General features: G+C 41.9%; 111 protein-coding genes, 5 tRNA genes, 2 rRNA genes and 1 riboswitch (2 of these 119 running past the window's edge). Of the genes, 72 read left to right on the top strand and 46 right to left on the bottom strand.

The genetic code is table 11. The annotated features are described in order from the left end of the window. A protein-coding gene (locus ACST13_RS05640) for a hypothetical protein (RefSeq protein ID WP_459522242.1) crosses the window boundary here: on the top strand, window positions 1-561 show its 3' portion. Its footprint begins 366 nt before the window's first position; only the last 561 of its 927 coding nucleotides appear in the window; its start codon lies beyond the left edge, outside the window; it ends in the stop codon at window positions 559-561. A 47-nt stretch (window positions 562-608) separates the two neighbouring features. Beyond that, window positions 609-1034 carry a cysteine peptidase family C39 domain-containing protein gene (locus ACST13_RS05635; RefSeq protein WP_459522241.1) on the top strand — a complete coding sequence of 142 codons (426 nt, stop codon included), beginning with the start codon at window positions 609-611 and terminating at the stop codon, window positions 1032-1034. A 28-nt stretch (window positions 1035-1062) separates the two neighbouring features. On the opposite strand, the gene ACST13_RS05630 is transcribed toward ACST13_RS05635, so the two are convergent. The 5 genes from ACST13_RS05630 to ACST13_RS05610 are packed head-to-tail and all read right to left on the bottom strand — an operon-like array spanning window position 1063 to window position 5620. Beyond that, entirely contained in the window at window positions 1063-1503 is a 441-nt protein-coding gene (locus ACST13_RS05630; RefSeq protein ID WP_459522240.1) for a nucleoside deaminase, read from the bottom strand. After that, entirely contained in the window at window positions 1500-2591 is a 1092-nt protein-coding gene (gene aroC, locus ACST13_RS05625; RefSeq protein WP_459522239.1) for a chorismate synthase, read from the bottom strand. Before aroC ends, ACST13_RS05630 begins: the two co-directional genes overlap by 4 nt. 4 nt (window positions 2592-2595) lie before the next feature. Beyond that, window positions 2596-3969 carry a BatD family protein gene (locus ACST13_RS05620; protein ID WP_459522238.1) on the bottom strand — a complete coding sequence of 458 codons (1374 nt, stop codon included), beginning with the start codon at window positions 3967-3969 and terminating at the stop codon, window positions 2596-2598. Between the two features lie 40 nt (window positions 3970-4009). Continuing rightward, window positions 4010-4738, bottom strand: coding sequence for a transporter (locus ACST13_RS05615; RefSeq protein WP_459522237.1), 729 nt, complete (start codon window positions 4736-4738; stop codon window positions 4010-4012). A 36-nt stretch (window positions 4739-4774) separates the two neighbouring features. Beyond that, entirely contained in the window at window positions 4775-5620 is an 846-nt protein-coding gene (locus ACST13_RS05610; RefSeq protein WP_459522236.1) for a hypothetical protein, read from the bottom strand. A gap of 151 nt (window positions 5621-5771) precedes the next feature. Here ACST13_RS05610 and ACST13_RS05605 point away from each other — a divergent pair, with 151 nt between their 5' ends. Then, complete coding sequence (locus tag ACST13_RS05605) at window positions 5772-6599, top strand: phytanoyl-CoA dioxygenase family protein (protein WP_459522235.1); 828 nt, start codon at window positions 5772-5774, stop codon at window positions 6597-6599. 33 nt (window positions 6600-6632) lie between these two features. Here ACST13_RS05605 and ruvX read toward each other — a convergent pair whose 3' ends face one another. Then, window positions 6633-7046 (bottom strand): Holliday junction resolvase RuvX, encoded by a 414-nt coding sequence (ruvX, locus tag ACST13_RS05600; protein ID WP_459522234.1) that lies wholly within the window; start codon window positions 7044-7046, stop codon window positions 6633-6635. Between the two features lies 1 nt (window position 7047). Continuing rightward, entirely contained in the window at window positions 7048-7596 is a 549-nt protein-coding gene (locus ACST13_RS05595; RefSeq protein ID WP_459522233.1) for a YcxB family protein, read from the bottom strand. 97 nt (window positions 7597-7693) lie between these two features. Between ACST13_RS05595 and ACST13_RS05590 the strand changes: the two genes are divergently transcribed. After that, window positions 7694-8197 carry a phosphoribosyltransferase family protein gene (locus ACST13_RS05590; RefSeq protein WP_459522232.1) on the top strand — a complete coding sequence of 168 codons (504 nt, stop codon included), beginning with the start codon at window positions 7694-7696 and terminating at the stop codon, window positions 8195-8197. Here ACST13_RS05590 and ACST13_RS05585 read toward each other — a convergent pair. From ACST13_RS05585 to ACST13_RS05575, 3 genes are read right to left on the bottom strand one after another with little or no spacing between them, the layout of a single operon-like run. Next, window positions 8194-8952: a shikimate dehydrogenase family protein gene (locus tag ACST13_RS05585; protein ID WP_459522231.1), complete on the bottom strand. Its 759-nt coding sequence runs from the start codon at window positions 8950-8952 to the stop codon at window positions 8194-8196. The genes ACST13_RS05590 and ACST13_RS05585 overlap by 4 nt on opposite strands. 1 nt (window position 8953) lies before the next feature. Then, window positions 8954-9583 carry a VTT domain-containing protein gene (locus ACST13_RS05580; RefSeq protein WP_459522230.1) on the bottom strand — a complete coding sequence of 210 codons (630 nt, stop codon included), beginning with the start codon at window positions 9581-9583 and terminating at the stop codon, window positions 8954-8956. 6 nt (window positions 9584-9589) lie between these two features. Beyond that, window positions 9590-10351 carry a phosphosulfolactate synthase gene (locus tag ACST13_RS05575; RefSeq protein WP_459522229.1) on the bottom strand — a complete coding sequence of 254 codons (762 nt, stop codon included), beginning with the start codon at window positions 10349-10351 and terminating at the stop codon, window positions 9590-9592. Between the two features lie 127 nt (window positions 10352-10478). Between ACST13_RS05575 and ACST13_RS05570 the strand changes: the two genes are divergently transcribed. Together ACST13_RS05570 and ACST13_RS05565 are read left to right on the top strand one after the other, a co-directional pair. Continuing rightward, window positions 10479-10898 carry a DUF2147 domain-containing protein gene (locus ACST13_RS05570; protein ID WP_459522228.1) on the top strand — a complete coding sequence of 140 codons (420 nt, stop codon included), beginning with the start codon at window positions 10479-10481 and terminating at the stop codon, window positions 10896-10898. Between the two features lie 15 nt (window positions 10899-10913). Beyond that, on the top strand, window positions 10914-11363 hold the full coding sequence (locus ACST13_RS05565) for a PaaI family thioesterase (protein ID WP_459522227.1): 450 nt from the start codon (window positions 10914-10916) through the stop codon (window positions 11361-11363). Here ACST13_RS05565 and feoB read toward each other — a convergent pair. Together feoB and ACST13_RS05555 are read right to left on the bottom strand one after the other, a co-directional pair. Beyond that, entirely contained in the window at window positions 11360-13486 is a 2127-nt protein-coding gene (gene feoB / locus ACST13_RS05560) for a ferrous iron transport protein B (protein ID WP_459522226.1), read from the bottom strand. The genes ACST13_RS05565 and feoB overlap by 4 nt on opposite strands. A 3-nt stretch (window positions 13487-13489) precedes the next feature. Next, window positions 13490-13717, bottom strand: a complete 228-nt coding sequence (locus ACST13_RS05555) for a FeoA family protein (RefSeq protein WP_459522225.1) — start codon at window positions 13715-13717, stop codon at window positions 13490-13492. Between the two features lie 101 nt (window positions 13718-13818). Between ACST13_RS05555 and ACST13_RS05550 the strand changes: the two genes are divergently transcribed. From ACST13_RS05550 to ACST13_RS05520, 7 genes are read left to right on the top strand one after another with little or no spacing between them, the layout of a single operon-like run. Beyond that, window positions 13819-14487 (top strand): heme exporter protein CcmB, encoded by a 669-nt coding sequence (locus ACST13_RS05550; RefSeq protein WP_459522224.1) that lies wholly within the window; start codon window positions 13819-13821, stop codon window positions 14485-14487. After that, a complete protein-coding gene (gene ccsA / locus ACST13_RS05545) occupies window positions 14475-15143 on the top strand; it encodes a cytochrome c biogenesis protein CcsA (protein ID WP_459522223.1) in 669 nt (222 codons plus the stop codon). Before ACST13_RS05550 ends, ccsA (ACST13_RS05545) begins: the two co-directional genes overlap by 13 nt. Then, window positions 15143-15349, top strand: coding sequence for a CcmD family protein (locus ACST13_RS05540; RefSeq protein ID WP_459522222.1), 207 nt, complete (start codon window positions 15143-15145; stop codon window positions 15347-15349). The genes ccsA (ACST13_RS05545) and ACST13_RS05540 overlap by 1 nt, the downstream gene beginning before the upstream one ends. Next, window positions 15346-15789 (top strand): cytochrome c maturation protein CcmE domain-containing protein, encoded by a 444-nt coding sequence (locus ACST13_RS05535; protein WP_459522221.1) that lies wholly within the window; start codon window positions 15346-15348, stop codon window positions 15787-15789. Before ACST13_RS05540 ends, ACST13_RS05535 begins: the two co-directional genes overlap by 4 nt. A gap of 2 nt (window positions 15790-15791) precedes the next feature. Next, window positions 15792-18341 carry a cytochrome c biogenesis protein CcsA gene (gene ccsA, locus ACST13_RS05530; RefSeq protein ID WP_459522220.1) on the top strand — a complete coding sequence of 850 codons (2550 nt, stop codon included), beginning with the start codon at window positions 15792-15794 and terminating at the stop codon, window positions 18339-18341. 1 nt (window position 18342) lies between these two features. After that, window positions 18343-18561, top strand: a complete 219-nt coding sequence (locus ACST13_RS05525; protein WP_459522219.1) for a hypothetical protein — start codon at window positions 18343-18345, stop codon at window positions 18559-18561. Then, complete coding sequence (locus ACST13_RS05520; protein ID WP_459522218.1) at window positions 18548-19867, top strand: hemolysin family protein; 1320 nt, start codon at window positions 18548-18550, stop codon at window positions 19865-19867. Before ACST13_RS05525 ends, ACST13_RS05520 begins: the two co-directional genes overlap by 14 nt. Here ACST13_RS05520 and ACST13_RS05515 read toward each other — a convergent pair. Both ACST13_RS05515 and ACST13_RS05510 read right to left on the bottom strand, forming a co-directional pair. After that, window positions 19847-20944: a chorismate-binding protein gene (locus tag ACST13_RS05515; protein ID WP_459522217.1), complete on the bottom strand. Its 1098-nt coding sequence runs from the start codon at window positions 20942-20944 to the stop codon at window positions 19847-19849. The two genes, ACST13_RS05520 and ACST13_RS05515, sit on opposite strands and share 21 nt — an antisense overlap. Further along, window positions 20941-21363, bottom strand: a complete 423-nt coding sequence (locus tag ACST13_RS05510; protein WP_459522216.1) for a hotdog fold thioesterase — start codon at window positions 21361-21363, stop codon at window positions 20941-20943. The genes ACST13_RS05515 and ACST13_RS05510 overlap by 4 nt, the downstream gene beginning before the upstream one ends. Before the next feature lie 45 nt (window positions 21364-21408). Between ACST13_RS05510 and ACST13_RS05505 the strand changes: the two genes are divergently transcribed. Genes ACST13_RS05505 through ACST13_RS05495 form a run of 3 tightly spaced genes read left to right on the top strand, consistent with a single transcriptional unit; the run spans window position 21409 to window position 23853 of the window. After that, on the top strand, window positions 21409-22062 hold the full coding sequence (locus ACST13_RS05505; RefSeq protein ID WP_459522215.1) for a histidine phosphatase family protein: 654 nt from the start codon (window positions 21409-21411) through the stop codon (window positions 22060-22062). A 1-nt stretch (window position 22063) separates the two neighbouring features. Further along, window positions 22064-23110 carry a sensor histidine kinase gene (locus ACST13_RS05500; protein ID WP_459522214.1) on the top strand — a complete coding sequence of 349 codons (1047 nt, stop codon included), beginning with the start codon at window positions 22064-22066 and terminating at the stop codon, window positions 23108-23110. A gap of 5 nt (window positions 23111-23115) precedes the next feature. Beyond that, window positions 23116-23853: a LytR/AlgR family response regulator transcription factor gene (locus ACST13_RS05495; RefSeq protein ID WP_459522213.1), complete on the top strand. Its 738-nt coding sequence runs from the start codon at window positions 23116-23118 to the stop codon at window positions 23851-23853. Here the strand turns inward: ACST13_RS05495 and ACST13_RS05490 are convergent. Beyond that, window positions 23831-24901 carry an AI-2E family transporter gene (locus ACST13_RS05490; protein ID WP_459522212.1) on the bottom strand — a complete coding sequence of 357 codons (1071 nt, stop codon included), beginning with the start codon at window positions 24899-24901 and terminating at the stop codon, window positions 23831-23833. The genes ACST13_RS05495 and ACST13_RS05490 overlap by 23 nt on opposite strands. A gap of 65 nt (window positions 24902-24966) precedes the next feature. On the opposite strand from ACST13_RS05490, the gene ACST13_RS05485 reads away from it, so the two are divergent. Genes ACST13_RS05485 through ACST13_RS05465 form a run of 5 tightly spaced genes read left to right on the top strand, consistent with a single transcriptional unit; the run spans window position 24967 to window position 30253 of the window. Next, window positions 24967-25668 (top strand): response regulator transcription factor, encoded by a 702-nt coding sequence (locus ACST13_RS05485; protein WP_459522211.1) that lies wholly within the window; start codon window positions 24967-24969, stop codon window positions 25666-25668. Window positions 25669-25698: 30 nt separating this feature from the next. Continuing rightward, window positions 25699-27192, top strand: coding sequence for a glycoside hydrolase family 10 protein (locus ACST13_RS05480; protein ID WP_459522210.1), 1494 nt, complete (start codon window positions 25699-25701; stop codon window positions 27190-27192). 10 nt (window positions 27193-27202) lie between these two features. Continuing rightward, window positions 27203-28249: a 2Fe-2S iron-sulfur cluster-binding protein gene (locus ACST13_RS05475; RefSeq protein ID WP_459522209.1), complete on the top strand. Its 1047-nt coding sequence runs from the start codon at window positions 27203-27205 to the stop codon at window positions 28247-28249. A 1-nt stretch (window position 28250) separates the two neighbouring features. Continuing rightward, window positions 28251-29954: a M3 family oligoendopeptidase gene (locus tag ACST13_RS05470; protein WP_459522208.1), complete on the top strand. Its 1704-nt coding sequence runs from the start codon at window positions 28251-28253 to the stop codon at window positions 29952-29954. Between the two features lie 50 nt (window positions 29955-30004). Continuing rightward, window positions 30005-30253 carry a hypothetical protein gene (locus tag ACST13_RS05465; protein WP_459522207.1) on the top strand — a complete coding sequence of 83 codons (249 nt, stop codon included), beginning with the start codon at window positions 30005-30007 and terminating at the stop codon, window positions 30251-30253. A 74-nt stretch (window positions 30254-30327) separates the two neighbouring features. Here ACST13_RS05465 and ACST13_RS05460 read toward each other — a convergent pair whose 3' ends face one another. Together ACST13_RS05460 and ACST13_RS05455 are read right to left on the bottom strand one after the other, a co-directional pair. Continuing rightward, on the bottom strand, window positions 30328-30774 hold the full coding sequence (locus tag ACST13_RS05460) for a hypothetical protein (RefSeq protein WP_459522206.1): 447 nt from the start codon (window positions 30772-30774) through the stop codon (window positions 30328-30330). Further along, window positions 30774-32771 carry a protein-disulfide reductase DsbD family protein gene (locus tag ACST13_RS05455; RefSeq protein WP_459522205.1) on the bottom strand — a complete coding sequence of 666 codons (1998 nt, stop codon included), beginning with the start codon at window positions 32769-32771 and terminating at the stop codon, window positions 30774-30776. Before ACST13_RS05455 ends, ACST13_RS05460 begins: the two co-directional genes overlap by 1 nt. Before the next feature lie 150 nt (window positions 32772-32921). Between ACST13_RS05455 and glyA the strand changes: the two genes are divergently transcribed. The 7 genes from glyA (at window position 32922) to ACST13_RS05420 (ending at window position 40571) form a co-directional block, all read left to right on the top strand. Then, window positions 32922-34211 carry a serine hydroxymethyltransferase gene (gene glyA / locus ACST13_RS05450; RefSeq protein WP_459522204.1) on the top strand — a complete coding sequence of 430 codons (1290 nt, stop codon included), beginning with the start codon at window positions 32922-32924 and terminating at the stop codon, window positions 34209-34211. A gap of 8 nt (window positions 34212-34219) precedes the next feature. Beyond that, complete coding sequence (tatC, locus tag ACST13_RS05445; protein ID WP_459522203.1) at window positions 34220-35086, top strand: twin-arginine translocase subunit TatC; 867 nt, start codon at window positions 34220-34222, stop codon at window positions 35084-35086. Window positions 35087-35108: 22 nt separating this feature from the next. Further along, window positions 35109-36968 (top strand): ABC-F family ATP-binding cassette domain-containing protein, encoded by a 1860-nt coding sequence (locus tag ACST13_RS05440; protein ID WP_459522202.1) that lies wholly within the window; start codon window positions 35109-35111, stop codon window positions 36966-36968. 419 nt (window positions 36969-37387) lie between these two features. After that, the gene (locus tag ACST13_RS05435) at window positions 37388-37600 is read left to right on the top strand and encodes a helix-turn-helix domain-containing protein (RefSeq protein WP_459522201.1); all 213 of its coding nucleotides are present in this window, start codon (window positions 37388-37390) and stop codon (window positions 37598-37600) included. A 170-nt stretch (window positions 37601-37770) separates the two neighbouring features. Beyond that, window positions 37771-38004: a hypothetical protein gene (locus ACST13_RS05430; protein ID WP_459522200.1), complete on the top strand. Its 234-nt coding sequence runs from the start codon at window positions 37771-37773 to the stop codon at window positions 38002-38004. Between the two features lie 2 nt (window positions 38005-38006). Next, window positions 38007-38654 carry an ATP-binding cassette domain-containing protein gene (locus ACST13_RS05425; protein ID WP_459522199.1) on the top strand — a complete coding sequence of 216 codons (648 nt, stop codon included), beginning with the start codon at window positions 38007-38009 and terminating at the stop codon, window positions 38652-38654. A gap of 1377 nt (window positions 38655-40031) precedes the next feature. Further along, window positions 40032-40571 (top strand): DUF4199 family protein, encoded by a 540-nt coding sequence (locus tag ACST13_RS05420; RefSeq protein ID WP_130922731.1) that lies wholly within the window; start codon window positions 40032-40034, stop codon window positions 40569-40571. Window positions 40572-40659: 88 nt separating this feature from the next. On the opposite strand, the gene ACST13_RS05415 is transcribed toward ACST13_RS05420, so the two are convergent. Then, complete coding sequence (locus ACST13_RS05415) at window positions 40660-44028, bottom strand: ThuA domain-containing protein (protein WP_459522198.1); 3369 nt, start codon at window positions 44026-44028, stop codon at window positions 40660-40662. Between the two features lie 85 nt (window positions 44029-44113). Between ACST13_RS05415 and ACST13_RS05410 the strand changes: the two genes are divergently transcribed. Beyond that, a complete protein-coding gene (locus ACST13_RS05410; protein ID WP_459522197.1) occupies window positions 44114-44950 on the top strand; it encodes a dienelactone hydrolase family protein in 837 nt (278 codons plus the stop codon). 123 nt (window positions 44951-45073) lie between these two features. On the opposite strand, the gene ACST13_RS05405 is transcribed toward ACST13_RS05410, so the two are convergent. Continuing rightward, on the bottom strand, window positions 45074-45868 hold the full coding sequence (locus tag ACST13_RS05405; RefSeq protein WP_459522196.1) for a phytanoyl-CoA dioxygenase family protein: 795 nt from the start codon (window positions 45866-45868) through the stop codon (window positions 45074-45076). A gap of 114 nt (window positions 45869-45982) precedes the next feature. On the opposite strand from ACST13_RS05405, the gene ACST13_RS05400 reads away from it, so the two are divergent. After that, entirely contained in the window at window positions 45983-46852 is an 870-nt protein-coding gene (locus ACST13_RS05400; protein WP_459522195.1) for an AraC family transcriptional regulator, read from the top strand. On the opposite strand, the gene ACST13_RS05395 is transcribed toward ACST13_RS05400, so the two are convergent. Beyond that, entirely contained in the window at window positions 46849-47901 is a 1053-nt protein-coding gene (locus ACST13_RS05395; protein ID WP_459522194.1) for a TerC/Alx family metal homeostasis membrane protein, read from the bottom strand. The genes ACST13_RS05400 and ACST13_RS05395 overlap by 4 nt on opposite strands. Before the next feature lie 58 nt (window positions 47902-47959). On the opposite strand from ACST13_RS05395, the gene ACST13_RS05390 reads away from it, so the two are divergent. Continuing rightward, on the top strand, window positions 47960-48697 hold the full coding sequence (locus tag ACST13_RS05390; RefSeq protein WP_459522193.1) for a glycosyltransferase family 2 protein: 738 nt from the start codon (window positions 47960-47962) through the stop codon (window positions 48695-48697). Between the two features lie 36 nt (window positions 48698-48733). On the opposite strand, the gene ACST13_RS05385 is transcribed toward ACST13_RS05390, so the two are convergent. Next, a complete protein-coding gene (locus ACST13_RS05385; RefSeq protein WP_459522192.1) occupies window positions 48734-51106 on the bottom strand; it encodes a TonB-dependent receptor in 2373 nt (790 codons plus the stop codon). Between the two features lie 92 nt (window positions 51107-51198). Further along, a riboswitch (TPP riboswitch) is annotated at window positions 51199-51293 on the bottom strand. A 67-nt stretch (window positions 51294-51360) separates the two neighbouring features. Between ACST13_RS05385 and mfd the strand changes: the two genes are divergently transcribed. Continuing rightward, a complete protein-coding gene (gene mfd, locus ACST13_RS05380; protein WP_459522191.1) occupies window positions 51361-54705 on the top strand; it encodes a transcription-repair coupling factor in 3345 nt (1114 codons plus the stop codon). A 55-nt stretch (window positions 54706-54760) separates the two neighbouring features. Beyond that, window positions 54761-55960 (top strand): gliding motility lipoprotein GldJ, encoded by a 1200-nt coding sequence (gldJ, locus tag ACST13_RS05375; protein ID WP_459522190.1) that lies wholly within the window; start codon window positions 54761-54763, stop codon window positions 55958-55960. An 8-nt stretch (window positions 55961-55968) separates the two neighbouring features. Here gldJ and ACST13_RS05370 read toward each other — a convergent pair whose 3' ends face one another. Beyond that, window positions 55969-56637: a ComF family protein gene (locus ACST13_RS05370; RefSeq protein ID WP_459522189.1), complete on the bottom strand. Its 669-nt coding sequence runs from the start codon at window positions 56635-56637 to the stop codon at window positions 55969-55971. A gap of 145 nt (window positions 56638-56782) precedes the next feature. On the opposite strand from ACST13_RS05370, the gene fusA reads away from it, so the two are divergent. After that, complete coding sequence (gene fusA / locus ACST13_RS05365) at window positions 56783-58876, top strand: elongation factor G (protein WP_459522188.1); 2094 nt, start codon at window positions 56783-56785, stop codon at window positions 58874-58876. A 165-nt stretch (window positions 58877-59041) separates the two neighbouring features. Further along, window positions 59042-59752 (top strand): ABC transporter ATP-binding protein, encoded by a 711-nt coding sequence (locus ACST13_RS05360; RefSeq protein WP_459522187.1) that lies wholly within the window; start codon window positions 59042-59044, stop codon window positions 59750-59752. Here ACST13_RS05360 and ACST13_RS05355 read toward each other — a convergent pair. From ACST13_RS05355 to purB, 12 genes are all read right to left on the bottom strand, one after another. After that, window positions 59749-61125, bottom strand: coding sequence for a Gfo/Idh/MocA family protein (locus tag ACST13_RS05355; protein ID WP_459522186.1), 1377 nt, complete (start codon window positions 61123-61125; stop codon window positions 59749-59751). The two genes, ACST13_RS05360 and ACST13_RS05355, sit on opposite strands and share 4 nt — an antisense overlap. Then, complete coding sequence (locus ACST13_RS05350) at window positions 61125-62273, bottom strand: Gfo/Idh/MocA family protein (protein ID WP_459522185.1); 1149 nt, start codon at window positions 62271-62273, stop codon at window positions 61125-61127. Before ACST13_RS05350 ends, ACST13_RS05355 begins: the two co-directional genes overlap by 1 nt. A 131-nt stretch (window positions 62274-62404) precedes the next feature. Further along, on the bottom strand, window positions 62405-62758 hold the full coding sequence (rplS, locus tag ACST13_RS05345; protein ID WP_459522184.1) for a 50S ribosomal protein L19: 354 nt from the start codon (window positions 62756-62758) through the stop codon (window positions 62405-62407). 111 nt (window positions 62759-62869) lie between these two features. Further along, on the bottom strand, window positions 62870-63649 hold the full coding sequence (trpA, locus tag ACST13_RS05340) for a tryptophan synthase subunit alpha (RefSeq protein WP_459522380.1): 780 nt from the start codon (window positions 63647-63649) through the stop codon (window positions 62870-62872). A 1-nt stretch (window position 63650) separates the two neighbouring features. Then, entirely contained in the window at window positions 63651-64838 is a 1188-nt protein-coding gene (gene trpB, locus ACST13_RS05335; protein ID WP_459522183.1) for a tryptophan synthase subunit beta, read from the bottom strand. Between the two features lie 2 nt (window positions 64839-64840). Beyond that, entirely contained in the window at window positions 64841-65437 is a 597-nt protein-coding gene (locus ACST13_RS05330) for a phosphoribosylanthranilate isomerase (protein ID WP_459522182.1), read from the bottom strand. Window positions 65438-65439: 2 nt separating this feature from the next. Beyond that, complete coding sequence (gene trpC, locus ACST13_RS05325) at window positions 65440-66222, bottom strand: indole-3-glycerol phosphate synthase TrpC (protein WP_459522181.1); 783 nt, start codon at window positions 66220-66222, stop codon at window positions 65440-65442. Between the two features lies 1 nt (window position 66223). Continuing rightward, window positions 66224-67213: an anthranilate phosphoribosyltransferase gene (gene trpD, locus ACST13_RS05320; protein ID WP_459522180.1), complete on the bottom strand. Its 990-nt coding sequence runs from the start codon at window positions 67211-67213 to the stop codon at window positions 66224-66226. Between the two features lie 2 nt (window positions 67214-67215). Continuing rightward, window positions 67216-67779, bottom strand: coding sequence for an anthranilate synthase component II (locus tag ACST13_RS05315; protein WP_459522179.1), 564 nt, complete (start codon window positions 67777-67779; stop codon window positions 67216-67218). 4 nt (window positions 67780-67783) lie between these two features. Beyond that, window positions 67784-69193 (bottom strand): anthranilate synthase component I family protein, encoded by a 1410-nt coding sequence (locus ACST13_RS05310; protein WP_459522178.1) that lies wholly within the window; start codon window positions 69191-69193, stop codon window positions 67784-67786. A 189-nt stretch (window positions 69194-69382) separates the two neighbouring features. After that, window positions 69383-69763 (bottom strand): VOC family protein, encoded by a 381-nt coding sequence (locus ACST13_RS05305; protein ID WP_459522177.1) that lies wholly within the window; start codon window positions 69761-69763, stop codon window positions 69383-69385. 190 nt (window positions 69764-69953) lie between these two features. Then, window positions 69954-71309, bottom strand: coding sequence for an adenylosuccinate lyase (gene purB, locus ACST13_RS05300; protein ID WP_459522176.1), 1356 nt, complete (start codon window positions 71307-71309; stop codon window positions 69954-69956). 57 nt (window positions 71310-71366) lie between these two features. Here purB and ACST13_RS05295 point away from each other — a divergent pair, with 57 nt between their 5' ends. After that, window positions 71367-72398 (top strand): sensor histidine kinase, encoded by a 1032-nt coding sequence (locus tag ACST13_RS05295; RefSeq protein ID WP_459522175.1) that lies wholly within the window; start codon window positions 71367-71369, stop codon window positions 72396-72398. Between the two features lie 375 nt (window positions 72399-72773). Here ACST13_RS05295 and prfA read toward each other — a convergent pair whose 3' ends face one another. Beyond that, window positions 72774-73844, bottom strand: a complete 1071-nt coding sequence (gene prfA, locus ACST13_RS05290) for a peptide chain release factor 1 (RefSeq protein WP_459522174.1) — start codon at window positions 73842-73844, stop codon at window positions 72774-72776. Between the two features lie 95 nt (window positions 73845-73939). Between prfA and ACST13_RS05285 the strand changes: the two genes are divergently transcribed. Continuing rightward, window positions 73940-74398, top strand: coding sequence for a hypothetical protein (locus ACST13_RS05285; protein WP_459522173.1), 459 nt, complete (start codon window positions 73940-73942; stop codon window positions 74396-74398). Here the strand turns inward: ACST13_RS05285 and ACST13_RS05280 are convergent. Both ACST13_RS05280 and ACST13_RS05275 read right to left on the bottom strand, forming a co-directional pair. Then, the gene (locus ACST13_RS05280) at window positions 74391-75131 is read right to left on the bottom strand and encodes a DUF2520 domain-containing protein (RefSeq protein ID WP_459522172.1); all 741 of its coding nucleotides are present in this window, start codon (window positions 75129-75131) and stop codon (window positions 74391-74393) included. The two genes, ACST13_RS05285 and ACST13_RS05280, sit on opposite strands and share 8 nt — an antisense overlap. Continuing rightward, entirely contained in the window at window positions 75128-75643 is a 516-nt protein-coding gene (locus ACST13_RS05275) for an HNH endonuclease (RefSeq protein ID WP_459522171.1), read from the bottom strand. The genes ACST13_RS05280 and ACST13_RS05275 overlap by 4 nt, the downstream gene beginning before the upstream one ends. Before the next feature lie 134 nt (window positions 75644-75777). Here ACST13_RS05275 and ACST13_RS05270 point away from each other — a divergent pair, with 134 nt between their 5' ends. Then, the gene (locus ACST13_RS05270; protein ID WP_459522170.1) at window positions 75778-76968 is read left to right on the top strand and encodes a M20 metallopeptidase family protein; all 1191 of its coding nucleotides are present in this window, start codon (window positions 75778-75780) and stop codon (window positions 76966-76968) included. Window positions 76969-77137: 169 nt separating this feature from the next. On the opposite strand, the gene ACST13_RS05265 is transcribed toward ACST13_RS05270, so the two are convergent. Continuing rightward, window positions 77138-77932: a Rossmann-fold NAD(P)-binding domain-containing protein gene (locus ACST13_RS05265; protein WP_459522169.1), complete on the bottom strand. Its 795-nt coding sequence runs from the start codon at window positions 77930-77932 to the stop codon at window positions 77138-77140. A gap of 50 nt (window positions 77933-77982) precedes the next feature. Here ACST13_RS05265 and ACST13_RS05260 point away from each other — a divergent pair, with 50 nt between their 5' ends. The 18 genes from ACST13_RS05260 (at window position 77983) to ACST13_RS05175 (ending at window position 96403) form a co-directional block, all read left to right on the top strand. Next, window positions 77983-79209, top strand: a complete 1227-nt coding sequence (locus ACST13_RS05260) for a metallophosphoesterase (protein WP_459522168.1) — start codon at window positions 77983-77985, stop codon at window positions 79207-79209. Window positions 79210-79710: 501 nt separating this feature from the next. After that, window positions 79711-79784: transfer RNA gene (locus ACST13_RS05255), tRNA-Cys, on the top strand. 213 nt (window positions 79785-79997) lie between these two features. Beyond that, window positions 79998-81194, top strand: a complete 1197-nt coding sequence (locus ACST13_RS05250) for a cytochrome c3 family protein (RefSeq protein WP_459522167.1) — start codon at window positions 79998-80000, stop codon at window positions 81192-81194. A gap of 45 nt (window positions 81195-81239) precedes the next feature. Next, window positions 81240-84284: a TAT-variant-translocated molybdopterin oxidoreductase gene (locus ACST13_RS05245; protein WP_459522166.1), complete on the top strand. Its 3045-nt coding sequence runs from the start codon at window positions 81240-81242 to the stop codon at window positions 84282-84284. A 30-nt stretch (window positions 84285-84314) separates the two neighbouring features. Continuing rightward, window positions 84315-85715, top strand: coding sequence for an NrfD/PsrC family molybdoenzyme membrane anchor subunit (nrfD, locus tag ACST13_RS05240; protein WP_459522165.1), 1401 nt, complete (start codon window positions 84315-84317; stop codon window positions 85713-85715). 31 nt (window positions 85716-85746) lie between these two features. Continuing rightward, complete coding sequence (locus ACST13_RS05235) at window positions 85747-86268, top strand: DUF3341 domain-containing protein (RefSeq protein ID WP_459522164.1); 522 nt, start codon at window positions 85747-85749, stop codon at window positions 86266-86268. Window positions 86269-86289: 21 nt separating this feature from the next. Next, window positions 86290-86898, top strand: coding sequence for a c-type cytochrome (locus ACST13_RS05230; protein ID WP_459522163.1), 609 nt, complete (start codon window positions 86290-86292; stop codon window positions 86896-86898). 34 nt (window positions 86899-86932) lie between these two features. Next, entirely contained in the window at window positions 86933-88294 is a 1362-nt protein-coding gene (locus ACST13_RS05225; RefSeq protein ID WP_459522162.1) for a quinol:cytochrome C oxidoreductase, read from the top strand. Between the two features lie 28 nt (window positions 88295-88322). Then, a complete protein-coding gene (locus ACST13_RS05220; protein WP_459522161.1) occupies window positions 88323-89417 on the top strand; it encodes a cytochrome c oxidase subunit II in 1095 nt (364 codons plus the stop codon). Between the two features lie 31 nt (window positions 89418-89448). Next, a complete protein-coding gene (locus ACST13_RS05215; protein ID WP_459522160.1) occupies window positions 89449-91347 on the top strand; it encodes a cytochrome c oxidase subunit I in 1899 nt (632 codons plus the stop codon). A 68-nt stretch (window positions 91348-91415) separates the two neighbouring features. Beyond that, window positions 91416-92309, top strand: coding sequence for a COX15/CtaA family protein (locus tag ACST13_RS05210; RefSeq protein ID WP_459522159.1), 894 nt, complete (start codon window positions 91416-91418; stop codon window positions 92307-92309). Next, window positions 92310-93158 carry a heme o synthase gene (cyoE, locus tag ACST13_RS05205; RefSeq protein WP_459522158.1) on the top strand — a complete coding sequence of 283 codons (849 nt, stop codon included), beginning with the start codon at window positions 92310-92312 and terminating at the stop codon, window positions 93156-93158. It abuts the gene before it with no gap. Between the two features lie 3 nt (window positions 93159-93161). Next, window positions 93162-93740 carry a cytochrome c oxidase subunit 3 gene (locus tag ACST13_RS05200; RefSeq protein ID WP_459522157.1) on the top strand — a complete coding sequence of 193 codons (579 nt, stop codon included), beginning with the start codon at window positions 93162-93164 and terminating at the stop codon, window positions 93738-93740. 10 nt (window positions 93741-93750) lie between these two features. After that, on the top strand, window positions 93751-94518 hold the full coding sequence (locus ACST13_RS05195; protein WP_459522156.1) for a cytochrome c oxidase subunit 3: 768 nt from the start codon (window positions 93751-93753) through the stop codon (window positions 94516-94518). Between the two features lie 19 nt (window positions 94519-94537). Continuing rightward, a complete protein-coding gene (locus ACST13_RS05190) occupies window positions 94538-94852 on the top strand; it encodes a cytochrome C oxidase subunit IV family protein (RefSeq protein WP_459522155.1) in 315 nt (104 codons plus the stop codon). A 21-nt stretch (window positions 94853-94873) separates the two neighbouring features. Continuing rightward, a complete protein-coding gene (locus tag ACST13_RS05185; RefSeq protein ID WP_459522154.1) occupies window positions 94874-95590 on the top strand; it encodes an SCO family protein in 717 nt (238 codons plus the stop codon). Between the two features lie 5 nt (window positions 95591-95595). Beyond that, window positions 95596-96120 carry a DUF420 domain-containing protein gene (locus ACST13_RS05180; protein WP_459522153.1) on the top strand — a complete coding sequence of 175 codons (525 nt, stop codon included), beginning with the start codon at window positions 95596-95598 and terminating at the stop codon, window positions 96118-96120. After that, the gene (locus tag ACST13_RS05175) at window positions 96113-96403 is read left to right on the top strand and encodes a hypothetical protein (protein WP_459522152.1); all 291 of its coding nucleotides are present in this window, start codon (window positions 96113-96115) and stop codon (window positions 96401-96403) included. Before ACST13_RS05180 ends, ACST13_RS05175 begins: the two co-directional genes overlap by 8 nt. Here ACST13_RS05175 and murI read toward each other — a convergent pair whose 3' ends face one another. After that, window positions 96404-97210 (bottom strand): glutamate racemase, encoded by an 807-nt coding sequence (gene murI, locus ACST13_RS05170; protein WP_459522151.1) that lies wholly within the window; start codon window positions 97208-97210, stop codon window positions 96404-96406. A 94-nt stretch (window positions 97211-97304) separates the two neighbouring features. Between murI and ACST13_RS05165 the strand changes: the two genes are divergently transcribed. The 16 genes from ACST13_RS05165 to mutL all read left to right on the top strand — a co-directional run bounded on the left by ACST13_RS05165 (window position 97305) and on the right by mutL (window position 107613). Continuing rightward, window positions 97305-97853, top strand: coding sequence for an RNA polymerase sigma factor (locus ACST13_RS05165; protein WP_459522150.1), 549 nt, complete (start codon window positions 97305-97307; stop codon window positions 97851-97853). Continuing rightward, window positions 97850-98536 (top strand): hypothetical protein, encoded by a 687-nt coding sequence (locus ACST13_RS05160; RefSeq protein WP_459522149.1) that lies wholly within the window; start codon window positions 97850-97852, stop codon window positions 98534-98536. Before ACST13_RS05165 ends, ACST13_RS05160 begins: the two co-directional genes overlap by 4 nt. Window position 98537: 1 nt before the next feature. Then, on the top strand, window positions 98538-99737 hold the full coding sequence (locus ACST13_RS05155; RefSeq protein ID WP_459522148.1) for an outer membrane beta-barrel protein: 1200 nt from the start codon (window positions 98538-98540) through the stop codon (window positions 99735-99737). 102 nt (window positions 99738-99839) lie between these two features. After that, window positions 99840-99925: transfer RNA gene (locus ACST13_RS05150), tRNA-Tyr, on the top strand. Between the two features lie 43 nt (window positions 99926-99968). Next, window positions 99969-100041, top strand: a tRNA-Gly gene (locus tag ACST13_RS05145). A gap of 96 nt (window positions 100042-100137) precedes the next feature. Continuing rightward, window positions 100138-100212: transfer RNA gene (locus ACST13_RS05140), tRNA-Thr, on the top strand. Between the two features lie 74 nt (window positions 100213-100286). Then, complete coding sequence (gene tuf, locus ACST13_RS05135) at window positions 100287-101474, top strand: elongation factor Tu (RefSeq protein WP_459461298.1); 1188 nt, start codon at window positions 100287-100289, stop codon at window positions 101472-101474. A 79-nt stretch (window positions 101475-101553) separates the two neighbouring features. Further along, window positions 101554-102294 carry an NIPSNAP family protein gene (locus tag ACST13_RS05130; protein WP_459522147.1) on the top strand — a complete coding sequence of 247 codons (741 nt, stop codon included), beginning with the start codon at window positions 101554-101556 and terminating at the stop codon, window positions 102292-102294. Window positions 102295-102358: 64 nt separating this feature from the next. Then, window positions 102359-102429 (top strand) — tRNA-Trp (locus ACST13_RS05125). A 33-nt stretch (window positions 102430-102462) separates the two neighbouring features. Further along, window positions 102463-102654 (top strand): preprotein translocase subunit SecE, encoded by a 192-nt coding sequence (gene secE / locus ACST13_RS05120; protein WP_459461294.1) that lies wholly within the window; start codon window positions 102463-102465, stop codon window positions 102652-102654. Between the two features lie 16 nt (window positions 102655-102670). Then, the gene (gene nusG / locus ACST13_RS05115; protein ID WP_459461292.1) at window positions 102671-103267 is read left to right on the top strand and encodes a transcription termination/antitermination protein NusG; all 597 of its coding nucleotides are present in this window, start codon (window positions 102671-102673) and stop codon (window positions 103265-103267) included. Window positions 103268-103531: 264 nt separating this feature from the next. Next, on the top strand, window positions 103532-103969 hold the full coding sequence (gene rplK / locus ACST13_RS05110) for a 50S ribosomal protein L11 (protein ID WP_459461290.1): 438 nt from the start codon (window positions 103532-103534) through the stop codon (window positions 103967-103969). Window positions 103970-104006: 37 nt separating this feature from the next. Beyond that, window positions 104007-104705: a 50S ribosomal protein L1 gene (gene rplA, locus ACST13_RS05105; RefSeq protein WP_459461288.1), complete on the top strand. Its 699-nt coding sequence runs from the start codon at window positions 104007-104009 to the stop codon at window positions 104703-104705. Between the two features lie 2 nt (window positions 104706-104707). Then, window positions 104708-105241, top strand: a complete 534-nt coding sequence (gene rplJ, locus ACST13_RS05100; RefSeq protein WP_459522146.1) for a 50S ribosomal protein L10 — start codon at window positions 104708-104710, stop codon at window positions 105239-105241. 70 nt (window positions 105242-105311) lie between these two features. Beyond that, window positions 105312-105698 carry a 50S ribosomal protein L7/L12 gene (rplL, locus tag ACST13_RS05095; protein WP_459522145.1) on the top strand — a complete coding sequence of 129 codons (387 nt, stop codon included), beginning with the start codon at window positions 105312-105314 and terminating at the stop codon, window positions 105696-105698. Window positions 105699-105792: 94 nt separating this feature from the next. Beyond that, the gene (mutL, locus tag ACST13_RS05090; RefSeq protein ID WP_459522144.1) at window positions 105793-107613 is read left to right on the top strand and encodes a DNA mismatch repair endonuclease MutL; all 1821 of its coding nucleotides are present in this window, start codon (window positions 105793-105795) and stop codon (window positions 107611-107613) included. On the opposite strand, the gene proC is transcribed toward mutL, so the two are convergent. From proC to ACST13_RS05055, 7 genes are all read right to left on the bottom strand, one after another. Beyond that, entirely contained in the window at window positions 107602-108402 is an 801-nt protein-coding gene (gene proC, locus ACST13_RS05085) for a pyrroline-5-carboxylate reductase (RefSeq protein ID WP_459522143.1), read from the bottom strand. The two genes, mutL and proC, sit on opposite strands and share 12 nt — an antisense overlap. Before the next feature lies 1 nt (window position 108403). Next, window positions 108404-109513 carry a TlpA family protein disulfide reductase gene (locus ACST13_RS05080; protein ID WP_459522142.1) on the bottom strand — a complete coding sequence of 370 codons (1110 nt, stop codon included), beginning with the start codon at window positions 109511-109513 and terminating at the stop codon, window positions 108404-108406. Next, the gene (gatB, locus tag ACST13_RS05075) at window positions 109514-110959 is read right to left on the bottom strand and encodes an Asp-tRNA(Asn)/Glu-tRNA(Gln) amidotransferase subunit GatB (protein WP_459522141.1); all 1446 of its coding nucleotides are present in this window, start codon (window positions 110957-110959) and stop codon (window positions 109514-109516) included. It lies immediately after the preceding gene. A gap of 64 nt (window positions 110960-111023) precedes the next feature. Beyond that, on the bottom strand, window positions 111024-111419 hold the full coding sequence (locus tag ACST13_RS05070) for a MerC domain-containing protein (RefSeq protein WP_459522140.1): 396 nt from the start codon (window positions 111417-111419) through the stop codon (window positions 111024-111026). A gap of 8 nt (window positions 111420-111427) precedes the next feature. After that, window positions 111428-111976, bottom strand: coding sequence for a hypothetical protein (locus ACST13_RS05065; RefSeq protein ID WP_459522139.1), 549 nt, complete (start codon window positions 111974-111976; stop codon window positions 111428-111430). 367 nt (window positions 111977-112343) lie between these two features. Then, window positions 112344-112455: ribosomal RNA gene (gene rrf / locus ACST13_RS05060) — 5S ribosomal RNA — on the bottom strand. 66 nt (window positions 112456-112521) lie between these two features. Then, a 23S ribosomal RNA gene (locus tag ACST13_RS05055) occupies window positions 112522-115343 on the bottom strand (it continues 10 nt past the right edge of the window).

Genomic DNA, 115343 nt, shown 5'->3' with positions numbered 1-115343 from the left:
TATCCGATGGGTTTTCTAAATAAACTTGAATTGAAAGAAATTAAATCCATCATTAAATCAAATGGATATCAATTCAAAGCAATCAAGGAGAATGATGAAATTGTTGAACTAGTTTTCTATCCTAAGGACCCTCATTTCACATCTCAAAAACAAATCAGTAATTTGAAAAACTTAGAAGAACTAGTATCTGAAGACGCTAAGAGGTTTTACTATTTTGGAACACTAAAAATCAATAAACGCGATTTAGCCTTTGAAAGTATTGATATTCATCTGGTGAAAAGTAAAAAAAACACAACTGTTAGTTTGATTAAAAATTTCAAAGCATTCGACAAATATCAAATCAATAATGAACACTTCCAGTTACTTTTTAGCAAAAACAAACGGTTCTACCTATTGAAGTCCATTGATTTTAGAACAGAATGGCAACAAATAGATTTAGGCCAGACAAAAGAATTAGGGAAATTTCAGTCAATTGCACATTTTGATAATTCTTTACATTCGAAAACAGACTATGATTCTGTTAAGTACAATTTATATACTATTAGCCATCCATCTCCTTAAGATTAAAACAGGTGAATTCTGCAAGAAACCAATACAAAGCCTTTGTAATGCAACGAGGTGAATCTGATTGTGGAGTTGCTTGTCTTTTGTCAATTATTCGTTTTTACAAAGGCGATTGCGATTATGATGCACTTCAGATTTGGAGTAGTACGAATAAGAATGGAACTAGCTTAAAAGGCTTGAAGGAAGCTGCAAATCAGATGGGATTGGAAGCTGAGGCATTCTTGGCAGAAGAGCTAATTGATTTCAAAAAAGAGGCCACATTCCCTTGCATTCTTCATATCATCAACTGTAAAATGCAAAATCACTTTATTATTTGCTGCGAACCACCGAGCGAGAATTCCTTTACCATTTTTGATCCGGTAAAAGGCTTCGAAAATTGGGATGAAAATCAACTGTTATCCGTCTGGAAATCAAGAGCTGTATTGTTACTAGTGCCCCATCAAAATTTTATAAAATTCGGATTTGAATAGCAAATTATTCACCATTTACCATTTAAGTCTAGCGTCGCATCGAAAAGAACTCCCGTAATAGTTGTTCAGATTCGTTTGCCAAAACCCCGCTAACAATCTCTGTTTTCGGGTGTAAAATTCCTTTTCCTAGTTGCTCAAAACCGCGCTTCTCTTCCGAAGCACCGTACACTAATCGCCCTAGTTGTGACCAATAAATAGCTCCTGCACACATCAGGCAAGGTTCTAACGTCACGTAAAGTGTGCAATCTTTTAAATACTTAGCTCCGATGGTTTGGGCGGCGGAGGTGATCGCGATCATTTCAGCATGTGCTGTTACATCCGTCAAAATCTCTGTTTGATTATAGGCCTTTGCCACAATCTTTCCTTGGCAAACAACCACGGCGCCTACCGGAATTTCTTCCTCATCTAAAGCCCTTTCCGCCTGTTTCAGCGCTAAGCTCATATAATATTCATCCTCGTTTGGAATCATATAACGTCTGATAGTTTAGTCAAGCGATTACGCAAATAGAAATCCAATAAGACAATCGCAGACATCGCCTCCACAATAGGAACCGCGCGCGGCACGACACAAGGATCGTGACGGCCCTTGCCCGAAACAACAATTTTTTCGCCTGATTCGTTCAAACTATCCTGATCCTGCATAATTGTAGCTACCGGCTTGAATCCGACACGGAAATAAATAGGCTCCCCATTGGAAATACCGCCTTGAATTCCTCCTGAATGATTCGTCAAAGTACTTACTTTGCCTGCCTCATCCTTCACAATAATATCGTTATGCTGCGAACCGCGTAATTCAACGCCGTCAAAACCTGAACCATATTCAAAGCCCTTTACTGCATTGATGCTTAACATCGCTTTGCCTAATTCGGCATGTAATTTATCGAAAACTGGTTCACCTAAACCGATCGGACATCCCGTAATATAAGCGGATACTACTCCACCTACGGAGTCGCCTTGCTTGCGGATTTCATCGATATAAGTAAACATTTCTGCCGCTAATTTCGCGTCTGGGCAACGTACCGCATTAGTTTCGGCTACTGCTAAATCCAATTGCTCGACGGGGGTCGTTAATTTCAACGTTCCTACTTGAGAGACGTAGGCAGTGATTTTGACGCCTAATTGCTGTAATACTAATTTGGCCAAAGCCCCAGCAGCCACTCGCGCCACCGTTTCTCTCGCCGAGCTACGGCCACCTCCGAGGTAATCGCGAACGCCGTATTTTTCCTGGTACGTATAATCTGCATGCGAGGGACGGAATTGATCCGCAATGTGCGAATAGTCCTTCGAGCGTTGGTCACCATTCCAAACTAACATAGCTATCGGTGTTCCCGTAGTTTTTGCTTCAAAAACACCCGAAACCACTTCCACTGAATCTGCTTCCTTGCGTTGCGTCGTAATACGCGATTGACCCGGCTTGCGGCGATCTAATTCCGACTGAATAAAATCCAAATCGAAATTTACCCCAGCAGGACAACCCGTTACCACGACACCCACAGCAGCGCCATGTGACTCGCCGAACGTGCTAATTTGAAATATTTTACCGTAGATACTGCCCATAATATTATTTTTTGGCCTTCGTCATTAAAAAGACAAGCCAGACTAAAATCAATCCTAACAGAACATTCAAAATGAATCTCCAATCCTTCCAATGATACGCTTCCATTTTATCAGAAAGAAGTTTTTCCACTCCCCGATACAACAACATCGTCTCCGACTGCGTGTTAAGTAAACGATCAGATGGCTGACCGCTAACCGCTAAATTTGCCTCCGAACGCAAGGTATCGTAGGTCGCCGTTCGCGTATTAAAGAAGATCCAATTAAAATAGGATTTCAATGCAAATTTACCCGGTTGAGATGGAATAATTAGTATTTTCTCTGTTTTATTCCCTAACATTTTATCGCCGTAGGGATAAACCGAGCTTTGGGTCCCTAAAGAAATGAAGTTAAGGAAGTAATCCGACTCCATTAATTTCGAATCCCAAAGAATACTATTCCCATCTCCCACAACGCTAGATACATATAAAACGGAATCCCCTGTTTGAACCTGATTTTTAGACAAGGATTCTTCTAAGCGAAAATCCCCTACCGGAACTTTTCCTTTCAATGGGTGATTAGGTAATTCTTTAAGACTGATAACAAACGGTTTAGAGCTAAAGATGACCTTTTCTGCATTCTTTAATAAGGCTAAACTCAATGCAGGAATAACTATTTGCTTTGCATCTAAAGCAAAAAAGGTGGATTGAAAAAAGCGGTACTCGGTATATTTCTTATTCTTATATACGACCTTAGACACTTTCACTTCTTGCAAACCAAAACTCTCCTCCCAACAATTTTTAGGTTTGATTTTCTGAATCAAAGCAGGAATCTGGACATCATTTCGATCGAAACTGAAGCGGGTTACATTATCATCGGGGATAAATAAGGAAAATTTCAAGGTAAATCCTTGACCCACAAAAGGTTGGAATTGCGTGGACGTAACGGCAAGAAAAACGGAGTTTTGGCCCTTAAAAAGATCCTCAATTTGTGCCTTATTTTCTTCTACTACCTCTTCCTTTTGTTCAGATGGACTTATAATTAAAGCAAAGCCTTCCATTTTCAAGGATTGTTGATTAACAATTACTTCCGCTGGGGGAATTAATAAAGTTCCCGGCATGGGGGCCTGATAATATTGAGAATAAGTAAAGGAATAAACTGGTTCCCCATTTTGAATGTCGGTGGCCTTAGACCTCGACACCCCTAACTTTCTTAGCCCAGGTAATTCCGGAAATTTATAGTTCGGTGTTTCGACGCTTGCATTCGCGGATTTAATCACAAATGACAATGAAAAATTAGTATCCTGCGTCATTGCTTTCTCCCCCATGAGCAAAGTTGCCTGGGCCTTTAGCTCAATTGCAGCAAGAGAAAACAATAAAATGAAGATGATAATCTGTCTCATTCCCGCAATTTAAGAAATCCTGCAGTCATTGACCTCATAATCAGAAAATTCGCAATCGAAAAGATATGCCTAAGGCAAAATAATAATCTTCGGGCCGGGTAAAACTTTGTCCTGCTGACACATCTAATTTAATATCTTCATTCAGATAGTAGGCAAAGCCTGCATCGTAGGAATGATCTGCAAATTCAGAGGCGGGGAAACGCCCAAAAACCTCCACATACGCATACCCTTTTTTACCAATTAGCATATTAGGGGCCACTCGATAAATTCCCTCAAAAGAGCCATTCGAATGTAATTCCGTTCCCAGATTATAACCAACTCCAAATCGTTTATTTAAATCATTTTGCAGGGTAAATACCACATCTCCAATGGAGTGGCCTCTCAAATTTTTCTCTGAAAAATCACGGTTTTGGTGGTCCCAATTATAATGAACGATGACAGAGGTTCTGGGTTTCCAGCCGGAAGGCTCCATTAAGGCCCATTTGAATCCCACAGCCTCTGTTTGAAAACGAGTTTCCTTTCCAGGCTCTTGAGCTAAAACAGAAACGTAACGCAATTCGAATCGTTTGCTTACCCCATATTTTAGTAAGGAGGTGGGAAATAAATTTTCGGATGTGGCCCGATTAAACCCTATTTCAGCTTGTAAATACCCTTTTTTAACAATAAATGGGCACTCCGTCTGATCAGGACGATCCGTTTCTATTCTACCTTCACTTTGAGCAAAGGCGAATAGGGGGAACAATAAAAAAATGGCTAAGCGCACAAACATGTGCGAAGATAGTAATTTTTAGTCTAGTCTAAAAATTTATTTAGAAGAGCCTCTCAACGTAAATCCAAGTGCTCCATAAAATTCAGCAAAATAGATTGCCTGCTCCGCATGATCAACTGAACGGCCCGTCGTATGAATATCCCATAATTTAGTTGCCCCTGTTTTAATGGTCGTTTCAAAGAACAATAATTTAGACAAATTAAACTTCAAGCCTGTCTTCAGAGAAGCGCCCCCGCCAGCTAGATTCCAAAAATTATTCTGACCTACTCCGAAAACATGCACGTCCGAACGTGGAACCAAGGCTCCGATTCCGACACCTTGCATCCAGTCAATGGCAAAACGCCCTTTCGTGCTCTGATATAATTGATTATAATGCTCTAATTCAATCGACGCATAATTATAGCCATCTGTATGTTCCAAGTGAACAAATTTAACGGGATCTAGCATTAATGGCGTTTGATTGAATGTACCGATATAGGCCGGATCCACCGCAATGGAGGGAGAAGAGGATTGCGCATTGACGAAACCATTCACTTTCACTGTTTGGCCATCTGTCACCACATATTTCATGTGATCCCAACCGATACTAATGGATAAATTATCTTTTATAAAATAGCCTGCATGAAAATTAAATTGCGGAATAGATAGCAATCCCGGATCCACGTAAGTTTTAAATTCGCTAAAGGGAGTGGGTGCATCTAAGGCTTGCGCATTTAACAACGTAAAATCATAACCCGGTCCTACAAAACGAATGTCAGAATTTGCATACGTTGACCGATTATAGCCCCAAGTAATATAATAGGAACCTTTTTTATTCGTTTGTTGTGAAAAAGACGAAAGGCTAATTAAACTTAGAAGGACTAAAAATAGGATTTTTTTCATTTTGTGAATCTAAAATTCAAGCTACAAAGTTGAGCATTTTTTCCTTGGTTTAAATACCAAAAACTTGATATTCATCAGAAAATCCGATAACAATAACTATAATTCATTCATATTGCCGTAAATTGCATCTCCAATTCATTACCATCATCTTATGAGAAAACCATCTGCGAAATTTGAATACAAAACCTTCTCGTTAGGAGAGCAACTAACGGAGGAGCAGAAAGAATACTTCAAGAAGTATGGCGTAATTCATTTTAAAAAATTCATTGATCCTACAACTGCGGAACTTTTCATTTCAGAATTAGCGAAAATTGAGAAGATGTGGTTAGAAGAAGGTATCGAAAAAGTCAAAGGCACTCCACTTAAGTTTGGTAAGGATCATGAAGGAAATCCGATGATTCAACGCATGTGCTTTACGAATCAATATAGCCCAATCTTAGCCGAATTATTAAAAGATCCTCGTCTGCAATTGATGATTGAATTATTAGGCCCTTACGAAGGTCGAATCAGCGAGGATGAAAAAGATGGCCTTGTTTTCAATCATTACATCAACGAGCCTAATTCGAAGTTTAGCCAAATGGGCTGGCATACAGATAGCCCTCGTGATTTATTCTTAGGTCAAAAGATTCTTCCTATGTTAAACGTAGGTATTCACTTAGATAATTGCCCTTCTTCGAATGGCGGTCTTCGGGTTTTACCAGGAACACATACGCAAGGAGTTTTGAAATTATTGTTTGGGAAAAAGCAATTCATCGATCACAAACCTGATGCGCGCGAAGCGGCATTCGAGATAGAGCGAGGAGACTTAACTATTCACGATGGTCGATTATGGCATCGAGTAGAGGTTTCGCCTAATGTAGGAGAAAAATCCCGTCGCCGAGTAATGTATATTCCCATCATTACTGGGAAGTACAAGCCTAAAAATGATAATAGCAAAACGCCATTCTACCACCGATTTACGAAAGTGGTAACAAAATAAAAAAAGCGACTCTTTCGAAGGGTCGCTTTTTTATTATGATTTAGATTCTAAATACGATTGCAAAATGATCGTGGCTGATACCCGGTCGACTGTTCCTTTTTCTCTGCGATCTTTCTTCGACATCCCACCCGCAATCATCGCCTGCATGGCTAGCTTGGAGGTAAAACGTTCGTCGTGTTCTTCTAAAGGAATTAAAGGAAATCTCTTGCGAAAACTTTTGATAAAAATACGAACACCGGCCGTGGAATCTGTGTCGGTATTATCCAGATTTTTGGGCATTCCGATGACGACTTGATCCACTGTTTCTTTAGCAAAATAGGTTTGCAAAAAGACTAATAAAGTATGCGTAGGAACAGTATCTAGGCCATTCGCAATAATCTGCAAGGGATCCGTCACCGCAATTCCTGTTCGCTTTAATCCGAAATCGATGGCTAATATTCTACCCATCTTAGGATTTTAAATATCCTTTATCGCGTAAAATCTTATCTAATAATTTCTTGTCATTATCGTTATTAAATACGGTGAATGGCAAGTGCAAGAATTGGAATTTACCCATTTCAAGGACATACGCTTTTTTATCTTTATAAGCCCCTAAAATCATGTCCCACTTGATCATTCCGCCCTCTTTATCAGAAAGTTTCATGAAGATTTGGCGACTGTCGATTTCGTAACGGTACTTATCAAAAAGCTGCTTGTATTGAGCTAATTGTGTGATTCCTGTAAATTGAATTAACCAGAAAAGGATATAAGCGATCACCGCAACAGCGATAAAAATATAGATCCAGTAGTTCTTGTAAGTCCCTGTTAAATTTAAAGCCACATTTCCTAAAATGAGAGCCAAAGGAATGAATGCAAATTTCCATTGGTTCGAGAAAAGTTGACGCATGCACAACCCCACAAACTTATTTTTCTCTAAAGCGAATTTCTTCGTTTTAATAGCTAAAGGATTAGAAGGTGCTTGCATTTGGCGCTGTTGAGCACCGTACATTTTAGACATAATTGAATGATTTTAAACGCTATTTAAGGCATAAAGGTACGAAAATTGAATAATTTTGGTAATTTTAAATCACACAATTTACATTAAAGCGTTTGCTATGTCTGCCAAACAAGTCCTTGACGGTCCTGCCCTCCTCCAAAAGATCCGACGAATTGCCTTTCAAATCTATGAGAATAACTTCGAAGAGTCCGAAATTGTTATCGCAGGAATCGTAGGTGAAGGCTTTGCTTTCGCCGAAATGCTATGTGAAGAGATTAAGGCGATCTCTAAAATCAAAGCTATTCCAGTCAAGATTGATTTAAATAAGGAGCAACCTTACGAACGTCCAGTAAAATTTGAAGGAGGAACGGATGCCCTTGAAAATAAAGTCATCATTGTGGTGGACGACGTTTTGAACACAGGCCGTACGTTCTCTTATAGTTTAGCCCCTTTCTTAAGTATGCATGTGAAGCGCATACAGGTGGCGGTGATTGTGGATCGCAATTACAAAAGGTTCCCTATTTCTGCGGATTACAAAGGATATGAACTTTCCACTACGCTCTCAGAGCATGTGCAAGTGATCTTAAGTGATCCAGCAAAAAGAGGGGTGTATTTAGCTTAGTTTTTTTGCCAAATCTCCCAAGCCTTGTCGGCTTGTCCATGCAACATCTCCAGACCGGAATAGATTCCGCCCACTTTATTTTCTAGACCTGCGCTTAAAAAAGCTGTTTCTAAAGGGTTATATACGATGTCGTATAAATAATGTTGCTTATTCAGTAATTCGTAAGGAATCGGCGGTTTGTCATCTACCTTGGGGAACATCCCTAACGGAGTTGTATTCACGATTAAGCCGATTTCTTCCATTAAATCAGGCATTTGTTCATAGGTGACTGTTTCTTCAGATGCTTGGCGTGACACTTTAATGACTTCAAAACCTAAGTCTTGCAAAGCCACAATTATTGCTTTTGCAGCTCCGCCCTGTCCTAAAACGCAGGCCTTTAGGGATTCGAAATTTTTGAATTTGTCCCAAAACTCGACAGTCGTCCTAAATCCCCAATAATCCGTATTATAACCTCTGGTATATCCGTCTTCCGCGATTTTGATGGTATTTACAGCACCTATTTGGGCAGCTGCAAGATCGATTTCATCTAATAGTGGCATCACTGCCTGCTTATAGGGAATCGTTACATTCAAACCCCGTAAATTCGGATTAGAAGTAATTATAGCCTTGAATTCTTCAATCGTGGGAATGGGGAGTTGTTCATAGGCATGCGTTTTAGACAGACCCAAATTTTCAAATTTCTCCGTGAAATATTGCTTGGAAAAGGAATGACCTAAAGGAAATCCGATTAACCCATACAGCTGAGTAATTACCATCTTATTTACGTTTAGTCAATAAGCCCCAAAGAATAGGCAATACCGATACCCCTACTATTCCGAGGACTACTTTTTCAAAGTTCGCCTTAACAAATTCATTGTCCCCTAAGAAATAACCGGCAACAGAAATACTGCTCACCCAAAGTGTCGCTCCTAAAAAACCATACAATAAATAAACTGGATAAGACATGCGTCCAGCTCCTGCTACGAAAGGGGCTACCGTGCGTACAATGGGAATAAAACGTGCTAAAATAACGGTTTTGGGACCATATTTGGCATAAAACGCTTCTGTCTCTTCAATGTGCTCTCGCTTCAAAAACAAGACTTTTTCTCGTTCTCGAATGATGCCACTGAAGTATTTACCAATAAAATAGTTTACCTGATCACCTAATAAGGCAGCTCCAATTAATAAAGGAATCACCGTTCCTAAAGATAATTCACCACTAGCCGCAGCTAATAATCCGACAGAAAAAAGGAGAGAATCCCCCGGCAAGAAAGGCATAACAACGAGTCCCGTTTCCACAAAAACAATTAAAAACAGAAGACCGTAAGTCAATGCACCATGAGCGGCAATAAATTCCGATAAAAACGTCAATGGATCTTTTAATAGATCTAATAAGAGCTGCAGCATTCGAAGTTATTTCGTTAAGAAGTGGTCAAACGTATCGCCACGCAATCCTAAACGAATCGTTTCTAATGAAATTACCTCATGTGGAGCTATGTTTCCCATGTTTACGTTCGCTCCTACCAGTTTCACAAACCAAACTTGTTGTGATTTTTGCGGTGCTTCCCAGATAATTTTTTCCTCTGGAATCTCTGTTAAAATCTCTTCTACTAAACCTTGACGAACTTCTCCGGATGAACGGAAAAGACCTATATTTCCTCCTTCACGTGCCTCTCCGATTACTTTCCAGGCACCCGCCTCTAATTCCATACGCATCAATTTAATCCACTTATAGGGAGGAATAATTTTTGCTTCGTCTTTAGACCCTACTTCCGAAAGAACGGTCACCTGAGTCGCTAAAGTGCGTATTAATTCACATTTAATATCGGACTCCATTTCGATGGAACCATCTGAAACCTCCGCATATTCCATACCATACTCGTCTAAAACACGGCGGTAATCATCTAATTGGCCACGGACGTAAAACGCTTCGAAAAGAGTACCTCCAAAATATACCGGGATTCCAGCCGACTTATATAACGCTAATTTTTCTTTCAAATTAGGCGTGACGTACGAAGTCGCCCAACCTAATTTAACAATATCTGTATGCGCCGCACTCGTCTCTAAAAAATCTTCGACTTGACGCAGGCTTAGTCCTTTGTCCATGACCATGGTTAAACCTTTTTGACGTGGTTTAGTTATACGTTCAGGAATTTGATCTAGGTGATAATTCATATAGCTTATTAATGGATTGATACGGTTTTATGGCAAATGTCCACAAAAATAAGCATTCCATTTGATTGCAACAAACCTGATTAAACTAGAATCGTTCGTATATTTGTCTCACCAAAGCTTCATAAACATGAAAAAAGGAATTTTCTCATTCATTACGCTACTATTTATTTCTATTTCAAGCTTAGCTAATACAGGCGCTGATACTATCTTAGGAGAATGGCTCTCTCAAGAAAAAGATGGGAAAATCATCATTTTCAAGCAAGGAGACCAGTACTTTGGTAAAATATCTTGGGGCAAAACGCCAGGAAGAAAAGATGGGAAAAATCCAGACGAAAAATTACGTAGCCGAGAACTTTTAGGAGCTGTCATTTTGAAAAATTTCAAATTCACCGGGTCTGCTTGGGAAAATGGAACCATTTACGATCCTAATTCTGGAAAGACCTACGATTGCATTCTTAAAGTCAAAGACGGGAACAAAACATTAGACATCCGCGGTTTTGTAGGAGTTGCGATGTTTGGCAGAACATCTACCTGGACTCGCCCTTAATTAAAAACTCCTAAAATGGAACCCAACGAACAAGTATTAGCTTATCTTAACCAAAATCTAAACAAAAAAATTGCAGACGGAAATCCTGCTCCGATTGGAATATGGTTAGATGGAACTTTAGTGAAAGCAGAAGCCGGAAAATTAACTGCTGAGTTCGTTGTGCGTCCCGATTTCCTAAACCATGCCGGCGTCATTCATGGAGGCGTGATCTCTGCTATGCTAGACGAGATGATGGGGATGACCCTCATTACCGCGAAAATTGATCACTTATATGTAACGATCAATTTATACATCGACTTTCTATATGGTGCGAAGGCGAATGAAAAAATTACGGTAACTACAGAGATTCAACGTGTCGGGAAAAAAATTGCGAACATTGAGGCTAAATTGCACAATGCAGATGGTAAATTGCTAGCAAAAGGGGTAAGTAACCTAGCGGCAACTTCGATTCCGTTTTCTCTTTAAGATAGCCATTGGTAGACGGCGAAGGCTGATAAGTAGGCCAAAGCCGTCATATAGCTAAACTGAATCAAAGGGTATTTCCAAGACTTCGTCTCGCGGTATGTCGTAGCTAAGGTACTCATGCACTGCATCGCAAAAGCATAGAAAATTAACAGGGAGAATCCCAGGGCCGCGTCATACATCGGCTTTCCAGTCGCAGGATTAATTTCAGCCCGCATGCGATTTTTAATCGTTGCATTCGCATCATCTACTTCGCCACCCATACTATAAATGGTGGACATGGTTCCCACGAAAACCTCGCGAGCCGCGAAAGAGGTAATTAGGGCTATTCCAATTTTCCAGTCGTAGCCTAATGGTCGAATCGCCGGTTCTACAAAATGACCAAAATGCCCCGCATAAGAATGCTCTAATTTATCCGCCGAAATCTTATTTTGCAATCCAACCCCTTGTAAGGTCGGGTTCGCTAAGCGAATCTTAGCTTCTGACTGCGCTATTTCATCCCCGGGACCATAACTTGCCAGTACCCATAATACGATGGAAATCGCCACAATAATTTTACCCGCTTCAAAAACAAACGCGTTGACTGAATTAAAAATCGTTATCGCAACATGTTTAAATCGAGGCGCCTTGTAGGTAGGTAACTCCATGATGAAATAACTCTTTTCTTTGGCCTGTAAAATAACCTTCATGACCCATGCCGAGACCAATGCCATAAAGAAACCTAATAGATAAAGGCCAAAAAGCGCGACGCCCTGCAAGTTAAATAGGCCAAATAAGGTATTCTTTTCCGGAACAACTAGGGCGATTAATACCGTATAAATAGGTAAACGAGCAGAACAAGACATCAAAGGCGTCACTAAAATCGTGATCAAGCGATCTTTCCAAGATCCGATCGAACGCGTACTCATAATCGCAGGTACCGCACAAGCTACACCGGAAATTAAAGGCACCACTGATTTTCCATTCAATCCAAAACGACGCATCAATTTGTCCATAATGAACATCACGCGCGACATATAACCGGTCTCTTCTAAAAGAGAGATAAATAAAAACAAGAAGGCGATCTGGGGAATAAAAATCAATACGCCTCCAATACCCGCGATCAGTCCATCGGTTAATAGGGCGGTCAAAGCCGAATCTGGCAGCACGCCTTTCAGCCAATCATTTAACGCTGCTACTCCGCCATCAATTAAATCCATGGGGTAGGTCGCCCACGTAAATACGGCCTGAAACATGACAAAAAGGATGGCTAAAAAGAAAACATATCCTCCCACCGGGTGTAAAAAGAATTTGTCCAACCGATCGGTCCACGTTTTTACCGGCACCGCATCCCACTGGCGATTCAAATTAATCACACAGCGATCCACCACTTCAGTAATCTGTTCGTAGCGTTTTACTGTTTCTTCTGATTGGTATTTTTTGGACGAAAAATGGTGCTTACTTTTAATAGCATCCAATGTTTCCCTTTGTTGAATTGAGAACATCTTCATGCGATCATGCTCCATCAGCCAAAGTAACGAACGGTACATTTCCGCCTCACCAAAATTCGCTTGCACCTCCTGTATAACCTCGTCAGAAACCGGCAAGGGCAAAGCATCATTAGAGGCAAAACGATTTTGAAGCGTCTTTATAACAGATAATTTAAGCCCATTAAGGCCGATGCCTTTTTTAGCATTCACCTCCGCCACTTCCACATTCAATTCACGGGCCAGTTTGATCGAATTAATGACATAGCCTTCGTTTTCGGCAACATCGATCATATTTAAGGCCAAAACCGTAGGAATCCCTAAATCTCTCACCTGAGAAAACAGCAATAAATTGCGTTTTAAATTCGATGCATCCGCCACCACAATGGCCATATCCGGAAAATCTGGATGTTTAGGATCCCCTAGAATATTGATGACTAATTCCTCGTCGATTGACTTAGGATAAATACTGTAGATTCCGGGCAAATCTAAAATCTCCACCGGACGCTTGGGTTCTAATTTCCAAATTCCCGTGTGCTTCTCCATCGTCACGCCTGGAAAATTACCTGTCTTCTGATTTAATCCTGTTAAGGAATTAAAAAGAGAGGATTTTCCTGCATTGGGGTTACCAATCAGCGCTATTTTAGGAGTTTTTGACAAAATTTACGTTCGTTTAATTAGCATGGTTTCAGCTTCCTCCCGCCGCATTGACAAGGTATAAGAACCAGAAACTCGAATTGCGATAGGATCACCGAAAGGAGCTAAATGAGTCAAAACTACCTCTGTTCCCGGCAAACATCCCATTTCTAATAGTTTTAAGGAAAGCAACTCATCTGTGAAGCCCACTATCTCACCCTTTTCACCAATCTTCAGGTCGGCCAAATTTGCCATGCTCACTATTTAGAATAATTCAAAATTAGACACAAATGTACTAAGTATTTCTGAGCTAAAAAATGATACAAATAGTTTTTTCTGTCGTAAATTGCAGGTTCATGGCCCTAACTGAAATTTTCGTGTTAATTCGTAAAGAGATGCAATTAGAATGGCGCAATAAATATGCGATCCACGGGCTGGTGCTTTATTTAGCGGCCACCATTTTCATCTGTTATTTATCCTTTAAAGCCAAGCAACAGTCCATCCACCCGATTATGTGGAATACCTTGTTTTGGATCATCTTATTATTCTCCGCCGTCAATGCGGTAGGTAAAAGTTTTACCCAAGAATCGGCGAATCGAAACATCTTTTATTATACGTTTGCAAAGCCCGAATCGGTCATTTTCAGCAAAATCATCTACAATACTTTGGTGATGTTAGGGGTGTCATTTATCGGTATTTTCTTTTATTCTTGGGTGATGGGAAATCCGGTAGGTAATATGCCGCTATATCTAATGTCCCTTGTTTTAGGGGCGATCGGCTTTGCATCCACCCTATCCTTAGTGGCAGGAATTGCCGCTCAGGGAGAGAATTCGGCTACTTTGATGGCAGTCATGAGTTTTCCTTTGATCATTCCATTGCTGTTATTATTATTAAAATTATCTAAAAGCGCTTTGGACGGAATTTCGCTCTCAGAAAACTGGGATGAGATCGCCATTTTAGGTGCGCTTGATATTATCGTTATTGTATTTTCTGGGATACTTTTCCCCTATATATGGAAACATTAAAACGTCAGTATTGGAAGATTTTGTCGATCATTTTATTGATCTACACGGTCTATGCTGGATTTAACGGTCAGGTTCCACGTCAACCCATCTTGAATGAGACGATTCGCAACCTCTATTTTCACGTGACGATGTGGTTCACGATGATTTTCCTATTAGGAACATCGGTCTACCATTCGATTCAATACTTACGCAAATCCGATTTAAAGTCAGACCTGATTTCCAGCACCTATGTGGAAGTGGGAATGGTGTTTGCGGTATTAGGATTGATTACGGGAAGTGTTTGGGCGAAATTTACCTGGGGCGATTGGTGGACCAATGACCCGAAACTAAATTCGGTCGCTATTGGTTTACTTATATACTTAGCCTATTCTTTAGTGAGATCATCCATGCCAGACGAGATGCAGAAAGCACGTATTTCTTCCGTTTATAACATTTTTGCCTTCGTCATCTTTATGGTTTTGATTTGGATCTTGCCACGAATGACGGATTCATTACATCCAGGAAATGGCGGAAATCCCGCTTTCTCCAAGATGGACTTAGATAACCGAATGCGACTGGTCTTTTATCCTGCTATTATTGGATGGACCTTATTGGGTTTTTGGATTACCCAAATCCGTATTCGTATTAAAAAACTAGAACAACAAAACGAGTTATAATGAGAGCTTTAATTATTCTTTTTTTCAGCTTATTCAGCTTCGTGGCATCAGCACAAGCTAGCGATATAGAAATGGCAGATCAATTCCGTGCAGATGGAAAAATCTACGTGGTGATTGCCGTAGTTAGCGTCGTTTTAATCGGGCTTTTTGCCTATTTATTTCGTTTAGAGAGAAAAGTAACTGATTTAGAAAAACGCAACAAATGAAAAAGACACACATCATTGGATTGATTTTAATCGCTGTTGCCATTGGAATCATTATGATTACGACGGGGGACGCGAGTACTTATGTAGGTTTTGACGAGGCGGAAAGCATTTCACAGCAGGATCCGAATCAAAAAGTACACGTGGTAGGAACGCTGAGAAAAGATGCAGCAGGTCAAATCATAGGATTAAATTACAATCCTGCCTTAGATGCGAATCACTTAGAATTTTTAGTTCAAGATAGCCTTGGTCGTGAAAATCAGGTTGTATATGCTGCTCCTAAACCGCAGGATTTTGAGAAATCGGAGAAGATCGTTCTTGTGGGAAGCATGCATTCCGACAAAGTATTCTATTGTGACAAGATTCTTTTAAAGTGCCCTTCTAAATACCAAGAAGGAAAAATTTCAGCAGACTCTAGTGCCTCAGTAGCGGCAAAAAATTAAATATGATACACGAAACCATCGGTTCAGTCGGGCATTTATTTGTCATCATTTCCTTCGTAACAGCACTATTAGCGACTTTTGCCTATTTTAAATCGACCCAGGCAACTAATGAGCTAGAGAATGATTGGAAAATAACGGCGCGCGCTTTATTCGGGCTGCATTTCATTTCTGTGATCGTGGTGGCAGCTAGCCTTTTTGTGATCATTTATAATCATTATTTCGAATACCATTACGCGTATACACACTCCTCGCTACAATTACCGACGATGTTTATGATCTCCTGTTATTGGGAGGGTCAAGAAGGTTCGTTTTTGCTTTGGATATTTTGGCAGGCGATTCTAGGTCTTTTATTGATGATCAAAAATCCGAAATGGGAGTCCCCCGTGATGACCGTTTTCGCCTTAGTACAAACCTTTTTAACGTCGATGATTCTGGGAGTTATCATCCCATGGATCGACCTAAAAATAGGTTCATCTCCTTTCCTATTATTGCGTGAGGCCCAGCCTGATCTGCCCGTTTGGAGTATGCAGCCGAACTTTATTCCGAAGGATGGTCGTGGATTGAATCCATTACTTCAAAACTATTGGATGGTCATTCACCCTCCTACTTTGTTCTTGGGATTTGCCTTGACGCTGGTTCCTTTTGCGTATTTGATGGCAGGATTGTGGAAGAAGCAATTAACCGAATGGGTGAAACCTGCTTTGCCATGGGCACTTTTTGGCGCGGGTATTTTAGGGATTGGAATTATGATGGGGGCCTATTGGGCTTATGAAACCTTGAATTTTGGAGGTTATTGGAACTGGGATCCGGTAGAAAATGCCTCTTTTGTGCCTTGGTTGGTTTTATTGGGAGCTATCCACACGATGATTGCCATAAAGACCTCGAGTTCCGCCTTAAAGACATCTATCATCTTAGTGATTGCGGCGTTTATTTTAGTCTTGTATTCGACTTTCTTGAACCGTTCCGGAATTTTGGGAAATGCCTCTGTGCACTCCTTTACGGACTTAGGACTTTCTGGCCAGCTACTTTTGTATATGGGAACTTTCCTTTTAGGGGCTATCGGAATGTCGATTTACCGCTGGAAGGATTTGCCTAAGGATGCCAAAGAACTGGGGACCTATAATCGGGAATTTTGGGTTTTCGTGGGAGCGGCAGTTTTAGGCTTGTCTGCTTTCCAATTAACCTTTACGACTTCGATTCCGGTTTATAATAAGATTGCGGAGGCGTTTGGCATTCTTTCTAACATTGCCTTACCCGCAGATCAGGCAGAACACTACAGTAAAATTCAGATCTGGATTTTCTTAGCTGTAGCTATTTTAAGTGCGATTGGTCAATATGTTTGGTGGGGGAAAATCAAACAAAGCACGAGCTTCAAGCCACTTGTAAGTCCTGCACTTGCTGCTACCTTATTGAGTGTGTTGTTTATTAACATCGGAAAGATTTACACGCTTTCGTATATCGCTTTGTTGTGGAGTAGTTTATTCGCGGTTTTGGCAAATTTTAAAATCATGTGGTTTTTGATTCGCCAAAGATTCTCCCTAGCAGGCGGTGCGATGGCGCACGTAGGACTGGCGATTATGCTGATTGGAATTTTATTCTCCGCGGGTTATTCGAAGGTGGTTTCGTTGAACCGTTCTGGCTTCGCAATTAGCACGAAAGTAGAAGATTTCACGAAAAATGATAACAAAGAGAATAAAGAAAATTTGCCACTTTGGTTAGGTCAAGGAGCCCAAATGCAGGACTATTTAGTGACTTATAAAGGCCGACGAATCGAGGTGCGCGGACAAAAAGGGTTTTTCAATAAGAATGATTTTGAGATAATTGAAGGCGATTTTCATGCTGTGGCTTTGAAAAACATCGAACGAGATGGAGTAAAAATTGCGACTAAAGGAGACACCGTAACGGTGGAACCAGAGAACACGTATTACGAATTAGAATTCAAAAACGAAGAAGGGAAAGCCGTTTCGCTTTTTCCAAGATGGCAGGTAAATCCTAAAATGGGGTCCGCCATCTCGCCAGATGTGAAGCACGCTTGGAACCATGATATTTATACCTACGTTTCCCTCGATCCGCGTTTAGCGGCAGAGGCTGGCTCTGAAAAACAATGGTCACAAACTGAAAACCAAACAGTCACAACGGGCGACACCCTTTTTATTAATGACTTCGTCGCTATACTAAAAGAGGTGACTCGAGTTACTAAGGTGGATGGTGTGGAATTAGCTGCAAACGATGCGGCGGTTCAAGCGAATTTCCAAGTACTAGGGAAAAACTCACAGCAATTCACTTTGAGCCCGATCTTTATCATCAAAGGGGGAATGGTGGCAATGCCAGCCTTTGAAAGTGAAGAGACCGGAATTAAGATTAAATTTACGGGTATTAACCCGCAATCTCAGGAGTTTGGTTTTGCGTGGAATACCACACAACAAGAGTTAATCGTGGTTAAAGCTTTAGAAAAACCCTATATTAATTTAGTTTGGATCGGATCCATCCTGATATTTATCGGTTTATTTATCGCATCCTACCGTCGAATGAAACCCACTATCGCGGATTAATATGGGAAAGAAAGAGGTCTTAAGTTTATCCGCTGCCATCGGTTTCATCCTGATTTGGATTATATATTTGAATACGCCACTACCTAAGGAAATTGAAGCTGATTTTTGGGGAAATATATTTGCACATTATCCGTTTCTAATGTTTGGCGTAGGTTGTTTATTCTATTACCAATTCGCTAAAAACGAAAGGGTGAAAAAAGAGAAAGATGGAAACAAGTAATATCAGCTTGGATAATAACCAAATCATCGGAATCATCGCTTCCATGGTTTTCTCCGCTTTCTTTTCTGGTGTGGAAATGGCATTTGTCTCCTCGAACAAACTCTACTTCGAATTAAAGGCGAAACAGGATATTTTAAGCGCGAAAATCATCGCAAACTTTAATCAGCTCCCCTCTCGCTTCATTGGAACCATGCTCATCGGAAATACCCTGTCTTTAGTGGCCTATGGTATTTTCATGGAGGAATTTTTACACCACGTAGTCTTACATTTCCTATCCATCAATGAAATTGTAGCGCGTTTAATTGCTACCATTGTGGCGACTATACTTATCTTGATGACGTCGGAATTTACCCCAAAAAGTGTATTCCTCATCAACCCAGATGCTATTTTAGAATTTTTAGCGATTCCCATTTGGGTGATTTACACACTCATGTTCCCCTTGGTTTGGGTAACGGTGGGTCTGTCGAAATGGTTTATCACGAAAGTACTTCGCTTAAGTTATTCAGAGGAGAAACCCGCTTTTGGATTAACGGATTTGAATCATTACCTCCAAAATCTGAACCGCAAAGTATCTACCGAGCAAGAAGCTGAAGTGGATCATAAGATTTTCCACAATGCGCTTGAGTTCAAACAGGTAAAAGTGAGGGACTGCATGATTCCGCGAACTGAAATCACCGCGATTGACATGGAGGATGGGATCGAAAAATTGAAAGAAGTTTTCTTAGAAAGCGGGCACTCGAAAGTATTGGTCTATAAAGAGACCCTGGAGGAAGTGGTGGGCTATTGCCATTCTTTGGCCTTATTTAAAAAACCCAAAGACCTGCAATCCATCCTAACCAGCATTCCGATCGTTCCAGAAGCCATGGCGGCTAATGATTTACTGATCAAATTCTCGAAAGAGCGCAAATCCCTTGCCCTGGTAGTGGATGAATTTGGCTCGACCAGTGGCCTAGTGAGTATGGAGGATGTGGTGGAACAAATTTTTGGAGAAATTCAAGACGAATATGACGACTCCGAAGATTGGATCGAAAAGCAAATAGACGAAACGACCTTTGTTCTTTCTGGTCGACATGAGATCGACTATTTGAATGAGAAATACGAATGGAACTTACCTGAAGGTGATTATGAAACCTTAGGTGGGATGTTGATTAGCCTATACGAGGATATTCCACAAGAAAATGAGCTGATCACACTAGCGCCTTTCCAATTCCAAATTCTCACCACAACCGACGCTAAAATTGATACCGTAAAGGTAATGATTACCGGAAAAATTACTCCAGCTCCATCAGGAGACCTGTTGCATTAGGACGCGCTGCAAGGTTTGGCATTTCATCTGCGTTTCTAACCATTCTTTTTCAGGATCAGAATCTTCCGTGATGCCGCATCCGGCATAAAAAACGGCGTGCGTCCCTTTTATTTCCGCCGTGCGCAAGTTCACAAATAAATACGTGGCATTTTCTATATTCACCGGTCCTAAATAACCTGAATACATGGAACGTTTGTGTTGCTCCGTGGCTACTATAAAATCAATAGCCTCCTGCTTCGGGGTACCACAAACCGCCGATGTTGGATGTAATAATCCTAACATCAAACTAGGTAATTGAGGAAAATCCAATGCTTTAGTGTCGACGATATAGTCCGTTTTCAGATGCAATAAATTTCCTGTTGAAATGGTTTTAGGGCCTATCTCGGTATATTCTCGTAAACGAATTTTCTTAAAACATTCAATAATGTAACGGCTCACGAAGGCCTGCTCCTCAATCTCTTTTTGCGACCAACGCGCTTGAGCTGGGGATAGCGTATTTCCTTGCTCATCCACCCCAGACTGGGTTCCAGCTAAAGAAATAGTCCGAAAAATGCCCTCTTTATTTTGTTCCACTAAAATCTCCGGTGTCGCACACATCCAAACCCCACCCAAGGCAGGAATAGAAAGCGCACAAACAAAGGCATTCGGATAAGCGGCCGCTAATTCTTCGAGAGCAGCTATCACCGTAAAACCAGCTGGCAATTCTTTTTCATCCGTCCTAGAAAGAACCACTTTTTGCAATGGCCCTTGCTTAATGACAGAAACTGCCTTAGAAACCCAGTTCATAAACTCCTGCTTTTTTGCTGAGTTATCTTCCTCTGCTAGGGAATGAGTTGAATGTTTAGAGCTACCAATACTAAAAGAATGTATGGCATCTGCCTGCAAAAAATAGGGTAAACCGATGAAGGGTGCTGCTAAGAATCCGGTGGATAATTCAGACAAATTCCAGCCTTCACTCAGCTGTGAGCCTCCTTGAAAATCTTGTAAAAGAAAAGCCTCCGAAGCATGTGGCAAACGCCAAGCCACTTGGCCTGCTCCCTTCGAAATACCATCCTCCCACTTTTTTTCCTCGATCATCTTACCGCTATAATCGCTACCGTTAATCGGCTAGCACAAATCAAATTTTCGTCTTCGTCGTGAATTTTAATTTCATACACATGTATGGTTCTACCGATCCGCAGGGGAACACAAGTTCCTATAACAAATCCGCTGCGAGCAGACTTCAAATGATTCGCATTGATCTCTACTCCCACGCCTGTTTCCTTCAAAGGATCTTTTACGGCTAATACGACCGCAACGCTTCCTAAAGTCTCGGCTAAAACCACCGAGGCTCCTCCATGTAACAATCCCATGGGCTGAATTGTTCGGTGATCTACCGGCATTTTGGCCTTTAAAAAACCGGACTGAATTTCGGTAAATTCAATGCCCAGATGCTCGATCATAGTTCCCTTCGACATCGAATTCAATGTCTCCAGTGAGATGGAAGTATTAAACATATATTTCGTAATTTTGGCTAAAATTCGGAATAAAATACCATTAATATGCATGCTCAACCTGATTTAGTGAAAGATATTTACCTGATTCGCCACGGCGAAACGGAATACAATCGCAAAAGGGTCGTGCAAGGCAGTGGGATTGATGCGGATTTAAATGAATTAGGCCAAAAACAGGCTGCTGCCTTCTTCGCTCACTACCAAGATCTTCCGATCGATAAAATATATACCTCTGTTCTTCGAAGAACGCATCAATCCGTGAAAGGCTTCATCGAGAAAGGCTTGCCTTGGGAGCAATACGAAGGCCTAAATGAAATTTCCTGGGGGAATAAAGAAGGGAAATCGCCTAATACAGAAGACGATCTTTACTATAAAAATTTGACGAAAACCTGGCGCGAGGGCAACGTACATGTGCAATCAGAGGAGGGCGAAAGTCCGATCGAAGTACTAGAACGTCAAAAACCAATCATTGATCTCATTCTTTCTCGACCAGAGGAGAACACCATTTTAGTGGCCATGCACGGTCGCGCCATGCGGGTTTTGCTCACCCATTTATTTAATGCGCCGCTCCATCATATGGATCATTATGCACACCAAAATCTGTGCCTATACCACATCCAATACGATTATTCTGCGCAAGAGTTTCGCCTAGTTAAAGGCAATTGTGTGATTCACCTAGACGACTTGCCCGAGTCGATGTAATATGTCTCAAAAGCGCATGTATTGGGTTTTTCAATCCAGCGGATGGTTCGCCTGGGCTCTCAATGAGGCGGTTTTGTATACCAATCAGTATGGTTGGCATTGGGCCTGGTTATATGCATCTATGGCAAATATCACCTTAGCCATTTTTTTAACCCACCAATATAAGCTCATTACGAAACAATACGCGTGGCAGGATTTGCCTCTTGTAGGGATGATTCGCAATCATTTCATGGCGCTAATTTGCATGGCTGCCTGTCTAGTCGCACTCAATCTACCTCTCGACCAATACCTATTAGGGGAAAACTTCGAGGTTCAAATCAGCCCTTTCATCATTACCCAGTATCTCTTTAATTTTATGAAGCCGCTGGCGATTTGGATGTTGATCTATTTCTTCTTCCAATATTCGAAGAAACAGTTAGACATGGAACGCGAAAAAAATCAATTAGAGCGTGCCATTCAGGAGACAGAAGGTAAAGTATTGCGAGCTCAGATGAATCCGCATTTTGTCTTTAATGCCCTAAATAGCATCCGCGCTTTGATCACAGAAGATCCGAATAAGGCCAAAAAAGGAATCAACCAACTCTCCAAACTGCTCCGCAGTTCCTTATTAACCGAACGCAAAAAAACGATTTCCATCGACGAAGAATTAGAGACTATTCTTGACTATTTACATCTCGAAAAGATCCGCTATGAAGAACGACTAGTCTGGAAAGTGGATGTTTCGAAAGAGATACTTCAAGCACAAATTCCACCCATGTTATTACAGACGCTAGTGGAGAATGCCATCAAGCATGGCATTGCCCATTCGGCCAAAGAGGGTTTGATTCAGATAAAAGGAAAGAAAAATGAAGCGAATGTTGAATTGCAGGTGATCAATCCGGGGAATTTTAAAACGCGTGGTGAATCAACGGGCATTGGGCTAGTCAATTCCCAAAACCGATTAATTCTATTGTTCGGAGAGACCGCTCATATTGACTTAAAGCCTTTGGACAAAAATCACGTCCTTGCTTCCCTTAGCATTCCGTATATTACTGAAACAATAGCCTAAATCCCATGAGAGCCATCATCGTAGACGACGAACGCCTTGCTAGAAATGAACTGAAGCGTTTATTAGAAAATTTTCCATCGATCGAAGTGATTGGAGAGGCTTCGAACACAGAAGAAGCCAGCCAACTCATCGAGGAACTACAGCCCGATGTGGCCTTTTTAGATATCCAAATGCCCGGGAAAACCGGATTTGAGTGGCTAGAAGAATGGGATGGTTTTCTGCCGGAAATAATTTTCACGACGGCTTTTGACGAATATGCGCTAAAGGCTTTCGAAGTTAATGCGTTGGATTATGTATTAAAACCCATCGAATTAACGCGTTTAAGCGAAAGCATCCAAAAATTAGAATCCCGTTTTCAGCGTCCTACTGCTAATGAAAAATCGGCATCGGCGAGTCACATTTTAGGAGGTAATGATCAGATCTTCGTGAAAGACGGTGAGAAATGCTGGTTTGTTCGCTTAGATCGCGTTCGATTATGTGAATCGATGGGCAATTATGTGCGTTTGTTTTTTGACGACCAAAAACCGCTAGTGCTAAAATCGCTCAATTCATTAGAAGAGCGTTTAGACCCCAAATTATTCTTCCGTTGCAACCGTAAACACATTGTCAACCTAAACTTCATCGAGAAGATCGAACCTTGGTTTTCTGGCGGTTTACAGGTGACATTAAAGGGAGAAAAAGCAGAGAAAATCGAAATTTCTCGCCGGCAATCCATCCGATTTAAGGAGCTTTTGTCGCTTTAGTTCTGGCTGGTGCCTCGCCCAATAAGAATCCATAGGGTTCAAGACTCGGAATAGAATCGAATATCACTTTCATTACCGCGGTTAAAGGAAGAGCTAAAATCAAACCCGGGATTCCCCAAAGTAATTCACCACAAAGTAAAGCGAGCATAGCCACCATCGGATTCATACTCACCTTAGATCCCACCACTAAAGGGGTGATGAAATTAGCTTCTATAAATTGTGCCGCTGCTACCCAAGCCACCACCGCTAACGCGTGTGAAGGACTCAAGGTAACCAAGCTCAATAAAATGGGCAATAGCGCACCTATCCAAATCCCGACATAAGGAATCAACAATAAAATACCTGTCAGAAACCCGAAAAACACGGGATACTCTACCCCGATCCACCAGAATCCAATCGAATTCACTACGCCTACAATTAACATGACCACTAACAAGCCCACTAAATAACCTTGTACCACCGAACCCGTTTTCTCCATTACTTTCGTTAAAACTTGTCCTTCCGTTTTAGGGAATATTTTTTTCAAAAAGCTTTCAAAGAAATCCCGGTAGAATAAGAAAAAGAAAGTAAATACGGGTACTAATATCAATGCAGTTATCACATGAATCGCGGTCGAAAAAGTCGTACTGATAATCACCCCCGAATTCTTCAAAAGTACCATTAGCTCGTTACTTAATTCTAACATTTGCTTCCGACGCGAGATATTAAAATTCGAAGAAATAAAAGATTGCAAGCTTGATACCCATTTTTCGGCTTTTTTCGCAATGAGCGGAAGTTCAGAGGAGAACTCCATTATTTGCATACCCGCGATGAAAAGCAGGGACGAAATCAAAGCAAATGTGAGAAGAATAGCGATGAAGATGGCTAGGGCACGAGGCAAACCTTTTGCCTCCATCAATTTACTCGCAGGCAAAAGTAATAAAGCTAATACTAAGGCAAAAGAAAGCAAAATCAGCAGATCCTGTAATAAATAGGCCGCGGCGATGATCAAGGCCATCGATATTAATGATCCCGACAGACGGGCAGAATAAGCAGTGTTGTTCGACATATTAATAAATTAACAATTCCATAACATACATATTTCTATATTTACGTGGTAATTCATTCAAACCTATGGCACAAACCTCAAAAGCATTTAAAATTCTACTCGTAGATGATGATGCGGATATTTTGGAGTTATTGGAATACAATTTACTAAAAGAAAACTTTCTTTTAGCAAAAGCAACGAACGGAAAAGAGGCAATCGCCGTTGCGAAAACTTTCCAGCCCCATTTAATCATCATGGATGTGATGATGCCAGAAATGGATGGCATCGAAGCAGCCCGTCAAATCAAATCAAATCCTGAATTCAAAAATACCCTCATCCTGTTCCTAACAGCTCGTGGAGAAGAGTATACAGAGATTGCCGCTTTTGAGAGTGGTGCGACGGATTACGTAGTTAAGCCAATCAAATTACGCGCACTTATCAGCCGTATAAATGCCTTATTAACACGCGAGGCAGTGGTTCCAGAATCGAAAAATGACCGAATTTCCATAGGTGATTTAGTCATTGATCGTGTTCAATATGCTGCTACATTTCAAGGTCGTGCGTTGATTTTACCTAAAAAAGAATTTGAATTACTTTCTTTCTTAGCGAAAAACCCGAACAAGGTTTTCAATCGCGATGAATTATTGGAGAAGGTTTGGGGAGCGGATGTATTTGTAGTGGAACGCACAGTGGATGTGCATATCCGTAAACTGCGCGAGAAAATTCCTGAATATTATATCAAAACATTGAAAGGCGTAGGCTATTTATTTTCAATCGAGAAAGCCTAATTGCCCATTTTTAGGTAAATTGCATCCTGAATGATGCGCCTAATTTCCACCTTTATTTGTTGTCTCCTATCTACCTGTCTTTTGGCAGATGGTCCGAAGCGTGAGTTAAGAGGGGTTTGGGTGGCTACGGTTCAAAACATCGATTGGCCGAGTCCTCATAATTACGATGGGGCCAAACAAAAATCCGAATTTATCGACCTATTGAATTCCCACCAGAAAACGGGAATAAACGCGTTGTTTGTCCAGATTAGAACGGCATCAGATGCCCTTTATGCCAAGAGTGCAGAACCTTGGACGACTTACCTTTCCGGAAAACAAGGACAGGCCCCTAGTCCCTATTACGATCCTTTGGAATTTATGATTGATCAATCCCACGCCAGAGGGATGGAATTTCATGCTTGGTTGAATTTGAATCGTGCCTCGATGTCATCTCGCTCGCTTTTGAGCTCAGAACATGTGGCCAGAAAGCATCCTGAATGGCTTTTGTCTTATAATGGACAATTACTTTTTGATTTTGGTATTCCAGCTGTTCGTCATTATATCGCCGGACTTGTTCGCAATATCATCGTAAATTACGACGTAGATGGGATACATTTTGACGATTATTTTTATCCCTATCCTGATCCGAAATCGAAATTAGCCGATCAAGATACCTATGAAAAATACCGACTTCCCGGCGAGAAAATAGATGACTGGAGGCGCCGAAATACGAGTGCCTTAATTCAAGAGATTTCAGAGACGATTAAAAGTACTAATTCGAAAATCAAGTTTGGAATTAGTCCTTTCGGGATTTGGCGACACAAGAAAAATGATCCGATCAATGGCTCACCCACTTCGCGAGGCTTGCAATCTTATGATGATTTATATGCAGATACCGACCATTGGTTAAAGCAAGGCTGGCTAGATTACATTGCTCCGCAATTGTATTGGGATACGGCACATCGGGTGGCGCCCTTTAAGCCTTTAGCGGACTGGTGGAATGAGCACTCGTATGGAAAACCGGTTTATTTCGGAATGGCGTCCTATCATTTAGCGGATGTATGGACGAATAAAGAGATGAAAAAGCAGGTGGAAATCAGCCGAAGTATGTCTAATGGACAGGGCTTGATCTTTTATAGCTCAACTTCTTTGACAAAAAATACAAAAGCTTTTCGCGATACCTTACGAAGGAATTATTTTGAGCATCAGGCCTTATTACCTACCACACCTTGGCTAGATAGTATAGCCCCTCATGCACCGACGCAAGTATTTTTAGCCGATAAGAAACTGACCTGGGAAGCAGGGGAAGAATCGGATGATAAAGATCCGGTGGCCTATTATGTAGTCTATCGCATCCCTAAACAGGATAAAAAATACCTAGACGATCCTAAGAACATCATTTTCAAAGGAAAGGCAAATGAAGTAATTTTGAAACAAGATGAGCTGATACCGGGTTATGGATTTACCGTAACGGCCTTTGATCGACTGCATAACGAAAGTCGACCGAGTGCCGTCCAGTGGATAAAACCGACGATCAACGATTAAATGACGCATTATGCATTTAAAAATTAAAGAGATTACAGACGAGACGATCGATACGAAGACGATCCATTTTTGGCAACCGATTCACGATGCTTTGCATTATTTATCAGGTCAATTCCTAACCGTTATTCCGGAGATAGAGGGCAAAAAAGTGCGCCGAAGTTATAGCTTATCGTCTTCATCAAAAACGGATATGTCCCCGGCGATCACCGTAAAACGTATCGAGGGCGGATTAGTATCTAACTTTCTATGCGATACGTTAAAAGAAGGCGATAGCCTGGAGGTATTGGAACCGATGGGGAATTTTTCCGTGGAACCAGATCCCTCTGCTTCTAAAAACTACGTCTTCGTAGGAGCTGGATCAGGTATTACTCCCTTGCTTTCGATGATTAAAACCATTCTCCACAGGGAGCCTTTGTCGAAGGTTCATCTGATTTATGGTTCTCGCCACGAAGATCAAATCATCTTTAAAAAAGTCTTAGACACACTGGAAGGCTCCTATTCGTCCCGCCTGAAAGTATTGCACGTCATTTCTCAGCCCGCGGCGAATTGGCCAGGCTTGAAAGGTCGTATTAACCAAGCTTCCATCGTCTATTATTTAAAACAAGAGTTAGCATTAGATATCGCAGCGGCACATTATTACCTATGCGGACCACAAGGAATGATGAGCGAAGTTCAATCCTCATTACACATGTTTGATGTGCCTGAGGGCCAAATTCACCAGGAATCTTTTGGGGTGGTGGCAAGTGAAGCGATGGAGCAAGCGGAAGAGGATGGCTCGTTACAAACGCAGGAAGTAACCCTGATCTACGAAGGAAAAGAACATAAAATAACGGTTCAGCCCAGCGAAACCATCTTAGAGGCGGCATTAGAAGCGGATATAGACATCCCATATTCCTGCCAAGCGGGCATGTGCACAGCTTGCATGGGTCTTTGCAAAAGTGGTAAAGTGGGAATGGATGAAGAAGACGGTTTAACCCCTGGCGAAATCGACAAGGGCTATATTTTAACCTGTGTGGCTCATCCATTGAGCGCGGGAGTGGTGATTGACTTAGATTAATATGAAAAAGAGAACATTTTTGCCGGCAGATTTTCAATTAAGTACCTGGGAATCGGTATTGCCCTATTTTGAGAAATTAAGCGCGACGCAGATTTCAAGCATTACTGATTTGAAAGCGTTCTGCACGAACCGCTCAGAATTAGAGTCCTATTTATCGGAAAATTTCGCGTGGCGCTATATCAAGATGTCTTGCGATAACCAAAACGAAGCTTTGCAAACAAGCTACGCACAATTCGTCAATGAAATCATGCCAAACGCCTCTGTTTTCGATGACGCTTGGAATAAAAAAGTGATCGAAAGTCCCTTCGTCAGCGAGCTGACTGAAACCGGTTTTCCGGTGATGCTGCGTGGCATGAAAAAAGCGATTGAGATCTTCCGCGAGGAGAATATCCCTTTATTTACGGAGTTACAGAATTTGGAAACCAATTACGGCGCCTTGACGGGTGCTTTAATGGTAACCATAAAAGGCGAAGAGAAAACCATGCAACAAGCGGGCGCGCTCCTAGAGTCTACGGATCGTGTCGAGCGCGAAGACGTGTACCAGACGATGGTACAGAAGCGCTTAACGATCAAAAACGAGTTGAATGATTTGTATACATCGTTAATCGAGAAGCGTCATCAAGTGGCTTTGAACTCCGGTTTTGAGAACTACCGCGATTACGCTTTCGCGAGCTTAGGTCGATTTGATTACGGTCCAGCAGAATGTTTTGAGTTTCATGAGGCGGTGGCTGAGACGGTCGTTCCCTTGCTAAATGACGCGGCTTCGAAACGCAAAAAGGAAATGAAGTTAGATGCGTTAAAACCATTTGATAAGTCGGTAGATCCTTTAGGTCGTGGACCTTTGAAACCATTTGAGACTGGGGAAGAATTGTTAGAAAAAACGATCGGGGTTTTTGACGAAATGGATCCGTTCTTAGGCAATTGCCTGAAGGAAATGGTGACGCTGGATCGTTTTGATTTAGATTCTCGTAAGGGAAAGAATCCGGGTGGATATAATTATCCCTTGGAGGAAACGGGTTATCCATTCATTTTCATGAATGCGGCAGGAACGGTGCGCGACGTGGTGACTTTATTACATGAAGGAGGACATGCGGTGCACAGTATTTTGACCAAAGACTTAGCGCTTAATTCCTTCCGTAATTTTCCATCCGAAGTGGCCGAACTTGCCTCTATGAGTATGGAATTGATGACGATGGATCTTTGGGATAAGTATTTTACAAATCCGGACGAGGCGAAACGCGCGAAAATCAAGCATCTTGAAGATATTTTAGAAACCTTGCCCTGGGTAGCTACCATTGATGCTTTCCAACACTGGGTATACGAAAATCCTACTCACACGGTGGCGCAACGCGAGGAAAAGTGGAACGAGATTGTTGCGAAATTCTCGGATTCGGTGACGGATTGGAACGGATTAGCGGAGGTGAAATCTAATATTTGGCAGAAACAATTGCACCTTTTTGAAGTGCCATTCTACTATATTGAATATGCGATTGCGCAGTTAGGTGCGCTAGCGGTTTGGCGTAATTATTGCCAAAATCCCAAAAAAGCACTCGAGCAATACCTTGCCGCGCTTTCACTTGGATATACGCAGCCGATGAAAACCATTTATGCCACAGCCGGAATCGAATTCAATTTCAGCAAATCTTATATTCAAGAATTAATGAACTTTTTAGCGGATCAAATTAAAAAAATCGAGGAAAATTAGGGGGACGAAGTCCTATTCCTTATTTTTGCGTAGAATTATTACACAGCCATATGAAATTATCTAATTTACTTTCTTTAGTAGCAGTTTTAGCGGTAGCCACCTCATGTGATTACCAAAAAAACAATACCATCAAACAAAAAGACCTACACAAAGGCGATGAGTACGTGTATGGCGTTCACCCAGATAGTGCGGCAGTACAATCGAAGTTAACTTACGATGCTAAGCCAGAGCTAGAAGTGAAAGCAAATGCCATCCGTGAGAAATTATTCAAAGGAAAAGCGATTAATCAAGGAAACTAATTCCTGTTAACATAGATTGTAAGAAGCCGGTTTATCCGGCTTTTTTTATGTCCGGGAAGGTGGTCGCGCGTGGACTAATGCAAGATCATCTCCCGCAAGAAAGTCAACTGATAGATTCCGGCCACATAAATCAAGGACCAAATTAGCGAGGAAATACCCATCAAGAATAGAATTCTTGGCGTCGGCACTTTAAAGGACAAGGACAATAAACTCCCACCGATCGGTGTAAAAATCAAGGGGGTTAACGCGGCAATTCCTTTCATTCCGAATCGCTGCCAGATATCAACGGCATATCGAATTCGTTTAGAGAAAATCTTCGGTTTTGTTGTGCGGTATTTAGCGATCAAGCCCAATATTGCTTTTCCCAAGGTAACAATAATCGTTACCGTAGCCATCGCTCCCAGCCACGTAAATAGCACCGTCTCGTACCAGGTCAAGCCTAGGCTAAATCCCGTAATGGGACCAGCTATAAACTTCAATCCCGTGGCGATCATTACACCAGAATAGGCTGCCCAAGACATTATTTCGCAGTTTGATAGATGGATTTACCTTCGTCTAAGAAGCTAACAAAGTGAGAAACATTCGCATCGAATGCGACAGGTTGTACCATCGGTTTATCGTCTTTACGCGGATCTAATAAAACGTAATGCGGTTGCGCGTTTGAGTTGAAGCGGGAGATTTGGAAGTCGAGGTTTTGGTCCCCTAAAGTCTTCTTCTCCTGGCCATCTACTTTCGAGGTATACCATTTCGAAGCAGGTAATTCCGTCTTGTCATCGCAATACAAGGCCACTACCACATAATCGTTTTTTAGTCGCTGTAACACGGCTGGATCCGACCAAACGTATTCCTCCATCTTACGGCAATTCACACATCCGTGGCCCGTGAAGTCGATAAACAAAGGTTTGTTTGCCTTCAAGGCGGCTGCTTTCGCCTGCTCGAAATCGAAATAACCAGATAAGCCCAAAGGCAATTCCAAGAAATCACTATACAAGGCGTCGTTTTTTTGTGCGGGAACTTCAGCTGTTTGAGATCCTTTGAAATCCTGTGAATTCATCGGTGGCAACCAGCCCGAAAGCCCTTTCAACGGCGCTCCGAACATCCCTGGAACCAGGTAAATAACAAAGGCTAACACAGCCGTCGCAAACAAAGTGCGCGGAACCGACAGATTCTTCGAAGGCCCATCATGTGGTAAGGAAATTTTTCCAAATAAATACAAGGTCAAAGCGGTAAAGATCGCAATCCAAATCGCTAAGAATATCTCTCTATCCAATAGATGCCAATGGTATACCTGATCTGCTACACTTAAGAATTTGAAGGCTAATGCGATTTCTAGGAAACCAAGCACCACTTTCACCTCGTTCATCCAATTGCCCGACTTAGGCAATTTCTGCATGAAGCCGGGGAAGATGGCGAAAAGCGTAAACGGAATGGCGAAAGCTAAAGAGAAGCCGAGCATTCCAATAATTGGCTTCAGAAAAGCTCCTTGCGACGCCGCAATAAGAATCGATCCAGCAAGCGGTCCAGTGCAAGAAAAGGAGACTAATACTAAAGTGAAGGCCATAAAGAAGACACCGATGAATCCTCCTTTGTCCGATTTCGCATCGACAGTATTCACTAAGTTCGAAGGTAATACAATTTCAAAAGCTCCTAAAAAGGAAATACCGAAAAGAATAAAAATAGTAAAGAATAGCATGTTCGGGATCCAATGCGTGCTAAGGAAATTTGCAAAACTAGCTCCCGCGAAAAAGGCTAATAGCGTACCAAAAAACACATAAATCAAAACGATAAATCCACCGTACAAGAAGGCTAAACTTTTCCCTCCCTTTTGTTTTGTAAAGAAACTCACCGTCATCGGGATCAATGGATAAACGCAAGGGGTCAATAAAGCCAGAAAACCGGCGCCTAAAGCGATCCAGAAGAACATAAATAAAGATTCGTCTTCTGGGGTTTCGGCGACTAGGGCAGGAGTGACTGGTGTTTGCGCGGAAGCTTCGATGACAGGGGCCACTGGCGCTTCGGCTTTGGCCGTATCTTTCACCGCAGCCGCATCTGCCTTCCCTTTTAAACTAAATATGCCTCTGATCGGGACACAAAGTCCAGATACGTTCGAGCAAGACTGAGAATCGTAAGAACCCTCGATTTTATAATCCGCAGCCGTAATTTTTATCTTTTGACGAAATTCTCCTTGACCCGTAAAATAGGTATAAGTGCCGTTCCAAATCTCCGTATCCAATTTAGAGTGGGGATTGATGGCTTTTAATCCACCGATGGTTTGAAAACTTGAACCGGGTTTAAATGTAACGGTAGTGACGGTAGGCCCTAAGTCTTTGTCAAAATCCGATGAATACAAATACCAGTCCTTTTCAATGGCTACTTTAAAAATGACGTCTGCCTGCTCCCCTACTTTAGGATTAGCTGGCTTGATCGACCAAGACCATTTAGCGGGAGTGATCTTTTCAGCCAAGGCCGGAATGGCCATAAACGCAAGCAAAAGAAAGGCAATATATTTTAATTTCATGTATGTCTCGAAATGCAAAATCAAAATTAAGAAAAAACAGGGGAAACATCGTGATATTTATCTTATTATCCCATGTTTTCATTTTTCAATTCGGAGAAAAAAACGTATTTTTGACCTTTCAAATTGTAATCCCGAACCCATTCGATTTTTATGGCATCTACTTTCCCTACACAACGAGATAAAGAGATTTTTGACCTGATTGACCAGGAGGCGCACCGCCAAGAATTTGGCATTGAATTAATCGCCTCGGAAAACTTCACATCCCCTCAGGTGATGGAAGCTCAGGGAAGTGTTTTAACCAATAAATACGCTGAAGGCCTTCCAGGAAAGCGTTATTACGGTGGTTGTGAGGTAGTGGATGTGGTAGAAACCTTAGCCATTGAGCGCGCGAAAGAATTATTCGGAGCGGTATGGGCGAACGTTCAACCTCACTCTGGGGCGCAAGCGAATGCAGCTGTATTCTTGTCGTTTTTAAATCCTGGTGATAAAATCCTAGGGTTTGATTTGTCACATGGCGGCCACTTATCACACGGTTCCCCCGTGAACTTCTCGGGTAAATATTTCCAAGCTTTCTTTTACGGTGTAGAAAAAGAGACGGGATTAATCGATTGGGATAAAGTAGAAGCGACAGCTCTAAAAGAAAAACCAAGATTACTTATTTGTGGCGCGTCCGCATATTCTCGTGATTGGGATTATGCGCGTCTTCGCTCGATCGCAGACAAAATAGGAGCGATCTTATTAGCTGATATTTCTCACCCATCTGCTTTAATCGCGAAGGGTTTATTGAACAATCCAGTTCAACATTGCCATATTATCACGACTACGACACACAAAACGCTTCGTGGGCCTCGTGGTGGTTTGATTTTGATGGGGAATGATTTTGAGAATCCTTTTGGTTATAAAACTTTAAAAGGGGAGTTGAAAATGATGTCTGCTTGTCTTGATGGTGCGGTGTTCCCAGGAACGCAGGGTGGTCCATTAGAGCACGTGATTGCGGCGAAAGCGATTGCTTTTGGCGAGGCATTAACGCCCACGTTTGAGACTTATGCGAAGCAAGTGCAGTCGAATGCGCAGGCGATGGCTAAAGCATTTTTAACAAAGGGCTACGACATTATCTCGGGAGGTACTGATAACCATTTAATGTTAATCGACTTACGTCCGAAAGGCTTGAGCGGTAAATTAGCGGAGAATACCTTGATTCAAGCAGATATTACAATCAATAAAAATATGGTTCCCTTCGATGATAAGTCCCCATTCGTTACCTCCGGTATGCGTGTGGGAACAGCAGCGATGACGACAAGGGGATTGAAAGAAGGCGATATGTCTCAAATTGTGGATATGGTCGATAAGGCTTTAATGAACCACGATAATGAGGCGGTATTGAAATCAATCAAAGGAGACGTGAATGAGTGGGTGAAGCAATTCCCTTTGTATTTATAAAATAACGTATGGCAACTGATCAAGATTTTGACAATTTCGACGATGATGACGCATCGGATGGAACAGAAATGTCCTTCCTAGGTCATCTAGAAGAATTAAGATGGCATATTCTACGATCTGTTGCCTCCTTTTTTATCTTTGCTGTAGCTGCCTGGTTTTTCCGTGAATTCATTTTTAGTTCGATCATTTTAGGACCGACGAAGACGGATTTTTATACGAACCAAATTCTGTGCAAAGCCGCTGAACTCTTCAATATGCCGAGTTTGTGCATGCAAAGAGCCGATTTTATTCTTCAAAGTAGAGAAGTTTCGGGTCAGTTCATGATGGCGCTCACGCAGTCCATCATTGTCGGTCTTTTATTTGCCTTCCCTTATATGTTCCACGAATTGTGGCGCTTCATCAAACCTGGCTTAAAGAGCAAGGAATTGCAGGCGGCTAGAGGTGCCGTTTTTTGGGTTTCGCTTTTGTTCTTTAGTGGAGTTGCCTTCGGTTATTATGTGGTATCCCCCATGGCCATTAACTTCCTAGCGAACTTTAAATTAGATCCGACCATACAGAATCAGTTTGACATCAACGATTATATTTCTTTGTTAGCGATGTTAACCTTGGCTTGTGGAATTACCTTCCAATTACCCATGGTGGCCTTTGTGCTATCTCAAGTAGGCATTTTAACCCCGTCCTTTATGCGGGAGTATCGCAGACATGCCCTTATTGTCATTTTTATCGTGGCGGCGATCATCACCCCTTCTCCGGATGTAATTTCACAACTCTTAGTGGCGTTTCCACTATTAGGTTTGTATGAAGTCAGCATCGGCGTTTCAGGCCGCGTCTTGAAGCGTAAAATGAAACAAGAAGAGATGGAATCGAATTCTTAATCGAATTCTCAACAACAAACGAATGAATTATTTATCGGCGGAGAATATTTCTCGCAACCTAGGTGAAAGATGGGTGTTTAAAAATCTATTTTTTGGCCTCCAAAAAGGCGAAAAAGTAGCCCTCATCGGAAAAAATGGTACGGGAAAAACCACTTTGATGGAATCCCTGATGGGGATGCAAACTCCAGACGAGGGAAAGATTTCCATCCGAAAAGGAATCCGCGTAGGTTACCTACCTCAAAACCCTATTTTTGCCGAAAATGAAGAAGTACTTAATTACCTTTTCTCCGACGATTTACCGAGTGCCGTAGCGATCAAATCATACGAAAAAGCCATGATGTCTGGAGATCCGAAAGAGCTTGAAGACTCATTTGCCTTAATGGAGACGCACAATGCTTGGGATTATGAGGCGCGTGCGAAACAGATCATCAGTCGTTTAGGTATTCCGGATGGCGACCAAAAAGTTTCCACCCTTTCAGGTGGCCAAAAGAAACGTCTATCGCTCGCTAAACTTTTAATCGAGAGTCCAGATATTATGATTCTGGATGAGCCGACTAACCATTTGGACATCGAAACCATCGAATGGCTGGAAGGAATCATGTCCGGGCCTAACGTAACCGTTTTAGTCGTATCCCACGACCGCTATTTCCTAGACAAGGTCTGCACTAAAATGATCGAATTAGCTGATGGCTCCATCTATACCTATGAGGGAAATTACGGCTACTTCTTAGAGAAAAAAGCGGAACGCGAAGCATCGGATGCCAGCAGCGTTTCGAAGGCAAAAAACCTATACCGGAAAGAACTCGAGTGGATGCGTAAGCAGCCGAAAGCGCGTGGAACAAAATCTCAATCACGTATCGATGCCTTCTACGAAACAGAAGAAAAAGCAAACAAGAAACTAGACGACAGCAAACTGGAATTAAATATCCAAATGTCCCGCCTAGGCAATAAAATCATCGAAATCAACCACCTGAAAAAGGCTTGGGGAGACAAGAAAATCATCAACGATTTCACCTACACCTTTAAGAAGAAAGACCGCATCGGTATCGTCGGAAAGAACGGCGCCGGAAAAACGACTTTCTTGCAACTATTAACCGGGCTGGAACAACCAGATTCTGGAACGATTGATCCAGGCGAAACCTTAGTAGTGGGTTATTATACCCAAATCGCCTTCGATTTCCGCCCGGAACAACGCGTCATCGACACCATCACCGAGATCGCCGAAGTCATTCCTTACGGCAAGAACGAATCGCTGAGTCCAAGCCAGTTTTTAAGCAAATTCCTCTTCCCTACTTCCCAGCAATATACTCCGGTAGAAAAGCTGTCAGGCGGCGAAAAGAAGCGCTTACAATTAATGCGCGTACTAGTAAAGAATCCTAACTTCTTGATTCTAGATGAGCCTACGAACGATTTAGATTTAGACACTTTACAACTTTTAGAAGATTTCTTGAGCGAGTTCCAAGGATGTCTATTATTAGTTTCCCATGATCGTTATTTTATGGATAATTTAGTGGATCAATTAATTCTTGTTGAAGGAGATGGCGAGGTCAACTTCTTTAACGGAAACTACACCGATTACCGAATCGCTTTAGAAAATAAGGACAATGAGCCGGCTGCTAAGCAAAGTCCGGTAAAGGCTCCTACGACATCCGCTCCTGTAGCGCCTAAAGGACCTAAACTTAGTTTCAAGGAACAAAAAGAATTCGAGGAACTTGAAAAAGAAATGGCGGCTTTAGAAATCGAAAAAGATTCCTTCGTCGAAAAACTCAATCAAGGCTCGGACGACTTTCAATTGTTAACTGACTGGGCGAAAGCCATTGAGGACATCAAGAACAAACTAGAGGAGAAAGAGCTGAGGTGGCTCGAGTTATCGGATAGATAAGCTAGCTGAATTTACAAAGACCGAAGAAAGTTATTCTTCGGTCTTTTTTTTATTCCAAAAATTCGAGGTTTCATTGAGTGTCATTTTTAAGAGAACTATAATTTCATTTACAATCACATAAACGTTAATTAAAAGGATGTATACTATTGTATTTCAATTAGTATTTTTTATAGATTTACGAAAGTAAAAAAATTGCCGCTAATACAAAACACCCTTACAATCGATAAATACAAAATTAATTCCCGTTAAAATAGTGCCCAAATTACGCGATTCCGCCTTTCATTAAATTATAAGCTTCAGCTGTTCTCCGCCTATATAATTTGTTTTACCAATGCGATATTTGTCCCGTTGTGTGGAATACACTTTCTTGTTGGTTATTTTTTTAAAAAATATAAAATATAATTTTAAGACAGAATAGCATGGACAAATTAATAATTTCTGCGTCCTTAACAATTAGAGAGCTAGGGGTAATTCGCTTGGCTAAAGAAGGACATTCCAATAAAGAAATTGCTCAAATACTGAAAATAGAAGAGACTACAGTTAAATGCCACCGAAGAAATACGATGAAAAAATTAGGTATCAAAGGAAAGCCAGCTTTTGTCAAGTTTCTACATTCAACACGACTTATATAAGGCTCCAACCCTTCGTAAAACAATTTCTACTACAAAAATACTACCAAAATACTACTTATGTGGTATTTTAATCTTAAATTCCAGGCACTAAGTTTACTTCGCACTTCAGCGTGTTGGTGAAACCCGAAAAACCAATCAAGAGTAGGGATTATTATTTATTGTTCATAGTTATGAAAAAGTTTTTAGTTGGCGCGGCTATGTTAGCTGCAATTGCATCTCCATTTAATTCTATTGCCCAGACAACTGTAGAAGGAGGGCCACTTCCCGATGTCGCTATTATTTGCAAACAATCCTATTATACAGTAGAGATTAATTTAGGAATTGTTGCATTTACCTATCAAGTGTCTGTTATTGAGTGCAATAACGGTTTTCGTCAAGCGGTAGATAATTTTTGGTCAAATTAAAAATGAATATTTTAATAAGTCATTTAATAGCTGGTTACATTAAAGGTGAACCAGCTATTAAAATCCCTCATCTAGAATTAACTAATGAAGACAAAGTTGTATTCATTAAAGGGAGTAATGGTTCAGGCAAAACTTCATTTTTAAAAGTATTTTATAATGGTATTCGTACGATCGAGGGCCAAGTGCTGATTGATCAAAATGAGCTGAACGAAAAAACGAGAACAAATTGGCTAAGTAAGATAGGCATTTGTCTTCATAACGGCCTTTCTTACAACCATCTAAGCGTTGAAGAAAACAAACGCCTTATCAGTTATTTATATCCACCGGCCCCCCATGATTATCGTAGTTTATTATTTAATTCCTTGAATTTAGCTGAGATTTCTACTAAAAAAGCGAATGAACTATCGGTAGGTCAAAGAAAGCGACTTGACCTATTTTTGGCTATGCAACATATGCCCCAACTTGTTCTTTTAGATGAACCCACTTCGAATTTAGATTCTGAGAATGCCGCATTAATTCATTCTATTATTCGAGATTATTCCCAGTATAATAACATGCAATTTATCATTGCTTCGAATAACGAGAATGAAATTGCCCTTTTCGACACAAAAGTCGTTCAAATTACGAACGGGGAAATACTAGTAAACTAGAAAATATTATCTAAACAGGAATAAATTTGACGGTCCTAACTTATATCAAATTCGAACTAATAAAGTCCACGTTCAAAAGAAACGCAATCATTGGCATGCTCCTGGTTCTATTGATTCATGCGACGGCCTTTTTACATTTTAAATCAAACTCTGTGCTACTTTTTGAATATGTAGACAAACCGAACTGCAGCTATACGACTTACTGTTTTTATAAATTAAGTGTCATACATAAAAATGTTGTCTTGCTTTTAATAGCTGTCTTTTATTTTGATCTGTTTTTATCTCAAAACGTTAATAGTAAAAACCTGAAACTTTTACCAATAAACAAGAGGAATGAGCTTATTGGAAACCTACTAGTTAACACGCTGCTATTATCATTATTCACGTTAGTCCTTAGCATATTGTTAAACAAAGAATTCGACTCTTATATTCCGATTCACTATTGGGAGAATAGCCCTATTACTAAAACAAACTATTTCTACCAAATGACAATAGAAGCACTAGTAGTTCTACCTCTTGTCGTTTTTGTTGCGAATTATTGTTACAAACTGAACAAGACCATTATCCTATTGATTGGATCAATTCTATTACTTCTTTTGAATTCCACAAACCATGCAATTGGCAGTGAAAATGTTCAATTATTAAAAACTGTTACCTACAAATAGATGCAAAATCTTTTAAAATATAATCTCTATCTCTATTTCAAAAGCAAAAAGCTTCTGTTAGCAACGGGTGGTATTCTATTTTCCTTCATTTTACTGCTCCTTAATTTTAATATCACTTCAGAAGGAAGCCTTATTAATCAATTGTATTTACAAGAAGTTTCTTTCAGCTTTAAAGTTTTAAATTTTTGTTTATTAATTATCTACCCTTTTGTATTTTTATCCTATTTACAAGTAGATCTGGAAAATGATTTCCGAAACAGAATTGAAATAATTCCTCCTAGCAAACTTTCTCAAATACACTCAAAAACTATACTATTCTTGCTGATTGAAAGTACTTTTTCAATCATGTATATTTTCTTCATGGAGTTGAAATTACCTAATTCGCCCATAGATTCAAGATCGTTTATTATTCAAAATCTGATTACCTACCTCCTTTTTTCTATTCCCTATATTTATATAATAACTTCCTTTTTTTACTACTTTAAAAACACAACCTACTTATACCTAATACACTTTTTCTTTTCCATTTTAAGCTATTTTGATTCTTTCTTTTGGCTTCCTACTAGTTGGGGCAAATTGATTTTATCATACAATATTTATACCAAGCAAAACATCATCCTTTCATTTTATGAAAACCACCCTATCAAATACTTTTATTTATATTTTATATTTTCTACCCTGTTGGTTCTGTTTTTAAATAGAAAATTCCAAAATGAAAACAAGTAAAATACTTCAGTCAACTATTCAATTAGGACTTATTTTGGGTCTGATTGGAATCATCCTAATTTTAGCAGACACTTTCAGTGATAGTACAGGTATCATCACTATTCTGAGAATTTGTTTTTTAATTGCTTTTATCGCTATCCCAATCTATTTATTAAAAAAGATCTTAGACTCTTATTCAAGCTATTACAAAAATCGCTTTATCTATTACTTACTTATTTTTCTAACTGCTCACTCACTGATATTTGCCTTCAATCTAGCTTTTTACAATTACTTCTTCCCGGAGTATAAAGTAATTTACGCTGAGAAAAAAACTCAAAACTCGAGGGATAGAATAGAAGAAGTAGAAGCAAAGAATAGCTTAACAATTGAGAATAAGGAATCCTCTTTACAGAAACGACAGGAGGAAATAACAAAAAAATTTGAAAGCGCAAAAATGACTAAAGATTACGCAAAAACGGTAGCAATCAATCTTTTCCTAGCCTTAGCATTAAGCGCCTTCTATAAAAATTCATCAAAAGAAGAGTAAGTAACATCTAGTGATGACTTTTTTACCGTGAATAAAAAAAGTGAAGACCTAAGCCCTCACTTTTTTAAATTCTGATTATTGCAATGGACTAATTCTGGAAGTTCAAATTCATCAAAGCGTATAACGCTCCTTCTTTCACTTTGTCATTCACAAACACCAAGTAGATATCGTGTACGCCTGACGCGTTGATTGGGAAGTTATAAGCCTTCGTTGCGTTTACTTCAACAGAACCCAACAATGGACCTGTTACGCTACCTGTTCTAAGTTCTAATTGACCTCCTACCGTTTGACCCGCCATATAGGTAGCCATTACCGAGAGGTTCTTAATACCTGTTAAGTCGATCGCATCGTAACGAGCATATCCACCAGAAGCAGTTGCTACTAAAATTTCGCCGATTCCATCTACTTTGAACTTCATCGTTTTAGCTGTTGCATCTGCGCTTACTGCAGGGAACTTCGCATCACGTAAAGTAACGACTTTAGAACCTGTTACCGGCGCAATTTTACCCGCTCCTTTGTCTGTGTACATCGCACGGAAGATAAACGTTCCTGGCTTTCCTTTGTCTTGTGGGACATATTGTCCAGCCACTGGCTTAGATGCTTTTTTCTTGTCTGCTAAACCTAAGATGTATTTCACCATCTCACGTGCATCCGCTACGGAAACTTGTGGGTGAGCTGCCATCGCATTCTCTCCCCAAACTCCACCACCACCAGAGATAATCTTCTTCGATAACTCATCGATGTTTTGTGAGCTCGCACGGTATTTCTTACTTACATCTGTATAAGAAGGTCCTACTGACTTCTTATCGATCGCGTGACATGTCTTGCAATCAGATAAATCGATCAAACGCTTGCCAGCAGAGAAGGAGGTATTCGCTTGGTGACCTTGTGCAATAACCGTCTTGTCAAATCCTTCTAAATAATCGATTTGCATGATCACATCGTCTTCCGCAATTTTCTTATTCGCTAAGCTTCCATCCTCTTTATCCTGAACTGAAACCTTATACGTTACCGGCTTGGCATTCCAATAGAATGATTTGTTACCTTCAATCGCTACGTCTACCGCTGGTACTTCATTACCCGCTGTGATTTTAATCACCTCAGAATTTGAATTGCCCGCTGCATCTTTCACCGTCAATCTCACATTGTATACACCTGCTTTCGCGAAAACGTGTAGTGGATTTGCTGCAGTGCTAGTACCACCATCGCCAAAATTCCAAGCATATTTGATCGCATCGCCATCAAAATCAACGGTACCTGCTGAAGAGAACTTCGCTTTTAAAGGTAAAGCACCTACCGCTTTATCCACAGCCACCTTCACTTTAGGCGTTCTGTTTCCTGCGTTGTATTCTATCTTGTATAGCGCTGCCTCTTCGCTAGCCGCAAACCAGTTAGGTCCATACTCTAAACCGTACATCGTACCGTTTTTGTCAAACTCTAAATCCATCGGATGAGAGAAAGTCGTGTTAGGCAAGAAGCGTTCCATTTGAACGAAATCACCTTTCGCATTCATCGAAACGGTGTAGATCATATCGCGTGACCAATCGTAGGCGAAGAATTTACCGTCATAATAAGCTGGGAATTTTGATTTAGACGTTGCTGGAAAATCGTCTCTATAATAGATCGGACCCGCCATCGCGTTACGAGATCCTTTGGAGATAACGGAACCAAACTCAGGTGAATCTACGTAGGGATAGTAGATGAAAGCCTTTTGAGGCGTAGGCAAATGAGCAAATCCCGTATTGTGCGGAGATAAATTAAGAGGAGCTTTCACGTCAAATTTCGCCCATGTACTATCCTTTGCAAAATCACGCTGGTTGTATGGGCGATTATCTGCGACAAACAAAGGCCAGCCAAAATATCCTGCCTGACGCGCCTGATTCACCTCGTCATGTCCACGAGAACCATATTTCTTAGAGTCTTCTCCTGCATCTGGACCTACTTCACCCCAATACAAGAACCCCGTACGCTTATCCACTGAAATACGGTAAGGGTTACGGTTACCCATGACATAAATTTCGGGTTTTGCATGGTAGATTCCTGCCGGGTATAAATTGCCTTCTGGAATGGTATAACCACCTTCTGGCGTAGGTTTGATGCGTAAAATCTTTCCTCTTAAATCATTCGTATTCGATGAAGTTGCACGAGCATCCCAACCAGCACGACCCGGACGATTATCCATCGGTCCATAGCCATTCGAGTCAAAAGGATTCGTATCATCACCTGTTGATAAGAATAAATTACCTGATTTATCCCAAGCGATCGAACCACCTGTATGGCAACATCCGTCACGCTTTACCGGAACTTTTAAAAGCAATTTCTCCGAACTCATAATCAAGGTGTCATTCACATCATCATACGTGAAACGAGATAAGTGTTGCGCCGTATCTGCTTTCCCTGTTTGAGGAGAATAGAAAAGGTACATCCAGTGGTTCTTGTTGTAATCTGGGTCGATATTAACTCCCATTAAACCGTATTCAAATTTAGAGAATACGTCCAAATCAGCTACGACTTTCGTCTTCCCTTTTTTCGGATCATACATCTTCAATTTTCCTTTGCGTTCTCCAAAAAAGATTTTTCCTCCATCCGTTACCGCTAATTCCGTCGGCTCATCTAAGTTGCGATCAAGGATCGTCTTAGTGAAGCGATTCTCCTCCGGAGGTAATTCAGAACGTAATTTTTTCGTGTAATCTTGTGGACGACCTGATGCTAACCATTGCAAAGCACCCCAAAGGTGTTGCACCACAATCGGCTCTTCGAATGACTCGTGTGTATGTCCCCAGTTGGTATAGAAAGAACGGCCACCATCGTATTCGTGGTACCAAGCCATTGGGTGAAAATCGCCCATTTTACCATCCTTGTATGATTTCTCATCTAACGTAATTAATACGTGAACGTCTTTATTGAAGTTCTTTGTATCGTAAAATTCATCCGTGCGATCGAATGTTTCAGGCATGTGTGCCGTCGAAATATGCGTACGATCTACCGCGGTGAAGGTTCCTTTTTGTACGTTAGGTCGACCTGGGTGAGAGGCGAATTGACCACCGGCTAATTTAGTATACCAAGCCCAATCGTATTCTGTATCTGTCGCTGCGTGAATACCAAAATAAGCCCCACCAGCTTGAATATAGCGCTCAAATGCGATTTGTTGTACCTCATTCAATACGTTCGATGTTGTATTTAAAAACACGACAACACGGTATTGTTTCAGATTTTTCTCGGTAAACATGGCTGCATTCTCAGTCGTATCAACAGAAAAGCCTTTTTCTTTGGCCATTTTAAATAGGGCAACTTGACCTGGTTTAATGGACGAATGGCGGAAGCCTTTGGTCAAAGAAAAAACTAAAATTTTCTTGCCGGCTAAAGGATTAGCTGTCTGCGCAAATGCAGCAAGCGTCGAAACCAATAAGGCAAAAATGAGGGTGATTCGGAGTATTCCGAACGAGGAATTTTTCATGTTTAAAATAAATAGGTTTAAGACAAAGTTAGGGCAAATCAGAAATTTTCGGCTACTTTTAAGAAAAAAATTATCAAAGTAAGCTATGAAAAAATATATCCTCGCCTTATCACTCCTTGTAAGTTCTTTTTTTGCCTTTTCACAGGCCTCTTGTTGTTTTGTTAAGAAAGACGGAATGCAGCTTTTGGCATCCAATAAAACATTCATAAAATCCCATGCACTTCCTAAACCTTATCACCATATTAGTAAAGCAGGTGGAGTAATGGTCGAGTTTAAAACGCCGGATGATCAGATGGCGAAAGGTTTTTATATTCCAGCTGACAAGCCCACTGAATATATCCTCCTTGTTTTCCAAGAATGGTGGGGACTAAATGATCACATCAAAAGAGAGGCCGAACATTTCTACAGCACGTTAGGTAACGTGAACGTTTTAGCCGTTGATATGTACGACGGGAAAGTGGCAACGACGCGGGAAGACGCTGCAAAATATATGGGGGGAGCGAATCCTGCTCGATTAGAGGCCATCATTAAAGGGGCCATTGCCTTTGCTGGACCGAAAGCGAAGATCGCTACGGTAGGTTGGTGTTTTGGCGGATCATTATCTTTAAAAGCATCCATTTTAGCTGGGAAGCAAGCAGCTGCCTGCGTGATGTATTATGGTATGCCGGTGAAAGAAGTGGAGCAATTAAAGTTATTGCAAACGGATGTTTTGGGTCTTTTTGCAGGTAAAGAGCAATTTATTACCCCGACGGTAGTGAAGGAATTTGAAGCCAATATGAAGACGGCAGGCAAAGGAATACAAACAAAAATCTTCGATGCTCAACACGCTTTTGCGAATCCATCTAACCCAGCTTATGACAAAGCCGCCACAGAAGAAGCCTGGGGATTAGCTATTAATTACTTCAAAGCTAGATTAAAATAATGCGAACCATCCTACTTCTTATCTGTGTTCTGTTTTTAGCTGGATCCTGCGCGAGCAATCGCAACCAGCCTAAACTTTATAAGAAAAAATGGAGCCTATTCAAGAAAAATGACTGCGACTGTCCTAACCTCCGATAAGGGGGTTTAGGGCAGATGCGGCTGGCGAACCTGGGGCTAATCCCTGCAACCAGCGCTGGCGATCGGCCTCCTGGTTTGGATTTAGTGGTTCGATAACTCGAGCCTCCGCATCCATATAGATAATCGTCATCACTTCCCGCATTTTTGTTGATTCATTCCCAGGGGCATTATGCAAAGTCCAGCCTAAATGAAACGTGGCATCACCCGCTTTCATTGATTTTTGAGCGACGATCTCGAAGCCTTGTTCAGCCACATAGTCCCCTATCAATGCTTCGGAGGCATCAGAAATCTCCAATTTAGGCAAATCCGCCTCGGATGATTTGGAGGCAAATGTAAGCATCCCCATTCCCTCTTCAATGTCCACCAGCGGCATCCACATCGTCACCGTTTTAAGCGTATCCAGCGGCCAATAATATTGATCCTGGTGCCAGGGGGTATGGCCGCCACCCGGCTCTTTAAATAGAGCTTGGTCATGGTATAAGCGGACATTTTTGACTCCTAGTAATTGCGCCGCGACAGAGGCAAAGCGATTAGCAAGCGTAAACTCTTTCACTGTTTCTGAGCTTTCCCATAAATTCATCATTTGCAAAAAGGCCTTACCATAGGTGTCACGCTCTTCCATCGGTTTTTGCTGTGCGCGAAAGTCATCTGCCCAGTCTAGAATGGCCTGGCGATAAGGTTGTAATTCCTGCGCAGAGATTAGCCCAGGAATATAGGCATGACCATTTTCTGCGAAATAGGCTTTATCGGCTGGTGAAACGGAGAAATTCTGTGAAAGCATCTTTTTTTATTGCAAAGATTTCTAAAATTATTTCGTCAGTCTACCTTTATTTTGGCCAAAAAAGATGCAATTTTACCCCTTATAGAATTCTTTTTCTTTAAAGTGCTAATATAAATGAAAGCGCAGCGCGAACATCTCCATTCCGGATTTCAAATAAAGCATGTGAAACAGGCGCGGTTTGACGCACCTTATCATTTCCATCCAGAGCTTGAATTGACCCTAATTATCGCGGGTGAAGGGAAGCGATTTATAGGGAATCAGATCAGTGATTTCAGACCAGGGGATCTTGTTTTACTGGGGGAAAATCTACCGCATTGCTGGCAAAACCACCGCAAAGACTGGCTTGCAGAAGACGTAAATAAAGAAGGAGCGCAGGCTTTTGTCATTCATTTTAGACGCGATTTTCTGGGAGAAGATTTCCTTTCGAACGAGGCTTGTGCTGGATTAAAAAATCTTTTTGAGAAAGCAAAAACAGGATTTTCCATCGTGGGTCCTACCCAAGACAAAATCGCACGCGAAATGTTAGCGCTAAATGAGATGGCGCCGTTTCCACGCTTGCTTGCCTTCTTGCAGATCCTACATACAATCGGTATTTCCACAGCAGATGTACAGGCCATCGATACAGCGGAAGGAAATTATTCCATCGCCGAAGGGGATTTAGAACGAATTAATCGTGTGTATGCCTATGTTATCGCTAACTACACACAAGAGGTTCACTTAGATGAGGTGGCTCATTTAGCGAATATGACGGAGACGGCTTTCTGCCGTTATTTCAAGAAAGTAACGAATAAAACTTTTGTGGAATTAGTCACTGAATTCCGAGTGAAACACGCCTGCACCCTATTGCGGACGACGAATAAACCGATGATAGAGGTATGCTTTGAGAGCGGTTTTGGCAATATATCCCACTTCAATAAGCAGTTCAAAGCCTGGATGAAAACTCCTCCCTTACAATACCGTAAGCTGGTGAATGAATGGCACTAAGCCTTTTTCTTTTCTGGAAATAACACGCTTAAAAGAATACTGATCGTCAAGATTCCGATGATGACGCCTAAAGAAGAAAGCGTCCCAAAACCCCATTCCTCTAACTTCGAATGTGCCAGCATTTTCATTCCCACGAAACTCAATAACACGCCCAAGCCCATGGGTAAGAAGCGGAACAAGCCCATCAAACTAGATAGGAAAAAGAAGAGCGAACGGAGTCCCATCACGGCAAACACGTTCGAGAAGAAGACGATATAAGGATCCTTCGAGATCGAGAAAATCGCCGGAATAGAATCCACTGCGAATAGAATATCGGTAAAGGCGATCACCACGACGATGACAAAAATAGGGGTAATAAATAGCTTACCTGTGTTCTTCATGCGAACAAAAAAGTGACCGATTACATTTCGTTTATAGACATTGAAATACTTCGAAAGCAATTTCACTATCGGGTGTTCGGCGGTATTGATTTCCTCCTCCTCGTATTTCGAAAATAAAATCTTCACTCCTGTATACACTAAGAATGCGCCAAAAACATAGATAATCCAATCGAATTTCTGCAACAAGGCTGCCCCTAAGAAGATGAAAATCAGGCGTAAAATGATAGCGCCTAATATCCCCCAAACAAGTATCTTCTTATAGTATCTTTTTTGAACCCCAAACGAGTTAAAAATCAAAATGAACACGAAAACATTATCAGCCGATAAGGAATACTCCACTAAATAGCCGGTGATAAACTCCAAGGAGAGGTTATTCTGAAAAATAGCTAAGGCCTCTTGGTAGGATCCGGTCCCTAAGTCAATATGGGAAGCATAGGCCTGCTGCACCGCCTTCAGGCTGGCCATATCGGAAATCCCGTGCACCATCGCGCCGTTATATCCCAAGAAAATATAGAAAGAAATCGCTAATAAAACCCACATTCCCGTCCAGAAACCCGCTTCTTTAAAAGTCACTTCTGCGGCCGTATCCTTCTTAAATACACCTAGGTCAATCAACATGACCGCCATCACACCTACCGAAAAAAGAAGAAAAAATAGAGTTTCGCTCATAAATAATTAATTTTACGCCTTCGCGGCACAAAGGTCGCAAAAATAGCTCACAAATAATATGTACGAAGGTAAAAAGGTCATCGTCGTTATGCCCGCTTACAAGGCAGCGCTAACCCTGGAAAAAACATACCACGAAATCCCACATGATTGGGTGGACGAGGTGATTTTGGTCGATGATCATAGCCCGGATAATACCGTGGAAGTGGCGAAAGCGGTAGGGATAAAACACGTGATTCGTCATGATAAAAACCTGGGTTATGGGGGAAATCAGAAGACCTGTTATACGAAGGCTTTAGAGCTGGGTGGTGACATCGTTATCATGTTGCACCCGGATTACCAGTATACGCCGATGTTATTAAAAGCAATGATTTCGATCATCGGGAATGGTTTGTATCCGGTCGTATTTGCCTCCCGTATTTTAGGGAAAGGGGCATTAAAAGGCGGCATGCCGATGTACAAATACATCGCGAATCGTTTGTTGACCTTGTTTCAAAATATCTTAATAGACCAAAAGCTTTCCGAATACCATACCGGTTACCGGGCGTTTTCTCGCGAAGCTTTAGAAGCGGTGAATTTCACGAAATGCGACGATGATTTCATTTTCGATAACCAAATGGTCTTGCAATTATTCTGGAAAGGTTTCGAAGTGGGCGAGGTAACTTGCCCGACGAAGTATTTTGACGAGGCCTCTTCGATCAATTTCCAACGCAGTTCCATCTATGGGCTGGGCGTTTTATGGTATTCAGTCCGTTACCGCCTCGCGAAGTGGGGATGGAAATGGGATTTAATGAACTAAAAAAATCCTCAGACCGTAAAATCTGAGGCTTTTGTTTTAGAAGCGAATACTCGCTCCCAGCAAGAAGTTGAAGCCGGCCTGTGGATAATAGAAGTTCTCTGTCGTCGTCGCTCCCGCATAACGATAGGAATAAGTATAACCATTCGACGAATACATTTCATTCAATACGTTATTAAGCAATAAAGTAAAAGCTGGACCTTTTTTCAAAGCATATTTCAAACGAATATCTTGAGTAGTGTATGCCTTGATGGAACGTGCTTCATTCGACGTGTTGTCCAAGTATTGTTTCCCTACATACTTGCTTAATAAACTCGCCTCGAAAGAACCCATCGTATAAGTCAAGTTATTTCCTGCGATAAGTGCTGGGGAAAAAGCAATATCCGTGTTTTGATGATTCACGAAGGCTATATCATAGGTGTCATAATCAATAATTTCCTCCTTGAATTGACGGATACGGTTTTGGCTTAAAGTCACATTCCCATTCCAAAGAAAGCGCTTCGAAATCTGGTGATTTAGCGAAGCTTCTACTCCTAAACGATAACTCGATTCCACATTTGTCCTTATGGCATCCCCCGTCGAATTAACAGCTCCGGTCAAGACTAGCTGATCCTGGTAATTCATAAAATAACCATTTAACTGAAATCCGTATTTTAAGCCTGAGCGCTCATACCCAATCTCATAATCCTGTAAGTACTCCGGACGAGGTGCGGCAGACGCATTATCGACAAAATCTTGGCGGCTTGGCTCTTTAGATCCAGCAGAAACCGAGGCATATACTTTCGATTGATCTGAAATTAGATGGGTTAGGCCAAATTTGGGGTTAAAAAATGAATAGGTATTATCGGAATCCAAAGGCAAAAACTTATCCGCAGTTCCTAACATGCGGTATCCAACCGTGCGGAATTGTACATCGACATACGCATTCCATACAGCCGAAAAATTAATATTCCCCTTCGCATACAAGTTTAAATCGGTTTTTTGAGATCGGCTCCGGTACCACTCTCTCCCTGGGAATGGATCCTGTAATACCCCAAAATGGCGACCAACGTATCGATTCCATGCACCACCGAAAGTGAACTTAATGTTTTGCGATCCGGTATAATTCAAGGCAAAAGTAGATCCATAAAAATCGTTATCTAACCATTTGCGGCGGATAACATCCACGCTTCTAAGCGAACTTGCAATGACATAATTATTCAGGTCAGCAGATGGTTTAAACTCTTCGAAATACCCGCGACCATACGTATAATGGGCATTTAGATCCAGGTTCCAAGCCTCCGACAACCGGTGATTCGTAATTAATTGCACATGATCTTGGGCATAATTATCCGTCTGATTATCATAGGTATAATAGTTATAGGTACGACCACTTTTCAATAAATTGTCTGCCTCCGCAGCGGTCAAATAATTGCGATCGATATACTCTTGCATTGCCGTCTTCGAGCCATTGATACGACTTTCCGGCGTTCCGTACCAGGATTGGTAGGTCTTTTCATTTCCGGTGAAATAGTTAAAACGAGCAAAGCTTTTGGCCCCAAAATAACCCGCAGAAAAATACGCTGAGAGTAAATTAGATGACGAACGATCGATAAAGCCATCAGAAGCAATACGAGACAAACGCCCATCTAGAGTAAATTTACCCCCTAATAAACCGGACCCTCCCTTGACCGTTGTTTTCAGTGTTCCAAAAGAACCCCCTGATACATTTACTTCGCCATAGGCCTTAGGCTCATAGCTATTCGTCTGCATATTCACCGAACCCCCAAAAGCCCCAGCTCCATTTGTAGACGTTCCCACGCCGCGCTGAATTTGGACGGAATTCACGGAACTCGCAAAGTCCGGCATATTCACCCAATAGGTGCCCTGCGACTCCGAATCATTCACCGGAATACCATTAATGGTTACGTTCACGCGCGTCGCATCAGATCCCCTGATTCGGATTCCCGTATAACCTATACCCGCTCCAGCATCCGAAGTGGTAACGATCGAAGGAGTAAAATTCAATAACATAGGCATATCTTGCCCTACATTACTTTTCCCTAGTTCCGCCGCCGAAACATTCGAATAGGCCATAGCCGAGTTTTCATCTGCCCGAGTGGCTCGAACCACGACTTCATCTTGTAAGAAATTAGATTTTTTCAGCGCGATTTGACTCGCCTGAGCTGCGGCTATTTCCGCTGGCTCATAACCCACAAATCGCACCACGAGGATGGACCCGGAAAAAGCGGAAAGTTTAAATTGTCCTTTCGCATCCGTCACATTCCCTTTCGGACTTCCTTTCACAGAAACAGAGGCGCCCCATAGAGGCGCTTTGGTTTCCAGATCGAAAACGGTTCCTTGTACTTTTTGTGCAAATAGACTTTGCACGCATAAAATAAGCGTAAAAATAAGCGTTGTTGCGTTTTTCATTTAGTTGAAATTTAGCAACAGGTAAAGGAGCCAAATCCTGTTATGATTTAACTTTTAACCCTTACATTGATGATTTTTTCTGAGTTTTTAGTGAAAAAACTCGACAAAATCCCTTCGACGGCACTACCCGCATCAGGTTCAATGGGTATAATCTCAGCCTTTTTTAGAGGCACCCCTTTTTGTAGATACACAAAGATACAAAATTTCCTACCTTTGCAAGCCCTATGTAAATTTTGTGGGGAATTTTTGTACGTATGATCGTCAAAGAATTTCTAAGTATTTATCAAAGCGACGGAATTGTCCAAAGCATTTCTGACAAGATAACTACGTCCAAACCGGGCGAATCCCTCCACCTAAAGGGCCTTTGTGGCTCCCTCGACACCGTTTTGATGTCGGCTCTTTTGAAAGAGCAGGAACCATTTTTGATTATTTGTGAAGAAAAGGAGGAGGCGCAATACATCTACAACGATCTGCAGGCCTTAGTAGGCGACACGTCCGTGATCTTATTTCCGATGTCCCATAAGAAACCTTATGAATGGGAGGAAGTGGACAACGCGAATGTGTTGCTACGAGCTGAAGTGCTCAATATGCTAAGTAATTATGCAGGCCAAAGTCTCGCCATCGTCAGCTATCCTGCCGCGATGACCGAGAAAGTAATTAACCGAAAGTCTTTGGTCAAAAACACCCTATCCATCCGGGTAGGAGATAAAATAGATCGCAATTTTGTCGCAGAAACGCTGAACGAATACGATTTCGAACGAACAGATTTCGTCTATGAAGCGGGCCAATATTCGGTGCGCGGAGGAATTTTAGATGTATTCTCTTACGCCGCTGAATATCCCTACCGATTAGATTTCTTCGGGGATGAGGTCGACAGCATTCGAACCTTCCACCCCGAAACCCAGCTTTCCATCCAATCCGTTTCTGCGATGCACCTCATCCCCGATGTGCAAACGAAACTGATACAAGAAACGCGGGAATCCTTTTTCACCTTTCTACCTGAAAACACGCGGATCTGGATCAAAGATCTGACTATCTTAAGCGATGTTCTGACGGAGAATTTCGAAAAAGGCACGATGGTATATCAGGTGAATTCCACCTCCGACATCAACTTATTAAACAAACCCGAAGAGCGCTGGGAAACGGCGAAAACGATCAAAAAATCATTGCAGGGATTTGTATGCATCGAATTTGGCAAAAGAGCCCACCTGAAAAACTCGAAAACCATCGTGTTTCCTTCGAAGAATCCAGGAGCCTTTCAAAAGGATTTTGAGCGACTCGCCACGACTTTACTCGACAACCAAACCCACGGTTTCCACAATATTATCAGTTCTGAATCCCCGCGGCAATTAGAACGCCTCGAGGTGATTTTTAACGAAATAAATACGAGTATTCAGTTCAAACCCCTTCAAATTTCATTAAGAGAAGGTTTCGTGGACGAGCAAACGAAGGTGGCTTTTTACCCGGATCACCAGCTTTTTGAGCGCTACCACCGCTACAAGGAAAAGAATAAATTCTCTAAGAATAAGGCGCTGACTTTAAAAGAACTTCGCTCTTTACAAGTGGGCGACTTTATGACTCATATTGATTATGGAATAGGGCGTTTTGCCGGATTAAATCTGATCGAAACTTCGAATGGAGAGCAGGAAGTAATACGATTGATCTACCGCGATGACGATGTCTTATCGGTTTCGATCCATTCCTTGCATAAAATTTCGAAATATTCTGGAAAGGAAGGCACGGCCCCGACTATGTCGAAACTGGGCTCGCCAGACTGGGATAACAAGAAATCAAGGGTAAAGAAACAGGTAAAGGATATTGCCAAAGAGCTCATATCCCTCTACGCCAAACGCAAAAATGCCCCTGGCTTCTCTTTCTCTTTAGATACCTATCTTCAAGCGGAACTAGAATCGTCATTCATCTATGAGGATACGCCTGATCAAGCAAAAGCCACGATGGATGTGAAGGCAGATATGGAAAAACCGCACCCGATGGATCGTTTGGTTTGTGGTGATGTGGGTTTTGGCAAGACAGAAATTGCGATACGTGCCGCCTTTAAGGCCGTGGCAGATTCGAAACAAGTAGCTGTTCTCGTTCCTACGACCGTGTTAGCGATGCAACATTACCGGACCTTCCACGATCGTTTAGCCGCATTCCCCTGCAAAGTAGAATACATCAATCGCTTCAAGTCGACTAAACAAATCAACGAAACCTTAGCCCGCGTCGCGAGCGGACAAACCGATATTCTGATCGGAACACACCGTCTAGTGAACAAGGATGTACATTTCAAGAGTTTGGGACTGATGATTATCGACGAAGAACAAAAGTTCGGTGTGAAAGTAAAAGACCGTCTAAAAGAGATGCGCGTAGATGTGGATGTGCTGACGCTAACGGCAACGCCGATCCCCAGAACGCTTCATTTCTCTTTAATGGGAGCACGGGATTTAAGTATTATAGCGACGCCTCCGCCTAACCGCCAGCCAGTGGACACGAAATTGATTGTCTTAACGGATGAAGTTTTGCGCGATGGCGTTCGGGAAGAAATAAGTCGCGGTGGACAGGTTTTTGTCGTTTATAACCGAATCAGCGAATTAGAAAGCATTGCGAATCGAATTTTACGTTTAGTTCCCGATGCTAAAATCGCCGTCGCTCACGGTCAAATGGACGGCGACCAGCTCGAAAAAATTATGATGGGCTTTATTGAAGGTCATTATGATGTGCTGGTGGCAACCAATATCATCGAATCTGGACTCGATATTCCGAATGCGAATACCATATTCATTCTGAACGCTAATAATTTCGGGCTTTCAGATCTACACCAAATGCGGGGTCGCGTAGGCCGTTCGAACAAGAAAGCGTATTGCTTTTTAGCGACGCCCTCTTTGGCGAATTTGACGAGTGATGCGCGCAAGCGTCTGAGTGCCTTAGAGGAATTCTCTGATTTAGGGGATGGAATTAAAGTGGCGATGCGCGATTTGGATATTCGGGGTGCCGGAAACCTGCTAGGGGCGGAGCAAAGTGGCTTTATCAATGATTTGGGCTATGATATGTACCATAAAATTTTAGATGAGGCCGTACAAGAATTGAAAGAAAACGAGTTTAGAAAACTTTTCGAAGTCGATTTAGAGCAGGTAGCAGAAAGCTTGAAAGTGGATTGTACGATAGAGACCGATCTTCGCGTGTTGATTCCAGAAGAATATGTCCAAAGCATCTCCGAGCGTCTCGCCCTCTACACACGTTTGGACGAAATTGAGGACGAAGAAACATTGGCTGTATTTATTAAAGAGATCAAAGACCGTTTTGGGGATATGCCAAACGAGGTCCACGATATGATCGAATTAATGAAGTGTCGCTGGAAGGCTCAGGTTTTGGGAATCGAAAAAATCCAGTTGAAAAACAATAATTTAAAGTTCTATTTCGTTTCATCGGAGTCTGCTCGACCACTCGACCAAAACCTCGTCGTAAAAGTCATTTCCTTCGTGAACACTAAAAAGGGATTGTGCCAATTGAGAGAAAAAGGAGGAAAAATGATCTTACAAATCGATAAGGTGAGTAGTATTAAAGAATTAAATACTATTTTAGTGGATATTTTAGGGTAATTAATACCTTTGCTACTTGATTCTGTTTTATAAAAGGATTATTAAAGGAAAATAAATGAGTACGAAATTAAGATTAATCCTAGGCGTGATTAGCTGTGTGTTTTTACTCACATCCTGCCCTAGCGGACTAAAAAATAGCAATCCGAACAGCCTAAAAGTGGGAAAAAAATCCGCCGTTACAGGCCTAGCTTACAATAGCAAAAAAGGTGGATTCCAAGTCAATAAATCCTATAAAGGACCTATCGTAGGACCTAATTTGGTCTTTATTGAAGGTGGACGCGTCACGTTAGGTGGAGGCGAAGAGGATGTGATGAAGCGTAATGACAACCGTCAGCGCACCGTGACTGTTCAATCCTTTTATATGGATGAAACAGAAATCTCTAACTTACATTACTTAGAATACTTAGATGCCATTAAGCGTGATTCTACGCTGAATGCTTACACGGCAGCCTTACCTGATACTACGGTTTGGTTAGATGAATTAGCTTTTAACGATCCTTATGTGACGCATTATTTCCGTCATCCTGGTTTCCGCATGTACCCAATAGTAGGTGTGACTTGGAAGCAAGCAAATGACTATTCGGCTTGGAGAACAGCGGTGGTGAATAAAAATGTGGCTTTCCCGAAAGGAAAACCAAGAAATCGTAAGAATCCAATAGCGAATATGGAATCAGGTTTAATTCTACCTGAATACCGTTTGCCTACTGAAGCTGAATGGGAATATGCAGCGAAAGCGATGATCGGAACGCAGCAAGAGGATGAAAATCAAGAGAATCAACGTATTTATCCTTGGGATGGACCTTCGATGCGCCAGCCTTTTGGAAGAACACGTGGCCAAATGCTGGCTAATTATAAGCGTGGACGTGGAGATTATTCTGGTTTAGCTGGTCGTTCAAACGATGGAGCGATGATCACAGCGGAGGTTTATGCTTATCCGGCGAATGATTTTGGTTTATATAACATGGCGGGAAACGTGAATGAGTGGACGATGGATACCTACCGCCCATTAACCTTAGACGATGCGAGTGATTTAAACCCAGCGCGTCGTTCTGAAGCACAAGATCTGGCTAAATTATATGATAAAGGAAATTCCCTAATTAACGATAATGCCAAAGTCTACAAAGGTGGATCATGGGCCGATGGACCTTATTGGTTATCCCCAGGTACACGTCGTTATTTAGACAAGGGTGACGCCTCTTCTACGATTGGTTTCCGTTGCGCGATGTTCGCACCAGGCAAACCAACAAAACGATAAAATAAATCTCATTTTAAAGCAGCCAGTGCTAGGAAAGACAATTTCCCCGTACTGGCTGCTTTTATTTTAGCCCCTGCAGCTAAAAAAGTCGCTCCGGTGGTCATCGTATCATCGATGAGCAAAATGCGTAAGCCGTCTAGTTCGTCTGGACGCATTACCTCAAAAACTTCCTCTAAGGTCTGGTAGCGCTCAGCTCGATTCAATCCTATTAGCGAAGCCACTTGTTTCGTTCGCAATAAATGAGCGACAGATAATGGCATTCCAGACTCGTGTGAGATCCCTCTCGCAATACAGGCTGCCTGATTATAGCCTCGCTCTTTCATTCTAGACGGATGTAGCGGCATGGGCAAAATAATATCGTAATCATCTGGAGAAAAGGATCTTCCCACGCAAGTGCCCAGGTATTCCCCTAGTTTCTCCTGACCCTTGTATTTTATTTGATGTAATAAATGCTGGACCTTTCCCCCTTCCGCAAAAAGAAAATAGGCGTGCACTCGATCATATTCTATCAAGCCGTCCAGTTTATGAGATATCCAATTAGGCTGTTCTAGGAATAAACCGGGCTTCGGAAGCTCGAATCGACAAACCGTACATAGCCAGTTTTCTGAGCGAATAAGTACCTGATCGCAGGCTAAACAACATTTGGGATAAAGTAATTGTAAAAAGCTAGTAATCATCTTGAAAAAACTTTTGTATTTAATTAAGTTTCAGTAATTTTGCACCCCTAAAAGAGAACCTAAAACGAAATCATCGAAAGATGTTGTCCAAGTTCTTGGTAATTAAAAAGAGTCTAAAAAAATAGTTCATAATTAACCTTTTAAAATGGCACGCGATTTAAAATTCACTAGAAACATCGGTATTGCTGCGCACATTGATGCGGGTAAAACCACCACTACGGAACGTATCCTGTATTATGCAGGGGTGTCCCACAAAATCGGTGAGGTACACGATGGTGCGGCAACAATGGACTGGATGGAGCAAGAGCAAGAGCGTGGTATCACGATCACGTCTGCTGCAACTACAGTAGATTGGAAATACCGCGATCAAGATTACCACATCAACATTATCGATACTCCGGGTCACGTTGACTTTACAGTAGAGGTAAACCGTTCTTTACGTGTATTAGATGGTCTAGTATTTTTATTCTCTGCCGTGGATGGTGTAGAGCCTCAATCGGAAACGAACTGGCGCTTAGCAGATAACTACAACGTAGCACGTATTGGTTTCGTTAACAAAATGGACCGTTCAGGTGCTGACTTCTTAAACGTGTGTAAGCAAGTGAAAGAAATGTTAGGTAGCTACGCAGTACCACTTCAATTACCTATTGGTGCTGAAGAAGGATTCGAAGGTGTAGTTGACTTAGTTAACTTCCGTGGAATCATTTGGAACGAAGCAGATAAAGGAATGACATTCACTGAGGTACCTATCCCAGATGATATGTTAGAAGAGGCGACAGAATACCGCGAGAAATTATTAGAAGCGGTAGCTGAGTTCGATGAGACATTAATGGAGAAATACTTCGATGATCCTGCTTCTATTACAGAAGACGAAATTTTAGCCGCTTTACGTGCAGCTACGATCTCGATGAAAATCGTTCCCATGCTTTGTGGTTCATCTTTCAAAAACAAAGGTGTTCAAACGATGTTAGATTACGTAATGGCTATCCTACCATCTCCAATGGATAAAGAAGGCGTTAAAGGAATTCACCCAGATACGGGTGCTGAGGTCATGCGTAAGCCAAGTGAAGATGAGCCATTTGCGGCTTTGGCATTTAAAATTGCTACGGATCCTTACGTAGGTCGTTTATGTTTCATTCGTGCGTATTCAGGTAAATTAGATTCTGGTTCTTATGTGTTGAACAATCGTTCAGGAAATAAGGAGCGTATCTCTCGTATCTTCCAAATGCACGCGAACAAGCAAAACGCCATCGACCGTTTAGGTGCTGGTGATATTGGTGCAGTAGTAGGTTTCAAAGACATCAAGACAGGGGATACTCTTTCAGATGAGAAACACCCAATCATTTTAGAAGCAATGGATTTCCCAGAGCCAGTTATCGGTTATGCTATTGAGCCTAAGAAAGCGGCTGATGCAGATAACTTCTCGAAAGCGATCACTAAATTGATCGAAGAAGATCCAACTCTTCAAGTAGAATCGAACGAAGAGACTGGTCAAACGATCATCAAGGGTATGGGTGAGCTTCACTTAGAGATCATCATCGACCGTATGCGTCGTGAGTTCAAGGTAGAAGTGAATCAAGGTGCTCCTCAAGTAGCTTACAAAGAGTCTTTAACGAAGACAACGGAACACCGCGAGGTTTACAAGAAACAATCAGGTGGTCGCGGTAAGTTTGCTGATATCGTATTTGAAATCGGACCAAGAGAAGATGACAAACCAGGTTTAGAGTTCGTTAACAATATCGTGGGTGGTGTAATTCCTCGTGAATTTATCCCTGCAGTTCAAAAAGGTTTCGAAGAAGCAATGAAAAATGGTGCTTTAGCTGGATACCCAATGGATTCAATGAAAGTTCGTTTATTCCACGGATCTTTCCACGATGTCGATTCAGATTCTCTATCATTTGAATTAGCAGCCCGTATGGGTTATAAAGAATCAGCGAAACAAGCGGGTGCAAAGTTAATGGAGCCTATCATGGCTGTAGACGTTGTTACTCCGGACGAATATACTGGACCTATCACAGGTGACTTAAACCGTCGTCGTGGTATCATGAAAGGTATGGATTCTCGTCAAGGCGCTGTAATCTTAAAGGCAGATGTGCCTCTTTCTGAATTATTCGGTTACGTAACAGATTTACGTACCATGTCTTCAGGACGTGCAACTGCATCATTAACGTTCTCTCACTACGAATTTGTTCCACAAAGTCTAGCTGAAGAAGTAGTTAAGAAAGCAAAAGGATTATAAGATTCTTTGCAGATATAGAAAAGCCCGAGCGATTTGTTCGGGCTTTTTTTATGCCAAAACCTCTCATCCGCCCCACACTCAATTCATCCTTGCTCACTATCTTTTGTCTAAAAAGCAGAATTGTTTCCTAGAATGGATGTATTTTTGAATCCTAAATTGATTGCTATGACTAAAATTATTGAGACCCACGCTATTTCCAAACGTTACGTAATGGGCGAAGAAGTGATCGACGCATTAAAAGACGTAACCATCTCTGTAAATAAGGGAGAATATGTAGCTTTCATGGGTCCCTCTGGTTCTGGCAAATCAACCCTAATGAACATTGTAGGTTGCTTAGATACGCCTAGCACAGGTAAATACATCCTGAATGGACAAGATGTATCTGAGATGTCAGAAAATGAATTAGCCTCCGTTAGAAACAAGGAAATTGGTTTTGTTTTCCAAACCTTTAACCTACTTCCCCGCCAATCAGCTTTAGAAAACGTAGCCTTACCACTCATCTATGCGGGTTACTCTAAAAAAGAACGCACAGAAATCGCGATGAATACTTTAAAAGGGGTTGGGTTAGATAACCGCGCCTTGCATAAGCCGAACGAGCTGTCAGGGGGCCAAAGACAGCGTGTAGCCGTGGCGCGCGCCCTAGTCAATGATCCATCGATCTTGTTAGCCGATGAGCCTACGGGTAATCTGGACACAAAGACATCCTATGAAATTATGGATCTCTTCGATCAATTGCATAAAAAAGGCAACACCATCGTCATGGTTACCCACGAAGATGATATTGCCCAATATGCCCACCGTATCATTCGTTTGCGTGATGGTGTCGTTGAATCTGACACGATTAACCACAACGTCAGAAAGATAGAAAAAATCTAAATCTTAATTCGATCTGTTCCGTGAGGAGCTCGTTGCGCTCTTCTTAACCACGTGTTTGCCTCCGCGTCATTAACGAAGTGTTCCTTTTTCGGATCCCATTGCAATTTGCGAGGTATCTTCATCGAAACGTGCGTGATTAAACATACCGAACAAGCGCGGTGCCCAATCTCGATAGGAGATATTGGTTCTTTGCGTGATTCGATACAATCTAGCCAGTTACCGTGTTGGTCTGCAGAGTTGTACAGATGAATCTCCTTTTCGCCGATCACTGATTCTAAAATTTTCGGATCAGAGGCATCTATCGCTTTCGCTCTCACTTTAGAAGTAGGGTCAGAAGGCGTAGCAGCGTAATCTCCCCGAGAAACAAAAATCCATCCCTCAGTTCCTTCGTACCTAATTCCGTTTTGATATCCGCCAGAGGTATACATGGTGATGCCATTTGCATATTCTGCTTTGGACATAAAGTCCCCATGCACATTCCATAATCCTGATTTAGGGAATTCAGCCACTGATTCCACGGAGATAGGACCCGTGTATTCTGTATCCATTCCCCAAGCGGCAGAATCATAGTGATGCTGACCCCATCCCGTAATCATCCCGGCACCAAATTGCTCCATGCGTAACCAACCCGGTCGGTCATACCCAACTTGAGGATGGACTCCAATCTCCGTATAAGGCATTTCAGGTGTAGAACCCAACCACATATCGTAATTAAATCCTTTCGGAATAGGCATGGCTGGAGCTGGTGGTCCTGATGGATCACCAGGTAAACCGATCTTCACCGTATGCAATTTTCCAATCCGTCCATTACGCACTAATTCAGCTGCCTTGCGGAACTGAGAAGAGGAGCGCTGCTGGGTACCCACTTGTAAAATGCGCCCAGTTTTCTGAATGATTTCCGCTAATTGACGACCCTCGTGAATGGTAAGAGAGGTGGGTTTTTGGAGGTATATATCTTTGCCTGCTAAAGCCGCTTCCATCGCTGGTTGTGCATGCCAAAAATCAGGTGTACTGATCATCACCGCATCAATGTCTTTATTCAAAAGCATCTCTCGGTAATCATCGTACATTTTCACATCGATGTAATTTGCCTGACCTGTTTTCTTCGTGTAATATTCTTCCACTAATTGCTTGGTCTCTTCGGTACGGTGGCGATCTAAATCACAAACCGCCATTATTCTAGCTTTTTCAAATTTCCAGGTACTTGGCAAATCATGCGTACGGGCGATTCTACCGCAGCCGATTTGTGCAATATTAATCTTGTTACTCGGGGCATCTTTGCCACCCAATACGTTCGCTGGAACAATGGTAGGGAAACCCCAAGTACCCACTGCGCCCAAGGCGAAATTTTGAACAAATTTCCTTCTTTTCATTATTTCAAGGTTATTTTAGTGGCTTGCGCCTGTGCTTTCAATGCTAGTTCTGTTGCTAAAAAACAATGCTCCTGAGTCATCGCCGTATCGGTACGATTCACCACATCATCCACGACTTTTTGTCCATGGTTTAATTCCACATTCTTGCAATCTACATACAGCGTTTCCTTATTATTCACCACATATAAATGACTTCCTAATCCATGAGGAGAGGCAATATCGGTGTTCTTCCGAATTTCCATAAAACCTTCCGTTCCTAAAATCGTCAAACGTCCATCTCCCCATGTATTCAATCCATTGGGGGTAAACCAGTCGACCCGGATATAACCAGAGCCGCCATTTCCTTGCAGCATCAAATCTCCAAAATCCTCGAATTGCGGGTATTGCGGATACGTATAATTCGCGACTTGAGAAGCAACAACCTTCGCGTCTTTAGATCCCGTAAAATGTAAGAACTGGTCTACTTGGTGAGATCCGATATCGCAGATGATACCACCATAATATTGCTTATCAAAGAACCAAGCTGGACGCGCATTCAAACTGATGCGGTGAGGGCCGGTTCCGATGGTTTGAATTACTTTACCGATCATTCCTGTAGCCACTAATTCGCTGGCTTTCTCTGTCGCTTTATTCTCAAAACGTTCGCTATACGAGATGGAATAGATGCGTTTGGTGGCTTTTTGGACTTTACGAACCTCCGCTAATTGTGCTAAACTCGTAATGCCTGGCTTATCTACCATATAATCCTTTCCATGTTGCATGGCGCGAATGCCTAAGGGCGCGCGCTCTACTGGAGTAATCGAACTTAATATCAATTGAATAGAGGAATCCTCTAAAATCTCGTTTTCAGATGCTGCTTGCTTTACGCCTGGGAATCTAGTGGCAAAGTCTTTGGCTAAATCCGCTTCCTTCGCATAAAAAGAAACCATTTCCCCTCCACCTTTGATAATAGAGTTTGCCATACTAAAGATGTGGGCATGGTTAATGCCAATTACCCCAAACTTAATCCGTGGAGCGATGATACGTTCCGGCATTTCTGGAGCAAATGTTTTCGTGACATCTTTAAAAGAACTAGGCAAAAAGGCCATTCCGCCTAACATACTCGCATTGTGCAAGAATTCTCGGCGATTCGAAGCGGTAGATTTCATTTAAATAAGTTTATTTATCTACAAAAGTAAAATTCTAGCCGATATTACTGATATGTGGACATAAAAAAAGCTGCTCATTTCTGAACAGCTTTCTTATTATATAAAAAATTTCAAACCTATTTTTTCTTCTCCTATTTTTTCTTCTCTTTAACACGTGCCGCTTTTCCTTGCTTACCACGCATGTAGTATAAACGTGCACGACGTACTTTACCACGACGTAATACTTCAATTTTGTCCACGTTTGGTGACAAGATTGGGAAAATACGCTCAACACCGATACCGTTAGAAATCTTACGTACCGTGAATGATTCACCAGCACCAGAATTTTTACGTTGGATTACTAAACCTTGGAAAACCTGAACACGTTCTTTGTTACCTTCACGAATTTTTACGTGTACGTTAACCGTGTCACCAGCAGCGAATTCTGGATGCTCTCCTCTACGTGCTGCGTTTTCTTGCTCTACGAATTTAATTAATTCACTCATCTGAACTATGTATTTTGGATGATTATCAGCGCTTAGCGGCCCACTTGTGCATAAGATCGTCTGATTCGGGTTGCAAAGATAGGAAAAATATTTCTTTCCAAAAACAATTGCCTACTTTTTACCTTTAATTGACTGAACAAAATCAACGATTTCAGCCCGAAAGTGAGTCGCTTGCCCAATTAACTTCACGAAAGCGCTACCAATGATGGCTCCAGACGCATTTTTAGATGCTTTCATAAAACTCGAATGATCAGAAATACCAAAGCCAATTAAGCGAGGGTTTTGTAAGTTCATTGACGCAATACGTTCGAAATAAGTCTCTTGATCGGATGAAATACCTGTTTTCGCTCCCGTTGTACTCGCGGAGGAAACCATGTAGATGAATCCATTGGATACGGAATCGATGTGACGAATACGCTCATCGGTCGTTTGAGGCGTGATTAAAAAGATATTAAATAGGCCATGCGCTTCAAAAATTGCCTTGTATTCACGCTCGTATTCTGCCATCGGCAAATCCGGAAGAATTAATCCATCGATGCCTATCGCGGCACATTTGGCACAAAATGCCTCCACCCCATATTGTAAAACCGGATTGATATAGCCCATTAAAAGTACAGGAACGGTGATCGTTTGACGCAAATCTTTTAATTGCGTAAACAAATGCGCTACACTCATCCCTTGATCTAGTGACGCTTGATTTGATTGCTGAATGGTTTCCCCATCTGCAACTGGATCAGAATAGGGCATTCCAATTTCGATGATATCTACTCCCCCTTCTTGCAGAGCGGTTAAAATCGTCATCGTATCTTCGAAATGTGGATATCCCGCCGTGGTATAGACATTCAAAATAGGCTCGGTAGCCTTGGAGAATAGGGCAGAAATTCGGTTCATTTTAGTCATTCAAATTTAAATGTTTTTGGTAGGTAGCTAAATCCTTATCTCCTCTACCTGAAAGGTTTACCACTACGATTTCATTCGGTTTTGCTTGTAATTTTTCGAATACGGCCAAAGCATGCGCCGTCTCCAAAGCCGGAATAATACCCTCTAGCTGAGAGCATTCCACGGCTGCGACTAAAGCCTCCTCGTCCGTTACACCATAATATTTTCCACGACCCGATTCGAATAAATGCGCATGCATAGGCCCAATTCCTGGGTAATCTAATCCCGCTGAAATCGAATAGGGTTCGATCACCTGACCATCTTCCGTCTGCATTAACAAACTCTTACTGCCGTGTAATACGCCCGATTTTCCTAAGAAAGTCGTAGCGGCAGAATGACCCGAATTCACTCCTTTGCCTGCTGCCTCCGCGGCAATTAATGCGGTGCGGGGTTCATCTAAAAAATGGTAAAAAGCACCTGCAGCATTCGACCCACCGCCTACGCAAGCAATCACGTAATCGGGGTAATCTCTGCCTTCTTTTTCTTGTAGTTGTGTACGTATTTCGGCTGAAATGATGGATTGAAAACGTGCCACCATGTCTGGATAAGGGTGTGGCCCCACTACAGAACCGATGATATAATGCGTATCAACCGGATGATTAATCCAGTGTCTCATCGCCTCATTTGTTGCATCCTTTAAGGTTTGTGAACCCGATTTTGCGGCCACCACTTGAGCGCCTAACATCCGCATACGCGCCACGTTCGGGGCTTGTCTTTCGATATCGATGGCACCCATGTATACAATACATTCCATGCCCATTAAGGCACAAACCGTAGCTGTCGCCACGCCGTGTTGACCGGCACCCGTTTCTGCAACGATCTTATTTTTACCTAGACGCTTGGCTACCAGAATTTGGCCTACCGTATTATTCACTTTATGCGCCCCTGTGTGACACAAATCTTCGCGTTTTAAATAAATGTTCGTGTTGTATTTAGCTGACAAACGCTCCGCCTTAAATAAAGGCGTAGGTCGACCCACAAAATCTTTTAACAAAGCATCGTACTCTGCCTGAAACACAGGATCGGCTATGATATCTAAATAACGGGAACGTAATTCTTCCACATTTGGGTACAACATTTCGGGGATAAAAGCTCCACCAAAATTTCCGTAATACCCCTGCTCATCTACTTGAAATGACATATCTATTGTTGTTTTACTAGTTCTTTTACCTTCTCGACATCCTTTAATCCAGGACTCACTTCGAGTTTACTATTAAAGTCCAAAGCATACAAGCCTGGAAAATTCTTCACCTTCTGCACATCTTCTGTTTGCAATCCTCCCGCTAAAAAATAGGGAATATCCAGGGTATAATGAGCTAAAAGAGACCAATCAAAATGTTCTCCCGTTCCTCCTACTTGCGCTCCTTTTTTCGTATCAAATAGATAGAAATCCGGCGTATCTGTCAGATCTAAATCGGCTGCCTCACCCACACTAATCGCCTTGATTACGTATAATCCGGCAGTGTGTAAGGCGTCTATTTCTTTTTGACCTTCTTCGCCATGCAATTGCACGTAAGAAAATCCAGCTTTTTTCGAAAGAGTAATAATGGTATCTGTGGATTCATTCACAAACACCCCTACCGCCTTCGTTTTTTCAGGCAATGCTGGAATCACAAAATCTGCACCTACATAACGTGGCGATTTAGCTGCCCAAATAAAGCCCATAAAGTCCGGCCCTAAAGCCGCTACTTCTTGGATATTGTTGGGTTCCCGCATGCCACATACTTTCCAGCGCATCATTCCTATCGTATAAATTCGCTTAAGGCTTTCCCCGGATTATCAGTCTTCATGAAGCTTTCGCCTATCAAAAATCCGCGGTAACCATAGTTTTTCAATTCAGTAATAATCTCAGGTCCAGAAATGCAACTCTCGGAAACTTTGACGAATTGCGCTGGTATTTTATCTGCCAAAACCTTTGAAGCCTCCACGTTTTGCTCGGAGAAATTCTTCAGGTTTCGGTTATTCACACCTACCACGGAAATATAATCTCCTAGGGAACGATCCAATTCTTCTTGATCGTGCACCTCGAGTAGAGTTTCCATACCTAATGAACACGCTAGCGTTCCTAATGTTTTGATTTCGGATGGACTTAAAGCTGCTGCAATTAATAAAATAACATCAGCTCCCATGGATTTTGCTTCGATGATTTGGTATTCATCAATCATGAAATCCTTGCGCAAAATGGGCGTATTCGGATTCGTACGACGCGCTAATTCAAAATCAGCATAGGTTCCGCCAAAATAGGATTCATCCGTCAACACCGATAAACAAACCGCTCCCGCCTCCACATATCCTCGTGTAACTACATCCACCCCTATACGATCATTTATTATGCCTTTCGAGGGTGATTGCCGCTTAAATTCAGCAATGACTCCCGTAGAAGCTGGCTGAACTAAAGACATAGACAAAGAATGACAAGCGCGCGCAAAAAATCCTTGTTTTTCGAGCTGCGCAGTCGTGGTGCGTGCTTTACAAGCGGCAACTTCCTGTCTTTTGGTGGATATGATTTGGTCTAATATGTTCATCTTAATCCATTATAAATTTCTTGAAGGCCTGGAAAGCACGACCACTTTCTAAGGATTCCTTCGCTAAGGCATAACCTTCTACTAAGCTCCCCGCCTTACCTGCGACATACAATCCAGCCCCGGCATTCGCTAAAACGGCTTGCGTTTGAGCAGGGGTGCCTTCGCGCTGTAAAATCTTATATAACATGTTCGCTGATGCCTCCGCAGTAGAACCTCCGAACAGTTCAGATTGTGCTACCACTTCGCAGCCAATATCTCCTGGATTGTAGATAGATGCCCCAGCTGGGGTAGTTAAACGAAAGGCAGAGGTTAAGGAAATTTCGTCATAACCGTCTTCGGCATATACGATTCCATATTGTTTGCCAGAGCCCGCGAAAAATCCTTCATATAATTGAAAGGCTTCAAGTGAATAAACACCAGAAATTTGCTTTGTTATTTTGGCCGGATTTAACAAAGGCCCTAGTAAATTAAAGAAGGTCTTCATCCCTAATTCCTTGCGGATAGGCCCCACGAAGCGCATGGCTGGATGGAAAAGAGGTGCGTGCAAGAAGCACATGCCCGACGTTTCCATCTTGCGTTTCAAGATCTTCGGATCATTATTAAATTTCAATCCCAAAAACTCCAAAACCGTCGACGACCCTACTGAAGAGGAAACGCCGTGATTACCGTGTTTGGCGATTTTTTGGCCTGCGCCTACGATAATGAAGGACGAGGTTGTTGAAATATTAAAAGTATCTTTTCCATCGCCACCCGTTCCACACACATCCATGGCGTCGAACTCCGATAGATCCACCGCAACGGCTAATTCCATCATCGCTGAAACGAATCCTTTCAGCTCATCCACTTGAATCGGGTTGAACCAATACGAAGATAAAAATGCGGCGATTTGACTCGGATTTATTTCTCCTTGCCCAATGCGCAGCAAAATCTCTCTTGCTTCGTGTTCTGGTAGTGTTTCTCCTGCAGCCCGTCTATTTAATATATTTTTCATTCTTATTTCATCCAATTTTTAATCATTTGCAATCCATGTTGCGTTAAAAACGCCTCCGGGTGGAATTGCACCCCGCGCACATCGTATTTCGAATGCGCCTCCGCTAAAACAAAGCCTTTATCATCTTCGGCCGTAATCTTTAAATCGCTTGGCATGCTCGAAGGAACCACCGTCCATGAATGGTAACGGCATACTTCGAAGCGCGATGGAATATCTAAGAACAAGCGTTCGCTCGGATCTGTCACCACACATTCGGTGGTTACCCCGTGCAAAACCTCGCCCATATTATTTAATTGAGAGCCAAAAGCCTCCGCAATCGCCTGATGCCCTAGGCAGACACCGAGGATTTTTTTGGTCGACTTATATTCTTTCAATAAATCCATCATAATTCCTGCTTCCGACGGAATCCCAGGACCCGGCGACAACAAGATTTGATCGTATTTACCCACTTCCTCGAGAGAAATTTTATCATTGCGAAACACGTCCACCTCTGCGCCTAATTCCTTCAACAGGTAGACCAGATTATAAACAAAGGAATCGTAATTATCTATTACTAGTACTTTCATATCCTTAAGCTAAATTTTCTGCCACCTCTAATGCTTTACGCAAGGCGGCTAGTTTACTGTGAATTTCCTGCATCTCACTTTCCACGACGGACTTAGCGACTACGCCCATGCCCGCTTGGAAAAACAAGGTGTCTCCTTTACTTAAAAACGTACGAATCGCGATGGCGTGATTGAAATTGCCTTCGAAATCCATAAATCCAATCGCCCCACCGTAAATAGCCCGATTCGTAGGCTCTAAACGGTTGATGATGGTCATGGCGTTATGCTTCGGCGCGCCGCTTAAAGTCCCGGCTGGAAACGTATCCGCTACCATTTGGAGAGGATTCACTCCCTTTTGCAAGTGCCCAGTCACTTTAGAAACCAAGTGAATCACGTGCGAGAAGAATTGTACTTCTTTAAACGTCTCCACTTTGACATTATCTGCCGAACGACTTAAATCGTTACGCGCTAAATCCACTAACATGACGTGTTCCGCCGATTCTTTCGGATCCGCAATTAAAGCCTGCGCTAATTCCGCATCGCGGGCATCATCGCCAGAACGTCTAAACGTTCCCGCAATCGGATGAATCTCTGCGACAGAACCCTGAATCTTGATTTGTTTTTCAGGCGATGCCCCAAAAATTCGGTATTCCTCATAATCAAAATAGAACAAATAAGGCGATGGATTTACCGAGCGAAGTGCGCGGTAGACTTGAAAATCATCGCCCTGGAATTTTTGGGCAAAACGTCTGGAAGGAACTATTTGGAAAACGTCCCCGCGTAAACAGTGTTTAATACAGGTATTGACGATTTCACGCGTTTGCTCTTCCGTTAAATTACTTACCTCTTCCCCTTGACGTGCGAAAGACGCTGTCGCATAATGCGGCATATCTAACAAGTAGGTAATCGTGTCAAAGGAGGGCTCAGAACCATCATAGCTATGCGCGTAGAGGCTCATTTGGTTATTAAAATGATTCACCGCCACCACGTAACGGTATACATAATAACGAATGGAAGGAATTGCTGATTCGGGATTTTTCGCTTGAATATCGATATCCTCGAAATAGGTGACCGCATCATAGGATATATGGCCAAAAAGCCCGTTCGCCATCGGTGAATCCCCTTTTTCTTTCTTAAAATCAAAGCGATCGGCGAAACTCTTTAAGGCTGCGACTGCATCGTGGCGATTCTCAAGTGTGAAATTTTCCTGCGTTCCGTCAGGAAACGTTTGGGTGACTTTCGAATCCGTTAGTTCAAAACGAGCGATCGGATCAAAGGCGATATGAGAAAAACCATGTTCCTTCCCATGGTAATCCGCCGATTCCAGGATAACCGAATTCTTATAGTTTTTTCGAATCTTCAAAAAGATTCCAATCGGCGTCAATGTATCGGCCAAAAGTGTTTTCCGTGAAGTTCTTATTTTTATGCTAGACATGTTTCAAAGGGCAAAATTAATAAAAAAAGGCTTACTGTCGAACAGCAAGCCTTTAGTAAACATATCATGTACACACAGCGAAACTGTTCAGGGATTATTATCCTTGCCACCAGTTTTTGTTGTATGTTGCTTTTGTCATTGTGTTGTTATTTGATACAAATGTAGAGTGAAATCCGTAAAATCAAAATTTTAACCGATCAAATCCCATAAATTTCCATATAAATCCTCGAATACGAGCACTTTACCATATTCTTCTTCGCTCGGACCACGCACAATCGTAATGCCCTGAGCGATCAAATTCGCATGATCTTTCTCGAAATCATCCGTGTGCAAGAACAGAAAAACGCGTCCTCCCGTTTGATTGCCTACTCTTGATTTTTGTTCGTCAGTCGCCGCTTTCGCTAATAGCAATTGACAAGAACCTTCACCAGACGGCTGCACCAAGACCCAACGCTTCACGTCACTTAGGACCGTATCTTCGATTAGTTTGAAACCGAGCTTTTGGGTATACCAAGCGATGGCTTCGTCATAATCGGCTACCACGAGGGCGATGTGCATGAGGTGGGTCATAAAACAGTATCTAGTAGTCGGTAATCAGTAGTCGGTAGTCAGTAACCAGTAGTCGGTAGTCGGTAGTCCGAAGGGAAAGAGTCCGAAGTCCGGAGGATCATTCACCACTTACCATTCACCATCTCTACTCTATACTCTATTATCTCTAATCTTGTCAGTAACCAGTAGTTAGTCCGGAGGATTTTAGTTATTAGTTTTCGTCGCGGCCTACGAAGTTAAACGGTGAGATTAACTTCAATTCGGCCTTAATCGCATCTGAAACAGCTAATCCATCTATGAATGCGTGAAAAACAGCTTGGTCAATTTTTCCGTGGTGACGTGTTAAGTCTTTCAATGCCTCGTAAGGTTTAGGGAAAGCTTCTCTACGTAATACCGTCTGAATTGCCTCAGCTATCACCACCCAATTATCTTCTAAATCCTGCTGGATTTTGCTATTGTTCAATTCTAATTTGCCTAAACCTCTTTGTAAGGAATTTAGGGATATCATTACATGAGCCAATGGCGTTCCTACATTACGTAATACCGTCGAATCCGTCAAATCGCGTTGCAAACGAGAGATCGGAAGCTTCGCTGACAAGAATTCGAAGAACGCATTCGCCATCGCTAAATTCCCCTCCGCATTTTCAAAATCGATCGGGTTCACTTTATGTGGCATCGCCGACGAACCAATTTCTCCTGCTTTGATCTTCTGTTTGAAATAACCCATCGAAACATATTGCCAAATATCCCGCGATAAGTCAATCAAGATCGTATCCAAGCGCTTCAGGCCATCAAAATAGGCTGCTAAATTATCGTAATGCTCTATTTGAGTGGTGTATTGACTACGTTTGATACCTAAATCTGCATGTAATTTTGCCGCAAATTGTGGCCAATTAATGTCAGGAAACGCAACCTGATGCGCATTGAAGTTACCCGTCGCGCCACCGAATTTACCCGTAAAGGGAACTTGTGCTAACAAGTCCAATTGACGATTTAAACGCTCTGCGAATACCTTAATTTCCTTACCCAAACGCGTAGGCGAAGCTGGCTGTCCATGTGTATGTGCTAACAAAGGAATCTCTTTCCACTCTGTTGCGTAAGCCTCTAAAGTGGCTACAACCGCCTGATAAGCAGGCAAAATTACATCACGATGCGCCTCTGCTAAAGAAAGTGGAATCGCCGTATTATTAATATCCTGAGACGTTAAGCCAAAGTGAATAAACTCCACAAATGGGCTCATATCGCCAGGAAGGGCTAACATTCGGTCTTTGATAAAATACTCGACCGCCTTCACATCGTGGTTAGTTACCTTCTCCGTATCCTTAATCCAGGTTGCGTCCGCTTCCGAAAAATTCGTATACATCGAACGCAAGGCAGCATAATTTTCCTTAGGGAAGCCTTTTAAGGGGGCCAAAGGAATCTCACACAAAGCAATAAAGTATTCGATTTCAACGCGCACACGGTATTGAATCAGTCCAAATTCAGAAAAATAAGGAGCCAGTGCGGCGGTTTGTTTACGGTAGCGACCATCAACAGGTGATATGGCAGTCAATAAATTTAATTCCATGCTATCTTATCAAAGCACAAAGGTACAACAATTTAAAAATTATCCGTAATTTCAAGCATGCTAAGTCCACGCTACCTTTCAATCCTATTGGCCTTCGTCATCGCTGGTGTAGCGACGGCCTTCATTTCGTTTTTGCCAAATTCGGATTCCGCCACTCTTTTTGTCGGATTTATCAGTGTACTGATATTTGGCTCGATACTCATTTACTTCGCCCTAGATAACCTCGTTTTCAAGGAAGTAAACGAATTATATGACCAAATCAAGCAAATCAAGAAAAAGAGCTTCCCCTTGATTTCACGCAAGCAATTAATCCAAAAAGAGAATCCCATCGAGCTCTTAAAAAGTGAATTAACCTACTACGTTTCCACCACAGAAGATGAAGTAAAGGAGTTAAAAAAAGCAGCCGTCTATCGCCAAGAATTTCTAGCAGACGTCTCCCACGAACTCAAAACACCCATTTTTGCCGCTCAAGGCTTCGTTCATACGCTATTAGATAACCCAAATGAAAGCCCAGAAATACGCCAAAAATTCCTCGAAAAAGCTGCTAAAAGTTTAGATGGCTTAGATATCTTAGTGAAAGATCTTTTGACCGTATCTCAAATCGAAACCGGAGCCATCAAGATCGAAAAGAAACGCATTAATTTGCGTCCCATGATTGAAGAAATTTTTGAACAGTTAGAGGGCAAGGCCAAAAAACGCGGCGTAAAATTATCTTTAAATTGCACAGATGAAGCAATTGATGTAAAAGCCGACGCGCAAAAGATTGAACAAGTTTTAGTTAATCTCGTGGACAACGGCATCAAATATGGCAACCAAGATGGCAAAGTAACCGTCTTAATCGAAGACCGTAAAAAATCTTATTTGATTTCGGTCAAAGACAATGGGCCAGGCATTTCCGAAAAACACCTTCCTCGCCTTTTTGAGCGCTTCTACCGCGTAGACAAAAGCCGCACTAAACTTAGCGGAGGAACCGGCCTAGGACTTTCCATCGTAAAGCACATCGTTCAAGCCCATGGTAGTAAAATCCAAGTAGAATCGAAATTAGATAAGGGAACGAGTTTTAGCTTTAAGCTGGAGAAAGCGATATAAAAAGGCATTAGCCTTTTTATATCTCAAAGCACAAAGAATAAAGCAAAAAGCACAGAGTTGGAATACAAAAAGGGACGAAAAACGTCCCTTTTTGTATGAATTCAGGAAGAAGGATAAAGAGTAGAGATAGGAGATTATAGAGTATAGATGTGGAATAAAGAAATACTCAATAAATTCCTAGCTCTTTCGTAAGGTTTAAAAGGACTTTTTGCGAAAATTATGACGCAGGCCAATTTTGCATTTTTTACCAAGAGTTTAAATTTTTTATTGTGGCTATAAAATATGACGTAGGCCATTTTTAGCCACATTTTTTCAGAGGTTTAAAAGGACTTTTTGCGAAAATTATGACGCAGGCCAATTTTGCAAAAAGTCCTTTTAAACCGCCCCTTCAGTCAACCTCTCCGCATTCTCCGCAATCCTCAACTGCTCGATAAAATCAGCAATTTCCCCGTCCATTACGACAGGTAGGTTATATACGGTTAAGCCAATGCGGTGATCGGTGACGCGGCCTTGAGGATAATTATATGTTCTGATTTTGTCCGAACGATCACCTGTGCCTACCATTAACTTACGATTGCCAGCAATTTCGGCGTTGCGTTTGGCTAATTCTATTTCATATAAACGAGAACGTAAAACGGTCATCGCTCGGTCAAAGTTTTTGATCTGGGAGCGCTCATCCTGACATTGCACGACTAAACCAGACGGAATGTGGGTTACACGAACCGCGGAATAAGTGGTATTTACGGACTGACCACCTGCTCCAGAAGAACAGAAAGTATCTTTCCGAATATCATTCATATTGATTTGGACGTCTACCTCATCTGCTTCAGGCATCACGGCAACCGTAGCGGCGGACGTGTGAATTCGGCCGGCAGATTCTGTTGCGGGAACACGTTGAACGCGGTGAACGCCGGATTCAAATTTCATTTTGGCATATACATCCTCGCCTTGAACAGACGCGATAATTTCTTTGTAACCGCCGGCTGTGCCGTCGGTGAAGTCCATGATTTGGAAAGTCCAGCCCATTTTTTCTGCATAACGCTGGTACATGCGAAAGATGTCTCCGGCAAAAATCGACGCTTCATCGCCACCGGCACCAGCACGAACTTCGAGGATACAGTCCTTCGAATCGTTCGGATCGCGGGGAATTAACATCTCCTTTAAAACCTCTTGCATTTCTTTTTCCGCTGGCACTAATTCTTCTAATTCCGCTTTGGCCATATCGCGAAAATCCTCATCTTTTTCCGTAGCGATCACCTGTTTCGCCTCCTCGATGGAGCCTAGCAAGTTTTGGTAAAGCAAATACTGCTCGACGATCTTTTGCAAATCCTTGTATTCCTTACTTAAGGTCTTGAATCTCTTCAAGTCCGATACCACCTCTGGCATCGCAATTTGTTGCTCTACTTCTAAAAATCTTTCTCGGATGGCCTCCAGCTGCTCCAGCATAACATTTTGGTTTTAAAAAACGTTGCAAAGATAGTAATTAAATCCATTGCCCTTTGTGCTCGTTTAGAATACCTTTGTATATAATTCCCAAAACCATGAAAACAGCTTCCCTCCTTTTCGCTTTAATCGCTTTACAAGCCTGCGATTTTTCACAACGTATTGATACGGCGGCTGCCGTGAAGGAGATGAAATCAAGACAAGTGAAGCGCGTTTTACCTCAAGACATCGTCAATCAAGTGGACACGTGGGGACAAGAAATTCAATCTAAAGGTGCCACAAAACTGGATAGTGCGACGAAAGCATTGTCTATTTCTGTTCGAGTAGGAGCTCCAGCTAATTTGAAATTAACTTTTCAAGATGCCAAGATGGTGGAGATTATGGATGCGCTAGATTATTCGATAGGCCAAAAACAAGACATCCCGCCCTCTATCCAAAAAAATACCGCTGGCGATAGCCTATACTATTTCTATACTTCCGAAGCAGGGAAAATTACCGTTTTAGGATTCGCTAAGAATGTCGTGGTCCAAAATATGGATAAACCTTTGATTAAATAAGGTTCCGTTCGAGGATTTGATTGATCTGGAAATTGACTTCCCGTAAATGCGGGTCTGAAATTTCCTTCGAAAGCGGCTTGCCTGTAAAAAATGCCTGAACATGCTGTTGAACAAGCCCGTGCAATAAACTCGGCTCTAATTCAATGGATTGGAGCAATTCTTGGGCATGTGACCACAGGTTTTGGGTTAAAACTCCTGCCAAAAGCATCGCCTTATGAATCTTTTTGCGCTCATCACCACTAACTAAATACATCGCATCTGTGATGTCTTTTGCCAAAGCGACCAAGGTATTTTGAGTTTCCTCTACTAAAACCTCCAGGCAAATCGGCATGTTATCTAACTTGATTCTACGACCTGATTCGAGGTGTTGAACGGGGAAAAAGACCCCCATCTGGTTCGTGCTCTCTCGAGCTGGATCGTATAATAAATTTGCCTCCGCTAAGGAAAATGTGCCTGTTACGAGAACGAGAGTGGCATATTTGGGCAATAATAATTCTTTCAACACTTCCGAATAGGCCGTTTCTGGTACGCACAAGAAAAAAACGGTAGCGGCTGATTCAGAGAAATCTAAATCTTCTTGCACTTTCGCATTATATAGATAGGAAACCAAGTCTTTTGCCTTCGAGGGCTCTCGACTAAAAACTTCTTGAACAGAATTTCCGGCATTTTCTAGGGCCTTTGCGATGTGCCAGGTGACATTGCCGGCTCCGATAAACGATATTTTAAAACTCATGTGGTGGTCTCCAGTTTAGCACCCACAAATGGTGCCCATTGTTCATCCAAAATTCCTGAAAAATTTCGCAAAAACATAACAAATGAAGGTCTAAATGGCTGGCGCGTCAAAACCATCCCCGCCTCTTCTGGAGTCATATGCCCCTTCTTAGAATTACAATACTTGCAGGCAGTAATCAAATTATCCCACGAGGTGCGCCCCTGACGTGATTTAGGCAACACATGATCCATCGTCAAATAATCTTTCGAACCACAATATTGGCAGGTAAAATTATCTCGTTTTAAGATGTTTTGGCGATTCAACATCACCCCTTTGAAGGGGAAATAGACATAACGCTTCAAGCGAATGACCGAAGGATAGGGGAAAGTTTTCGAAACAGAGTGTAATTTTTCAGTTTTTGATTCCGCGACTAATTCTGCCTTATTTAAGTAGACCAAAAGAAAGGCCTTAGGCATGGAACAAATCGTAAGCGCGCTGTAATCCTGATTTAAAACTAACACTTTCTGAGCCATAGACAAACCGTTTTAATTTGCTCTACAATTTAAAAAATAATCAGCTGAATTGGAAGGGTTTAGCATTGCTTTTTTGTTAAGAATTCAAGGAATTAGGTCCTATTTTGTAGATTTGCATAAAATAAACAATTGCCATGTCCTCTTTATTGGAAAAAATCAAACAGCTTTCATCTGAAATCACCCCAGACAGCCTAGCAAATCGCCACCACATTCACGCGAATCCGGAATTGTCTTATCAGGAATTTCAGACGCAAGCGTATGTTTTAAAACAATTAGAGCAGATGGGGATTCAGGCTAAAAAAATCGCAAACACCGGCCTCATCGCCGAAATCAAAGGCAAAAATCCAGACAAAAAAGTCGTCGCACTTCGCGCTGACATGGATGCCTTACCCATTCTAGAAACAAACGACGTTCCCTATAAATCAAAAAATCCAGGTGTAATGCACGCCTGCGGACACGATGTCCACACCGCGTCCCTTTTAGGAACAGCCCACATTTTACAGCAGGTCCGCGGCGAATTCGAAGGCACCATCAAATTACTTTTCCAACCGGCAGAAGAAAAAGCGCCAGGCGGAGCAAGTATTATGATCAAAGAAGGTGCTTTACAAAATCCGATTCCCGCAAGCATCTATGGCCAACACGTCGCCACCAATGTTCCCGTAGGCAAAATCGGTTTCCGCGAGGGAATGTACATGGCTAGCACGGATGAAATCTACATTAAAGTAATCGGCAAAGGAGGGCACGGCGCTATGCCCGATGCCTGTATCGATCCGATTCTGATCGCCTCCCATATCATTGTGGCGATGCAACAAATTATCTCCCGAAATAAGAATCCGAAACTTCCATCCGTCTTAAGTTTTGGCAAAATCGAAGGCATGGGAGCCACAAATGTCATTCCAAACGAAGTAAACATAGCCGGTACCTTCCGCGCTATGGACGAAATTTGGCGAGCTGAAGGTCTAGAGAAAATGAAAAAACTCGCCGAAGGCATCGCAGACGCGATGGGCGGCCGGGTGGAATTCGAAGTTGTAAAAGGATATCCTTTCTTACAAAATAATCCAGAACTGACTCGACGTTCTAAAGCCGCTGCCATCGAATATATAGGTGCCGAAAACGTAGTCGACCTTGATCTTTGGATGGCTGGCGAAGACTTCGCTTTCTATACTCACCACGTGGATGCCTGTTTCTACCGTTTAGGAATTCGCAATGAAGAGCGAGGAATTACGAGCGGAGTGCACACGCCGAGTTTTGATATTGATGAAAAAGCGCTGGAAATTGGACCGGGTTTAATGGCATGGTTAGCAGTGAAAGAATTGGAAGCTTAACATTTTGCTTAGACTCCTTTAAAGCATAGAGCACAAAGCATAAAGAATAAAGTTTGAATCTCCTACGGAGATGGATTTAGTTAATTATCTATACTCTCTTATCTCGTTTATTCTTTGTGCTTTATGCTTTATTCTTTAAAATTTTAGGGCCGAAACTCGGCCTCAAAAATTAAATAGGAAATTGAAGCGGATCCGGCCATCTGAATTCGTATTTCAATTCGTGGCAGATCTTATCTCCCGAAACAACTTTTCCGCCTAAACAAGTAACAGAATAATCCCAATATCCTACGGGCATACCGCGACGTTCGATATCGTTTTCGCCTACATCTCCTTTTGAGGGATGAATAGGAGCTACAATATTATAAATGCCAGAGTCGATTTTTTCGGCAGCTAAAGCGATGAGTGCTACTACATCATCTTTGTGCACATAGTTGATCGGGCAATTTGCACCGTCATTTCGTTTGCCAGAAAAATACTTTGCCACATAACGATCGCCGCCCATTAAACCCGCCAATCGTAAGATGACAGTGGGGATTTTGGAAGAGGTGACGATTGCTTCGGCTTTAGCCATCAACGAATCGTCATTAATACCAGAATTCTCATCAACGGTATCCGACACGTTCGAATATACTGAAGTAGATGAAAGAAAAATAAGCTTTTTAGCAGAGGAAGCAGATAAATTATCTACCCATTCCTGTAAAATAGCTAAATAAGTTTCTTCTGAATTTTTCTTGCGACGAGGTGGAATCGCCCAAATTTGGACTTCCGCACCATTCATCGATGACCAATTCTCAGTCGACATTTCTGGCTCGGCTCTGAATTCTATCACACTGATTTTCGGGTGAGCTGCTTGTGGATGGACACTCGATGCCGAAACACGCACATCCATGTCCGCTAAAGCTAATTTAAATGCCAATGGTGCGCCTACCCAACCGCCCCCGTAAATACTTATCGTCTTTTTCATATAATTTTGCACCTTTGGAACAATTGAATCGCAAAGATAGTTAGAGACCTATGAATAAAATGTTTTTTGTGCCTTTTATAAGTATTGTCATATTTGCACTTGACTATTATGTGTGGATGGCGGTCAAAACCGCATTTCGAAACTCCCGACATAACATTCAAACTACAGCAAAATATATTTTCTGGGGATTTACGCTATTCATTCTATTGGGAATCTTATCTTATAATGCATTACCTCTGAACGCTTGGAAAAATGAAATTAGGATCACCTTTATGGCGATTGTGATGATATCTGTTATCACTAAACTGTTTATTATTATCTTCTTGTTGATAGAAGACATCACCCGCTTTTTTAGGTGGGGCACAAAAAAGATTCTCAAAAAAGACCCTAGCGCCATTTCTCGCCACGAATTCTTGTCTCAAGCGGCTTTGGCGGTGGGAGCAGTTCCGGCGGCTACCTTTGCCTTTGGCATTATCTCGGGGGCCCACGACTACACAGTAGAACATATTCCCTTACATATCAAAGCTTTGCCTTCTGCCTTTAAAGGCCTGAAAATCGCGCAAATTTCCGACATTCATACCGGGTCATTCTTCAATAAAACGGCAGTTAAAGGTGGGGTGGAAATGCTCATGCGGGAAAAACCAGATGTCGTATTCTTCACAGGGGACTTAGTTAATAATGAGTCCAAAGAAGTGCAAAATTACTTCGACGTATTTAATAAGGTCAAAGCTCCTTTAGGCGTATTTAGCACTTTAGGTAATCACGATTATGGGGATTACGTACGCTGGAATAGCCCAGCTGCTAAAAAGCAAAATCTGAAAGACTTAATGAAGGCGCACGAATTACTAGGCTGGGATCTTTTAATGGATGAACATCGCTTCTTAGAAGAATCAGGAGAAAAATTAGCCATTATTGGTGTCCAAAACATCGGATTAGGTCGATTCCCTTGGTATGGTAACCTCGAGAAGGCGCATAAAGGAACAGAGGATGCATCTGCGAAACTCTTGCTATCTCACGACCCAACCCACTGGAATGCCGAGGTGACTAAAAAATACAAAGACATCGACGTGGCCTTTGCGGGCCATACGCACGGTGCACAATTTGGCGTTAAAATAGCCGAAATGCGCTGGTCCCCTGCCCAATATGTCTACAAACAATGGGCTGGATTATATAAAGAAGGCGATCAACAAATTTATGTGAATCGCGGTTATGGCTATTTAGGGTATCCGGGAAGGGTGGGGATGCCGCCGGAAATCTCCATATTTACTTTATCCTAAGTTTAGAGCATAAAGAATAAAGCACAAAGCATAAAGGAGATTAGAGAGAGGAAAGTATAGAGTAGAGATGGTGAATGGTAAATGGTAAATTTTCCTCCGGACTTCGGACTCATTCCCTTCGGACTGACTAGTAGAGATGGTAAATGGTAAGTGGTGAATGGTGAATGATCCTCCGGACTATTTCCCTCCGGACTGACTACTGGCTACTGACTACTGGCTACTGACAAGATTAGAGATAATAGAGTAGAGAGTAGAGATGGTAAATGGTAAATGTTCCTCCGGACTTCGGACTCATTCCCTTCGGACTACCTACTAAATAGAGTAGAGTTTGTAGAGTAAAGAGCAACGCGTTTTTTTGAAATTGTGTTTAATTTTAGGTTTGCCTGAACCAGAAATTATTGCACAGCACAATTTGGGTTTAGGCAAAGCTAAAACATCACAATTTTGAAAATAGCATTTGCCTTTATCTAAAAAAAAGCTAAATTTGCATCCCTATTAATTGGTTTCGTGGCCGAGTGGCTAGGCAGAGGTCTGCAAAACCTTCTACAGCGGTTCGAATCCGCTCGAAACCTCCAAAAACCTTCCAAACTGGAAGGTTTTTTTATGTCCATACCATTGATACAATTTTATCTAAAAATTATTCTATTTTATTCCAAAGGCTTATTTTGAAAAATTCTAAATAATAATTTGAATTAAAAAAATACAAAAAATGAATAGACATTTAATTGTTTCATAAAAAATCGAATTGTAATTTTGCGCACTGAATTAATATGAGAAAATCTATATTTATGTGTTGCAAAAAATTAACTCTCGTTAAGTTTCTATTTTCCTTCCAAATCTTACTGGCTACTACGACAGCGATGTTTGCACAAGATGCAGCAGAAGGTGAAACATTATTTAAAAACAATTGCGCGGCTTGTCACGCATCCACTGACGAAATATTGTTAGGTCCTGGTCTAAAGGGAATTAGCGAACGTCGTCCGATCGAATGGATCGTTAAATGGGTACACAATCCTCAAGCAGTTATCGCTTCAGGTGACAAGTATGCAAATGACTTGTACAATAAGTTCAACAAGGCGGCAATGACTCCTTATCCGAACTTCTCAGAAGCTCAAATCAAAGGAATTGTTGCTTATATCGATGCTTCTAATGCAGCTCCGGCAGCGGGTGCGGCTCCAGCAGCAGGTGCAGCAGCTCCGGCAGCTCAATCCTCTGGAGGGATGATGGAAGTGCTTTTGGTAGGATTATTAATTATCATGGTAGTCGTATTAATCGCTTTATTATCGATCGTTAACTCACTTAGTAAGTTAGCGAAAGCGGAGCAAGAAGGAGGCAAACCATTTTTCGAAAGAGTGGCAGAGAACGCAAAATCGTTAGCTGCTAATTCGGCAGTAAAGACGGGTATACTTGTTTTGGCCCTATTATTAGGCGGTAAAGCAACGATCGATGCAGCTTACGGTATAGGTATCCACCAAGGATATGCGCCGGAGCAGCCCATTCAGTTTTCTCACAAACTTCACGCAGGTCAATACCAAATCAACTGTAATTATTGCCACACAGGTGTTTATGCTGGAAAAGGCGCGAACATTCCTTCGGCAAACATTTGTATGAATTGCCACAACGCAATCAAGCGTGAGTCCCCAGAAATTCAAAAAATCTATAAGGCCTTAGAAAAGGACGAGCCTATTCAATGGGTGCGTGTTCATAACTTACCTGATTTGGCCTACTTCAACCACTCACAACACACCAATGTAGGTGGTTTAGAGTGTACGAACTGCCACGGCGAAGTCGAAAAAATGGAAGTGGTAGAGCAACGTTCTTCATTAACTATGGGCTGGTGTATCGATTGTCACCGTCAAACGGACGTGAATGCAAAAGGCAACGCTTACTATGATAAATTAGTGGAGGTTCACAATAAGGATAGCAAAACTCCTTTGAAAGTTCAAAACATCGGTGGCTTAGAGTGCTCTAAGTGTCACTATTAATAGAAATTAAATAGATTCAATTTTAGTCTGAATAAGAAAGATTATATGGAAAATTCGAACAAGAGGTATTGGAAAGGGATTGAGGAGTTAACCAATGAGCCATCGTTTGTCAAAAATATCCACAATGAGTTTGGCAATATGCCATCTGAATCGGATGCGAAAGGGGATTCTTTAGTAGATGGTGCGAGCACGCATCGTCGTGATTTTCTGAAAACGTTAGGTTTTGGGGTAGCCGCTGTTTCTTTAGCAGCCTGTGAGTCTCCAGTAAAGAATTCGATTCCCTACTTAAACAAGCCAGAAGATGTAGAACCTACGATCGCAAACTGGTACGCCTCTACTTATACAGACGGAGGCGACTACGCATCTATCTTAGTAAAGACGCGCGAAGGTCGTCCGATCAAAATCGAAGGAAACAAAGCGTCGTCTATTTCGAAGGGAGTACTTTCGGGTCGTGCGCATGCCTCTGTTTTGAGTCTATATGATAACGAGAAATTAAAAGGTCCTCAGGCTGCTGGAAAAGCAACTGATTGGAATCAATTAGATAAAGCATTTACAGCAAAATTAGCAGAGGTGGCTGCCAAAGGTGGTCAAATCCGCATCGTCTCTAATACAATTCTTTCTCCTACTACGAAGAAAGTAATCAATGAATTCGCGGCGAAATACCCTACAGCACAACACATTACCTATGACGCAAACCCAGCTTATGGTTTAACACAAGCACATGGTGGCGTTTTACCTAACATTGATTTCAGCCAAGCAAAGACAATCGTTTCTATAGGTGCTGATTTCTTAGGTTCATGGATTGCTCCTACCGAGTTTGCGGCACAATGGGCGATCACTCGCCGTGTTAGTTCTGAAAAAGGGGGTAAAAAAGATATGTCTCGTCACTACCAATTTGAGACTATCCTTTCTAACACAGGTGCTAACGCAGATTACCGTGCCTCTTACAAACCATCTCAAGAGGGTTTAATAGCCGTTGCGTTGTACAATGCAGTAGCTAAATTAACAGGAGCAGCTAGCATCGCTGGTGCATCCGTTAAAGTAGATCACTTAGAGAAAGCAGCGAAGGATTTAGTAGCTTCTAAAGGAGCTTCGATCATCGTAGCTGGTTCGAATGACCCAGAGGTTCAAAAAATTGTTGCTGCTACCAACGCTTTAGTAGGCGCTTATGGCACGACTATCAATACAGGCTTAGCTGTAAATTACCGTCAAGGTAACGACATGGCGATGGCTAATTTCATTAAAGAAGCTAGCGCTGGTACAGTTGCCGCCGTGATCTTCTATAATGCAAACCCAGTGTATAACCACCCAATGGGTGCGGCTCTTGCAGCAGCGCTTCCTAAGGTAGGTCTTAGCTTAGCAACAAACGATCGTGCTGATGAGACGGCGTCATTATGTCAATTCATCGCACCAGATTCTCACTTCTTAGAGTCTTGGAATGATGCAGAGCCGAAAGCTGGTTTCTATTCATTAACTCAACCTACGATCTCTACGATCTTCAAAACACGTCAAGCGCAGTCAAGTTTCTTAACTTGGGCAGGTTTGTCAGCTAACTTTGAAGCTTACTTAGAAAGCAACTGGGAGCAAAACATATTAAAAGGTGGTAAAGTAGCTTGGAACAATGCCTTGCATGATGGTGTATTCGAACCGAATGTAGCAACGGTTTCTTCTGCTAGTCCAGCAGTAGATGTGAACGCTGCGGCAGCTGCCATCGGCAAAACGTATACAGCCTCTTCTACTGGTTTAGAAATCGTTATTTATGAGAAAGTAGGTTTAGGTACAGGTTCTCAAGCCAACAACCCTTGGTTGCAAGAATTCCCTGAGCCAGTGTCTAAAGCATGTTGGGACAATTATGCAGCTATCTCGCAACCCACTGCTACTAAATTAAATTTAAAGCAAGGTGATGTAGTTGAAGTAAGCGCGAAAGGATATAAAGTATCTCTTCCAGTTTTAGTTCAACCAGGCCAAGCTCAAGATACGATTGCCATTGCCATCGGTTACGGTCGCACGAAAGCAGGTAAGTCTGCTGACGGTGTGGGGGTAAACGCTTATCCATTCATCTCAGAAGTAAACGGAGCTTGTGTAGGAACTTGCACACAAGGTGTTTCTATCACAGCAACTGGCGAAACAAAAGAAATCGCTCAAACGCAAACGCACCAAACGGTGATGGGTCGTCAAGCAGTCGTTCAAGAGACGATGTTAGCTGACTTTGCGAAAAATGCAAAAGCAGGAAGCTTCACTCCCCGCGTGAAAACGTCTGAAGGAGAAAAGGATGCGACTGATTTAACGCTTTGGAACGGTCACGAATACAATAACCACGCGTGGGGTATGGTGATCGACTTAAATACCTGTACCGGATGTTCTGCCTGTGTGATTTCCTGTTCAGCAGAAAACAACGTTCCTGTAGTAGGCCGTCAAGAGGTAATCAACCGTCGTGAGATGCACTGGATGCGTATCGACCGGTACTACTCATCTGACGCTGAGGTAGAAGATTTGAAAGGTTTAGAAATTGCATCTGATAATCCAGAGGTAGTTTTCCAACCGATGTTATGCCAACACTGTAATAATGCTCCTTGCGAGACTGTTTGTCCCGTATTAGCGACGACTCACTCGACGGAAGGTTTGAATCAAATGACGTATAACCGTTGTATCGGTACACGTTATTGCGCAAATAACTGCCCATACAAAGTGCGCCGTTTCAACTGGTTCCGTTATTACCAAACAGATGACTTCGATTTCCACTTTAATAACGATTTAGGTCGTATGGTGATTAACCCAGACGTGACTGTTCGTTCTCGTGGAGTAATGGAAAAATGCTCGATGTGCGTTCAACGTATTCAAGCTGGTAAGTTAGAAGCGAAGAAAGAGAAGCGTCGTCCAGTGGATGGAGAGATTCAAGTAGCTTGTGCTCAATCTTGTCCTACGAATGCCATTACTTTTGGAGATATGAACGATCCAGCATCTGAGATCTCTAAATTATTAATAGTAGAAAAAGAGGGTCGAGCTTTCCACGTAATCGAAGAGATTAACGTGAAGCCTAATGTCTCCTACTTGAAAAAAGTTCGTAACAAGGATGCTAAAAAAGCATAATTTTTTAATCGTAAAACAGTAAATAAAAATATGTCGCACGTTGTATCACCCATAAGAGAGAAACTAGTTACTGGTGGAAAATCTTATTCAGATGTTACCCACGATATTTGCAAGCAAGTAGAAGGAGAGCCTACGAAAGAATGGAAAATTGCATTCGGGATCTCTTGTCTTGTATTCATTTATGGTGCTTATTGCCTTTTCTACACTTGGTGGCAAGGTATTGGTGTTTGGGGATTAAATAAAACCGTAGGTTGGGCTTGGGATATCACGAACTTCGTTTGGTGGGTGGGTATCGGTCACGCGGGAACCTTGATCTCAGCTGTGTTACTATTATTCCGTCAAAAATGGAGAACTTCCATCAACCGCTCAGCGGAGGCGATGACGATCTTTGCTGTACTTTGTGCTGCCTCGTTTATCTTAGCCCACATGGGCCGTCCTTGGTTAGCTCACTGGGCTTTACCACTTCCCAATACCTATGGTTCCTTATGGGTTAACTTTAACTCTCCGTTGGTTTGGGACGTATTTGCGATTTCGACGTATTTATCCGTTTCTTTATTATTCTGGTATATGGGTCTTGTGCCGGATTTGGCTACGATTCGTGACCGTGCGACTACAGCAGGACGTAAGTTCTGGTATGGCTTATTCAGCTTAGGTTGGACAGGTTCTTCTAAGACGTGGGCGCGTTATGAGTACATGTCCTTAATCTTAGCAGGTATCTCTACGCCACTTGTACTTTCGGTTCACACGATTGTATCGATGGACTTTGCGACGTCTGTTATCCCAGGATGGCACACGACGATCTTCCCTCCCTACTTCGTGGCGGGTGCGATTTTCTCTGGTTTCGCGATGGTACAAACCTTATTGTTAATCACACGGGTGGTTTTCAAATTAGAAGACTATATCACGATCGAGCATATCGAAATGATGAACATCGTTATCACGGTAACTGGTTCAGTAGTAGGTATCGCTTATTTAACTGAATTCTTTATCGCTTGGTATTCTGGTGTAGAATATGAAAGTTATGCCTTCATTAACCGGGCTACTGGTCCATATTGGTGGGCTTATTGGATGATGATGACGTGTAACGTTATCTCTCCCCAGTTATTCTGGTCGAAGGCGATTCGTACGAACTTAATGGCATCCTTTATTTTATCTATTGTTGTAAACGTAGGTATGTGGTTTGAGCGTTTCGTTATTATCGTGACGTCTTTACACCGTGATTATTTACCATCCTCTTGGGCGATGTTCTCTCCTACGATGTATGATATTGGTGATTATATCTTCTCATTCGGTTTATTCTTTACCTTATTCTTCTTATTCGCTAAGTTCTTACCAGTGGTAAACATGGCAGAAGTGAAGGCGGTAATGAAAGGCGTTTCGACAGAGTTTACGATTAAACGTATTAAGCCAACAAAAAAAACCGAAGAGTAATTCTATTTAGCAATTTCGAAATTAAAACAATATGAGTTCGACAACTAACTACATTTTGGGAGTATACGACGATGAGGACGAGGTTTTACATGCAGTAAGTGCGGTAAAAGCCAAAGGAATCAAAGTAGAAGATGTATATTCTCCATTTCCTATTCACGGATTAGACGTAGCCGTAGGTCATGAGCGTACACGTTTACCCATCGCGGCATTTATGTTCGGTACCTTAGGGATGATCTGTACTTTTGGGTTAATCAGCTACACGATGGTTTTTGATTGGCCTATGATTATCGGGGGTAAAGATTTCTTTGCTCTTCCTAACTGGATTCCAATTGCCTTTGAGGGAACGGTTTTATTCACGGCTTTTGGCCTAGTTTCTACCTTCTGTATCTCCAATGATTTATGGCCGGGTAATAAGACGCTTCCTTTAGATGTTCGTACGACAGATGATAAATTTGTGATGGCGATCAATGTGGATAAAAATAAAGTAAGTGCAGCTGACATCAAGAAAGCCTTGAAGGATTCAGGAGCAGTTGAAATAAATGTTAAAAACTAAACGAATAATTCTCAAGAAGATATGTTCAATTCTATATATAAATTCACTTTACTAGCCGGCCTAACAGCAGGTCTATTCTCTTGCGGAACGGATCCGAATGATACAGGTACGGAGTATGCGCCTAATATGTATAATTCAGTAGGTTACGAGCCTTTGACGCAATTAGCAGGTGACACCAATAAAATCAACCCTTTAGGGATGAACATGCGTCTACCCGTTTCAGGTACGGTATCTCGTAAACATTATACGGGTGCTGATAGCATTCAACAAGCTTTTTTAGCGCAAGAATTATTAGCTAAAACAGTTCCTACGGATAGCCTTTCTTATTCAGCGGCTTTATTAGATAATCCATTAGCGGCGACACCTGAAAATATCGAAGCGGGAAAAGAACAATACGAGCGTTTCTGCCAACACTGCCATGGTGAAGGTGGTAAAGGAGATGGTTTAGTAGCTAAAGCGTATAAAGGTGTACCAGTTTACTCCAGTGATGCATTAAAAGACGTTAATGACGGACATATCTACCACGTGATTACACATGGTAAAGGACGTATGTGGCCTCATGGCTCACAGATTTCCTCAGAGAACCGTTGGAAAATCGTACTTTATGTACATGAGTTACAAAAACAATAAGATTTAAATTAGTTCATTTAAAATAGAGAATAAAATGGCGGGACATTCACATTTTTCCCCAGCAAACGTAGAAGAGCATTTTGACTTCAATCAGGAAGGCAAAAAAAGAATTTTCTATGCTTTCATCGCAGGCCTTGTTGCTTTAGTTATCGGTATTTATCTTTTGTCTAAAGGAGAAGCAGGTGGTCATGAAGTAGCGGCAGCAGGACATGAGGCAGTAAAAGCGGGACACGAAGCAGCGGCAGAACATGTTTCTGGTGGTGCGGTATCTCACCAAACTGGAGTGGAAGAGCACTACGATTGGACTAATCGCATTTGGGCTAATGTTTGGTTAAATGCTGTTTTCTTTACGGGTATCGCCGTAGTAGGTATGTTCTTTGTTTCATTACAATACTTAACAAAGTCAGGTTGGTCTTCTGTCATGAAACGTGTTCCTGAGGCTTTCCCTAAGTTCTTATACATTTCGTTGCCTATCTTGATTTTAGTATTCTTATTTAAAGGGGATGTGATTTTCCACTGGATGCACCACGGTGTAACAGAAGTAGGAAATGAAAACTATGATAAAATCATCGCAGGAAAGTCGGGTTATTTGAATAAAAACTTCTTCTTAATTCGTTTGGTTGTATTTGGCGGATTGTGGATCCTTCTTTGGAAAATGTTACGTAAAAAATCATTAGAAGAGGATTTAAATGGCGGAACGGAATACTTCCATCAATTAGTTAAAATTGGAACAGCATTCATCGTCATCTTCGGTGCCTCTAGCTCTATGTTCGCCTGGGACTGGGTAATGTCGATCGATACGCACTGGTTCTCTACGATGTTCGGTTGGTATATGTTTGCCTCCTGGCACGTGACCACTTATGCGGTCATCGTATTAGCTATTTTGTACTTAAAAGACAAAGGTTTAATGGGTTATGTAAACGAAAATCATTTACATGATTTAGGTAAGTTTATGTTTGCCTTCTCTATCTTCTGGACATACGTTTGGTTCGAGCAATTCCTATTGATCTACTATGCAAACATACCAGAAGAGACCATTTATTTCTTAGAGCGTTGGGAAGGTCATAATAAAATCTACAAGGCATCAGAAATATTAATGGTAATTCTAAACTTCTTGTTGCCTTTCTTAGTTTTAATGACACGTGATGCGAAGAGAACGCGTATTTTCTTAAAAATCGCAGCTTTCTTAATTATTGCTGGTCACTATATTGATTTTTACCAAATGATTATGCCAGGTGTTGTAGGTAAACATGGCGGTTACGGTTTAGTCGAATTTGGAATGGTTACCGTGTTTGCCTCTGTGTTCATTTATGTGATTTCAGACGAATTAACTAAGGCTAGTTTAGTGGCTAAAAACCACCCATTCTTGCCAGAAGCTTTACACCACGATATTTAATTTTTGAACTTCTATTAAAATAACAATTATGTTTTACCTAATAGGTCTTTTATCAATTATCTTCTTTGCTCTTGCTATTTCTGTAATAAGCAAAAGTATAAAGTTGAATAAATCTTTAGTTGCAGATGAAAATACAGATGACGCACTAGATTCAAATAATAATGCCAATGCGTACGGAATGATCATCTTCTGGGCATTAGGAACGATTGCAGGTGTTTGGTCATTTATGGTGGCGAAGCCAGATTTCTTACCGATAGCTGCTTCAGAACACGGATTAAAGACTGATTCAATGTTTTGGACATCAATGGCTGTGGTAACGCTAGCGTTTTTTGTCTCCAATACCTTATTATTATACTTTGCTTTCAAATACCGTTATAACAAAAACAGAAAAGCGACTTTCTACCCAGTTAACCACAAATTAGAATTGATTTGGACGGTTATCCCTGCTATTGTCATGGCCATCCTTGTATTTACAGGCTGGAGAACTTGGCGAGATATTACTTCTCAAGCACCAAGCGATGCAGTTGTTATTGAAATCACAGGACATCAATTTGGCTGGTATGTACGCTACGCAGGTAATGACGATAATCAATTAGGAAATTTCAATTATAAATTAATTGATGAAACTAATAATATCGGTATTGACTTCACGGATAAGAATTCATTTGACGACTTTACAGCAACAGAACTACACTTACCTAAGGGCAAGCCTGTTTTATTAAAAATTAAAGCTCAGGACGTATTGCACTCGGTTTATTTACCATTCCACCGAGTGAAAATGGACGCAGTTCCAGGTATGCCGACTAAGTTCTGGTTCACGCCTAACATCTCTACAGATGAAATGCGAGCTAAATTAGGCAAGAAGGATTTCAACTTTAAGGTAAATTGTACAGAAGTTTGTGGCCGCGGTCATTTCGGAATGTCCATTACTGTTTTGGTGGATGAGCCGGAAGATTACAAAAAATGGTGTGCGGAACAAAAGCCATTCTTAACTACGAATCCTACTTATTTAGCTAAAGTTCCAGATAACTTAAAAGCGAAGGCAAGTAAATATATTCCTACTGAAGCAGTTGCTGTAGATAGCACAACTGCACCAGCAGCAGAAGCCGTGAGTGTAAACTAATTTAACTAAGAAAAGAAGAAAATAAATTCATATGTCAACTGCAACATCACACGCTGAAGAAGTTCACACCCACGATCACTCACACGATCATGAGCATGAGCACCATGAGCTAAACTTTTGGACGAAGTATATATTCTCCACAGATCACAAAACGATCGCGAAGCAATACCTTATTTCGGGTATCCTTTGGGCGTTTATTGGGGGTTCTTTTTCCATCATCTTTCGTTTGCAATTAGGTTTCCCTGGTATGCAATTAGAGTGGTTACGCCCTATTTTAGGTGCGTGGATCGACGAAGGCGGAAAGCTAGATAAGGAGTTTTATTTAGCCCTTGTGACCATGCACGGTACCATCATGGTATTCTTCGTGCTAACCGCAGGTCTTTCTGGAACCTTCTCTAACTTTTTAATTCCATTACAAATCGGCGCACGAGATATGGCCTCAGGGTTCATTAACATGCTATCCTATTGGTTCTTCTTCCTTTCGTCGATGATCATGTTCGCGTCCTTGTTCTTAGAAACTGGTCCGGCATCAGGAGGTTGGGTAATTTATCCGCCCCTATCTGCCCTGCCACAGGCTATGCCAGGTTCAGGATTAGGTATGACACTTTGGTTAACATCCATGGCATTCTTTATTGTATCCTCTTTAATGGGGGGTATCAACTACATCTGTACGATCATTAATTTACGTACACGTGGTATGACTTTCACGAAGATGCCATTGACTATTTGGTCATTCTTCTTTACGGCTATTTTGGGATTATTATCATTCCCTGTATTATTATCAGCGGCTTTATTATTAATCTTTGACCGTTCATTCGGTACGTCATTCTACTTATCTGAGATCTATATTCAAGGACAAGCACTTCCTAATATGGGTGGTTCTCCGATCTTGTACCAACACTTATTCTGGTTCCTAGGTCACCCTGAGGTTTACATTGTATTACTTCCGGCATTAGGTATGACTTCTGAAATCATTGCCACTAATTCACGCAAGCCTATCTTCGGATACCGTGCGATGATCGGTTCGATGATGGGAATCACGGTGCTTGCCTTCATTGTTTGGGCTCACCACATGTTCGTAACAGGTATGAATCCATTCTTAGGTTCGGTATTTATGTTCTTAACGCTGATCATTGCGGTACCATCTGCGGTGAAAGCGTTTAACTACATTACGACACTTTGGAAAGGTAATTTAGTCTTTACGCCAGCAATGTTGTTCTCGATCGGTCTTGTATCTCTATTCATTTCGGGTGGTGTTACGGGTATCATTTTAGGTAACTCGGCATTAGATATTAACTTACACGATACCTATTTCGTAGTAGCTCACTTCCACCTAGTAATGGGTGCGGCATCCTTCTTCGGATTGATGGCGGGTGTTTACCATTGGTTCCCTAAGATGTTTGGTCGTTTAATGAACAAAAATTTAGGCTATATCCACTTCTGGTTCACGTTCGTGGGTGTTTACTTAGTATTCTTCCCAATGCACTACATAGGTATTGCAGGTTTCCCTCGTCGTTACTATTCATTCACGGCATTAGGAAATGATAGCGCTGCCGCTTTCACAGATATGAACGCATTTATCTCGATCGCAGCGATCATCACCTTCTCTGCGCAAGCGATCTTTGCTTGGAACTTCTTCTACTCTATCTTTAAAGGGAAATTAGCTCCACAAAATCCTTGGAACTCCAATACATTAGAATGGACTACACCTATTAATCCGGAACACGGAAACTGGGTGGGCGAAATTCCTGCTGTTTACCGTTGGCCTTACGATTATTCGAAGCCAGGTGCTGAGCAAGATTTTATCCCTCAAAACGTTCCATTCTCTGCAACAAAAAGCTCTAACCTTCCAGAGGAAGAAGCAGAAATTGCAAAAGAAAAAGATATCGATGGTTTATTAGGCGCACAAAACGAGAGTTACAACCGGTAATTAACCCGAACAATCAAAGATGCATCCGAATGAAACTCATTTAGATGCATCTTTTTTTTACCCTAAAAATGGCCTTTAGAAAATTTGCAACCCTTTCTCTCCTGAGCATTTATTTGCTTATCCTTGCCGGCGGAATCGTTCGCAGTACTGGATCGGGAATGGGATGTCCGGATTGGCCTAAGTGTTTTGGGCGTTTTATTCCTCCCACCAATGTGGCTGAATTACCCTTGCATTACGAAGTGATCTACCAAGATAAATTACATGGCGAAGTCCTATTTAATCCGACCAAAACTTGGATCGAATACATCAATCGCCTGATCGGTGCCTTGACGGGACTTATTGTTTTAATCACCACTATATTAGCCTGGAAAGAAGGCAAGAAAGTATTCTTACCTACTTTGGCAGGACTCCTACTAATTCTGGCTAATGCCGTTTTAGGTAAATACGTGGTAGATTCCTTTCTATTACCTGGAGTGGTGACGGCGCACATGCTTTTATCCATCGGAGTTATCTATTTTTTAGTCAAAGCACTAAACAATCAAACTTCCACAGCGGTTATACCTCTGGAGAATCGCCTGTGGATAGGCATTAGTTTGCTCTTAGTTTTAATCCAAATAATCTTAGGCACACAGGTCCGCGAAAATATGGATCACGTGATTAAGGAATTAGGGGAAGGGGCTAGAAACCAGTGGGTAGCACATCTTGATCTAGTCTATATTGTCCACAGAACATTCTCTTGGTTTATCGTATTAGGTCACTTGATTCTTTGGAATAAAATTAAAAATTCAGCTCTACAAACATACCGTCATGGTATGATGGTATTAGTTGGCATTTCCCTCGCCACCGGAATTTTGATGGCCTACTTTGAATTACCCCTCGGTAGCCAAGCCGTTCACTTATTAATCTCTCTAATATTAATAGGCTGGCATATTAGCTCTTGGATCCAAACAAAAAACGCGTAAATGTCAAGTATAAAGCCCTATATCGCCCTCTTAAAATCGAGACTATCTATGACGGTAGCCTTCTCGGGCACGTTTGGGTATTTACTGGCGCCTATCGATCACAAGCCACTGGGTATTTTCTTGATTTCCTTAGCCGGTTTTGTATTAACCGGAGCGGCGAATATTGTGAATCAATTGAAAGAAATTGAATTCGATAAATTAATGAAGCGTACGGCTAAGCGCCCACTGCCTACAGAAACCTTAACACCGGCGCAAGCCCGAAATTTTGGTTATGTTTTGGCTGTGATTGCCTTAGGTTTATTAAGTTATTTTACGTGGAAAGCGGCCTTAATCGGCTTGCTATCTTATGTTTTATATGGCTATGTGTATACCCCTCTGAAGCGCGTGGGTCCCATCTCCGTATTTGTGGGGGCATTCCCAGGAGCCTTTCCTCCTATGATTGGTTGGGTGGCAGCCACCGGTCATTTTGGTTGGGAACCGGGCATCTTGTTTGCAATTCAATTTTTCTGGCAATTCCCTCACTTCTGGGCGATTGCTTGGGTGGCCGATGCAGATTACCGCAAGGCTGGATTTAAGATGTTACCTAATGATGGAAAGAAAGACATTAAAACGGCTTTTACCATTATGATTTATACGCTCTTTTTAGTGCCATTGGGATTTGTGCCGTACTTACTGCACATCACGGGAATTCAATCTGCCATCATTACGGTAGTAGCAGGAATTCTATTTTTATGCCAAACCTTCTACCTCATGATGCGCCCCACAGACAAGGCTGCGAAGTGGATGATGTTTGGCTCCTTTTTCTATTTAATCATCATACAAATTGCCTTATTATTTGATAAAGTTTAAATCATGAAATCAACAGAGAATGTGATCGAACCGGCTGAAACCCGGTCGGTGAATCCAAAAGTTTTTACGATGTGGTTATTCATCGTTTCCATCGTTATGCTTTTTGCTGCCTTCACTTCTGCCTACCTGGTAAGAAAAGCAGAAGGAAACTGGGTAGAATTTGAAATGCCTAGTTTATTTAGCTACAGTACGGGTGTATTAATTTTGAGTAGTATTTCGATGCATTATTCCCTATTAGCCGCAAAAAAAGACCAATTTAATACGCTTCGAATGAGTATTTCTATTACTTTTGTACTCGGATTGCTCTTTTTAGCAATGCAATTTTACGGTTGGTCCCAATTAGTGGAAATGAACGTATTTTTTGTGGGTAATCCCTCTGGTTCTTTTGTGTATGTTTTATCAGGTTTACATGGTTTACACCTTGTTTCAGGCCTAATCGTTCTAATATTCGCCTTAGTGGCTGCCTTTAGATTGAAGATAAACGCAAAACAATTGACTCAGATTAAGATTTGCGCCACCTATTGGCATTTTTTAGATGCTTTGTGGCTTTATTTATTTGTATTTTTATTGATTAACAATTAAGCTTATCCCTATGTCAGTAGCACACGCTGCCCCAGCGGTTCCAGAAAATTTGTCATGGCAAGGTGGTTCTGAACCCCTAAAAGCTAGTTATGGAAAATTGATGATGTGGTTCTTCCTTTTATCGGATACCTTCACATTCTCAGCCCTTTTGATTACGTACGGAATGATTCGTTTCAGCCAACCAGCTTGGCAAGGAACGCCTCAAGATTTCTATTTCTCGACTACTCACTGGCCTATTCCAGAAAAAGTTTTTGAAGCAGTTCCGTTCTTACACGGAATTTCATTGCCCTTAGTATTCGTAGGTATCATGACTTTCATTTTGATTGCGTCATCGGTAACGATGGTGCTAGCTGTAGAAGCTGGACACCGGGGTGACCGCAAGGATGTAGAGAAATGGATGCTTTGGACGATTGTAGGTGGTTTTACTTTCTTAGGATCTCAAGCTTGGGAGTGGGGTCACTTTATCCACGGACCAGAAGATTTAACATTAGCGGCTAAGCAAATCATCGATGGCGTTAGCACACCGATCGAAGGCGCGAATTTAGTTCGCAACCCCTACGGGCCTCCTGCTTTTGCTGACTTGTTCTTCTTTATCACCGGTTTCCACGGAACACACGTATTCTCAGGAGTACTCTTAAACATTTTAATTTTCTTCAACGCATCTACAGGAGTGTACGAGCGTAGAGGTCATTATGAAATGGTGGAGAAAGTAGGCCTTTATTGGCACTTTGTTGATCTAGTTTGGGTATTCGTATTTACCTTCTTCTATTTAGTTTAATCTTATAATCGATTTATATATGGCTTCGCACATAGCACACGGAACCTCAGAAAAAGAAATTGCTGCCCCTAATACAGGCGCGATTTGGAAAACATTTTGGATTCTTTTGGTATTAACTGCCATTGAATTCGTGATTGCTTTCACAATGGCCGCTAGCACTTTACGTGTAGCGATCTTCTGTGGAATGACGATTGTTAAAGCCTTCTATATCGTAGGGGAATTTATGCACTTAAAGCATGAAGTCAAATCCTTGATTTGGGCGGTATTGATCCCTACTGTATTCGTAGTTTGGTTATTAATAGCCTTAATCTTCGAAGGAGGTCACCTATATTGATTTTAATTCCCTATTTGGATAATGAATAAAAAGACAGGCGTATTATTTCTCGTATTAATATTGCCTGTCTTTGTTTATCTGGGCCTGAAGACATTTGGCACTAATCATTTTAGTCTTCCTCGCTATATTCCGGCGATCGATTCTACAACGGGTGAAATTAAAATGGCAAAGCGTTTACACCCTCGGTGGAACGAAGCGGAGATGGATACGGTTTTTCAAACGATACCCTCCTTTTCCTTAACTGACGAAACTGGAAAGACTTTCGCGTCTACTAACTTACAAGGCAAAATCTACGTTACTAGTTTCTTCTTTACCCGTTGCGGTACCGTTTGCCCTAAAATCACCTCTCAATTAAGTCGTGTTCAAGATGCGTTTCATTTAGATCCGGAAGTTCAATTGCTTTCGATTTCGGTAGACCCTAAATTCGATCAGCCCGAAAAACTGGCCGCTTATGCGAAACGTTTTGATGCGAATAAGGGACAATGGCATTTTTTGACGGGAGAAAAGAAGGCAATTTATCCGTTGGTTTTAAAAGGCTTCCACGTTCCCTTAGCTGATGCCTCCGAATATGACGCAGCGATCAAGAATCCAGATGAAACATTTATCCACTCTGAGCGGTTAGTATTAGTAGACAAAGAAGGAATCATCCGTGGTTTTTATGACGGAACGGATAAAAAAGAAGTAGATCGACTATTAGTCGAAATCAAAGTTTTGAAAAATATATATACCAACGAATAAAAACGATGGAAGCAACTAAGAAAAATGATCAATTGATCAATGTCCTGTCAGTCGTTATTCCAGTGGCTGTAGCGAGTTTGATCGGTGTTCAAATTAATATTGATTTAGGCGCTTGGACTAAAGTTTTGCCGCATGTGATTGGATTGTTGAATTCGACGACTGCCTTAAGCCTAGTGATTGGTCTAATCGCAATAAAGAGTGGGAATATTAGCGGACACCGCAAAGCGATGGGCTTGGCCTTTTTGCAAGGTGCTGTCTTTTTAGTACTTTATATCTTGTACCACGTGTCTAATCCATCCACGAAATTTGGTGGGGAAGGCTGGATCCGTCCGGTATACTACTTCTTATTGATCTCACACATTGTGCTATCGATTGGTGTGGTTCGCTTAGTATTAAAAGCGATCTATTATGCCCTTACAAATAACATCGTGGCTCACAAGGCGATCGTTAAATGGGCCTACCCTATTTGGTTATATGTTTCTGTAACTGGCGTTATCGTCTATTTATTGATCTCCCCTTATTATGTGTAAGAAATTTGTACTCTTATCGGCTTTATTTTTACTGTCTCAAATCGATGCAGTAGCGCAGTGTGCGATGTGCAGAACTACCATTGAAAGTAGTATTTCAACTGGACGCACGAACATTGCGACCGGATTGAATACGGGAATTTTATATTTATTATCAGCCCCTTATTTAATCGTGGGTGCGATTGCTGTTTTATGGTTTCGCCAAAGTAAGCAGGAACAACAGGATCGTTTAGCAAAACTTAAGTTACGCCAAAAAGTATCTCAACTTTTCAGTTCAAAATCGTAATTAATCCCAGATCGGGTATTGTGTTAATTTGATGGCCTTCCCAAAGAAGATTTGGGTAGACTTTTCGAATGAATCTGTGTAATCAGAAACATAAAACTGCCGAGTGGATTCCTTACCGTCGTGCAACATATCCTCTTGCTCTAATAGTCGCTTGATTTCATCTGCCACGATAATGGACGTATCGATCACCGGAATGCTCCCCTTGTAATAGGCATCGATCTGCGGCTTTATTAAAGGGTAGTGGGTACAACCTAAAATCAACCCTTCGATTCCCTGTAAAGCTGGTTGTGCTAAATATTCTTTAATGATTTGCTCCGAAATGGTGTGAGAGAAGAAGCCTTCCTCGATCATGGGAGCTAATAATGGAGTGGCCAAAGACTTTATGTGAATATTCTTACCCAATGCTTCCGCCTTGTTCGCATATATACCAGAGTTCACCGTTTGCTTTGTCCCGATTAAACCGAGTGTTTTGCCCTCCCATTTTTGGTCCAAATAATCAATCACCGGATCAATCACATTCACAACTTTGGCCTTCGTTCCTACATAAGCCTTCACTAAATCGTAAGCCGCTGCTGATGCCGAATTACACGCAATCAAAATCAGCTTGCAATTCTTTTCTAGTAACAGATTGCAAATCTTCACCGAATAGGCCTGAATCGCCGTAGCCGATTTATCTCCATAAGGAAGATGCGCCGTATCCCCAAAATAGATGATATTCTCCTGCGGCATCAACTCCGTGATGGCATGCGCCAGAGTCAATCCACCTATTCCACTGTCAAAAATCCCGATGGGCGCTGAGTTTGGCATAATTTTAATTTAGACAAAGAACGGAATTTTGAAATTCTTTTCAAACTGACGCAACCATTTAGCGCTTTGTGCCATCTTTGCATTCGAATTAGCTATGAATAAACGTTTACCTTCCTTCTCATCCGAAACAGAACTGATAGTTGCTTGTCGAAATAACAATCGACATGCGCAGCATGCCCTGTTTCAGCAGTTCGCAGGTAAAATGCTTCACGTGGTGAAGCGATACATAACGAATACATCCGAAGCAGAAGATACACTGATGGAAGGATTTGTAAAGGTTTTTAAAAAATTAGGGCAATACCAAGGGGGCGGAAGTTTTGAAGGTTGGATTCGCAAAATTATGGTCAACGAGGCCCTAATGTCGATTCGCAAAAACAAAGACCGCTTTCCGGTGGACATTGATGTGGCTTTTGATATAGCTCATCCTGATGAGACTTTGATGCAATTAGGTTTGCAGGAGATGGAGGATTTAATTGCGTCCTTACCTAAAGGCTACCGGACCATTTTTAATTTATATGCCATTGAGGGCTACTCCCACGCAGAAATTGCCCTTTTACTAGATATTTCAGAGGGGACATCTAAATCGCAATTGTCGCGAGCTAGAGCCCAATTACAAAATCAACTAACAGCTTTACATCGATGAAAAATTGGAATTCTGTTGAGGAAAAATGGAGAGAACAACTCCAAAACAAGTCAGACGACATCCCCGAGGGATTGTGGTCTCGAATTGAAGAGAAATTAGACGAAAAACCCATGCGTCGCTCCCCTATCTATTGGGCAGCAGCGGCGATGCTATTAGTGGCCTTCGGAATTAGCTGGAATTATAATCCTGCTTCTGAAGAAGACATTCAGGTGACTAAGGTGGAAAAGTCTTCCCCAGAAGTTGCAATGGCAGTCCCGGAGTCTTCGCCGCTCGTTCTCGAAATCGAAAACAGCTCAGTTCCTACTTTAAAAACTTCTCCACCTGAAGTAGTAATGGCGCCAGCCACAAAACCGGAGGCGAATATCATAGAGCAGGCCCCTGCAGAAATAGTCGTAGCCACGGCTCCTATCGTTGAAAAAAAATCAGAACCGGAGGAGGTCATTTTCGTCCGATTAGACATCGATCCCATAGAAGAGGTGAAGCCTGCATTTATGCAAAAAAAACGCAAAAAGTCGCTCTTTGGCAAAATCGTAGGGGAAATCAGACAAGCGCTGGACGGAGAACCGGTGAATTGGCAAAAACTAAAAGAGGGAAATCCCGCTTTTGAAAATAACATCCATAACGTAGCTAACACGTATATTAAAACAGAAGAAAATTTAAAACGCACCTTACAAATCCAATAATATGAAAAAGTTCATCGCTATTATCTGCCTAGTAGTAAGCGTATTCAGCCTTTCTGCAAAAGAAAGACAAGATTCGCTGATTTTAAAAATTGACAAACGAAACCAAACCTTAATCGGAGGGAAAGATTCGAAACGTACTTTAAAGGAAGAATTAGAAAGCGCCTTCGAGAAAAAGGGACTTGTTTTAACAGACAGTCTTTGGCAAAATATCAGACAAGCCATCAAAACGGATTCCGATGGAGATAGTAGTCTTTCGGTTCGTATTGGGAATAGTTCAGTGAAAATTGGGATTTTTAAGTCGCCGCTGCGCGGCGCAGTCAAAGAGTCGTCGCAAAGCGACTTAGTCAAAGAGTCCGGAGTCCGAAGTCCGGAGTCTTGGAAAAATTCAGGAAGAAAAGAAGAGGTTCGCGTCGGTTTAGACGGCATACATGTAAAAGAGGGTAACGAAGAAACCCACGTGACTTGGGATGGCGTGTACCACCGCGAAGGAAACGAAGTGACTAAGGTGATTTGGGGGAAAGATTCGACTAAATTAAAGCGCCCCAATTTATATAGCAGAAAAGGCTTAAACTTTTATTTTGGGTTCAATGCATTGACTGGCGGGGAGACTGAAATCGCTGTTCCTTACCCAGGTGCGCCACCTTATGTACCTAATTTCACTTTGAATCCGACGGGTTCACGCTATGCCAGCATTGAAATCGCACGATTTATAAGTCTTTCAGAGGGAAAGAAAAGCGCTTTCCGTTTAGGATATGGATTAGAGATCGACTGGTATAACTTTATGTTCGACCATAATAAAATCGCCACTAAAGGCCCTAATGGAGTACAATTCACTACCTATTACGCTGCTCCAGGAAAAGAAATTGTATTGAGCAAAAACAAAATGAGCGTTTCCTATTTGACTTTGCCTATTATGCCGCATTTCGCCTTTGATAAAAAATCAGCGGTTCAAATGATCGCCATCGGGGGATATGTTTCTTATCGATTAGATACTTGGACAAAAGCCGTTGAAGAAGAGAGTGGAAATCTGCGCAAAGAGACGAGTAATTTATATGTAAATCCCTTCCGCTATGGCCTGCGGGCAGAATTTGCATTGCGCCATTTCCCTGATTTATTTTTCAGCTATGATTTAAGCCCATTTTTTGAGACTGGAAAAGGTCCAGAAATGCGGGGATTAGCCTTTGGAATCCGATTATTGTAAAAATTTATTAGAAATTTTTAAAGGAACTATTTGTGGAAATGAAAAAATGAGCTAATTTTGCAAACTATTTCGGTGGAACGTTACACTGAAAGCGCAAATGAAGGGGATATACCAGAGCGGCCAAATGGGGCAGACTGTAAATCTGCTGGTGAATGCCTACGGTGGTTCGAATCCATCTGTCCCCACCATTTTTGCATTAACTGGAGTTCTATTTACAGGAGAATTCAGCAAGCGGGAGTAGCTCATTTGGTAGAGCGATAGCCTTCCAAGCTATAGGTGGCGGGTTCGAGCCCCGTCTCCCGCTCGAAAATTGAAAATGTTGCTAAGGGAGAAATCCCTCTTAGCGATATTTTTGTTTTTTAGTTAATCGAAAGAGATTAACGAAAGGCCGCAAGGTTATGCCTTTGTAGCTCAGTGGTAGAGCACTTCCTTGGTAAGGAAGAGGTCGGCAGTTCAATCCTGCTCAAAGGCTCCACTAATAAGCAGGGCCCATTGAACGAGTACATTTTGAAACTTTTTATATTATACTAAATTAAAAACTGAATAATCATGGCAAAAGAGAATTTTGACCGAAGTAAACCCCACGTTAACATTGGTACGATTGGCCACGTTGACCACGGTAAAACAACCTTGACAGCTGCTATCACTAAAGTTCTTTCTGAAAAAGGTCTTGCTGAGAAAAAAGATTTCTCTTCCATTGACTCCGCTCCAGAAGAAAAAGAACGTGGTATCACGATCAACACAGCACACGTAGAATATTCTACTCTTGCTCGTCACTATGCACACGTTGACTGCCCAGGTCACGCGGATTACGTGAAGAACATGGTAACTGGTGCTGCACAAATGGACGGCGCTATCTTAGTAGTTGCTGCTACAGATGGTCCAATGCCACAAACTCGTGAGCACATCCTTTTGGCTCGCCAAGTAGGTGTACCTCAATTGGTAGTTTTCATGAACAAAGTGGACATGGTAGACGATCCAGAATTATTAGAATTAGTTGAAATGGAGATTCGTGAGCTTCTTTCATTCTACGAATTCGATGGTGATAACATTCCAGTAATCCAAGGATCTGCTTTAGGTGGATTGAACGGAGATGCTAAATGGGTAGCTACAATCGATGCGTTAATGGATGCAGTTGATTCTTGGATTCCACTTCCTAAGCGTGATGTTGAAAAGGCATTCTTGATGCCAGTTGAAGATGTATTCTCGATCACAGGTCGTGGTACAGTTGCAACAGGTAAAATCGAGACTGGTGTTATTAACTCAGGTGAAGGTGTTGATATCTTAGGTATGGGAGCTGAAAACTTAAAATCAGTAGTAACTGGTGTTGAGATGTTCCGTAAGATCTTAGATCGTGGTGAAGCAGGTGATAACGTAGGTTTATTATTACGTGGTATTGAGAAAGCTGATATCCGTCGTGGTATGGTAATCTGTAAGCCAGGTTCAGTAAAGCCTCACACTAAGTTCAAGGCTGAGGTTTATATCTTGTCTAAAGAAGAAGGTGGACGTCATACTCCATTCTTTAATAAATACCGTCCACAATTCTACTTCCGTACGACAGACGTAACAGGTGAAATTACTTTACCTGCAGGAGTTGAAATGTGTATGCCTGGTGATAACTTAACAATTGATGTTACGTTATTGAACAAGGTAGCTATGGATAAAGGTTTACGTTTCGCGATTCGTGAAGGTGGCCGTACTGTAGGTGCTGGTCAGGTAACTGAAATCTTAGACTAATTTTTATTAGCCTATACGGAAAAGGGCGGTCAATGACCGCTCTTTTTTTTTGTAGCTTGCTTTGAAAATAAACATCTCTATGAAAAAACTATTAATCCTTCTTTTCTTTTGCGCATTCACCGTATCAGCGCAGGAATACTATGAAATCAGAACTTACCAGATGAAATTCCGTGGGAATGTAAATCTGTTAGAATCTTATTTGGCCAAAGCCTTAATCCCAGCCCTCAATTCCTATGGCGTTGCCAAGGTAGGCGTATTCAAAGATTACGGAAAGCCAGAACCTGGTATCGTTGTAGTCACCATTCCATTTCCCTCTTTAGCATCCTATGCAGGTTATAAAGATGCCTTAGAGAAAAATGCGGCTTATCAAGAGGCCGCAAAACCCTATTTCGAAAATGTGGGTATGGACAAACCGATGTTCGAGAAGATCTCGACTTATGTAGCCAAAAGCTTTACAGGACATCCTGCCTTAAAATTACCCGTGACTAATCCCGGTCGTATCTACGAATGGAGAACCTACGAAGCCTATAATGAAGACGCGCTGAAACGTAAAATTGGAATGTTTAATGATGAAGAACTGAAGATATTCGATACGGTAGGATTGCACAATGTGTTTTTTGGCGAAGTGCTTGCTGGGGAGAATACGCCTTGCCTTTCCTACATGGTTTCCTTCGAAAACATGGCAGAGCGAGATGCGAACTGGGCAAAATTCAGCGCAAATCCAGATTGGAAACGCATTTCTTCAGATGCAAAATACGCCAATAGCCATTCCAGAACCATTCGTAAATTCTTAGAACCTACGAACTATTCTCAATGGTAATCAAACAATATTAAGAAGGGGATTTGTTAATTGTCAAAATTTGGCTAAATTTGCAATCCTTTCTACGGGCATAGTATAACGGTAGTATGCAGGTCTCCAAAACCTTTGGTCAGGGTTCGAATCCTTGTGCCCGTGCTAAGTAAATTAAATACCGAGATCGGTTAAATTATGAGCAAATCAACATCATTGATCAAAGAATCATGGACTGAAGTAACGCAAAACGTTACATGGCCTAAATTCTCTGACTTACAGTCGAGTTCTGTGTTAGTTTTGGTGGCTTCTTTAATCTTCGCTCTTCTAGTAGGCGCGGTAGATTTAGTCTTCAAATCTGGATTGGATTTATTTTACACTTCATTTTAATAAATAGGTAAATCCCATGGCAGAGACTAAATGGTATGTTTTGAGAGCTATCTCAGGACAGGAAAAGAAGGTAAAAACCTATATGGAGAACGAATTAGCTCGTCAAGGCGTGCTTGATTCCGTTCCTCAGATTCTTATTCCTACAGAAAAGATTTATGAAATCCGCAAAGGAAAGAAAGTGATTCGTGAGAAAAACTTATTCCCTGGATATATCATGGTAGAAGCTGACTTAGCTGGAGAGGTAAGTCACATCTTAACATCTACACCGGGTGTGATTGGTTTCTTGCAAGCAAATAACGAAGAGATCGAAGTAACGAAATTAGAAGGTGGTAAATTGAAAAAGACGAAGGTGATCGTTAAGAAGCCTGTCCCTATTAGCCAAAGTGAAGTAAATCGCATTTTAGGTAAAGTGGATGAGTCTGCCGCTTTAGAAGAATTTGCTTCGGTTACTTTCATCAAGGGAGAAACGGTACACGTTATCGATGGACCATTCGCAACTTTTGAAGGTACGGTAGAAGAGATTCACGAAAACACAAAGAAATTATCCGTTATGGTTAAAATCTTTGGACGTAATACTCCACTAGAATTGAACTACTCTCAAGTAGAAAAATAAGTTAACTCATTTTCGAGAAGCTAGAAAAGTCCTGAATAGAATTTCAGGACTTTTTTTTGCCTAACTGTTTGTATTTAAGAATAAAAGCCCTAATTTTGCAGTCCGTTTAAAAAGCGGCAATCTCTGTTTTGAAAATTTCAAGAGGGGATTGGGCCAGAACGTTCTTGTTACGCGGAAAGGTCACCCGGAGGGGAATCAGATAAGGAAGCTTCCACCCTTATTGGCAGATAAACCTCTAATTCACTAAATAAACGATGTTTTAACATGGCAAAAGAAATAGCTGGCTACGTAAAGCTTCAATGCAAAGGTGGCCAAGCCAATCCTTCACCACCCATCGGTCCTGCTTTAGGTTCGAAAGGACTAAATATCATGGAGTTCTGTAAGCAATTCAATGCGAGAACTCAAGATAAGAACGGCGTAGTATTGCCGGTCCTAATTACTTATTACGCAGACAAATCGTTTGAATTCGTTGTAAAAACACCTCCTGCCCCAATTTTATTATTGGAAGCAGCGAAAGTTAAATCTGGTTCAGCTCAACCTAACTTGAAAAAGGTAGGTTCAGTATCTTGGGATCAAGTGCGAGTAATCGCCGAGACTAAAATGCCAGACTTAAACTGTTTTACTATCGAAGCAGCAATGAGTATGATTGCTGGAACGGCTAGATCAATGGGAATTACTGTTTCTGGTGATAAACCGTTCTGATTTAACTATCAGAAATAAACATTTTAATTAAAAGGTAATGGCAAAACTTACGAAGAAAATAAAGGAAGCCCTTTCAAAATACGATGCAACGCAAGCGTATTCGCTTGAAAAAGCAGCGGAGATTTTGAAAGAAATTTCTTATACAAAATTCGATGCCTCAGTGGATATAGATGTTCGCTTAGGAGTAGATCCCCGCAAAGCGGACCAAATGGTTCGTGGCGTGGTTGCCCTACCTCACGGAACCGGGAAAGACGTACGTGTACTTGTACTATGTACGCCCGATAAAGCAGAGGAGGCAAAAGCAGCCGGTGCTGATCACGTTGGATTAGATGATTACATTGCAAAAATCGAGAGCGGCTGGACCGATATCGACGTAATCATTACTATGCCGACTGTGATGGCAAAATTAGGCCGTTTAGGACGTGTTTTAGGACCTCGCGGTCTGATGCCTAATCCAAAGTCAGGTACTGTAACTTTGGAAGTAGGAAAAGCAGTAAACGAAGTAAAAGCTGGTAAAATTGACTTTAAAGTTGATAAAACTGGTATCATCCATACCTCTATTGGTAAGGTGTCCTTCGGAGCTGATAAAATTGTAGATAACGCTTTAGAAGTAATCAACATGTTGATTAAGTTAAAGCCGTCTTCTGCAAAGGGAACTTATGTTAAATCGATCAACTTATCATCAACGATGTCTCCGGGTATCATTATTGATAAGGGAACTGTAGCTGGATTGTAATCATGACAAGAGAAGAAAAAAATCAGATTATTGATGAGTTGAGCGAAAAGTTCGTGGCAACTCCGTACTTCTATATTGCAAGTACAGCCGGTTTAAATGTGGCCGAAGCAAATCAATTCCGTGGCTTATGTTATCAGAGAGGTGTTGAATATAAAATATTCAAAAACACGTTAATCTCTAAGGCGTTAGCTAAAACAGGAACGGATTATTCCTCTTTAGATACAGAAGTTTTGACAGGAATGTCTGGTATCATTTTCGCAACCGAAAATGCTAAAATACCAGCAAAATTGATCAAAGACTTCCGTAAAGAAGCTGGAAAAAATAAAATTGCATTCAAGGCTGCGTCTATCGAAGGAGGCATTTATATTGGTGAAGATCAATTAGTTGCCCTTGAGAACATCAAGTCGAAAAACGAGATGATTGGCGAAGTTATTGGCTTATTACAATCGCCTGCTAAAAATGTTATTTCAGCATTAGTAAGCGGTGAGAAGAAATTAGCTGGTATCGTGAAGACTTTATCTGAGCGCCCTGCGTAATTATTAACAAGTTTTACCGGAGTGAAAACTCCAATAAATTATTAATCCATAACAATTAAATTTTCAAAAAATGGCAGATTTAAAAGCGTTCGCTGAACAATTAGTGAACTTAACTGTAAAAGAAGTAAATGAATTAGCTACTATCCTTAAGGATGAGTACGGTATCGAACCAGCTGCTGCTGGTGCCGTTATGGTTGCAGGTCCTGCAGCTGGTGGCGCTGACGGTGGTGAGGCTGCTGCTGAGAAAACATCTTTTGATGTTGTCTTGAAAGCTTGTGGTCCTAACAAATTAGCTATCGTTAAATTAGTGAAAGACTTAACTGGTTTAGGTTTGAAAGAAGCTAAAGACGTAGTAGATGCTGCTCCTAAGGCAGTTAAAGAAGGTGTATCTAAGGACGAAGCTGAAGGTTTGAAGAAAACTTTAGAAGAAGCTGGTGCTGAAGTTGAATTGAAGTAATTCAACCTTACCTATCTAAGAAAAAAGGGAATGGCAACATTCCCTTTTTTTTGGTTAAAACCGTATCTTTGTCCTCTTATTTTTCCATTGATTTATGCACAATCTGATCAAAATGCTTCCTGATGCTATCGCAAATCAAATTGCGGCAGGTGAGGTAGTGCAGCGGCCAGCCTCTGTGGTGAAAGAATTAATGGAAAATTCCATTGACGCTGGGGCTAGTTTTGTCCAGCTGATTGTAAAAGAGGCCGGGAAAATCAGTATTCAAGTCATCGATGATGGTGCAGGAATGTCACCGCAAGATGCGATTATGTGTTTTGAGCGACATGCCACGTCGAAAATTAATAAGGCCGAAGATCTGTTTGCTATTCGGACAATGGGATTTCGAGGTGAGGCTTTAGCCTCCATCGCCTCCGTATCCCAGGTTGAATTGAAAACGAAGCGAGAGGAGGATGAATTAGGTAGTTTATTGCGCATGGAAGCCTCGGTGCAGAAGGCGAGTGAACAAGTTGCGACCCCTAAAGGGACCTCCATTCTCGTTAAAAACCTATTCTATAATATTCCAGCTCGTCGAAATTTCCTCAAGTCGAATCCCGTAGAAATGCGTCATATTTTAGACGAATTCCAACGCATTGCCTTATCCAATCCCCATATGAAGTTTTCTCTGGTTCAAAACGAACAAGAGACGTACGCGCTTCCGGTTGAAAAACTAGGAAAGCGAATTGTGGATTTATTTGGCAAAACGTATAGAGAACAATTAGCGGCCTGCGAGGAAAACACCAACTACGTGAGTATTAAAGGCTATGTAGGTCGCCCAGAATATTCGAAAAAGACGCGGGGAGAACAATTCTTCTTTGTCAATAATCGATTTATTAAGAGCTCCTATCTGCATCATGCGGTGATGAGTGCCTATGAACGATTAGTTCCGGAGGGGACATTCCCTTTCTATGTACTTTTTTTGACCTTAGATCCATCCCATATTGACATCAATGTGCATCCGACGAAAACGGAGATAAAATTTGATGACGAACGATCTATCTATGCGATTCTACAAGCTGCGATCCGTAAGACACTTAGCTTAAACCACTTGATTCCGTCTTTGGATTTTGATGCGAATGTCAATTTCCGAAATCCAAGCGGGGCGTCCGGCGCCATTCCTTCGTTTTCTGGGGCGAATTCCCCACGTCCTATTCAAGATGCTTGGAAGAAACTTTACGAGGGCTTAAATGACAATATTGAGGCTTTTGAGAGGCAGTCAGTCGCAGATCCTGCCACTAATTTGTTTAATGAGACCTCAACGACGATTCAAAGCAAGGCAAATACTTGGACAGCAGCGGATAGTTTAGCGCACAGCAATTTCCAAGTCATTCAAATTCTGAACAAATATTTAGTCGTGACTCTTTCGGGAGGTATGCTGCTGATAGATCAGAAAAAAGCCTACCAACGTATTTTGTTTGATCAGTTTTCGGAGAATTTGGTGAAGAAAAATGGAGTATCGCAGCAATTATTGTTTCCGCAAATCCTCCGCATCAATCCGGCCGACTTCGTTCTTTTAGAAGAAATTTTAGTCGACATTACCGATTTAGGCTTTGCCCTAACGAAGGATTCGGAGGAAAATTATTGGATTCAAGGTGTTCCTGCAGGAATAGGTGAGGAAGATGGACAAAATTTATTAGAGGGTATATTAGAACAAGTGAAGAATGAGGCAACGGATTTAGGCCAAAACCACTCCGAAAAAATCGCGCGCATCTTAGCGAACCGTACGGCTATTCGATATCAAACTAAGAAATTACTATCGGAAGAAATGTCTGCCTTAGTAGAGCAATTGTTTGCAAGTACAAACCCCTCTTATTCCCCGAATGGAGAAATTATCAGCCGTCAATTAAATGAGGCTGAAATCGGTCAATTAATTGGCTAATTCTTTGGCACGATCCTTTGCCGCAATGATTCCTTTTTGCAAACCTTCAGCGACTAAGTTTTCTTGAAAAATCTTTAATGCTGCTTCCGTTGTACCCCCTTTAGAGGCAACCGCTTGAATTAATTCATCCAAAGTCTTATCGCTGGTCTGCATTAAATGATAGGACCCTAGCATCGTCTGCTTAACTAAAAGAGAGGCCATCGCGGGCTCAAAGCCCATTTGAACTCCGGCATCAATCATGGCCTTAATCAGGTAGAAGAAATAAGCCGGACCGCTTCCGCTCAAACCCGTCACCGCATCTAATAAACTCTCCTCCTCTAAGAATACCGCTCGACCGGTAGAATTGATTAAATTCTCCACCTTGCGAATATCCGACATTCCTACCTCAGCAGCTGCAGCGAAAGCCGTCATTCCCATCCCTAAAAGCGCCGGGGTATTCGGCATGGCACGAACCACTAAATCATGGGATAAACTTGACTGAATATTCGCAATCGGAATACCTGCCATAATGGATAATACGATTTGACTGGGCTGAATAAAACGGGCTAACTCGGCTGAGACTGACGGATAATCCTGTGGTTTTACAGAAAGTATAATCAAATCAGCTGCAGCCACCTTTTCAGAGATGGTGTCGACCACAATCCCCGACTTTTGCTCCTGTAAAATATCGCCGCGTTCTTTATTCTTTTCGATCAAGATTAGCTCCTCCTTCGCGACTAGATTATATTGAATGAAGGAATTAGCGAAAGCCATCCCCATATTTCCACAACCGATTATGGCTATTTTCATCTTATTTATCTTTAAATAATTGGGCCAAATATTGGTCTAAAGCTGCCCCTCTTAAACCTTTGGCAATAACTCGTCCCTCTCTATCCAACAGAAAAGTTTGCGGAATCGAATTCACCTGATAAGCCTGAGCACCGGCAGAACTCCAATATTTTAAATCCGATACGTGTTTCCAAACTAATTTATCCGTCTCGATCGCCTTTAACCAGGCAGCCCGATCTTGATCTAAACTCACCCCAAAAATCTCAAACCCTTTATCTTTATACGCCGCATACGTCTTCACCACATTGGGATTTTCTCTTCGACAAGGGCCACACCAACTCGCCCAAAAATCAATCAAGACATATTTCCCTCGTAGTGAACTCAAGGCTAAATTAGGCCCCTCGGGAGTAGCCAAATTAATCTCAGGAGCTAACGCTCCCTCAAAAACACCCTGCTGTAAACGTTGCAGGTTGTTGACGAATTGCTGCACCTGTGGATGAGTAGGTCTTGCCTTACCCAAGCGATCCGCGATTTCGGTTAACAAAGCCATTTCCTTTTCAGCTGACAAGAAATTAGTCGCCCAAAGCGCCACTAAATTACTACCCATGATCGGAATCATCTCTTTTATCTTCGCCGTACTCGCTGCTTGAGCCTGAGTAAATGCTGCCTGAATTCGTTTCTCTTGTTTCTGATCAATTTGAATCTCTTGATTCCATTTCCGGACTTTTACTTCCATTTCCTTCGAAATAGCCATCAGCTCCAGCATATATTTCACATTGGGATAATCCCCCTTCATCGTGAAATTTCCTTTACCCTCTTCGTCATTTACTCCATCCGCCACGATATCAATCGTCTCCCCACCTTCTAAAATGACCAACACTTTTTGTGGCTTAGGCGTGTCAAAGAAATTCACTAAATAGAACGCTCCTTTATCCTTTACCTGACCTTTAAAACTGACTTTATTCTGAGCAGATGGAGCAGCTGAGTCAATTTTAACACTCTTTCCTAGTTCATTAATGTATTCTAAATAGATCTTTTTCCCGGGAACGACCGTCTTAGCCTGAATACGTAACTCAAAGTTTTGAGCCTGTACCACTGTCGCTAATAACAAGATGAATCCGATTATTTTCATTTAGACTTTCGCTAATTCTTCTGACATTAATTGATTCACGCGCTTCGGATCGGCCGTTCCTCTTGATTTCTTCATCACTTCGCCAATAAATAAGGCGATCAATCCTTTTTTACCTTTTTGGTACTCTTTTACCTTATCGGGATATGCCGCAATGGCCTCCTGAACCCATTTTGTCAATTCATCCCCTGATTGCGCATGTAACCAACCCTGCTCCTCAACAATTTTTTCTGCTGATTTATCTGGGTTTTCGATGGCCAAAGGGAATAATTGATGAGCTGCTAAATTATGCGTTAATGTTCCTTTTTCTACTAATTCTACTATTTCTGCCAAAGCCTTGGGACTTAATTCAAAGTCCGTTATCGACTGATTTTTATCATTCAAATGAGACTTTACTGGCCCCATCAACCAATTAGAAATGGATTTATATGCCTTCGAATGTTGCGCGGCTTCCTCAAAATACAGCGCCATCTCCCGCGTATCGGCTAAGAAATGAGCATCATAAGCAGGTAAATGATAGTTCTTTATTAATTTTTGCTCCTGTTCCCAAGGCAAAAGTGGCATCGTTGCTTTTATTTCATTTAACCAAGACGCTGATATTTCTACAGGGGCTAAATCCGGTTCAGGAAAATACCGGTAATCATTCATGGTCTCTTTCACCCGCATTGAATGGGTAGTTCCTGCATGAGCATCAAACGTTCTAGTCTCTTGAATGAGGGATCCTCCTTCGTTGAGGACCTTTGTTTGGCGTATAATTTCATACTCAATCGCACGCTGAATATTGCGAAGGGAGTTCATATTTTTAATCTCTACTTTCGTTCCCAACGTAGTCGTCCCCACCGGTCGGATAGACACATTTACGTCTGCGCGCAAAGAACCTTCTTCCATATTTCCATCACAAATTCCCAAGTAACGAACTAATTTTCGCACCTCTGAAACTAAAGCAAAAGCCTCTTCAGATGAATTAATCGAAGGTTCTGTGACCATTTCAATCAATGGAGTTCCGGCGCGATTATAGTCCAAAAAGCTATATGGATTGTCTCCCTCGTGCAACGATTTCCCCGCATCCTCTTCCAGGTGAATATGATGAAATTCCATCCGTTTATCCCCTGCTTTCAAATGAACTAAAATGGCCCCACCCATGCAGATAGGTGTTTTATCTTGGGTAATTTGATAGCCTTTAGGGAGGTCAGGATAAAAATAATTCTTCCGGTCAAAATACTGTTTAGGCGAAATTTTAGATCCAATCGCCAAACCCATTTTAATAGCATATTCCACCACCTTCATATTCAATTTAGGAAGTGTACCCGGATGACCTAATGAAATAGGGGAAATTAAGGTATTAGCCTCCTGTCCAAAAAGTACAGGATCGCTCGCGAATATCTTCGAATTCGTCTGCAATTGCGCGTGAATTTCAAGGCCAATAACGGGTTGATAGGAAATGCTCACTGAAAATTATTTATAATCCTGAAAGGATATAAAGATACAAAAATCCCGCGTTTAAAGATATAAACTACTGATTTTTGCAGGTACAGGCCACTTTATGCTTATAATTAAACCAATAAGCCAGTGTAATAAAAATCCCCAGCGAAAGGCCAAAAATCCATTCAATCGATTTCATTCCCACAAGCGTATCCACCAATTTAATCAGTATACCAAAACCTAAAAAATACAAAGGCATCGGCTTGTGGTGTTTAAGGTAGTCTTGCCACAATAAAAGAAGAGCTAATCCGAAACTAATCAATACTAAGATCCACTCAATAGTAGGACTAAAAGCAAAAGAACTGGCTAAATAAGGAGCGGCAAACAGGACAAAAGGAAGCGTTAAGCAATGTATAGCGCACAAAAGCGAGAAAAAAACCCCTAACTTTTCAGCTGGCAACAATTGCTTATATTTACTTTTAGACATTTGGCTAATTATTTAATGACTACCGGAAAACTCAAATCCATATCAGTTGACCCCGCAGTCTCATCCCCCGTTTTTACAATTTTCCCATTCAAAGGAGGCTGGTGCTTTAACATAACCTGCAAAATCCCTGAACCAGGAACATATTGCGTCTTAGCATTGAACTTCAAACCAATAGGTAAAGCTTTCTTATCCGCATCCGTAATTTGGATGGCTAATAAAGAGGATGGATTAGGTTTATAGACAAATAAATGCACATCGCCTTCTTCCTCTATATCCCCTGTTATATCTTTTAGCGTACCCTTGGATTCATCCGCTACATAAATTTTTACCGTGTAATCCGTATTGCGAACTAATTTCAAGGTATCAAAAGACTCCGGTTTAGTACGGGAATCCCCATCCAAATCACGAAATTTAAATGAGCGAGAAACATTCGCAGGATCCGTAAAAACGAGCTCAACAGAGGTAATTAGCTCATTATCATCAGTAGGCATAACCTCAGGCTCCTTTTTACAGGAAAATAAAGTCAAAATAAAGAGAAGTGCGACTACGTGTTTCATATCTTTTGCAATAGTGTTGCAAATATATATAACTAAGAGCAAAGTTCAAAGGAAATTCAGTAGGCAGTAGACAGTAGACAGTAGTCAGTAGACAGTAGACAGTCCGGAGGAAATTAGTCCGAAGTCGATAGGCAAAGTTCAAAGAGCAAAGTTTAAAGAGCAAAGTTTAAAGAGCGCGGGCAAATATTTCAAGAATGAATAATAAACGAGGCGGAAGCCTCTTTTTTATGCCGTATCTCTACTCTCTGCTCTATACTCTCTTATCTTTACTCTACATTTCCTAGTTACTGACTACTGGATACTGTCTACTGGCTACAGTTTGGGCATAAAAAAAGACCCACACTTTCGTGCAGGTCTTTTTTAAATAACTTGGAGCTTACTTACTTTCCCGGGTTTGATCCCAGTATCATCAGCGGTGCGGGGCTTAACTTCTCTGTTCGAGATGGGAAGAGGTGAACACCCGTCCTATCGGCTCCATACTTTTTACAAGGCATAGCCTTTTTCCATATTGTGAGATAAAATAAATAGCAGTGTGTAAATTAATAAAAGGTAAGCTTTCGGGTAATTAGTACTACTCGACTTTGACATTACTGTCTTTACATCTGTAGCCTATCGACCGTGTCGTCTACACGGACCCTTCATGGAATACTCATCTTCAGGTCAGTTTCGCACTTAGATGCTTTCAGCGCTTATCTGATCCCGACGTGGCTACTCAGCTATGCCCTTGGCAGAACAACTGATATACCAGCGGTCAGTCCAACTCGGTCCTCTCGTACTAAAGTCAGAACCTGTCAATATTCCTACGCCCACAACAGATAGGGACCGAACTGTCTCACGACGTTCTGAACCCAGCTCGCGTGCCACTTTAATCGGCGAACAGCCGAACCCTTGGGACCTTCTCCAGCCCCAGGATGTGACGAGCCGACATCGAGGTGCCAAACCTCCCCGTCGATGTGAGCTCTTGGGGGAGATCAGCCTGTTATCCCCAGAGTACCTTTTATCCTTTGAGCGATGGCTGTTCCATACTAAACCACCGGATCACTATATCCTACTTTCGTACCTGATCGACTTGTCGGTCTCACAGTCAAGCTCCCTTTTGCTATTGCACTCTACGCACGGTTACCAAGCGTGCTGAGGGAACCTTTGAAAGCCTCCGTTACTCTTTTGGAGGCGACCACCCCAGTCAAACTACCCACCAAGCAATGTCTCCCCTTTGGGGATTAGAATTCCAGTACAAGAAGGGTGGTATTTCAACGTTGGCTCCCCGATGCCTAGCGACACCGGCTCACAGCCTCCCACCTATCCTACACATCCAGTACCAAAACTCAATGCTAAGCTATAGTAAAGGTTCATGGGGTCTTTCCGTCCCGTTGCGGGTAAACGGCATCTTCACCGTTACTACAATTTCACCGAGCTCACGGCTGAGACAGTGCCCAGATCGTTACACCATTCGTGCAGGTCGGAACTTACCCGACAAGGAATTTCGCTACCTTAGGACCGTTATAGTTACGGCCGCCGTTTACTGGGGCTTCAGTTCAATGCTTCGTGTTGCCACTAACATCCCCCCTTAACCTTCCAGCACCGGGCAGGTGTCAGGCCTTATACGTCATCTTTCGATTTAGCAAAGCCATGTGTTTTTGTTAAACAGTCGCCTGGGCCATTTCTCTGCGGCCACGATTGCTCGTGGCTCCCTTTATCCCGAAGTTACAGGGTTAATTTGCCGAGTTCCTTAGCCGTGATTCACTCGAGCGCCTTAGAATATTCTTCTCGACCACCTGTGTCGGTTTACGGTACGGGTTACTTAGAAGTTATACACGCCTAGACTTTTCTTGGAAGTCTACTCACTACACTCGTTTTAGCATTGCTGCCGCCTCTCAAAGACACTATTCCGTCAGTATCTGGTAACCTGTAGTCTCCGTCATCTATTTGCCCAATAAGTAAGTACAGGAATATTAACCTGTTGTGCATTAGGTTGTCGCCTTCGCTAGACCCTTAGCCCCCGACTAACCCTCAGTTGATTAGCATAGCTGAGGAAACCTTAGTCTTTCGGCGTGAGGGTTTCTCGCCCTCATTATCGTTACTCATGCCTACATTTGCTTTTCTGAACGCTCCAGCAAAGCTCGTCGCTTCACCTTCTCCGCAGATCAGAATGCTCCCCTACCAGTATATAAATATAATCCAAAGCTTCGGTACTTTACTTGATGCCCGTTTATTATCGATGCCCGCCTCGCTCGACCAGTGAGCTGTTACGCACTCTTTAAATGAATAGCTGCTTCCAAGCTAACATCCTGGCTGTCACTGCAATCAGACTTCCTTAGTTCAACTTAGTAAAGATTTTGGGACCTTAGCTGTTGGTCTGGGTTCTTTCCCTCTCGGATTGGGACCTTAGCACCCCAACCCTCACTCCCGGGTATATTTTAAGCCATTCAGAGTTCGTCAGGATTTGGTAGGATTTGACTCCCCCTAGTCCTATCGGTAGCTTTACCTGCTTAAAACTTAACCCCGAGGCTGTTCCTAAAAACATTTCGGGGAGTACGAGCTATTTCTCAGTTTGATTGGCCTTTCACCCCTACCCACAAGTCATCCAAATACTTTTCAACGTAAACTGGTTCGGTCCTCCACTCCGTGTTATCGGAGCTTCAACCTGCTCATGGGTAGATCACAAAGTTTCGCGTCTACTCCCACTGACTAAGCGCCCTATTCAGACTCGCTTTCGCTCCGGCTGCTCACGTCAACGTGATTAACCTCGCCAGTGAAAGTAACTCGTAGGCTCATTATGCAAAAGGCACGCCGTCACCCCACAAAAGGGCTCCGACCGCTTGTAAGCGTATGGTTTCAGGGTCTTTTCACCCCCTTACTCAGGGTACTTTTCACCTTTCCTTCACAGTACTAGTTCACTATCGGTCTCTTGGTAGTATTTAGCCTTACCGGATGGTGCCGGCAGATTCAAAGGGGATTTCTCCAGTCCCCCCCTACTCAGGATACCACTACAATTATATAAGCTTACCGATACAGGGCTCTCACCTTCTATGGCCTGCCTTCCCAGACAGTTCTTGTTCATTTATATAATCGATCACGTGGTCCTACAACCCCAGTCTTGCCGCAACAACACTGGTTTGGGCTAATCCGCGTTCGCTCGCCACTACTTACGGAATCACTTTTGTTTTCTCTTCCTCTGCTTACTTAGATGTTTCAGTTCAGCAGGTTCGCCTCCTACATACATAGGATAATAGATCTTCAATCTACTGGGTTGCCCCATTCGGAAATCTTCGGATCGAAGGTCTTGTGCACCTCCCCGAAGCTTATCGCAGCTTAACACGTCCTTCATCGCCTCCAAGAGCCTAGGCATTCCCCATACGCCCTTAAT

Source organism: Aquirufa sp. A-Brett2-W8 (assembly GCF_054558755.1).
The sequence above is the reverse complement of the archived record's forward strand: the minus strand, read 5'-3'. Positions and strand labels throughout refer to the sequence as shown.

Bases quoted from the DNA above. Each gene is read 5' to 3' on its own strand.
- ACST13_RS05515 (WP_459522217.1), bottom strand. From the start codon at position 20,944: ATGATCGAGGAAAAAAAGTGGGAGGATGGTATTTCGAAGGGAGCAGGC.
- ACST13_RS05245 (WP_459522166.1), top strand. From the start codon at position 81,240: ATGGAAAATTCGAACAAGAGGTATTGGAAAGGGATTGAGGAGTTAACC.
- ACST13_RS05200 (WP_459522157.1), top strand. From the start codon at position 93,162: ATGAAATCAACAGAGAATGTGATCGAACCGGCTGAAACCCGGTCGGTG.
- rplA (WP_459461288.1), top strand. From the start codon at position 104,007: ATGGCAAAACTTACGAAGAAAATAAAGGAAGCCCTTTCAAAATACGAT.
- ACST13_RS05555 (WP_459522225.1), bottom strand. From the start codon at position 13,717: ATGGCAAATTTGGCCGACCTGAAGATTGGTGAAAAGGGTGAGATAGTG.
- ACST13_RS05465 (WP_459522207.1), top strand. From the start codon at position 30,005: ATGAAATTATCTAATTTACTTTCTTTAGTAGCAGTTTTAGCGGTAGCC.
- ACST13_RS05225 (WP_459522162.1), top strand. From the start codon at position 86,933: ATGGCGGGACATTCACATTTTTCCCCAGCAAACGTAGAAGAGCATTTT.
- rplL (WP_459522145.1), top strand. From the start codon at position 105,312: ATGGCAGATTTAAAAGCGTTCGCTGAACAATTAGTGAACTTAACTGTA.
- ACST13_RS05620 (WP_459522238.1), bottom strand. From the start codon at position 3,969: ATGAGACAGATTATCATCTTCATTTTATTGTTTTCTCTTGCTGCAATT.
- ACST13_RS05585 (WP_459522231.1), bottom strand. From the start codon at position 8,952: ATGGTAATTACTCAGCTGTATGGGTTAATCGGATTTCCTTTAGGTCAT.
- nrfD (WP_459522165.1), top strand. From the start codon at position 84,315: ATGTCGCACGTTGTATCACCCATAAGAGAGAAACTAGTTACTGGTGGA.
- trpD (WP_459522180.1), bottom strand. From the start codon at position 67,213: ATGAAAAATATATTAAATAGACGGGCTGCAGGAGAAACACTACCAGAA.
- ACST13_RS05305 (WP_459522177.1), bottom strand. From the start codon at position 69,763: ATGACCCACCTCATGCACATCGCCCTCGTGGTAGCCGATTATGACGAA.
- ACST13_RS05355 (WP_459522186.1), bottom strand. From the start codon at position 61,125: ATGAAAAGAAGGAAATTTGTTCAAAATTTCGCCTTGGGCGCAGTGGGT.
- ACST13_RS05165 (WP_459522150.1), top strand. From the start codon at position 97,305: ATGAATAAACGTTTACCTTCCTTCTCATCCGAAACAGAACTGATAGTT.
- ACST13_RS05360 (WP_459522187.1), top strand. From the start codon at position 59,042: ATGACTAAAATTATTGAGACCCACGCTATTTCCAAACGTTACGTAATG.
- ACST13_RS05385 (WP_459522192.1), bottom strand. From the start codon at position 51,106: ATGAAAAACGCAACAACGCTTATTTTTACGCTTATTTTATGCGTGCAA.
- tuf (WP_459461298.1), top strand. From the start codon at position 100,287: ATGGCAAAAGAGAATTTTGACCGAAGTAAACCCCACGTTAACATTGGT.
- ACST13_RS05065 (WP_459522139.1), bottom strand. From the start codon at position 111,976: ATGAAACACGTAGTCGCACTTCTCTTTATTTTGACTTTATTTTCCTGT.
- ACST13_RS05405 (WP_459522196.1), bottom strand. From the start codon at position 45,868: ATGCTTTCACAGAATTTCTCCGTTTCACCAGCCGATAAAGCCTATTTC.
- ACST13_RS05540 (WP_459522222.1), top strand. From the start codon at position 15,143: ATGAGAGCTTTAATTATTCTTTTTTTCAGCTTATTCAGCTTCGTGGCA.
- gldJ (WP_459522190.1), top strand. From the start codon at position 54,761: ATGAGTACGAAATTAAGATTAATCCTAGGCGTGATTAGCTGTGTGTTT.
- ACST13_RS05605 (WP_459522235.1), top strand. From the start codon at position 5,772: ATGAGAAAACCATCTGCGAAATTTGAATACAAAACCTTCTCGTTAGGA.
- proC (WP_459522143.1), bottom strand. From the start codon at position 108,402: ATGAAAATAGCCATAATCGGTTGTGGAAATATGGGGATGGCTTTCGCT.
- ACST13_RS05440 (WP_459522202.1), top strand. From the start codon at position 35,109: ATGAATTATTTATCGGCGGAGAATATTTCTCGCAACCTAGGTGAAAGA.
- ACST13_RS05500 (WP_459522214.1), top strand. From the start codon at position 22,064: ATGTCTCAAAAGCGCATGTATTGGGTTTTTCAATCCAGCGGATGGTTC.
- murI (WP_459522151.1), bottom strand. From the start codon at position 97,210: ATGCCAAACTCAGCGCCCATCGGGATTTTTGACAGTGGAATAGGTGGA.
- ACST13_RS05220 (WP_459522161.1), top strand. From the start codon at position 88,323: ATGTTTTACCTAATAGGTCTTTTATCAATTATCTTCTTTGCTCTTGCT.
- ACST13_RS05210 (WP_459522159.1), top strand. From the start codon at position 91,416: ATGGCCTTTAGAAAATTTGCAACCCTTTCTCTCCTGAGCATTTATTTG.
- ACST13_RS05350 (WP_459522185.1), bottom strand. From the start codon at position 62,273: ATGAAATCTACCGCTTCGAATCGCCGAGAATTCTTGCACAATGCGAGT.
- ACST13_RS05235 (WP_459522164.1), top strand. From the start codon at position 85,747: ATGAGTTCGACAACTAACTACATTTTGGGAGTATACGACGATGAGGAC.
- ACST13_RS05415 (WP_459522198.1), bottom strand. From the start codon at position 44,028: ATGAAAAATTCCTCGTTCGGAATACTCCGAATCACCCTCATTTTTGCC.
- ACST13_RS05070 (WP_459522140.1), bottom strand. From the start codon at position 111,419: ATGTCTAAAAGTAAATATAAGCAATTGTTGCCAGCTGAAAAGTTAGGG.
- ACST13_RS05130 (WP_459522147.1), top strand. From the start codon at position 101,554: ATGAAAAAACTATTAATCCTTCTTTTCTTTTGCGCATTCACCGTATCA.
- ACST13_RS05160 (WP_459522149.1), top strand. From the start codon at position 97,850: ATGAAAAATTGGAATTCTGTTGAGGAAAAATGGAGAGAACAACTCCAA.
- ACST13_RS05195 (WP_459522156.1), top strand. From the start codon at position 93,751: ATGTCAGTAGCACACGCTGCCCCAGCGGTTCCAGAAAATTTGTCATGG.
- ACST13_RS05635 (WP_459522241.1), top strand. From the start codon at position 609: ATGCAACGAGGTGAATCTGATTGTGGAGTTGCTTGTCTTTTGTCAATT.
- ACST13_RS05260 (WP_459522168.1), top strand. From the start codon at position 77,983: ATGAATAAAATGTTTTTTGTGCCTTTTATAAGTATTGTCATATTTGCA.
- ACST13_RS05595 (WP_459522233.1), bottom strand. From the start codon at position 7,596: ATGTCTAAAATGTACGGTGCTCAACAGCGCCAAATGCAAGCACCTTCT.
- rplJ (WP_459522146.1), top strand. From the start codon at position 104,708: ATGACAAGAGAAGAAAAAAATCAGATTATTGATGAGTTGAGCGAAAAG.
- ACST13_RS05080 (WP_459522142.1), bottom strand. From the start codon at position 109,513: ATGAAAATAATCGGATTCATCTTGTTATTAGCGACAGTGGTACAGGCT.
- purB (WP_459522176.1), bottom strand. From the start codon at position 71,309: ATGGAATTAAATTTATTGACTGCCATATCACCTGTTGATGGTCGCTAC.
- ACST13_RS05175 (WP_459522152.1), top strand. From the start codon at position 96,113: ATGTGTAAGAAATTTGTACTCTTATCGGCTTTATTTTTACTGTCTCAA.
- ACST13_RS05575 (WP_459522229.1), bottom strand. From the start codon at position 10,351: ATGAATTATCACCTAGATCAAATTCCTGAACGTATAACTAAACCACGT.
- ACST13_RS05610 (WP_459522236.1), bottom strand. From the start codon at position 5,620: ATGAAAAAAATCCTATTTTTAGTCCTTCTAAGTTTAATTAGCCTTTCG.
- ccsA (WP_459522220.1), top strand. From the start codon at position 15,792: ATGATACACGAAACCATCGGTTCAGTCGGGCATTTATTTGTCATCATT.
- trpA (WP_459522380.1), bottom strand. From the start codon at position 63,649: ATGAACCGAATTTCTGCCCTATTCTCCAAGGCTACCGAGCCTATTTTG.
- fusA (WP_459522188.1), top strand. From the start codon at position 56,783: ATGGCACGCGATTTAAAATTCACTAGAAACATCGGTATTGCTGCGCAC.
- secE (WP_459461294.1), top strand. From the start codon at position 102,463: ATGAGCAAATCAACATCATTGATCAAAGAATCATGGACTGAAGTAACG.
- ruvX (WP_459522234.1), bottom strand. From the start codon at position 7,046: ATGGGTAGAATATTAGCCATCGATTTCGGATTAAAGCGAACAGGAATT.
- ACST13_RS05215 (WP_459522160.1), top strand. From the start codon at position 89,449: ATGTCAACTGCAACATCACACGCTGAAGAAGTTCACACCCACGATCAC.
- ACST13_RS05330 (WP_459522182.1), bottom strand. From the start codon at position 65,437: ATGATGCGCTGGAAAGTATGTGGCATGCGGGAACCCAACAATATCCAA.
- nusG (WP_459461292.1), top strand. From the start codon at position 102,671: ATGGCAGAGACTAAATGGTATGTTTTGAGAGCTATCTCAGGACAGGAA.
- ACST13_RS05180 (WP_459522153.1), top strand. From the start codon at position 95,596: ATGGAAGCAACTAAGAAAAATGATCAATTGATCAATGTCCTGTCAGTC.
- ACST13_RS05630 (WP_459522240.1), bottom strand. From the start codon at position 1,503: ATGATTCCAAACGAGGATGAATATTATATGAGCTTAGCGCTGAAACAG.
- ACST13_RS05535 (WP_459522221.1), top strand. From the start codon at position 15,346: ATGAAAAAGACACACATCATTGGATTGATTTTAATCGCTGTTGCCATT.
- mfd (WP_459522191.1), top strand. From the start codon at position 51,361: ATGATCGTCAAAGAATTTCTAAGTATTTATCAAAGCGACGGAATTGTC.
- ACST13_RS05615 (WP_459522237.1), bottom strand. From the start codon at position 4,738: ATGTTTGTGCGCTTAGCCATTTTTTTATTGTTCCCCCTATTCGCCTTT.
- ACST13_RS05520 (WP_459522218.1), top strand. From the start codon at position 18,548: ATGGAAACAAGTAATATCAGCTTGGATAATAACCAAATCATCGGAATC.
- ACST13_RS05485 (WP_459522211.1), top strand. From the start codon at position 24,967: ATGGCACAAACCTCAAAAGCATTTAAAATTCTACTCGTAGATGATGAT.
- ccsA (WP_459522223.1), top strand. From the start codon at position 14,475: ATGGAAACATTAAAACGTCAGTATTGGAAGATTTTGTCGATCATTTTA.
- ACST13_RS05295 (WP_459522175.1), top strand. From the start codon at position 71,367: ATGCTAAGTCCACGCTACCTTTCAATCCTATTGGCCTTCGTCATCGCT.
- tatC (WP_459522203.1), top strand. From the start codon at position 34,220: ATGGCAACTGATCAAGATTTTGACAATTTCGACGATGATGACGCATCG.
- ACST13_RS05430 (WP_459522200.1), top strand. From the start codon at position 37,771: ATGAAAAAGTTTTTAGTTGGCGCGGCTATGTTAGCTGCAATTGCATCT.
- ACST13_RS05480 (WP_459522210.1), top strand. From the start codon at position 25,699: ATGATGCGCCTAATTTCCACCTTTATTTGTTGTCTCCTATCTACCTGT.
- ACST13_RS05185 (WP_459522154.1), top strand. From the start codon at position 94,874: ATGAATAAAAAGACAGGCGTATTATTTCTCGTATTAATATTGCCTGTC.
- ACST13_RS05190 (WP_459522155.1), top strand. From the start codon at position 94,538: ATGGCTTCGCACATAGCACACGGAACCTCAGAAAAAGAAATTGCTGCC.
- ACST13_RS05525 (WP_459522219.1), top strand. From the start codon at position 18,343: ATGGGAAAGAAAGAGGTCTTAAGTTTATCCGCTGCCATCGGTTTCATC.
- ACST13_RS05495 (WP_459522213.1), top strand. From the start codon at position 23,116: ATGAGAGCCATCATCGTAGACGACGAACGCCTTGCTAGAAATGAACTG.
- ACST13_RS05390 (WP_459522193.1), top strand. From the start codon at position 47,960: ATGTACGAAGGTAAAAAGGTCATCGTCGTTATGCCCGCTTACAAGGCA.
- cyoE (WP_459522158.1), top strand. From the start codon at position 92,310: ATGTCAAGTATAAAGCCCTATATCGCCCTCTTAAAATCGAGACTATCT.
- rplK (WP_459461290.1), top strand. From the start codon at position 103,532: ATGGCAAAAGAAATAGCTGGCTACGTAAAGCTTCAATGCAAAGGTGGC.
- ACST13_RS05230 (WP_459522163.1), top strand. From the start codon at position 86,290: ATGTTCAATTCTATATATAAATTCACTTTACTAGCCGGCCTAACAGCA.
- ACST13_RS05270 (WP_459522170.1), top strand. From the start codon at position 75,778: ATGTCCTCTTTATTGGAAAAAATCAAACAGCTTTCATCTGAAATCACC.
- ACST13_RS05565 (WP_459522227.1), top strand. From the start codon at position 10,914: ATGGAACCCAACGAACAAGTATTAGCTTATCTTAACCAAAATCTAAAC.
- rplS (WP_459522184.1), bottom strand. From the start codon at position 62,758: ATGAGTGAATTAATTAAATTCGTAGAGCAAGAAAACGCAGCACGTAGA.
- glyA (WP_459522204.1), top strand. From the start codon at position 32,922: ATGGCATCTACTTTCCCTACACAACGAGATAAAGAGATTTTTGACCTG.
- ACST13_RS05315 (WP_459522179.1), bottom strand. From the start codon at position 67,779: ATGAAAGTACTAGTAATAGATAATTACGATTCCTTTGTTTATAATCTG.
- ACST13_RS05510 (WP_459522216.1), bottom strand. From the start codon at position 21,363: ATGTTTAATACTTCCATCTCACTGGAGACATTGAATTCGATGTCGAAG.
- ACST13_RS05550 (WP_459522224.1), top strand. From the start codon at position 13,819: ATGGCCCTAACTGAAATTTTCGTGTTAATTCGTAAAGAGATGCAATTA.
- ACST13_RS05420 (WP_130922731.1), top strand. From the start codon at position 40,032: ATGAAAACAAGTAAAATACTTCAGTCAACTATTCAATTAGGACTTATT.
- ACST13_RS05455 (WP_459522205.1), bottom strand. From the start codon at position 32,771: ATGAAATTAAAATATATTGCCTTTCTTTTGCTTGCGTTTATGGCCATT.
- ACST13_RS05370 (WP_459522189.1), bottom strand. From the start codon at position 56,637: ATGATTACTAGCTTTTTACAATTACTTTATCCCAAATGTTGTTTAGCC.
- ACST13_RS05425 (WP_459522199.1), top strand. From the start codon at position 38,007: ATGAATATTTTAATAAGTCATTTAATAGCTGGTTACATTAAAGGTGAA.
- ACST13_RS05285 (WP_459522173.1), top strand. From the start codon at position 73,940: ATGAAAACAGCTTCCCTCCTTTTCGCTTTAATCGCTTTACAAGCCTGC.
- ACST13_RS05395 (WP_459522194.1), bottom strand. From the start codon at position 47,901: ATGAGCGAAACTCTATTTTTTCTTCTTTTTTCGGTAGGTGTGATGGCG.
- ACST13_RS05155 (WP_459522148.1), top strand. From the start codon at position 98,538: ATGAAAAAGTTCATCGCTATTATCTGCCTAGTAGTAAGCGTATTCAGC.
- ACST13_RS05580 (WP_459522230.1), bottom strand. From the start codon at position 9,583: ATGCTGCAGCTCTTATTAGATCTATTAAAAGATCCATTGACGTTTTTA.
- ACST13_RS05310 (WP_459522178.1), bottom strand. From the start codon at position 69,193: ATGTCTAGCATAAAAATAAGAACTTCACGGAAAACACTTTTGGCCGAT.
- ACST13_RS05265 (WP_459522169.1), bottom strand. From the start codon at position 77,932: ATGAAAAAGACGATAAGTATTTACGGGGGCGGTTGGGTAGGCGCACCA.
- ACST13_RS05410 (WP_459522197.1), top strand. From the start codon at position 44,114: ATGAAAAAATATATCCTCGCCTTATCACTCCTTGTAAGTTCTTTTTTT.
- aroC (WP_459522239.1), bottom strand. From the start codon at position 2,591: ATGGGCAGTATCTACGGTAAAATATTTCAAATTAGCACGTTCGGCGAG.
- ACST13_RS05280 (WP_459522172.1), bottom strand. From the start codon at position 75,131: ATGAGTTTTAAAATATCGTTTATCGGAGCCGGCAATGTCACCTGGCAC.
- ACST13_RS05400 (WP_459522195.1), top strand. From the start codon at position 45,983: ATGAAAGCGCAGCGCGAACATCTCCATTCCGGATTTCAAATAAAGCAT.
- ACST13_RS05470 (WP_459522208.1), top strand. From the start codon at position 28,251: ATGAAAAAGAGAACATTTTTGCCGGCAGATTTTCAATTAAGTACCTGG.
- trpB (WP_459522183.1), bottom strand. From the start codon at position 64,838: ATGTCATTTCAAGTAGATGAGCAGGGGTATTACGGAAATTTTGGTGGA.
- ACST13_RS05460 (WP_459522206.1), bottom strand. From the start codon at position 30,774: ATGTCTTGGGCAGCCTATTCTGGTGTAATGATCGCCACGGGATTGAAG.
- ACST13_RS05275 (WP_459522171.1), bottom strand. From the start codon at position 75,643: ATGGCTCAGAAAGTGTTAGTTTTAAATCAGGATTACAGCGCGCTTACG.
- ACST13_RS05435 (WP_459522201.1), top strand. From the start codon at position 37,388: ATGGACAAATTAATAATTTCTGCGTCCTTAACAATTAGAGAGCTAGGG.
- ACST13_RS05570 (WP_459522228.1), top strand. From the start codon at position 10,479: ATGAAAAAAGGAATTTTCTCATTCATTACGCTACTATTTATTTCTATT.
- trpC (WP_459522181.1), bottom strand. From the start codon at position 66,222: ATGAACATATTAGACCAAATCATATCCACCAAAAGACAGGAAGTTGCC.
- prfA (WP_459522174.1), bottom strand. From the start codon at position 73,844: ATGCTGGAGCAGCTGGAGGCCATCCGAGAAAGATTTTTAGAAGTAGAG.
- ACST13_RS05505 (WP_459522215.1), top strand. From the start codon at position 21,409: ATGCATGCTCAACCTGATTTAGTGAAAGATATTTACCTGATTCGCCAC.
- ACST13_RS05250 (WP_459522167.1), top strand. From the start codon at position 79,998: ATGTGTTGCAAAAAATTAACTCTCGTTAAGTTTCTATTTTCCTTCCAA.
- ACST13_RS05490 (WP_459522212.1), bottom strand. From the start codon at position 24,901: ATGTCGAACAACACTGCTTATTCTGCCCGTCTGTCGGGATCATTAATA.
- mutL (WP_459522144.1), top strand. From the start codon at position 105,793: ATGCACAATCTGATCAAAATGCTTCCTGATGCTATCGCAAATCAAATT.
- ACST13_RS05590 (WP_459522232.1), top strand. From the start codon at position 7,694: ATGTCTGCCAAACAAGTCCTTGACGGTCCTGCCCTCCTCCAAAAGATC.
- ACST13_RS05475 (WP_459522209.1), top strand. From the start codon at position 27,203: ATGCATTTAAAAATTAAAGAGATTACAGACGAGACGATCGATACGAAG.